Origin of the sequence: Gordonia sp. (in: high G+C Gram-positive bacteria), from assembly GCF_047602025.1 — a bacterium.
Classification (GTDB): Bacteria; Actinomycetota; Actinomycetes; order Mycobacteriales; family Mycobacteriaceae; genus Gordonia.
This window is the reverse complement of record NZ_JASGII010000001.1, coordinates 226,261-338,587: the sequence shown is the minus strand read 5'-3', so window position 1 is coordinate 338,587 and position 112,327 is coordinate 226,261. Positions and strand designations below refer to the sequence as shown.

At 70.4% G+C, this 112,327-nt stretch carries 116 protein-coding genes, 2 tRNA genes, 1 pseudogene and 1 riboswitch (2 of these 120 running past the window's edge); of the genes and pseudogenes, 45 read left to right on the top strand and 74 right to left on the bottom strand.

All coding sequences use genetic code 11. From position 1 onward, the window contains the following. The 3 genes in view from QM728_RS01665 to QM728_RS01655 are tightly spaced (at most 8 nt apart) and all read left to right on the top strand, a layout consistent with a single transcriptional unit that may run on beyond the window. Positions 1–258, top strand: partial view of a ribonuclease domain-containing protein gene (locus tag QM728_RS01665; RefSeq protein WP_415030316.1) — the 3' portion only. The gene continues 234 nt to the left of window position 1, outside the view; 258 of the gene's 492 nt are visible here — the last part of the coding sequence; the start codon falls outside the window, past its left edge; the stop codon is at positions 256–258. Further along, on the top strand, positions 255–734 hold the full coding sequence (locus QM728_RS01660; protein ID WP_415030315.1) for a barstar family protein: 480 nt from the start codon (positions 255–257) through the stop codon (positions 732–734). Before QM728_RS01665 ends, QM728_RS01660 begins: the two co-directional genes overlap by 4 nt. Before the next feature lie 8 nt (positions 735–742). Beyond that, entirely contained in the window at positions 743–1,525 is a 783-nt protein-coding gene (locus QM728_RS01655; RefSeq protein WP_415030314.1) for an exodeoxyribonuclease III, read from the top strand. On the opposite strand, the gene QM728_RS01650 is transcribed toward QM728_RS01655, so the two are convergent. Genes QM728_RS01650 through QM728_RS01635 form a run of 4 tightly spaced genes read right to left on the bottom strand, consistent with a single transcriptional unit; the run spans position 1,522 to position 5,078 of the window. Beyond that, complete coding sequence (locus tag QM728_RS01650) at positions 1,522–2,622, bottom strand: alpha/beta fold hydrolase (protein ID WP_415030313.1); 1,101 nt, start codon at positions 2,620–2,622, stop codon at positions 1,522–1,524. The two genes, QM728_RS01655 and QM728_RS01650, sit on opposite strands and share 4 nt — an antisense overlap. A gap of 9 nt (positions 2,623–2,631) precedes the next feature. Beyond that, entirely contained in the window at positions 2,632–3,894 is a 1,263-nt protein-coding gene (locus tag QM728_RS01645) for a cation:proton antiporter (RefSeq protein ID WP_415030312.1), read from the bottom strand. Between the two features lie 21 nt (positions 3,895–3,915). Next, entirely contained in the window at positions 3,916–4,680 is a 765-nt protein-coding gene (locus QM728_RS01640; protein ID WP_415030311.1) for a siderophore-interacting protein, read from the bottom strand. Positions 4,681–4,736: 56 nt separating this feature from the next. Continuing rightward, entirely contained in the window at positions 4,737–5,078 is a 342-nt protein-coding gene (locus QM728_RS01635; RefSeq protein ID WP_415030310.1) for a GNAT family N-acetyltransferase, read from the bottom strand. Between the two features lie 163 nt (positions 5,079–5,241). Further along, positions 5,242–5,354: riboswitch (TPP riboswitch) on the top strand. On the opposite strand from QM728_RS01635, the gene thiC reads away from it, so the two are divergent. Next, positions 5,345–7,024: a phosphomethylpyrimidine synthase ThiC gene (gene thiC, locus QM728_RS01630; protein WP_415030309.1), complete on the top strand. Its 1,680-nt coding sequence runs from the start codon at positions 5,345–5,347 to the stop codon at positions 7,022–7,024. Its footprint overlaps the riboswitch before it by 10 nt. Then, positions 7,021–7,875, top strand: coding sequence for a bifunctional hydroxymethylpyrimidine kinase/phosphomethylpyrimidine kinase (gene thiD, locus QM728_RS01625; protein WP_415030308.1), 855 nt, complete (start codon positions 7,021–7,023; stop codon positions 7,873–7,875). The genes thiC and thiD overlap by 4 nt, the downstream gene beginning before the upstream one ends. Here thiD and QM728_RS01620 read toward each other — a convergent pair. From QM728_RS01620 to QM728_RS01610, 3 genes are read right to left on the bottom strand one after another with little or no spacing between them, the layout of a single operon-like run. Further along, positions 7,872–8,636, bottom strand: a complete 765-nt coding sequence (locus QM728_RS01620) for a thiazole synthase (RefSeq protein WP_415030307.1) — start codon at positions 8,634–8,636, stop codon at positions 7,872–7,874. The genes thiD and QM728_RS01620 overlap by 4 nt on opposite strands. Next, on the bottom strand, positions 8,629–8,829 hold the full coding sequence (gene thiS / locus QM728_RS01615) for a sulfur carrier protein ThiS (RefSeq protein ID WP_415032814.1): 201 nt from the start codon (positions 8,827–8,829) through the stop codon (positions 8,629–8,631). The genes QM728_RS01620 and thiS overlap by 8 nt, the downstream gene beginning before the upstream one ends. Before the next feature lie 27 nt (positions 8,830–8,856). Next, on the bottom strand, positions 8,857–9,888 hold the full coding sequence (locus QM728_RS01610; RefSeq protein ID WP_415030306.1) for an FAD-dependent oxidoreductase: 1,032 nt from the start codon (positions 9,886–9,888) through the stop codon (positions 8,857–8,859). 42 nt (positions 9,889–9,930) lie between these two features. Here QM728_RS01610 and thiE point away from each other — a divergent pair, with 42 nt between their 5' ends. Beyond that, entirely contained in the window at positions 9,931–10,611 is a 681-nt protein-coding gene (gene thiE / locus QM728_RS01605; RefSeq protein ID WP_415030305.1) for a thiamine phosphate synthase, read from the top strand. After that, positions 10,608–11,308 (top strand): annotated as a pseudogene (locus tag QM728_RS01600) (haloacid dehalogenase type II). The gene thiE and the pseudogene QM728_RS01600 overlap by 4 nt, the downstream one beginning before the upstream one ends. Here the strand turns inward: QM728_RS01600 and QM728_RS01595 are convergent. Next, a complete protein-coding gene (locus QM728_RS01595) occupies positions 11,293–11,997 on the bottom strand; it encodes a hypothetical protein (protein WP_415030304.1) in 705 nt (234 codons plus the stop codon). The pseudogene QM728_RS01600 and the gene QM728_RS01595 sit on opposite strands and share 16 nt — an antisense overlap. Before the next feature lie 185 nt (positions 11,998–12,182). Here QM728_RS01595 and QM728_RS01590 point away from each other — a divergent pair, with 185 nt between their 5' ends. Beyond that, a complete protein-coding gene (locus QM728_RS01590; RefSeq protein ID WP_415030303.1) occupies positions 12,183–12,602 on the top strand; it encodes a hypothetical protein in 420 nt (139 codons plus the stop codon). 10 nt (positions 12,603–12,612) lie between these two features. Here the strand turns inward: QM728_RS01590 and QM728_RS01585 are convergent, their stop codons facing one another. Beyond that, complete coding sequence (locus QM728_RS01585) at positions 12,613–13,086, bottom strand: NUDIX hydrolase (RefSeq protein WP_415030302.1); 474 nt, start codon at positions 13,084–13,086, stop codon at positions 12,613–12,615. A gap of 186 nt (positions 13,087–13,272) precedes the next feature. Between QM728_RS01585 and QM728_RS01580 the strand changes: the two genes are divergently transcribed. From QM728_RS01580 to QM728_RS01570, 3 genes are read left to right on the top strand one after another with little or no spacing between them, the layout of a single operon-like run. Continuing rightward, positions 13,273–14,754 carry a hypothetical protein gene (locus QM728_RS01580; protein WP_415030301.1) on the top strand — a complete coding sequence of 494 codons (1,482 nt, stop codon included), beginning with the start codon at positions 13,273–13,275 and terminating at the stop codon, positions 14,752–14,754. Next, complete coding sequence (locus QM728_RS01575) at positions 14,751–15,743, top strand: glutamate ABC transporter substrate-binding protein (RefSeq protein ID WP_415030300.1); 993 nt, start codon at positions 14,751–14,753, stop codon at positions 15,741–15,743. Before QM728_RS01580 ends, QM728_RS01575 begins: the two co-directional genes overlap by 4 nt. A gap of 2 nt (positions 15,744–15,745) precedes the next feature. Then, complete coding sequence (locus QM728_RS01570) at positions 15,746–18,145, top strand: tetratricopeptide repeat protein (protein WP_415030299.1); 2,400 nt, start codon at positions 15,746–15,748, stop codon at positions 18,143–18,145. Between the two features lie 66 nt (positions 18,146–18,211). On the opposite strand, the gene QM728_RS01565 is transcribed toward QM728_RS01570, so the two are convergent. The 6 genes from QM728_RS01565 to QM728_RS01540 all read right to left on the bottom strand — a co-directional run bounded on the left by QM728_RS01565 (position 18,212) and on the right by QM728_RS01540 (position 25,354). Further along, complete coding sequence (locus QM728_RS01565) at positions 18,212–19,408, bottom strand: acetate kinase (RefSeq protein WP_415030298.1); 1,197 nt, start codon at positions 19,406–19,408, stop codon at positions 18,212–18,214. Further along, the gene (gene pta / locus QM728_RS01560) at positions 19,405–21,522 is read right to left on the bottom strand and encodes a phosphate acetyltransferase (protein WP_415030297.1); all 2,118 of its coding nucleotides are present in this window, start codon (positions 21,520–21,522) and stop codon (positions 19,405–19,407) included. Before pta ends, QM728_RS01565 begins: the two co-directional genes overlap by 4 nt. Before the next feature lie 17 nt (positions 21,523–21,539). Then, entirely contained in the window at positions 21,540–22,091 is a 552-nt protein-coding gene (locus tag QM728_RS01555) for a TetR/AcrR family transcriptional regulator (protein ID WP_415030296.1), read from the bottom strand. An 18-nt stretch (positions 22,092–22,109) separates the two neighbouring features. Further along, positions 22,110–23,132: a glucose-6-phosphate dehydrogenase (coenzyme-F420) gene (gene fgd, locus QM728_RS01550; protein WP_415030295.1), complete on the bottom strand. Its 1,023-nt coding sequence runs from the start codon at positions 23,130–23,132 to the stop codon at positions 22,110–22,112. A gap of 69 nt (positions 23,133–23,201) precedes the next feature. Then, positions 23,202–24,383, bottom strand: a complete 1,182-nt coding sequence (locus tag QM728_RS01545; protein ID WP_415030294.1) for an acyl-CoA dehydrogenase family protein — start codon at positions 24,381–24,383, stop codon at positions 23,202–23,204. Next, positions 24,383–25,354, bottom strand: coding sequence for an alpha/beta hydrolase (locus tag QM728_RS01540; protein ID WP_415030293.1), 972 nt, complete (start codon positions 25,352–25,354; stop codon positions 24,383–24,385). Before QM728_RS01540 ends, QM728_RS01545 begins: the two co-directional genes overlap by 1 nt. A gap of 66 nt (positions 25,355–25,420) precedes the next feature. Here QM728_RS01540 and QM728_RS01535 point away from each other — a divergent pair, with 66 nt between their 5' ends. Then, entirely contained in the window at positions 25,421–26,284 is an 864-nt protein-coding gene (locus tag QM728_RS01535; RefSeq protein ID WP_415030292.1) for a class I SAM-dependent methyltransferase, read from the top strand. On the opposite strand, the gene QM728_RS01530 is transcribed toward QM728_RS01535, so the two are convergent. From QM728_RS01530 to rfbA, 5 genes are all read right to left on the bottom strand, one after another. Next, a complete protein-coding gene (locus QM728_RS01530; protein WP_415030291.1) occupies positions 26,262–26,711 on the bottom strand; it encodes a DoxX family protein in 450 nt (149 codons plus the stop codon). The two genes, QM728_RS01535 and QM728_RS01530, sit on opposite strands and share 23 nt — an antisense overlap. Before the next feature lie 29 nt (positions 26,712–26,740). Beyond that, entirely contained in the window at positions 26,741–27,178 is a 438-nt protein-coding gene (locus QM728_RS01525; RefSeq protein WP_415030290.1) for a DoxX family protein, read from the bottom strand. A gap of 98 nt (positions 27,179–27,276) precedes the next feature. Next, complete coding sequence (locus QM728_RS01520) at positions 27,277–28,155, bottom strand: alpha/beta fold hydrolase (protein ID WP_415030289.1); 879 nt, start codon at positions 28,153–28,155, stop codon at positions 27,277–27,279. Continuing rightward, entirely contained in the window at positions 28,155–28,784 is a 630-nt protein-coding gene (locus QM728_RS01515; protein WP_415030288.1) for a dTDP-4-dehydrorhamnose 3,5-epimerase family protein, read from the bottom strand. The genes QM728_RS01520 and QM728_RS01515 overlap by 1 nt, the downstream gene beginning before the upstream one ends. 3 nt (positions 28,785–28,787) lie before the next feature. Beyond that, on the bottom strand, positions 28,788–29,663 hold the full coding sequence (gene rfbA / locus QM728_RS01510) for a glucose-1-phosphate thymidylyltransferase RfbA (protein ID WP_415030287.1): 876 nt from the start codon (positions 29,661–29,663) through the stop codon (positions 28,788–28,790). An 87-nt stretch (positions 29,664–29,750) separates the two neighbouring features. Here rfbA and rfbB point away from each other — a divergent pair, with 87 nt between their 5' ends. Together rfbB and QM728_RS01500 are read left to right on the top strand one after the other, a co-directional pair. Beyond that, positions 29,751–30,755 carry a dTDP-glucose 4,6-dehydratase gene (gene rfbB, locus QM728_RS01505; protein WP_415030286.1) on the top strand — a complete coding sequence of 335 codons (1,005 nt, stop codon included), beginning with the start codon at positions 29,751–29,753 and terminating at the stop codon, positions 30,753–30,755. Positions 30,756–30,925: 170 nt separating this feature from the next. After that, entirely contained in the window at positions 30,926–31,468 is a 543-nt protein-coding gene (locus QM728_RS01500; RefSeq protein WP_415030285.1) for a GrpB family protein, read from the top strand. 51 nt (positions 31,469–31,519) lie between these two features. Here QM728_RS01500 and galE read toward each other — a convergent pair whose 3' ends face one another. Further along, the gene (gene galE, locus QM728_RS01495; RefSeq protein WP_415030284.1) at positions 31,520–32,545 is read right to left on the bottom strand and encodes a UDP-glucose 4-epimerase GalE; all 1,026 of its coding nucleotides are present in this window, start codon (positions 32,543–32,545) and stop codon (positions 31,520–31,522) included. A gap of 9 nt (positions 32,546–32,554) precedes the next feature. Further along, positions 32,555–33,793 (bottom strand): MFS transporter, encoded by a 1,239-nt coding sequence (locus QM728_RS01490; protein ID WP_415030283.1) that lies wholly within the window; start codon positions 33,791–33,793, stop codon positions 32,555–32,557. A 69-nt stretch (positions 33,794–33,862) separates the two neighbouring features. Between QM728_RS01490 and QM728_RS01485 the strand changes: the two genes are divergently transcribed. The 4 genes from QM728_RS01485 to QM728_RS01470 all read left to right on the top strand — a co-directional run bounded on the left by QM728_RS01485 (position 33,863) and on the right by QM728_RS01470 (position 36,081). After that, positions 33,863–34,339 carry a M15 family metallopeptidase gene (locus QM728_RS01485; RefSeq protein ID WP_415030282.1) on the top strand — a complete coding sequence of 159 codons (477 nt, stop codon included), beginning with the start codon at positions 33,863–33,865 and terminating at the stop codon, positions 34,337–34,339. Positions 34,340–34,360: 21 nt separating this feature from the next. Further along, the gene (locus QM728_RS01480) at positions 34,361–35,185 is read left to right on the top strand and encodes an esterase/lipase family protein (protein ID WP_415030281.1); all 825 of its coding nucleotides are present in this window, start codon (positions 34,361–34,363) and stop codon (positions 35,183–35,185) included. Further along, a complete protein-coding gene (locus QM728_RS01475) occupies positions 35,182–35,940 on the top strand; it encodes an AAA family ATPase (protein ID WP_415030280.1) in 759 nt (252 codons plus the stop codon). Before QM728_RS01480 ends, QM728_RS01475 begins: the two co-directional genes overlap by 4 nt. A 68-nt stretch (positions 35,941–36,008) precedes the next feature. Continuing rightward, a tRNA-Thr gene (locus QM728_RS01470) sits at positions 36,009–36,081 on the top strand. A 53-nt stretch (positions 36,082–36,134) separates the two neighbouring features. Here QM728_RS01470 and QM728_RS01465 read toward each other — a convergent pair. Further along, positions 36,135–36,581, bottom strand: a complete 447-nt coding sequence (locus QM728_RS01465) for a hypothetical protein (RefSeq protein WP_415030279.1) — start codon at positions 36,579–36,581, stop codon at positions 36,135–36,137. Between the two features lie 115 nt (positions 36,582–36,696). Next, on the bottom strand, positions 36,697–37,977 hold the full coding sequence (locus QM728_RS01460; protein WP_415030278.1) for a DNA polymerase III subunit delta': 1,281 nt from the start codon (positions 37,975–37,977) through the stop codon (positions 36,697–36,699). 85 nt (positions 37,978–38,062) lie between these two features. On the opposite strand from QM728_RS01460, the gene QM728_RS01455 reads away from it, so the two are divergent. After that, positions 38,063–39,646 (top strand): adenylate/guanylate cyclase domain-containing protein, encoded by a 1,584-nt coding sequence (locus QM728_RS01455; protein WP_415030277.1) that lies wholly within the window; start codon positions 38,063–38,065, stop codon positions 39,644–39,646. Here QM728_RS01455 and topA read toward each other — a convergent pair. From topA to QM728_RS01440, 3 genes are all read right to left on the bottom strand, one after another. Continuing rightward, a complete protein-coding gene (gene topA / locus QM728_RS01450; RefSeq protein ID WP_415030276.1) occupies positions 39,643–42,573 on the bottom strand; it encodes a type I DNA topoisomerase in 2,931 nt (976 codons plus the stop codon). The genes QM728_RS01455 and topA overlap by 4 nt on opposite strands. Positions 42,574–42,734: 161 nt before the next feature. Then, positions 42,735–43,313 carry a hypothetical protein gene (locus tag QM728_RS01445; RefSeq protein WP_415030275.1) on the bottom strand — a complete coding sequence of 193 codons (579 nt, stop codon included), beginning with the start codon at positions 43,311–43,313 and terminating at the stop codon, positions 42,735–42,737. Between the two features lie 143 nt (positions 43,314–43,456). Continuing rightward, positions 43,457–43,660 carry a cold-shock protein gene (locus QM728_RS01440; RefSeq protein ID WP_007321539.1) on the bottom strand — a complete coding sequence of 68 codons (204 nt, stop codon included), beginning with the start codon at positions 43,658–43,660 and terminating at the stop codon, positions 43,457–43,459. A gap of 308 nt (positions 43,661–43,968) precedes the next feature. Between QM728_RS01440 and QM728_RS01435 the strand changes: the two genes are divergently transcribed. Beyond that, the gene (locus QM728_RS01435; protein ID WP_415030274.1) at positions 43,969–46,278 is read left to right on the top strand and encodes a DEAD/DEAH box helicase; all 2,310 of its coding nucleotides are present in this window, start codon (positions 43,969–43,971) and stop codon (positions 46,276–46,278) included. A 61-nt stretch (positions 46,279–46,339) separates the two neighbouring features. On the opposite strand, the gene QM728_RS01430 is transcribed toward QM728_RS01435, so the two are convergent. From QM728_RS01430 to QM728_RS01370, 13 genes are all read right to left on the bottom strand, one after another. Continuing rightward, positions 46,340–46,708 carry an Rv3654c family TadE-like protein gene (locus QM728_RS01430; RefSeq protein WP_415030273.1) on the bottom strand — a complete coding sequence of 123 codons (369 nt, stop codon included), beginning with the start codon at positions 46,706–46,708 and terminating at the stop codon, positions 46,340–46,342. Next, positions 46,689–47,063, bottom strand: coding sequence for a TadE family type IV pilus minor pilin (locus QM728_RS01425; RefSeq protein WP_415030272.1), 375 nt, complete (start codon positions 47,061–47,063; stop codon positions 46,689–46,691). The genes QM728_RS01430 and QM728_RS01425 overlap by 20 nt, the downstream gene beginning before the upstream one ends. Next, the gene (locus QM728_RS01420; RefSeq protein WP_415030271.1) at positions 47,060–47,254 is read right to left on the bottom strand and encodes a DUF4244 domain-containing protein; all 195 of its coding nucleotides are present in this window, start codon (positions 47,252–47,254) and stop codon (positions 47,060–47,062) included. The genes QM728_RS01425 and QM728_RS01420 overlap by 4 nt, the downstream gene beginning before the upstream one ends. Positions 47,255–47,296: 42 nt before the next feature. Beyond that, positions 47,297–47,860, bottom strand: a complete 564-nt coding sequence (locus tag QM728_RS01415; protein ID WP_415030270.1) for a type II secretion system F family protein — start codon at positions 47,858–47,860, stop codon at positions 47,297–47,299. Continuing rightward, positions 47,857–48,651 carry a type II secretion system F family protein gene (locus QM728_RS01410; protein ID WP_415030269.1) on the bottom strand — a complete coding sequence of 265 codons (795 nt, stop codon included), beginning with the start codon at positions 48,649–48,651 and terminating at the stop codon, positions 47,857–47,859. Before QM728_RS01410 ends, QM728_RS01415 begins: the two co-directional genes overlap by 4 nt. Beyond that, positions 48,648–49,823, bottom strand: a complete 1,176-nt coding sequence (locus QM728_RS01405; RefSeq protein ID WP_415030268.1) for a TadA family conjugal transfer-associated ATPase — start codon at positions 49,821–49,823, stop codon at positions 48,648–48,650. Before QM728_RS01405 ends, QM728_RS01410 begins: the two co-directional genes overlap by 4 nt. Further along, the gene (gene ssd, locus QM728_RS01400; RefSeq protein WP_415030267.1) at positions 49,820–50,851 is read right to left on the bottom strand and encodes a septum site-determining protein Ssd; all 1,032 of its coding nucleotides are present in this window, start codon (positions 50,849–50,851) and stop codon (positions 49,820–49,822) included. The genes QM728_RS01405 and ssd overlap by 4 nt, the downstream gene beginning before the upstream one ends. 92 nt (positions 50,852–50,943) lie before the next feature. Next, positions 50,944–52,068 (bottom strand): NAD(P)/FAD-dependent oxidoreductase, encoded by a 1,125-nt coding sequence (locus tag QM728_RS01395; protein ID WP_415030266.1) that lies wholly within the window; start codon positions 52,066–52,068, stop codon positions 50,944–50,946. Then, complete coding sequence (locus QM728_RS01390) at positions 52,065–52,958, bottom strand: DUF1295 domain-containing protein (protein ID WP_415030265.1); 894 nt, start codon at positions 52,956–52,958, stop codon at positions 52,065–52,067. Before QM728_RS01390 ends, QM728_RS01395 begins: the two co-directional genes overlap by 4 nt. Positions 52,959–53,096: 138 nt before the next feature. Then, positions 53,097–54,074 carry a lipase family protein gene (locus QM728_RS01385; protein ID WP_415030264.1) on the bottom strand — a complete coding sequence of 326 codons (978 nt, stop codon included), beginning with the start codon at positions 54,072–54,074 and terminating at the stop codon, positions 53,097–53,099. Between the two features lie 21 nt (positions 54,075–54,095). Next, positions 54,096–55,718 (bottom strand): AMP-binding protein, encoded by a 1,623-nt coding sequence (locus QM728_RS01380; protein WP_415030263.1) that lies wholly within the window; start codon positions 55,716–55,718, stop codon positions 54,096–54,098. A gap of 17 nt (positions 55,719–55,735) precedes the next feature. Next, positions 55,736–56,653: an SDR family NAD(P)-dependent oxidoreductase gene (locus QM728_RS01375; RefSeq protein ID WP_415030262.1), complete on the bottom strand. Its 918-nt coding sequence runs from the start codon at positions 56,651–56,653 to the stop codon at positions 55,736–55,738. Between the two features lie 16 nt (positions 56,654–56,669). Continuing rightward, positions 56,670–57,635 carry an esterase/lipase family protein gene (locus tag QM728_RS01370; protein WP_415030261.1) on the bottom strand — a complete coding sequence of 322 codons (966 nt, stop codon included), beginning with the start codon at positions 57,633–57,635 and terminating at the stop codon, positions 56,670–56,672. Positions 57,636–58,053: 418 nt separating this feature from the next. Between QM728_RS01370 and QM728_RS01365 the strand changes: the two genes are divergently transcribed. Beyond that, the gene (locus QM728_RS01365; protein WP_415030260.1) at positions 58,054–58,950 is read left to right on the top strand and encodes an HAD family hydrolase; all 897 of its coding nucleotides are present in this window, start codon (positions 58,054–58,056) and stop codon (positions 58,948–58,950) included. Between the two features lie 403 nt (positions 58,951–59,353). Here the strand turns inward: QM728_RS01365 and QM728_RS01360 are convergent, their stop codons facing one another. Next, entirely contained in the window at positions 59,354–60,109 is a 756-nt protein-coding gene (locus QM728_RS01360; protein WP_415030259.1) for an oxidoreductase, read from the bottom strand. A gap of 80 nt (positions 60,110–60,189) precedes the next feature. Between QM728_RS01360 and QM728_RS01355 the strand changes: the two genes are divergently transcribed. The 4 genes from QM728_RS01355 (at position 60,190) to QM728_RS01340 (ending at position 64,520) form a co-directional block, all read left to right on the top strand. Further along, entirely contained in the window at positions 60,190–60,933 is a 744-nt protein-coding gene (locus QM728_RS01355) for a class I SAM-dependent methyltransferase (protein ID WP_415030258.1), read from the top strand. Between the two features lie 137 nt (positions 60,934–61,070). Then, entirely contained in the window at positions 61,071–63,008 is a 1,938-nt protein-coding gene (acs, locus tag QM728_RS01350; protein ID WP_415030257.1) for an acetate--CoA ligase, read from the top strand. Positions 63,009–63,071: 63 nt separating this feature from the next. After that, positions 63,072–63,584, top strand: a complete 513-nt coding sequence (locus QM728_RS01345) for a phage holin family protein (RefSeq protein WP_415032813.1) — start codon at positions 63,072–63,074, stop codon at positions 63,582–63,584. Positions 63,585–63,590: 6 nt separating this feature from the next. Then, entirely contained in the window at positions 63,591–64,520 is a 930-nt protein-coding gene (locus QM728_RS01340) for an alpha/beta fold hydrolase (RefSeq protein WP_415030256.1), read from the top strand. 61 nt (positions 64,521–64,581) lie between these two features. Here QM728_RS01340 and QM728_RS01335 read toward each other — a convergent pair whose 3' ends face one another. The 5 genes from QM728_RS01335 to QM728_RS01315 are packed head-to-tail and all read right to left on the bottom strand — an operon-like array spanning position 64,582 to position 68,456. Continuing rightward, positions 64,582–65,778 (bottom strand): MarP family serine protease, encoded by a 1,197-nt coding sequence (locus QM728_RS01335; RefSeq protein WP_415030255.1) that lies wholly within the window; start codon positions 65,776–65,778, stop codon positions 64,582–64,584. Beyond that, on the bottom strand, positions 65,775–66,644 hold the full coding sequence (locus QM728_RS01330) for an NUDIX hydrolase (protein WP_415030254.1): 870 nt from the start codon (positions 66,642–66,644) through the stop codon (positions 65,775–65,777). The genes QM728_RS01335 and QM728_RS01330 overlap by 4 nt, the downstream gene beginning before the upstream one ends. Then, positions 66,641–67,324, bottom strand: coding sequence for a TlpA family protein disulfide reductase (locus tag QM728_RS01325; protein WP_415030253.1), 684 nt, complete (start codon positions 67,322–67,324; stop codon positions 66,641–66,643). The genes QM728_RS01330 and QM728_RS01325 overlap by 4 nt, the downstream gene beginning before the upstream one ends. Then, positions 67,321–68,067 (bottom strand): endonuclease III, encoded by a 747-nt coding sequence (gene nth / locus QM728_RS01320; RefSeq protein WP_415030252.1) that lies wholly within the window; start codon positions 68,065–68,067, stop codon positions 67,321–67,323. Before nth ends, QM728_RS01325 begins: the two co-directional genes overlap by 4 nt. A gap of 41 nt (positions 68,068–68,108) precedes the next feature. After that, positions 68,109–68,456 (bottom strand): hypothetical protein, encoded by a 348-nt coding sequence (locus QM728_RS01315; protein WP_415030251.1) that lies wholly within the window; start codon positions 68,454–68,456, stop codon positions 68,109–68,111. Between the two features lie 85 nt (positions 68,457–68,541). On the opposite strand from QM728_RS01315, the gene QM728_RS01310 reads away from it, so the two are divergent. From QM728_RS01310 to QM728_RS01300, 3 genes are all read left to right on the top strand, one after another. Then, entirely contained in the window at positions 68,542–69,246 is a 705-nt protein-coding gene (locus QM728_RS01310; RefSeq protein WP_415030250.1) for a DUF1266 domain-containing protein, read from the top strand. Positions 69,247–69,332: 86 nt separating this feature from the next. Further along, positions 69,333–69,563, top strand: a complete 231-nt coding sequence (locus tag QM728_RS01305) for a hypothetical protein (protein ID WP_415030249.1) — start codon at positions 69,333–69,335, stop codon at positions 69,561–69,563. Positions 69,564–69,687: 124 nt separating this feature from the next. Further along, entirely contained in the window at positions 69,688–70,362 is a 675-nt protein-coding gene (locus QM728_RS01300; RefSeq protein ID WP_415030248.1) for a Crp/Fnr family transcriptional regulator, read from the top strand. Positions 70,363–70,376: 14 nt separating this feature from the next. Here the strand turns inward: QM728_RS01300 and QM728_RS01295 are convergent, their stop codons facing one another. The 3 genes from QM728_RS01295 to QM728_RS01285 are packed head-to-tail and all read right to left on the bottom strand — an operon-like array spanning position 70,377 to position 71,876. Next, complete coding sequence (locus tag QM728_RS01295; RefSeq protein ID WP_415030247.1) at positions 70,377–71,228, bottom strand: MBL fold metallo-hydrolase; 852 nt, start codon at positions 71,226–71,228, stop codon at positions 70,377–70,379. Then, positions 71,225–71,698, bottom strand: a complete 474-nt coding sequence (locus QM728_RS01290) for a RidA family protein (RefSeq protein WP_415030246.1) — start codon at positions 71,696–71,698, stop codon at positions 71,225–71,227. Before QM728_RS01290 ends, QM728_RS01295 begins: the two co-directional genes overlap by 4 nt. Before the next feature lie 4 nt (positions 71,699–71,702). After that, on the bottom strand, positions 71,703–71,876 hold the full coding sequence (locus QM728_RS01285; RefSeq protein WP_415030245.1) for a hypothetical protein: 174 nt from the start codon (positions 71,874–71,876) through the stop codon (positions 71,703–71,705). On the opposite strand from QM728_RS01285, the gene QM728_RS01280 reads away from it, so the two are divergent. Both QM728_RS01280 and QM728_RS01275 read left to right on the top strand, forming a co-directional pair. Continuing rightward, complete coding sequence (locus QM728_RS01280) at positions 71,875–72,963, top strand: ArsA family ATPase (protein WP_415030244.1); 1,089 nt, start codon at positions 71,875–71,877, stop codon at positions 72,961–72,963. The two genes, QM728_RS01285 and QM728_RS01280, sit on opposite strands and share 2 nt — an antisense overlap. Continuing rightward, the gene (locus QM728_RS01275) at positions 72,964–74,082 is read left to right on the top strand and encodes an ArsA family ATPase (protein WP_415030243.1); all 1,119 of its coding nucleotides are present in this window, start codon (positions 72,964–72,966) and stop codon (positions 74,080–74,082) included. It begins immediately after the preceding gene. 13 nt (positions 74,083–74,095) lie between these two features. On the opposite strand, the gene QM728_RS01270 is transcribed toward QM728_RS01275, so the two are convergent. Beyond that, a complete protein-coding gene (locus QM728_RS01270; protein WP_415030242.1) occupies positions 74,096–74,413 on the bottom strand; it encodes a WhiB family transcriptional regulator in 318 nt (105 codons plus the stop codon). A 286-nt stretch (positions 74,414–74,699) separates the two neighbouring features. Between QM728_RS01270 and QM728_RS01265 the strand changes: the two genes are divergently transcribed. The 6 genes from QM728_RS01265 (at position 74,700) to QM728_RS01240 (ending at position 81,804) form a co-directional block, all read left to right on the top strand. Next, positions 74,700–77,150, top strand: a complete 2,451-nt coding sequence (locus tag QM728_RS01265; RefSeq protein WP_415032812.1) for a penicillin-binding protein — start codon at positions 74,700–74,702, stop codon at positions 77,148–77,150. 125 nt (positions 77,151–77,275) lie between these two features. Then, a complete protein-coding gene (locus QM728_RS01260; RefSeq protein ID WP_415030241.1) occupies positions 77,276–78,259 on the top strand; it encodes a metallophosphoesterase in 984 nt (327 codons plus the stop codon). 86 nt (positions 78,260–78,345) lie between these two features. After that, a complete protein-coding gene (locus QM728_RS01255; RefSeq protein WP_415030240.1) occupies positions 78,346–79,287 on the top strand; it encodes a metal ABC transporter solute-binding protein, Zn/Mn family in 942 nt (313 codons plus the stop codon). Further along, on the top strand, positions 79,284–80,096 hold the full coding sequence (locus tag QM728_RS01250; protein WP_415030239.1) for a metal ABC transporter ATP-binding protein: 813 nt from the start codon (positions 79,284–79,286) through the stop codon (positions 80,094–80,096). Before QM728_RS01255 ends, QM728_RS01250 begins: the two co-directional genes overlap by 4 nt. Beyond that, complete coding sequence (locus tag QM728_RS01245; RefSeq protein WP_415030238.1) at positions 80,093–81,016, top strand: metal ABC transporter permease; 924 nt, start codon at positions 80,093–80,095, stop codon at positions 81,014–81,016. The genes QM728_RS01250 and QM728_RS01245 overlap by 4 nt, the downstream gene beginning before the upstream one ends. Then, positions 81,016–81,804, top strand: a complete 789-nt coding sequence (locus tag QM728_RS01240; protein ID WP_415030237.1) for a metal ABC transporter permease — start codon at positions 81,016–81,018, stop codon at positions 81,802–81,804. Before QM728_RS01245 ends, QM728_RS01240 begins: the two co-directional genes overlap by 1 nt. Before the next feature lie 109 nt (positions 81,805–81,913). Here the strand turns inward: QM728_RS01240 and QM728_RS01235 are convergent. The 9 genes from QM728_RS01235 to QM728_RS01195 form a co-directional block, all read right to left on the bottom strand. Further along, positions 81,914–81,987 (bottom strand) — tRNA-Pro (locus tag QM728_RS01235). Positions 81,988–82,052: 65 nt separating this feature from the next. Then, positions 82,053–83,591: a hypothetical protein gene (locus QM728_RS01230; RefSeq protein ID WP_415030236.1), complete on the bottom strand. Its 1,539-nt coding sequence runs from the start codon at positions 83,589–83,591 to the stop codon at positions 82,053–82,055. Continuing rightward, entirely contained in the window at positions 83,563–84,042 is a 480-nt protein-coding gene (locus QM728_RS01225; protein ID WP_415030235.1) for a hypothetical protein, read from the bottom strand. Before QM728_RS01225 ends, QM728_RS01230 begins: the two co-directional genes overlap by 29 nt. A gap of 59 nt (positions 84,043–84,101) precedes the next feature. After that, entirely contained in the window at positions 84,102–84,533 is a 432-nt protein-coding gene (locus QM728_RS01220) for an organic hydroperoxide resistance protein (protein ID WP_415030234.1), read from the bottom strand. 43 nt (positions 84,534–84,576) lie between these two features. Beyond that, the gene (locus QM728_RS01215; protein WP_415030233.1) at positions 84,577–85,251 is read right to left on the bottom strand and encodes a hypothetical protein; all 675 of its coding nucleotides are present in this window, start codon (positions 85,249–85,251) and stop codon (positions 84,577–84,579) included. A 41-nt stretch (positions 85,252–85,292) separates the two neighbouring features. Continuing rightward, positions 85,293–86,699: a hypothetical protein gene (locus tag QM728_RS01210; protein WP_415030232.1), complete on the bottom strand. Its 1,407-nt coding sequence runs from the start codon at positions 86,697–86,699 to the stop codon at positions 85,293–85,295. A 4-nt stretch (positions 86,700–86,703) separates the two neighbouring features. Beyond that, a complete protein-coding gene (locus QM728_RS01205) occupies positions 86,704–87,303 on the bottom strand; it encodes a hypothetical protein (RefSeq protein WP_415030231.1) in 600 nt (199 codons plus the stop codon). Between the two features lie 52 nt (positions 87,304–87,355). After that, positions 87,356–88,594, bottom strand: coding sequence for a lipase family protein (locus QM728_RS01200; RefSeq protein ID WP_415030230.1), 1,239 nt, complete (start codon positions 88,592–88,594; stop codon positions 87,356–87,358). Positions 88,595–88,715: 121 nt separating this feature from the next. Further along, positions 88,716–88,883 carry a hypothetical protein gene (locus QM728_RS01195; protein ID WP_415030229.1) on the bottom strand — a complete coding sequence of 56 codons (168 nt, stop codon included), beginning with the start codon at positions 88,881–88,883 and terminating at the stop codon, positions 88,716–88,718. A gap of 83 nt (positions 88,884–88,966) precedes the next feature. Between QM728_RS01195 and QM728_RS01190 the strand changes: the two genes are divergently transcribed. Then, complete coding sequence (locus QM728_RS01190) at positions 88,967–89,404, top strand: SRPBCC family protein (protein WP_415030228.1); 438 nt, start codon at positions 88,967–88,969, stop codon at positions 89,402–89,404. Positions 89,405–89,436: 32 nt separating this feature from the next. Beyond that, on the top strand, positions 89,437–90,108 hold the full coding sequence (locus tag QM728_RS01185) for a glycoside hydrolase family 19 protein (RefSeq protein WP_415030227.1): 672 nt from the start codon (positions 89,437–89,439) through the stop codon (positions 90,106–90,108). Here QM728_RS01185 and QM728_RS01180 read toward each other — a convergent pair. Both QM728_RS01180 and QM728_RS01175 read right to left on the bottom strand, forming a co-directional pair. Beyond that, entirely contained in the window at positions 90,105–91,139 is a 1,035-nt protein-coding gene (locus tag QM728_RS01180) for an aspartate-semialdehyde dehydrogenase (RefSeq protein WP_415030226.1), read from the bottom strand. The two genes, QM728_RS01185 and QM728_RS01180, sit on opposite strands and share 4 nt — an antisense overlap. A gap of 2 nt (positions 91,140–91,141) precedes the next feature. Then, positions 91,142–92,407 (bottom strand): aspartate kinase, encoded by a 1,266-nt coding sequence (locus tag QM728_RS01175; RefSeq protein WP_415030225.1) that lies wholly within the window; start codon positions 92,405–92,407, stop codon positions 91,142–91,144. 96 nt (positions 92,408–92,503) lie between these two features. Here QM728_RS01175 and QM728_RS01170 point away from each other — a divergent pair, with 96 nt between their 5' ends. Further along, positions 92,504–93,757 carry a hypothetical protein gene (locus tag QM728_RS01170; RefSeq protein ID WP_415030224.1) on the top strand — a complete coding sequence of 418 codons (1,254 nt, stop codon included), beginning with the start codon at positions 92,504–92,506 and terminating at the stop codon, positions 93,755–93,757. Between the two features lie 20 nt (positions 93,758–93,777). Then, complete coding sequence (locus QM728_RS01165) at positions 93,778–95,229, top strand: MFS transporter (protein WP_415030223.1); 1,452 nt, start codon at positions 93,778–93,780, stop codon at positions 95,227–95,229. Here QM728_RS01165 and QM728_RS01160 read toward each other — a convergent pair. Beyond that, positions 95,226–95,630: a hypothetical protein gene (locus tag QM728_RS01160; RefSeq protein ID WP_415030222.1), complete on the bottom strand. Its 405-nt coding sequence runs from the start codon at positions 95,628–95,630 to the stop codon at positions 95,226–95,228. The two genes, QM728_RS01165 and QM728_RS01160, sit on opposite strands and share 4 nt — an antisense overlap. A gap of 59 nt (positions 95,631–95,689) precedes the next feature. Continuing rightward, positions 95,690–96,118 carry a hypothetical protein gene (locus QM728_RS01155; protein ID WP_415030221.1) on the bottom strand — a complete coding sequence of 143 codons (429 nt, stop codon included), beginning with the start codon at positions 96,116–96,118 and terminating at the stop codon, positions 95,690–95,692. A gap of 265 nt (positions 96,119–96,383) precedes the next feature. Between QM728_RS01155 and leuA the strand changes: the two genes are divergently transcribed. Next, positions 96,384–98,231 carry a 2-isopropylmalate synthase gene (gene leuA, locus QM728_RS01150; RefSeq protein WP_415030220.1) on the top strand — a complete coding sequence of 616 codons (1,848 nt, stop codon included), beginning with the start codon at positions 96,384–96,386 and terminating at the stop codon, positions 98,229–98,231. 3 nt (positions 98,232–98,234) lie between these two features. Here leuA and QM728_RS01145 read toward each other — a convergent pair whose 3' ends face one another. From QM728_RS01145 to QM728_RS01135, 3 genes are read right to left on the bottom strand one after another with little or no spacing between them, the layout of a single operon-like run. Next, entirely contained in the window at positions 98,235–99,242 is a 1,008-nt protein-coding gene (locus QM728_RS01145) for a hypothetical protein (protein WP_415030219.1), read from the bottom strand. Then, positions 99,239–100,720, bottom strand: a complete 1,482-nt coding sequence (locus QM728_RS01140) for a sugar porter family MFS transporter (RefSeq protein WP_415030218.1) — start codon at positions 100,718–100,720, stop codon at positions 99,239–99,241. Before QM728_RS01140 ends, QM728_RS01145 begins: the two co-directional genes overlap by 4 nt. Beyond that, the gene (locus QM728_RS01135) at positions 100,717–101,775 is read right to left on the bottom strand and encodes an alpha/beta hydrolase (protein WP_415030217.1); all 1,059 of its coding nucleotides are present in this window, start codon (positions 101,773–101,775) and stop codon (positions 100,717–100,719) included. Before QM728_RS01135 ends, QM728_RS01140 begins: the two co-directional genes overlap by 4 nt. A gap of 64 nt (positions 101,776–101,839) precedes the next feature. Between QM728_RS01135 and QM728_RS01130 the strand changes: the two genes are divergently transcribed. Further along, entirely contained in the window at positions 101,840–103,129 is a 1,290-nt protein-coding gene (locus QM728_RS01130) for a MurT ligase domain-containing protein (RefSeq protein WP_415030216.1), read from the top strand. Then, a complete protein-coding gene (locus QM728_RS01125; protein ID WP_415030215.1) occupies positions 103,129–103,842 on the top strand; it encodes a type 1 glutamine amidotransferase in 714 nt (237 codons plus the stop codon). Before QM728_RS01130 ends, QM728_RS01125 begins: the two co-directional genes overlap by 1 nt. 52 nt (positions 103,843–103,894) lie before the next feature. Here QM728_RS01125 and QM728_RS01120 read toward each other — a convergent pair whose 3' ends face one another. Genes QM728_RS01120 through QM728_RS01090 form a run of 7 tightly spaced genes read right to left on the bottom strand, consistent with a single transcriptional unit; the run spans position 103,895 to position 107,745 of the window. Beyond that, the gene (locus QM728_RS01120) at positions 103,895–104,425 is read right to left on the bottom strand and encodes a uridine kinase family protein (protein ID WP_415030214.1); all 531 of its coding nucleotides are present in this window, start codon (positions 104,423–104,425) and stop codon (positions 103,895–103,897) included. Positions 104,426–104,428: 3 nt separating this feature from the next. Continuing rightward, positions 104,429–105,040 carry a recombination mediator RecR gene (gene recR / locus QM728_RS01115; protein WP_415030213.1) on the bottom strand — a complete coding sequence of 204 codons (612 nt, stop codon included), beginning with the start codon at positions 105,038–105,040 and terminating at the stop codon, positions 104,429–104,431. Between the two features lie 2 nt (positions 105,041–105,042). Beyond that, on the bottom strand, positions 105,043–105,399 hold the full coding sequence (locus tag QM728_RS01110) for a YbaB/EbfC family nucleoid-associated protein (protein ID WP_415030212.1): 357 nt from the start codon (positions 105,397–105,399) through the stop codon (positions 105,043–105,045). A gap of 31 nt (positions 105,400–105,430) precedes the next feature. Further along, complete coding sequence (locus tag QM728_RS01105; protein WP_415030211.1) at positions 105,431–105,763, bottom strand: hypothetical protein; 333 nt, start codon at positions 105,761–105,763, stop codon at positions 105,431–105,433. Between the two features lie 4 nt (positions 105,764–105,767). Then, entirely contained in the window at positions 105,768–106,388 is a 621-nt protein-coding gene (locus tag QM728_RS01100) for a vitamin K epoxide reductase family protein (protein ID WP_415030210.1), read from the bottom strand. Between the two features lie 17 nt (positions 106,389–106,405). After that, on the bottom strand, positions 106,406–107,269 hold the full coding sequence (locus QM728_RS01095) for a pseudouridine synthase (protein WP_415030209.1): 864 nt from the start codon (positions 107,267–107,269) through the stop codon (positions 106,406–106,408). 41 nt (positions 107,270–107,310) lie between these two features. Next, a complete protein-coding gene (locus QM728_RS01090) occupies positions 107,311–107,745 on the bottom strand; it encodes an SRPBCC family protein (protein ID WP_415030208.1) in 435 nt (144 codons plus the stop codon). Between the two features lie 82 nt (positions 107,746–107,827). Here QM728_RS01090 and QM728_RS01085 point away from each other — a divergent pair, with 82 nt between their 5' ends. Beyond that, entirely contained in the window at positions 107,828–109,246 is a 1,419-nt protein-coding gene (locus tag QM728_RS01085; protein ID WP_415030207.1) for an FAD-binding oxidoreductase, read from the top strand. After that, on the top strand, positions 109,243–110,550 hold the full coding sequence (locus QM728_RS01080) for a class I SAM-dependent methyltransferase (protein ID WP_415030206.1): 1,308 nt from the start codon (positions 109,243–109,245) through the stop codon (positions 110,548–110,550). The genes QM728_RS01085 and QM728_RS01080 overlap by 4 nt, the downstream gene beginning before the upstream one ends. Before the next feature lie 8 nt (positions 110,551–110,558). Here the strand turns inward: QM728_RS01080 and QM728_RS01075 are convergent, their stop codons facing one another. Further along, positions 110,559–112,327: the 3' portion of a DNA polymerase III subunit gamma and tau gene (locus QM728_RS01075; RefSeq protein ID WP_415030205.1), read on the bottom strand. Its footprint extends 346 nt past the window's final position; 1,769 of the gene's 2,115 nt are visible here — the last part of the coding sequence; the start codon falls outside the window, past its right edge; the stop codon is at positions 110,559–110,561.

Genomic DNA, 112,327 nt, shown 5'->3' with positions numbered 1-112,327 from the left:
GCCGGCCAGTGGCCGAAGGCCGCCAACGCACCGGGCACCCACGGCGGGCGGACCTTCCGCAACAACGAGGGCCAACTGCCCCAGACGGATTCGACCGGCGCCCGCGCGAGGTACCAGGAGTGGGACGTGAACCCGAAGCGGCAGGGCCGCGGCCGGGACGCCGAGCGCATCATCACCGGTGCCGACGGCTCGGCCTGGTACACGCTGGACCACTACCGCACCTTCCACCAGATCCGCGGACCAGGAGCAGGCCGATGAGCACCGCACCCGTCACCCTCGACGACTTCCTGACCGCGGCGGCCGACGGCGGCCCCGCGATCGCGCTGAAGGTCGTCGACGCGCGCACCAGGGTCCCGTCGGCCGACCTCGACGGCGTCCTGGTGCGCCGCCTCGACGCCCGCGAGGCGCGCACCCTGCCATCCTTCTACCGGGCCGTCGCGAAGGCGTGGGACTTCCCGAAGCACTTCGGGGCGAACAAGGACGCCTTCGACGACGCCATGACCGACCTGCCCGACGCCGAGCGCGGCTACCTGACGGAGATCACCCACCCGGCGGCGCTGCTGGAGCGCGACGCCGACGACCTCGAGTGGTTCACCGGCTCGGTCGAGTTCTACGCCGGCGAGTACGGGCCCGGCCGACAGTTCGGCGTCGTCCTGCTCGCCGCCGAGGACGAGGTGGCCGCAACGCGCACGGCGTGGACCGCCGCGGGCGCCGAGCTCGTCGTCGTCGAGTGACCGGCCCGATGCGGATCGCATCGTGGAACGTGAACTCGATCCGCGCGCGATCGGAGGCCATCGTCGGGTGGGCCGTCGAGGAGAACATCGACGTCCTGGCGCTGCAGGAGACCAAGTGCACCGACGACGGTTTCCCGGTGATGAGTTTCCTGGCCGGCGGCTACGACGTCGCCTTCACCGGTAGCGGCGGCTACAACGGGGTCGCCATCGCCTCCCGGGTCGGGCTCGACGAGGTCGAATACGGCTTCGAGGGGCAGCCCTCCTACGACGGGGAGATCGAGGCCCGGGCGATGTCCGCGGTGTGCGGCGGCGTCCGCGTCTGGAGCCTCTACGTCCCCAACGGCCGACTGCCCGGCGACCCGCACTTCACCTACAAGCTGGAGTGGCTGCGGGCGCTGCGGGACCGCGCGGCGCTGTGGCTGGCCCACGACCCCGCCGCGCAGATCGCGCTGGCCGGCGACTGGAACGTCGCCCCGACCGACGACGACGTGTGGGACGCCGCCGAGTTCGTCGACAAGACGCACGTCACCGACGAGGAGCGTGCGGCGTTCACCGATTTCGCGACCGCCGGATACGCCGATGCCGCGCGACCCTTCCTCGATGAGAAGGGCACCTACACGTTCTGGGACTACCAGCAGCTGCGGTTCCCGCGGAACCAGGGCATGCGGATCGACTTCGTGCTGTGCTCGCCGGCCCTGTCCGACCGGGTGTTCGGCGCGCACGTCGACAAGGCCGCGCGCAAGGCGCCGGGCGCGAGCGACCACGCCCCGGTCGTCCTCGAGTTGCGCTAGCCGCGGTCGGCCGTCCCCTGGTCCACGCCGCGCAGGAAGTAGTCGATCGCCGGCCAGGTCTGCGTCTCCGCCTCGGGCCCGGCGAGCAGGCCGAGGTGGCTTGATTCGACGGTGTTGAACTCGACGACCGGCGCTCCGGTCAGGGTGTCGATGCCGCGACGCGCGGCGTCCCAGGTGCACAGGGCGTCGCGGTGGCTACCGAACAGTTGCACCGGCACGTCGATGTTGCCGAGGTCGACGTCCAGATCGCCGAGGGTGAGGCGGCCGGCGCCGAGTTCGCCGCGGTAGATGAAGCTCTCCCACATCTGCTCGGTGAGTTTGCCGGGGTAGCCGGGGAAGTCGCGCTGGAAGCGGTCGATGACCTCCATGCGCTTGAGGGTTTCGGTCTCGGCGAGGTGGGTGGCGACGAACCACGGCTTCTTGATCTCGCGGTCCCACGAGGTCGCCCGGTAGGCGACCTGCACCACCGGCGCCGGGATGCCGCCGAGCAGGCGCAGCGCCACCGTCGGCGCTTTGCCGCCGGTGGGCTTGGTGAGGGTGCGGGCCAGCGGGTACCCGGGCAGCTTGTCGTAGTCCAGCGGGGTGGCGATCGTGACGATGCTGCGCACCCGGTGGTCGTCGGCGGGCAGCGCGGCGGTGGTCAACAGCGACAGGGTGCCGCCCAGGCTCCAACCGAAGAGGTCGACCTGCTCGCCGCCGTAGTCGGCCAGGACGCGGTCGATGGCCTCGGGGATGATGTCGGTGATGAAGTCGCCGAAGTCCATGTCGCGGTCGGCGCGGGTGACCTCGCCGAAGTCCACGACGTAGGGCGCGCGACCGGTGCCCCGCAGGTGCGCGACGACCGAGTGCTCGGGCGAGAGGTCGTAGCAGCTGGCCGGGGCCGCGATCGGCGGCACCAGCAGCACCGGCGGTCGGCCCGCGGCGCGGGCGGCACGGACCTGCTCGTCGTCGGCATAGCGGCGCAGGGTGCGGTGGTCGCCCTCGACGAGGGTGACGTGCTCGGTGCTGTGCGGCGGCGCGATGCCGTCGCCGAGTGTCAGCGACCAGAGGTTGCGGACGCTGCGCCGCCCGGCGTCGAGATCCAGGAAGTCGAACATGCGGCTACCCTACTCGCGGGTCAGATCGGGTGCGCCCGCACCGTCCTGCGTCAGACCCAACCGCCGCGCCAGGCGGCCGACGCCGAGGCCGTAGACGGCGACCGTCACGACGATGACGATGAAGACCAGCGGCACCAGCGTGTTCGCCTCCGCCGCCAGCTCGCCCAAGCGGGCCGAGTGTTGCTGCTGCGCGGCCTGTTCCAGTTCGAGCGCGAACGAGCTGATCACGGCCGCGGCGACGATACCGCGCGGGGCCATCCCGGCCAGCAGTCGTTTCTCCGCTGGGGTGACGGTCGTCCGCCACAGGCCGGCGAAGACGCTGACCGGCCGAACCACCACGATGAGCACCGCGACGAAGACGAGCGCCTCCCGCCACACGGCCACCAGCTGGTCCGGCGTCACCCGCCCGGCCAACAGGATGAACAGGCCGCCGACGAGCAGGACCTGCAGGTGCTCCTTGAAGGTGCGGATGTGGTCGAGTTCCAGGTGCGGCCGGTTCGCCAGCCACACGCCGAGCACCGTGATCGCCGCCAGGCCGCTGTCGGGCTGGAAGTGGTCGGCGGTGACCAGGACGCCCACCCCGGCGGCCAACGCCGCGACGCCCTGCAGATGTTCGGGGATCCACCGGCGCCGCAGGCCGACTTCCAACAGCAGGCCGACCGGGAGGGCGACCGCGACGGCGATCAGCGCGGTCCAGGCCAGCCCGGTGATCAGCGCGGGCACCGAGAAGCGCCCCTCGCCGGCGACGACGGTCCGGAACACGAGGACGGCGAGCACGGCACCGATCGGGTCGACGATGATCGACTCCCACTGCAGCAGCAGGCCGACGCGCTTGGTGGGTCGCAGGCTGCGCATGATCGGGGCGATCACGGTGGGGCCGGTCACCACCAGCAGCGCGCCGATCAGCAGCGCGAGCCCGGGGCCGACCCCCACCAGCAGCGCGGCGGCGGTGATCAGGATCCAGGCGAGGACGACCGTCACGGTGACCAGGCGCAGGATGGGTCGGCCGAGCTCGCGGGCGTCGGCGATCCGGAGCGAGAGGGCGCCTTCGAACAGGATGATCCCGACCGCGATGGTCACCCCGCCGAACAGGACGTCGCGGCCGAAGACGTCGTCGGCGGTGACGAGTCGACCCATGCCGAAGCCGACCAGGAGCAGCAGCAGGATCGACGGCAACCGCAGCCGCCAGGCCAGCACCTGGCAGAGCACGCCGACGACGATGACGGCGGCGATGTAGGTCGCGACGTCGAGGTCGCTCAGGTTGAAGGGCACGCCGACACCCTGCCCCGACGACTACGTCGAGGCAAGCATGACGCGGCGCGTCGACACTCCGGCGCCGTCGCCGACCCAGTACCCCTGGGCGGTCACGGCGGCGCGACCCAGGCCGTAGTCGTGGCGGAACAGGTCCGCGATCCGCCGCGTCGCGCCGGCTTCCGTTCCGACCCAGCCGCGGTATCCCGCCGCGGCGAAGGCATCCGCGCGGATCACCGCGGGCAGCGACGATCCGTCGGCGCCGCGCGCGACCCATTCGACGCGGTGGTCCTCGTGGGCGCGCAACGGCAGGGTGAACTCGTCGTCGGTGCGGTATTCCATCCAGATGGTGACCGGGACGTCCGGTTCGTCGGAGGCGGCGATCGCCCCGAGCAGCGAGTTGACGGCGGGCAGCGACGAGGCGTCCCCGGCGATCAACCAGCCGTCGACCGGGCGGGGCAGGTCGAAGCGCGGTGCCGCCAGCCGCGCGGCGAGCCGGTCGCCGATTATCGCGGTCTGCGCCCACCGCGCCCCGATTCCGCCGCGACAGGCGAACTCGAGGGCGAGGGTGCCGGCGGCCGGATCGGGGTCGACGAGCGTGTAGTACCGACGATGCGTGCCGCCGTCGACAAGGAAGGCCAGTTCGGCGCACGTCGTTGGGCGCACGAACTGGCCGGACAACAGGCCGCCGTCGTCGCAGCGCAGCCGAAGGTAGTTCTCGGTGATCGGTTCGACGGCGGTGACCGTCAGGTCGCGCGCAGCGCCCAACCAGCCGAGCGAGGACGACGTCGAGAAACCGGGGAACATGGAAGCCAGGTTAGCGTAACCTAACCTTTCTGGCTAGGCCCCCGGCCGCGCGCGGACTACACGGCCGCGAGGCGGACCTGTCCGGGGTGCTGCTCGAGGTAGTGGCGGGTGAAGGTGCACACCGGGCGCAACCGCGCGCCGGTCTGCTTCACGTAGTCGATCGCGGTGCGCGTGAGCCGCGTCGCGAGACCGTGGCCGGTGTACTCGTCGTAGAGGACCGTGTGCAGGATCGTGACGACGTCGCCGTCGGGCGCCTTCTCCGCGTGATAGCCGAGGACGCCGACCAGGTCGCCCGCCACCCAGAGCTCGAAGCGCTCCCGGTCCGGGTTGTGCTGGACCTGGCTGATCTGCTGCAGGATCTGTTCGGCCGGCTGCGGCGGGGTCTTCCGTCGATTCATTGCGACCTCCCTTCGTAAACGTCGTTGTCACCAGTGTATGTGAGCTGCTTCACATTGTACGCCGGTGTGACGGGTGGTGCCAGAGTGACAGCTGGGTCGTGGTCTGCCCGAGACCCGCCGGTGACTGTCGTAGGCTGATCGACGCGGGGTTTCCCGCACCACAAATGAACATCGCGGGGGCTCTTGCGAACCAAGGGCTGAGAGGGCGACGGGCGGTCGCCGACCGCCTGAACCTGTCCGGGTAATGCCGGCGTAGGGAGATCCGCATGAGCACAGTCGTGCCCGAAACAGCCGCTGCCGTGACCACCGGTCCGATCGAGGGCAGCACCAAGCACTACCTCGACGTCGACGGGCTGCGCGTGCCGCAGCGCCGCGTCCACCTCGCCAACGGCGAGCACCTCGACCTGTTCGACACCTCCGGCCCGTACACCGATGCCGACGCCCGCATCGACGTCGAGGCCGGCCTCGCGCCGACCCGCGCCGACTGGCGGCGCCCCGATGCCGCGGCCACCGATGCCGGGCACGGCGCGACCACGCAGCTCGCCTGGGCGCGTGCCGGCGTCGTGACCGACGAGATGCGGTTCGTCGCGGCGCGCGAGGGCGTCGACGTCGAACTGGTCCGCGACGAGGTCGCGCGCGGGCGAGCGGTCATCCCGGCCAATCGCCGCCACCCCGAACTCGAGCCGACGATCATCGGCAAGAAGTTCCTGGTGAAGGTCAACGCCAACATCGGGAACTCGGCGGTGACGAGTTCGATCGCCGAGGAGGTCGAGAAGATGGTGTGGGCGACGCGCTGGGGCGCCGACACGATCATGGACCTGTCCACCGGCAAGGACATCCACCAGACGCGGGAGTGGATCATGCGCAACTCCCCGGTGCCGGTCGGCACGGTCCCGATCTACCAGGCGCTGGAGAAGTGCGGCGGCGACCCGGTGAAGCTGACCTGGGAGCTCTACCGCGACACCGTCGTCGAGCAGGCGGAGCAGGGCGTCGACTACATGACGGTGCACGCCGGGGTGCTGCTGCGCTACGTGCCGCTCACCGCCAGGCGGGTCACCGGGATCGTCTCGCGCGGCGGCTCGATCATGGCGGCGTGGTGCCTGGCGCACCACGAGGAGTCGTTCCTCTACACCCACTTCGACGAGCTCTGCGAGATCTTCGCCGACTACGACATCACCTTCTCCCTCGGCGACGGCCTGCGACCCGGCTCGATCGCCGACGCCAACGACGAGGCCCAGTTCGCCGAGCTGCGCACCCTCGGCGAACTGACCGCGATCGCCCAGCGCCACGGCGTCCAGGTGATGATCGAGGGCCCCGGGCACGTGCCGATGGACAAGATCGTCGAGAACGTGCGCCTGGAGGAAGAGCTCTGCAACGAGGCGCCGTTCTACACACTCGGGCCGCTCGCCACCGACATCGCGCCGGCCTACGACCACATCACGTCGGCCATCGGCGCCGCGATGATCGCCCAGGCCGGCACCGCGATGCTCTGCTACGTCACCCCCAAGGAACACCTCGGGCTCCCCAACCGCGACGACGTGAAGACCGGGGTGATCACCTACAAGATCGCCGCACACGCCGCCGACCTGGCCAAGGGTCACCCGCGCGCCCAGGAACGTGACGACGCGCTCAGCAGGGCCCGGTTCGAGTTCCGCTGGACCGACCAGTTCAACCTGGCGCTCGACCCCGACACGGCCCGCGAGTTCCACGACGAGACCATGCCCGCCGAGCCGGCGAAGACCGCGCACTTCTGCTCGATGTGCGGCCCGAAGTTCTGCTCGATGCGGATCTCCGCCGACGTCCGCGCCTACGCCGAGGAGAACGGGTTGGAGACCGCCGCGGACATCGACGCCAAGATCGCCGAGGAGATGGCCGCCAAGTCGGCGGAGTTCGTCGAGCGCGGCAACCAGGTGTACCTGCCGATCAGTGAAAGGGTCGGCCCATGACCGCCACTCCCCCGCTGCTGCCGACCGCGCCCGACGGCCAGACCCCGGTGCGGACGCTGACCATCGCCGGCTCGGACTCCGGCGGCGGAGCCGGCATCCAGGCCGACATGCGCACCTTCGCGCTGCTCGGCGTGCACGCCTGCGTGGCGGTCACCGCGGTCACCGTACAGAACTCTCAGGGCGTCACCGGGTACCAGGAGATCGACCCGCGGATCGTCGCCGACCAGATCCGCGCCGTCGTCACCGACATCGGCGTCGGCGCGGCCAAGACCGGGATGCTGGCCTCCAGCGCGATCATCGACGCCGTCGTTGCGGCCACCGGCGAGGTCGGCATCGGCGGCGACGGTCCGATCCCCTTCGTCGTCGACCCGGTCTGCGCGTCGATGCACGGCGATCCACTGCTGGCCGACGAGGCGCTCGACGACCTGCGCGACGAGCTGATCCCGCGCGCCACAGTCGTCACCCCCAACCTCGACGAGGTGCGGCTGATCACCGGGATCGACGTCGTCGACGCCGACACCCAGCGCGCGGCCGCCCGCGCCCTGCACGACCTGGGCGCGCGGTGGGCGCTGGTGAAGGGCGGGCACCTGCGGTCGAGCGACCACAGCCCCGACCTGCTCTACGACGGCGCGGACTTCCTCGAATTCGATCACGAGCGGATCGACACCCCGCACGACCACGGCGCCGGTGACACACTCGGCGCCGCGATGACCGCGGCGCTGGCGCACGGCTATTCGGTGCCCGACGCCTTGGCGTTCGCCAAGGGCTGGGTCACCCGCTGTCTGCGGGCCGCCTACCCGCTCGGCGGCGGGCACGGTCCGGTGAACCCGCTCTGGCGGGTGGGCGGCTAGTCCCGCTCCGGCGAGGAGGCCTGCGCCCAGAAGCGCTTGGGGATGCGGCCCGCGCCGCGGGCGAGCCGCCCGGCCACGACCGCGTGGCGCATCGCGGCGGCCATGGCCGCCGGGTCGTCGGCGCGGGTGACCGCGGTGGCGAGCAGGACGGCATCGCAGCCGAGCTCCATCGCCAGCGCCGCGTCGGAGGCGGTGCCGATGCCGGCGTCGAGCACGACGGGCACCGTCGCGCGGGAGACGATCAGCTCGATGTTGTGCGGGTTGCGGATGCCCAGCCCGGTCCCGATCGGCGAGCCCAGCGGCATCACCGCGGCCACCCCCGCGTCCTGCAGGCGCAGCGCCAGCACCGGGTCGTCGTTGGTATAGGCCAGGACCGTGAAGCCGGCGGCGACCAGCGCCTGCGCGGCGTCGAGCGTCTCGATCGGATCGGGCAGCAGCGTCTTGTCGTCGGCGACGACTTCCAGCTTCACCAGGTCGGTCTCGACGGCCTCTCGCGCGAGCTGGGCGGTGAGCACGGCTTCGGCGGTCGTGTGGCAGCCGGCGGTGTTCGGCAGCACGGCGATGTCGAGGCGGCGCAGCATCTCGATGACGCCGGTGCCAGTGTCGTGGCTGACCCGGCGCATCGCGACGGTGGTCAGCTCGGTGCCGCTGGCGACGAGCGCGCGTTCGAGCGAGGCGAGGTTGGTGGCGCCGCCGGTGCCCATAATCAGGCGCGAGGAGAACTCGTGCGCACCAACCTTGAAGGGGTCTGCGTCAGCCACCCTGGACCGCCGTGACGATCTCTACGACGTCGTCGTCGCGCAGCGCGGTGCTCTCCCAGCTGCCGCACGGGACTACGAATCCGTCGACGGCCACGGCGATGCCGCGGTCGGGCAGGCCGAGTTCGGCGACGAGTCCGGCGACGGTCGTGCCGGTCGACAGCTCGCGCGCGTCGCCGTTGACGGTGACGGCGATCGAAGTCCCGGTGGTCATGGGACCAGGTTAGCCCGCGAGCAGATCGGCGAATCGGGCCGCGGTGATCGGTGCCAGCACGATGCCGTTGCGGCCGTGCCCGGCGGCGACCAGGGTGCGCTCGTCGCGGCGTTCGATGATCGGCATGCCGTCGGCGCTGCACGGGCGGATGCCGGCGGCCGACTCGACGAGGTCGTAGGTGCGCAGGCCCGGCATGAGTTCGGTGGCGTCGGCGAGCAGGTCGGCGACGCCGCCGGCCTGCGGCAGGTGGTCGTCGGGGCCGGCGGCCTCGTACTGCGTCGCGCCGACGACGAGACGGTCGGCGCGCGGCACGAGGTAGACGTTGCGCCCGTCGACCCGGCCGCGCACCACGTGCGTCGGCGGCGGCACCGAATGGCGGTTCGGGGCCAGCCGCAGGATCTCACCCTTCATCGGGATCAGCGTGATGTCGGGCAGCAGTTGCGCGGTCCCCATCCCGGCGGCGACGAGCACCTGGTCGGCGGGCACCTCGTCGATGGCGTCGATGCGGATGCGGTGCCAGTGCACGCCGGCCGCGGCGAGGGCCGCGCGCAGTCGCGATAGGAGCAGCCCGTTGTCGAGCGCGCCTTCGCCGCGGGCCAGGTAGCCGCTGTGCACTCGGGTGGTCAGTGCCTTCTCCTGCGCGCGGGCCTCGCGGGCGGTGAGCGTCGTGAGCCGGTCGGCGCCGATCTGCTCGGACCACACGAAGTCGGCGAGCTGGCGCAGGTATTCGCCGTCGGCGGCGGTGGTCGCGACGAACAGGGAGTCGTCGGCGGTGCGGATGCCCGGGTCGCCCAGGCGCTCGATCCACCGCGGCCACAGCGCGGTCGACTCCGCGGACAGGGCGAGCAGCGCGCTTTCGCCGGGGTGGCCCTCGCCCAGGGAGCCCAGCATGCCGCCGGCGACCTCGGCGGCGCGGTACTCCGGCCCGGCGTCGTAGATGTCGACGTGCCAGCCGGTGTCGGCCGCGGCGAGGGCGCACATGCTGCCGATCACGCCACCGCCGATGACGGCGAGCGTCGGGGCGTCGTCGGTGGGGGTCACCGTCGAAGCCTATCGCCGATCGGCTCCGGCTACCGTGGACGCGTGAACCGCCGCGACCGTCTGAAGCGCTCGTCGTTGTACCTGTGCACCGACGCGCGCCGTGAGCGCGGCGACCTGCTCGACTTCGTCGCGGCCACCCTCGACGGCGGGGTGGACATCGTGCAACTGCGCGACAAGGGCTCGCCTGGCGAGCGCGAGTTCGGCGCGCTGGAGGCCGGGCCCGAGCTGGACCTGCTGGCCCGGCTCAGGGAGCTGACGACGCGCGCCGGTGCGCTGTTGGCCGTCAACGACCGCGCCGACATCGCGGCGGCTTCCGGCGCCGACGTCCTGCACGTGGGACAGGACGATCTGCCCCCGGCGACCGCGCGCGAACTGGTGGGAGACGACGTGCTGATCGGGCTGTCGTCGCACGATCCGGCCCAGGCGAAGGCCGCGGCCGCCGACCCGTCGATCGACTACTTCTGCGTCGGCCCGTGCTGGGCCACCCCCACCAAGCCGGGACGTGCCGGCACCGGCCTGGACCTGGTGAAACACGCCGCCGGCCTGAACACCGACCGGCCGTGGTTCGCGATCGGCGGCATCGACCTGGAGCGCGCGCCCGAGGTGGCGGCAGCGGGCGCGAGCCGGATCGTCGTCGTGCGGGCGATCACCGCCGCCGACGACCCGAGGGCCGCGGCTGCAGCACTGCGCACGGCGATTGCGCCCACGGTGGGGACCGCATAGTGGTCACGGGCATCACCGCCCTGCTGTTCGACCTGCAGGGCACGGCGACCGACTTCTACACACCCGTCGCCGCGGCCCTGCGTGATGCCTTCCCCGAAGCCGACCACGACGACCTGGTGAATCGATGGCGTGCCGGATACTTCGAACTGACCGGGCCGGCTGCCGTCGTCGACGACGGTCCGTGGGTGTCGGTGCACGCGATGTACCGGACCGCGCTCGACGAGGTGCTCGAGGAATCGGGCCTGAACGCCGACGACGACCTGCGCGAGGAACTCGCCCGCACGTGGCAGCGGCTCGAACCGTGGCCCGACTCCGTCGCGGGTCTGAGCCGCCTGCGCGAGCGCTTCACGACCGCAACCCTCTCCAATGCGGACGTCGCGGCCGCGGTGCGCATCGTCAAGCACGCCCGCCTGCCGTTCGATGCGGTGTTCGCCGCGGAAATGGCCGGTGCGTTCAGCCCGACCCGCGCGCCTACCTCACCGCGGCGCGCTACCTCGACACCCCGCCGGAGCAGATCATGATGGTCGCCTGCCACAAGTACGACCTGCGCGCCGCGGCATCACTCGGACTGTCGACGGCGTTCGTCGCGCGACCACTCGAGTTCGGGCCGGACGGCGCACCCGATGTCGAATTCGACGTGGCGTTCACCATCAACGCAACCGACTTCCTCGATCTGGCCGATCAGCTCGGCCGGTAGCGCTTCGCCAGGCACCAGGCCTTGGTCGCCGGGAGGAGCGCCAAGACGATGGTGACGATCGGGAAGATCATCTGGATGATCGAGCCCGCGGTCGAGCCGATGCCCGAACCCAGGTCGACGTCGGTGCCCGCGCTGATGTCGGACGTGATCGCCTCGGCCACCGCGAAGTCGATGAACAGGCCGATGATGCTGGTCGTCAAGGCGATCGCGCAGCCGACCACGATCGCGATCCGGCCCCAGAGGCGCCGGGTGAGCAGCGCAATGCCGCCGATCAGCAGGATCGTCCCGGTGATGACCTCGACTACTGCCATCACGACCATGCCGGCCGTGTACCAGTCGGGCAATGCGTCGACCACCTTGTTCGACGCGTCGAGATTGGACAGCACGATCAAGGCGATGATCACGACGATGCTGCCCGCGAATTCGGCCACACCGCCCAGGATGCTGAGGATTCCGGCGGTGATCGCCGTGCCGCCGCTCGGCTCGGGCTGCGGAAACCCGCCGTACTGCATCCCGTACGGGTCGGCGCTGTACTGCGGCACGCCGTACGGCTGACCAGGTTGCCCGGCGGGCGGCACGGGCACGCCCGGCGGGGGCGCCATCCCCGGGGGCGCCGGCACGTATCCCGGGTTGCCATACGTCGGGGGTTGCTGGCCGGGGTATTGCCCGGGCTCCTGCTGCCACGTCATGGAGCGAGATTACCCAACGGCCCGGCCCCGCGTCGGCCCGACAACCGCGCTATCCTGGGGTCATGCGCAGCAGCGTCAAGCTCGTAACCCGCCCGTAGCGGGGTCTGCTCGGCCGACCCCCCGCTACGGGGGTTGCCCTATTCACTGATCGGTCATCTCTCCTTCTGACCGAAAGCAGACTGCTGATGCTCACCCGAAACCTCGATGCCTCATTCTTTTCGCGTGCCGACGACCCTCGGCCGCGCGAGGAGGACCCGATGCACATCCCCGACGAGTCCGCACCCATCCGCCTCGACTCCTGGTCGGCGACCCCCACGATCGGCGACCGCCTCGACTGCCGTGCGACGTTGATCGTCGACGACCGGCCACGGGCCGTCGCCGCCCGCGCCACCGGTCAGCTCGGCGCCCTCACCGCGATGCTCTACGACGTCGGCATCGGCGTCGAGATCCGCAGCCTGCGGCAGCGGCGCCTGGAGTGCGCGGTCGGGACCATGCTGTTGTGCGGCAACGACTACCGGGAGCTGTGGGCGTTCGGCTCCGGGACCGATCCCGACGAGGCCAACCGCAACGCGCTCATCGCGGGCGCCAACCTGCTGCTGCGCTGAACCACCCGGCTCAGGCGAGCGCGCCGAGCTGGTCGCGCAGCAACGGCCACGACTGGGCGAAGCCCGGGTGCAGCGGCAGCGCGTCGACGTCGGCGGGCGTCACCCAGCGCAGTTCGGTGGACTCCCCGTTCGCCACGGTCGCCACCGGCTCGGCGACGTCGGCGATGACCGTCGTATAGGTCCAGCCGCTGGGCGAGGACGCGGTGACGATCTCGGCGCGCACCCGCATGTCGTGGTGGCCGATGCCGGCCTCTTCGTCGGCCTCGCGGATCGCGGTGTCGACAGCGCTCTCGTGTGAGTCGCGGGCCCCGCCGGGCAGCGCCCAGGTTCCGCCCTGATGCGACCAGACCGCGCGGTGCTGCAGCAGGACGACGGCCTCGCCGTCGGGCCCGGGTGCGCGCAACAGCAACCCGGCCGCGCCGTGGCGCCCCCAGTAGCGTGACCCGTCGGGATCGAACACCCAACCGTCGCCGTCTCCGCGCACCCGCGCCTCCCGCAGTGAAGTTCCTCGCCTCCACCGTAGGCGACGCGGCGCGCACCGGTCGACAATCGACGCGCACCGCACCGATGTCTTCCCCGCCCGCCCCGTTGCGTGTCGGCGGCGCCGAGCTGCCGCGACGACTACGCTGGGTAGCACACGTTTATCGGCTGGTGACGGGGAGATGATGCGGTGAAATCCGACGCATCGCCCACGCGCCCGCGCTTTGTCGGACTGGGCGGGCTCCCGGGCCGGTCCACCCCCGACTCGATCGCCGAGTCGGCCGGCAAACTGTCCACCAGCCCCCAGTTGCGCCGCGCCCTGGCGGACCGTCGCGAACTGCTCGCCGCCGCCCGCGCCCGCGCACAATCCCCCCTGGCCGCGCTGCGCGGTTTCGGCTCGTCGACGCCGGGCAAACTCATCCTCCTCGCCATCGCGCTGACCATCGGGTGCCTGGCGACCGGCGTCTACGCGTCGACGACCCTCAACGACCGCACCCACAAGCTGCAGCAGCTGATCTCGCGGGCCGAGCCGATCGCGGAGGCCTCCCAGGTCCTGTTCAGCTCGCTGTCCATCGCCGACGCCTCGGCGAACTCGGCGTTCATCTCCGGCGGCCTCGAACCGCTCCAACTGCGCAAGCGGTATTCCGACGCGATCGCCAGCGCGTCGGCCTCGCTCATCACCGCCGCCAACGACCCCGACGAATCCGGTGGCGCGATCAGCGCCGACGACGACCCGGTGCGCTCGGACTTGGTGAAGCTGACGGTGAACCTGCCGGTCTACACCGGTCTGGTCGAGACGGCGCGCGCCAACAACCGCCTCGGCAACCCGGTCGGCTCGGCGTACCTGAACGAGGCCAGCGGCCTGATGCAGGAGACCCTGCTGCCCGCCGCACAGCGCGTCTACGAGTCTCGCACCGCGGCCATCGGCCAACCCCAAAGGGGGCTCACCCGGCCGCCCTACCTGGTGTACCTGATGCTGTTCGCGCTGATCGCCGCGCTCATCGCGACCGCCCGCTTCCTCGAACAGCGCACCCGACGACGGCTGAACCTGGGCATCCTCGTGAGCCTGGTCGCGATGAGCGCCGGCACCCTGTGGTTGCTGATCGCCGGCCTGACGTCGGCGGCCTCGACCAACACCGCCCGCATCGACGGCTCCGATCCGCTGCACGCGCTGACATCGGCCCGCATCAGCCTCCAGCAGGCGCGCTCGGCGCAGACGCTGTCGCTGGTGCGCCGCGACCAGACCGCGCTCAACGACAACTTCACCGAGGCGACCCGCGGCGTCGCGGAGGTGCTGAACAAGCTGGTCGACCAGACCAAGTCCGGTGACCTCAGCTCGCTCCCGCTCGATGACCTGCAGACCGCGCGACTGGCCCTGGTCGAGTGGCAGACCACCGACCGCGAGATCGGCAAACGCCTCGCCGTCGGCGACTACATCGGGGCGCGCGACCTCACCGTCGGCACCGGCAAGTCCAGCGCCGCGACGTACTACGCCCGCGTCGACGATGCGATCGTCCGGTCCATCACGGCGGCGCGCAGCGCCTTCCGCGACAACATCTACACCGCCGGCCAGTTCCTCTCGTTCAGCAGCACCGGTATCGCGCTGCTCGCGCTGATCGCCGCGGTCGCCGTCCCCGTCGGCCTCTACGGCCGGGTCCGGGAGTACCGATGAGGATCGCCGCGAAGGCCCGCGCGCTGGCCGTCCTCGCCCTGGTCGCCGTCACCGCGACCGGGTGCGTCCGGCTCGCCGCCCCCGACAGCCCGTCGCCGCTCACCACCGCCAAGACGCCCGGACCGCCCGGCATGGTCACCCAGGCGCCCGGCGACAAGACCTCGCGCGAGTCCGACGCGGACACCTGCAACCGCCTCGCCAGCCTGCGCCCGATCCCACTGCCCCCGCCCGGGCAGATGCCGCCGCGCACCCCGATGAGTGAGATCGCCGCCAACGGCCGCCTCATCGTCGGCATCGACACCGGGTCCAACCCGTTCAGCTTCCGCGACCCGCTCACCGGCGACCTGCGCGGCTTCGACGTCGACCTGGCGCGCGAGCTCAGCAAGGCCATCTTCGACGACCCGAACCGCATCGAATTCCGCGTGATGCGCTCGGCCGACCGGATCGGCGCCTTGGAGAAGCGCGAGGTCGACGTCGTCGTCAAGACGATGAGCATCACCTGCGAGCGGCTCAAGAAGGTCGCGTTCTCCTCGCCGTACTACGTGGCGGCGCAGCGGATCCTGGCGGTGAACAACTCGAAGATCAACTCCGCCGCCGATCTCGCCGGACGGCGGGCCTGCGTCGCCCGCGGCGCGACGTCGGCGGCCCGGCTGCGGCGCACGGTGCCGACGGTGACACTCGTGGAGACCGCGACCTGGGCCGACTGCCTGGTGCTGCTGCAGCAGGGCAACGTCGACGCGGTGTCGACCGACGACGCGATCCTCGCCGGTCTCGCCGCGCAGGACCCGTGGCTGCGGCTGGTCGGGCCCAGCATGGGCGAGGAGTATTACGGCATCGGCATCACCAAGGGCCGCGACGAGCTGGTGCGCTTCGTCAACGCCGTCCTGGCGAACCTGGTCGCGACCGGGCGGTGGCAGCAGATCTCCGAGGAGTGGCTGTCGGTCCTCGGCTCCCAGTTGAAGCTCCCCCAACCCACCTATCGGGATTGACCATGGTGCCGAACAACCCTCCCGAATCCACTGATGAGCCGACCGGCGACACCACCGGCGCGGCCGAGACGCAGGCCACCCAGGCCGCCGCGTTCGACCCCTTCGACGACACCGTCGCGCAGACGGTCGGCGCCGACCTGCTGCTCGGCGACGACACCGTGGCGTCGGCCACCGGTCCCGCCGTCACCCCGCGCACCACCTTCCCGGTGCCCCGCGGCCGCGTGCTGGTGCCCGACCGCAGCGCGCCGCGCGTCCACGACCGCCGCCTCGGCAGCGAGCTGGTCGACCTGCCGCGCATCGTCGACATCGAGCCGGTCGACGCCGTCCTGCGCAACCCGGAGATCCCCGAGCGCAAGCGCAAGTGCTGGAACTGCGGCACCCCGATCGGCCGCAGCTCCGGGCCGCACGAGGGCCCGGTCACCGGCACCTGCCCCAACTGCGGCGTGCGCTACGCGTTCAAGCCGAGCCTGACCGCCGGCACCCTCGTCGGCGACCAGTACGAGATCCTCGGCGCCATCGCCCATGGCGGCATGGGCTGGATCTATGTCGCCATCGACCGCAACGTGTCCGACCGCCCCGTCGTCCTCAAGGGATTGCTCAACGCCGGCGACTCGGCGGCGCAGGCCGTCGCCATGGCCGAGCGGCAGTTCCTCGCCTCGGTCAGCCACCCCGGCATCGTCAAGATCTACAACTTCGTCGAACACCGGCTCCCCGACGACCGCTACATCGGCTACATCGTCATGGAGTACATCGGCGGCAAGACGCTCAAGCAGCTCACCGCTCCCGACGAGGGGTCCAAGACGCCGTCGCTGCTGTCTCCCGAGCAGGCGATGGCCTACCTCCTCGAGGTGCTGCCGGCCATCGGGTACCTGCACTCGGTGGGTCTGGTCTACAACGACGTCAAGCCCGACAACATCATGATCAGCGCCTCCGACGTGACGCTGATCGACCTGGGCGCAGTCGCCCCGATCGGCGGCAGCGGTCGGCTGTACGGCACACCGGGGTTCCAGGCGCCGGAGATCGTCGAGACCGGGCCGCAGGTCGCCACCGACATCTACAGCATCGGCCGCACCCTGGCGGTCCTCACCGTCGACATGCCGATGGAGGGCGGCCAGTACCTGCCCGGCCTGCCCGACGTCACCGACGTGCCGTTGTTCGCCGAGAACCCGTCCTTCCACCTGCTGCTCGCACGCGCGACCGCCGAGGACCCCGACGAGCGCTTCGCCAGCACCGCCGAGATGACCACCCAGGTCCTCAACGTGCTGCGCGAGACCGTCGCCGTGCACACCGGCGTGCCGCGACCGGCCATGTCGACGGTGTTCACCCCGCCCCGCTCGACCTTCGGCACCGAATTGCTGCTGGCCCCGGTCGACGCCTTCTTCGACCCCGACCAGTCGCCGTTCTACGACCCGGCCGACATCGCCGCGGCCCTGCCGGTGCCGCTGCTGGATCCGACCGACCCGGCCGCACGCGTGCTGAGCACCGCGGCCCTGTCGGAGCCGCGGCAGATCCTCGACTCGATTCGCGCGCACCGCGCGGACGGGTTCGCCGCGGCGCAGGACTCCCCGTCGTCGCATCTGTCGCTGGAGGTCGAACTCGCCGAGGCGCGGGCCTACCTGGAGCTCGACAAGATCGACGACGCGCTGACGGTGCTGCGGGCGGCAGACAAGCACTACGGCCACAACTGGCGCATCGAGTGGTACCTGGGCATCTGCGCGCTGCGCAACGACGAGCCGGAGCTGGCCTACGAGCGGTTCAACGAGACGTTGGAGGCCATGCCCGGCGAGATCGGCCCGAAGCTCGCCGTCGCCGGCACCGCCGAGCTGATCGGGCGCTGGCTCGCCGGCGACTCCGCCGAGCACGAGAAGCTCGATCCGCAGGTGCGCGACTGGTACGAGATCGCCCGCCACCACTACCAGGACCTGTGGTTCACCGATCACACGATCATCACCGCCGCCTTCGGCCTCGCCCGCATCCACCTGGCCTACGGCGACGTCCAGGAGGCGATCGTCGGGCTCGACGAGGTGCCGCCGACGAGCCGCCACTACAACACCGCCCGCGAGACCGCTGTTCTCGCGCTGGTGCGCGGCCGCCCGATCGCCGAGATCACCCACGCCGAGATCGCCGAGGCCGCCAAGCGGCTGGAGCAGATCCCCGACGGTGCGACCCGCAAGCCGCGCCTCAAGCTGATCGTGCTCGGCACCGCGCTGGGCTGGGTCGTCGAGAAGCAGCCGACCGAACAGCTCCCCGACCTGCTCGGCTACGAGTTCACCGAGTACGGGCTGCGGATCGGCACCGAGGCAACGCTGCGCGAGCTGGCGCGCGAGACACGGTCGAACCGGGCGCACCGGTTCCAGCTGGTCGACCTCGCCAACTACGTCCGGCCGGCGACCTGGTTCTGAGGTTCCAACACCGCATAGCAAGTTCCGACACGAACCGGTGTTGGAAAGTGCTGCGCGGTGTTGGATCTACCCGACGACGACCGCTTTGGCCTGCCGGGCGATCTCGAGTTCCTCGTTGGTCGGGACCACGAGGACGGTGATCGCCGAGGCGTCGGTGGAGATGATCCGCGGCTCGCCCGAACGCACGGCGTTGCGCTCGGCGTCGATCTCGATGCCCAGGCCCTCGAGCCCGGCCAACGAATCGGCGCGCACCCCGGCGGCGTTCTCGCCCACCCCGGCGGTGAAGCTGATGATGTCGGTGTGGCCCAGTTCCACCAGGTAGGCACCGAAGTAGCGGCGCAGCCGGTGGATGTAGATGTCATAGGCCGTCTTGGCGTCGGCGTCACCGGCGGCGATCATCTCGGTGACCGTGCGGAAGTCGTTCTCCCCGCACAGCCCCTTGAGGCCGGAGCGCTTGTTGAGCAGTTCGTCGATCTCGTCGACCGACAGCCCGACGACGCGGTGCAGGTGCAGCAGCAGACCGGGGTCGATGTCGCCGCTGCGCGTACCCATGACCAAGCCCTCGAGCGGGGTCAGGCCCATCGTCGTGTCGACCGGCCGACCCTGCTTGATCGCCGACATCGACGCACCGTTGCCCAGGTGGGCGACGATCTGGTTGGTCGTGTCGTAGTCGCGGCCGAGGAACTCGGCGGCACGGTGCGAGACGTAGTCGTGGCTGGTGCCGTGGAAGCCGTAGCGGCGCAGCGCGTACTGCTCGGAGACCTCGCGGTCGATGGCGTACAGCGCGGCGGCGTCGGGCAGGTCGTGGAAGAAGCCGGTGTCGAAGACGGCGACGCCGGGCACGTCCGGAAGTGCGGCCCGCGCGGCCTCGATGCCGACCAGGTTCGGCGGGTTGTGCAGCGGTGCGAGCGGCGAGACGCGCTGCACCTCGTCGATGAGGTGCTGGTCCACCAACGTCGGGCGGTACAGCTCACGGCCGCCGTGCACGACGCGGTGGCCGACGGCGCACAGATTACTCTCGGCGAGGTCGGTGCCCTGGGCGGCGAAGATGGCGAGCATCTTGTCGATCGCCGCGCGGTGGTCCGGCAGGTGCAACTCTTCGACGGTCTCAGCGCCGCCCTGCTCGTGGGTGATCACCGAGACGGGCTCGCCGATCCGCTCGACGAGGCCGCGCGCGGTGACGTCGCCGGAGTCCGGCTCCAACAGTTCGTACTTCAGCGACGACGACCCGGCGTTGATCACCAGCACCAGCGGCTTGCTCACTTCGTGCCCTTCGCGGGAGCCGCCTGCGCCTGGATTGCGGTGATCGCGACGGTGTTGACGATGTCGGCCACGAGCGCCCCGCGGGACAGGTCGTTGATCGGCTTGTTCAAGCCCTGCAGCACCGGGCCGATCGCGATGGCGTTCGCGCTGCGCTGCACGGCTTTGTACGTGTTGTTGCCGGTGTTGAGGTCGGGGAAGATCAGCACCGTCGCCTGACCGGCCACCGGAGAGTCGGGCATCTTCGTCGCCGCCACGCTGGGCTCGACCGCCGCGTCGTACTGGATCGGGCCCTCGACGAGCAGCTTCGGCGCGCGCTTGCGCACCAGCTCGGTCGCGGTGCGCACCTTGTCGACCTCGGCGCCGGTGCCCGATTCGCCGGTCGAGTAGGACAGCAGCGCCACGCGCGGCTCGATGCCGAACGCCGCGGCCGTCTCGGCCGACGAAATGGCGATGTCGGCGAGCTGCTCGGCCGTCGGATCGGGCACGACCGCACAGTCGCCGTAGGTCAGCACCCGATCGGCCAGGCACATGAAGAACACGCTGGACACGGTGTCGACGCCGGGTTTGGTCTTGATGATCTCGAACGCCGGCCGGATGGTGTGCGCGGTGGTGTGGATCGAGCCCGACACCATGCCGTCGGCCATGCCGTTGTGGACCATCATCGTGCCGAAGTACGAGACATCGCGCATCAGGTCGCGGGCCCGGTCCATCGCGACGTTCTTGTGCTTGCGCAGTTCGGCGTACTGCGCGGCGAACTTCTCGGTGAGCTCGGAGTCGAGCGGGTTGATGACGTCGACGCCGGACAGGTCCAGGCTGAGCTCGGCGATCTGCGCGGCCACCTTGTCCGAGTCGCCGAGCAGGGTCAGCTTGGCCACGCCGCGGGCGACCAGCTGGGCGGCGGCGCGCAGGATGCGCGGCTCCTCCCCCTCGGGCAGGACGATGTGCTTCTCGTCGGCCTTGGCGCGCGCGGTGAGCTGGTACTCGAACATCTGCGGCGTGACGACCTCCGGGATCGCCAGGTTGAGGTCGGCCATCAACTTGTTCGGGTTGATGTGGCGCTCCATCAGCGACAGCGACGTCTCGACCTTGCGCACCGACTGGTTGGCCATCTTGCCGCGGGTGTGCGCGGCGATCCGGGCGGTCTCGTAGGTGCCCTGCTCGCAGCAGATGATCGGCAGCGTCGGCTTGAGGCCCTTCACCAGCGAGTCGATCATCGGGTGCGGTTTGAGCCCGCCGTTGAGGATGAGGCCGGCGAGCTTGGGGAAACCGGGCGCCGCGTTGGCCGCGACGAGGGAGAGAAGCACGTCGGAGCGGTCGGCCGGGAAGATCACGGCCATGCCCTCTTCGAGGCGCTCGAGGATGTGCTCGACGGTCATGCCGCCCACCATCATGTGCAGCGCCTCGCGGGCGAGGAGTTCTTCGTCGCCGCTGTAGAGCGTGCCGCCGAGGGCCTCCTGCAGCTCGGCCATCGTCGGGCTGGACAGCACCGAGTCCTCGGGCAGCGTCCAGACGCCCGGCCCGATGCCCTTCAGCGCGTCCTTCGTCGCCTTCTCCTCGCCCGGGTGGACGCGGTTGACGATGATCGCGACGGTCGTCGCGTGCGCAGCGGAGATCTCCGCGAGCGCGTGGGAGGCCATCACGCCGACCTCGTCGGGCGAGCGGTCGTTGGCGCGGAGCGCGAGCACCACCGGCGAGCCCAGGTTCGCGGCGATGCGCGCGTTGTACGACAGCTCCGACGGGTTGCCGACGTCGGTGTAGTCGGAGCCGACGACGAGCACCGTGTCGCACTGGTCCTGCACCTTGTGGAACCGGTCGACGATGGTGGACAGCGCGCCGTCGGGGTCGGCGTGCACCTGGTCGTAGGTGACGCCGATGCAGTCGGCGTAGTCCAGGCCCACCGAGTCGTGGGCGAGGAGTAGTTCGAGGATGTAGTCGTTCTTGCCGTCGCGGGTGCGACTGATCGGGCGGAAGACGCCGATCCGCCCACCGGTCGCCGACAGCAGCGACAGCAACCCCAGTGCGATCGTCGACTTGCCGGTCTCCCCCTCGGCCGACGCGAGGTAGATCGCCGAATGCGACGAGTCCGTGCCCTTGCTCTTGGCTGTGGCCGTCATGGGAGTAACCCTATAACTCACTGCGGCGCGACGATCGCCGCGACGACGAGGTCGGCGGCCTGCTCGTCGGTCAGCGCCGAGTCCGGCACGAGCATCATCGAGTACACGAACCGGACCATGAACTCGGCGGCCGCGGCCGGATTGGGACGCAACCGGTGGGCGACCGACTCGTCGACGTCGGGCAGCGACGCGGCGACGATCTGCGTCACGATCGCCGGTCCGCCGTCGGTGGTGGACACGAGCGCGTCGACGATCTCGCCGGGCTCGTTGCGCAGCACGTACTGCAGCGCCTCGTGCTCCCGGATGTAGCGCAGCGACTCGATGACCTGGACGTGGACCTTGCCCTCGACGGTGGGCTCGGCGGCGGCCCACGCGCTCAGCTGTTCGCGGAGCTGCGCGACCTCGCGCTCGACGATCGCCGCGATCAGCGCGTCGCGCCCGCCGAACATCCGGTACGCGGTGGCACGGGCGACGCCGGCCTGCTTGGCGACGGAGGTCAGGCTCAGTGCGCGTGCGCCGAAGCGGGACACGAGCGCGACCCCGACGTCGACCATCCGCTCGCGATCCATGCGGATGAGACTAGCGGGTCAGGCCTTCGGCTTGAGTTCGCGCAGCTTGGGCGCGAGGTCGCGCTGGAAGTTGTCCAGGAAGCGACGCTGATCGTGGCCGGGGGCGTGGAAGACCAGATGGTTGAGGCCGGCGTCGGTGTACTGGCGCACCTGCTCGACGGCGTCGTCGGGATCGGAGGCGACGATCCAACGCTTGGCGACCTGCTCGATCGGCAGCTCGTCGGCCAGGCGCTCCATCTCGACCGACGAGTTCACCGAGTGCTTCTGCTCCGGGGTCAGCGAGAGCGGCGCCCAGAACCGGGTGTTCTCCAGGGCGAGCTCGGGGTCCGGGTCGTAGGAGATCTTGATCTCGATCATCCGGTCGATGTCGTCGAAGTCCCGCTCGGCCTTGGTGGCGCCCTCCTTGACGGCGGGGATGAGCTTCTCGGTGTAGAGGTCCATGCCCTTGCCCGAGGTGCAGATGAAGCCGTCGCCGGCGCGTCCGGCGTACCGGGCGACGACGGGGCCGCCCGCGGCGATGTAGACCGGGACCGGCTTGTCGGGGACGTCGTACATGAAGGCGTCCTGCGTCTTGTAGTACTCGCCGTCGAAGTTCACCTTCTCGCCCGTCCACAACTCGCGCATCAGGCGGACCGCCTCGCGCAGCCGCGCGAAGCGCTCCTTGAACTCGGGCCACTCGCCGGTGAACCCGGTGGCGTATTCGTTGAGGGCCTCGCCGGTGCCGACGCCGAGCATGATGCGTCCCGGGTAGAGGCAGGCCATCGTCGCGAAGGCCTGGGCGATGACCGCCGGGTTGTAGCGGAAGGTCGGGGTGAGCACCGACGTGCCGATCTGGACGCGCTCGGTGCGCTCGCCGACCGCGGCCATCCAGGCGAGCGAGAACGGGGCGTGCCCGCCGTTGTGGCGCCACGGCTGGAAGTGGTCGCTGACGGCGACCGAGTCGAGGCCGTGCTCTTCGGCGGCGACCGCGATCTCCACCAGTTCGCGCGGATCGAACTGCTCCGCCGATGCCTTGAACCCGAGCTTCAACTGCTGTGCCACGACCTGCCTCCTAGGTGATTGGTGATCACGCTACCCAAGCAATTGCTTGGTTGGGAAGAGGGGTCGGTGTCAGCGGAAGGCGTCGGCGCCGGTGAGGGCCTTGCCGATCATCAGCTGGTGCATCTCCGAGGTGCCCTCGTAGGTGAGCACCGACTCGAGGTTGTTGGCGTGCCGGATGACCGGGTACTCCAGCGTGATGCCGTTGGCGCCCAGGATCGTGCGACATTCGCGCGCGATGGCGATGGCCTGGCGCACGTTGTTGAGCTTGCCGAGGCTGATCTGCTCCGGCTTGATGCCGACGGCGTCTTTGGTGCGGCCGAGGTGCAGGGCGAGCAGCTGCGACGTCCCGAGGTCGACGGCCATGTCGGCGAGCTTGCGCTGGGTCAACTGGTAGCCGGCGAGCGGCTTGTCGAAGACCTCGCGGCTGCCGGCGTACTCGATGGCCGTTTCGAGGCAGTCGCGACCGGCGCCGACCGCGCCGAAGACGATGCCGAAGCGCGCCTCGTTCAAGCACGAGAGCGGGCCTTTCAGACCCTCGACGCCGGGCAGCATCGCCGACGACGGCAGGCGCACGTCCTCGAGGACGATCTCGCCGGTCACCGACGCGCGCAGCGACATCTTGCGGGTGATCTCCGGCGCGCTGAAGCCGGGCGTGTCGGTGGGGATGACGAAGCCGCGGATGCCCCGCGCACCCTCGTCGAGATCGGTGCGGGCCCAGACGACGGCCACGTCGGCGACCGGCGCGTTGGTGATCCACATCTTGGCGCCATTGAGCACCCAGTCGTCTCCGTCGCGCTTGGCGTTGGTGCGCATCCCCGCGGGGTTGGAGCCGAAGTCGGGCTCGGTCAGCCCAAAGCAGCCCAGTGCGCGCCCGGCGGCCATGTCGGGCAGCCACCGGTCCTTCTGCTCGTCGCTGCCGAATTTCCAGATGGCGAACATCGACAGCGAGCCCTGCACGGACAGGAAGCTGCGCAGCCCGGAGTCGACGGCCTCGAGTTCCTGGCAGGCCAGGCCGTACGCGGTCGCGCTCGACCCGGCACAGCCATAACCCTCCAGGTGCATGCCGAACACGCCGAGGGAACCGAGTTCGACGGCGAGCTCGCGGGCCGGGAGGGCCCCCGCCTCGAACCAGTCGGCGATATGCGGGCGCAGTCGCTTGTTGCCGAAGTCGCGCACCAGGTCGATCGTGGCGCGCTCGTCGTCGTGCAGGAGTGAATCAATGGCGAAGAGTTCGTTCACGGTCTGCGGCATCAGCCGGCCACCTCTCGGTTGTCGTTGCCCGCGCGGTGCGCGTCAGCGATCGCCTCGGCGAGAAAGTCCACGACCAGGTTCACCGACTCTTGGCCCTCGCGGTGACGCAGCATGACGGTGAACGCGTGGATCTGCCACGGGTAGGAGTGCAGTTCGACGCGCCGGCCGGCCGCGTCGAGGGCCGTCGCCAGCTCGAGGGCGTCGGGCTCCACCATCTCATCCTCGGCGGTGATGATGATCGTCGGCGGAAGGGCCAGCGGGTCGACGTCGTTGATGCGGCGCGCGCCGACGAAGGGGATGGGCCCCCAGTCGAACATCGGTCCGAGGACGCTCAACTGTCGGATCGGCAGGTAGGCGTCGTGCTTGCTGGTGCGGTCGGCCCGCTCGCCCAGATCGAGGTCGAGCAGCGGCGACAACATCGCCAGGGCGATGGGCGCGGGCAGGTCGTTCGCCGCGGCGAGTTCGGCGACCTTGCCGGTGAGGAATCCGCCCGCCGAGTCGCCGGCCACGATGATGTATCGGAACCCGCGCTGGCCGAGGAGCTCCCGATAGGCCTCGAAGGCGTCGTGCACCGAGGTGCCGACGCCCCCCTCGGGCAGTTGGCGGTAGTCCACCGCGAAGACCGGGACGTGCAGGCCTTTGGCCAGCGACGTCGTGATGGTCCGGTGGGTCCCGGGGCCGCACGCCATGAAGGCGCCGCCGTGCAGGTAGAGCACGGCGGTGTCGGTGGAGGCGCCGGTCGGCCCCTTGGCCATGACGAGTTCGGTGGGCGATCCGCCGAGGGTGATCTTCTCGATGACGACGGAACGGCCCGGCTTGCGGGTCTCGAGGCGGCGTTCCATCGCCGTGTTGAGTTTGAAGACGTACGGCTTGATCGGCGCAAACGCGAGGATCGGTTTGAGGAAGAACCGGGCCGCGAGCCACCACGCGTAGGAGACGCGGCTCGGACTGCGGTGTTGCACGATAGGCATGACGTGAAGCTACACCGTCGTCGCAGTTCACCGGCCGAGACCAGACGCTTCCGTAGGATCTGCGCCATGGCCGGAAGCGACAGTTACGACAAAGACAGCTGGGGCGCCGGGGCGTCCGGCTGGGTCGAGAACGAGACCCTTTTCGACGCCGTCTACGCCCCGGTGACCGGGGCGATCCTGGCCGCCGCCGATCTCGGCCCGGACATGCGCGTGCTCGACGTCGGCTGCGGTTCCGGCACGTTGTTGGCGGCGGGCAGCGCCGCCGGTGCCGACATGGTCGGCGTCGACATCGCCCCCGACATGGTCGATGCCGCGCGCCGACGGGTCCCGGCGGCCACGGTCCTGCTGGGTAATGCGCAGTCGATGGACATCGGCGCCGAGGCGCCCGGCGCCCCCTTCGAGCGGGTGGTCTCGCGGTTCGGCGTGATGTTCTTCGACAACCCGGCACGGGCCTTCGCGAACCTGCTGGGCGCCACCGCGCCGGATGCGCGACTGGTGTTCGCCTGCTGGCGCGGTGTAGCGGAGAACCCGACCTTCGGCGGCGCCGGCACCGAGGTGATCACCGCCCGCCTGCCCCATCCGCCCGCTCCACCGGCACCGGGTTCGCCCGGCCCGGTGGCCTTCGCCGACCGCGGCGCCCTGGTGGCCATGTTGAAGTCGGCCGGCTGGTCCAACATCTCCGTCAAGCCCCTCGACACCCCGCTCGACCACGGCGTCGACGGCAGTGACGGCGTCGAGGAACGACTGCGCCTCATCCTGGCGACGACGACGGGCCGTCTCGCGCGCGAGCAGTTGGCCGACGCGCTCAGCGACGACGAGTGGGCGGCGCTACTGGACGAGGCGCGCGACGGGATCCGCCGCTACCTCGTCGACGGCCGGGTGCAACTGCCCGGCGCGATGTGGCTGGTCACTGCGGCGCATCGGGAGTGATCCGACGCTTGCGCAGGTAGTGGTCCAGCGAGAGGACGCCGGGGACCGCGAACCCGACCGCGAGGACCGCGACGCCGAGGACGAGGTTGAACTCCCAGCCGTTCTGCTGGATCCAGAAGCCGTGGTCGCGGTGGCCGTAGTAGCCGGCCCCGGCCATTGTCGCGGCGAGCAGCACACCGACGAACGGCAGCAGCACCCCCAGGATGAGCGCGAGGCCGCCGAGGAGCTCGACCCACGTCGCGAAGTAGGCCGCCTGCCGCGCGAAGGGGATGCCGAAGCCCTCCAACTGCGGCGGGCGGCCGTCGCCGAACAGGACCGTCGTCTTGTCGATGCCCTTGATGTGCAGTTTCTCCCACCCGTGGGCGATGAAGACCACGCCGAGGGTGAGACGGAGCAGGAGCAGCGACGTCGAGCGCAGGGTTGCCATTAGGCAACCCTAACCCGAGGGGGTGGGCGCTACGAGTTCTGGTCCACGACCACTTCCTTGCCGCGGCCGATCCGCCGGAAGAGGTAGTGGTCGATCGATACGACGCCCGAGTTGGCGAAGCCGACGGCCAGCGCGCCCGCCGCCAGGGCGAGGACGTACTCGTAGCCGGTGTCGGGCATCCAGAAGCCGTGCTTGTGGTGCACGGTGAACAGGGCGCCGATCATGTTGATCGCCAGCAGCGTGCCCGCGAGCGGCAGCAGCACGCCGAGGATCAGGGCCACCCCGCCGAGCAACTCCACCCACGTCGCGAAGAAAGCGGAGAAGTCGGGATTGGGAACACCCATCTTCTCGAAGCCCGCCGCCGTCGCCGCATGGCCGTTCTGGAACTTCTGCCAGCCGTGCATGATGAAGATGAAGCCGAGGGCGATACGGGCGGCAAGAAGTGCCGGTGTGCGCAGGAAGGTCATGTCGGGGGTCCTCTCGTGACGACCGGCGTGGCGCCGGGCTGCCGCTCAGCCTGCCATGAGACTGGGCTGTTCAGCAGCGAAACGGACCGTGGTCAGCCCTAGGCCAGGTAGTCCAGCACCAGCCGGTTCACCTCGGCGGGCTGCTCGAGGTGCATGAAGTGGCCGCCGTGTTCGATGCGCTCGACGCGGCTTCCCGTCGGCAGCTTGTCGGCCAGCCCTTCGAAGAAGCGGGTGCGCAGGCAGCCGTCGGTCGCGCCGTAGAGCTGCAGGATCGGGTGGTGCAGGGGTGCCATCAGCAGGTCGTTCAACTCGCGGTGTCGGTCCGAGCTCGGTTTGGGCCGAACGAGCTGTCGGTAGTAGCCGACGATCGACGAGCGGTGATCGGCCGGCGCGGCGTCGGCCAGGTGGGCGATGTCCTCGGTGGCGTCGTATCCCGGCGACCAGCGCCGCCACAGCAGCGCGGTCATCGACGAGAACACCCGCTCGGGGATCACCGGGAACTGGTTGACGAAGATGTACCAACTGTTGCCGGACTGGGCGAGGACGGTCAGCAGCTGTCGGGCCAGGTCCGCACCGCCGACCTGCACGGCCGCGAGCGGCGGCACGGCCATCGAGACCATCTTGGCGAAGGGCTGATCCGGCATGGCCGCGAGTGCGTTCGCGGTGAAGGCGCCCCAGTCGTGGCCGATGACCACCGACCGCTGCGCGCCGACGTGCGCGGCTATGTCGAGGGCGTCGGCGACGCGGGAGCCCGTGGAGACGTCGGTCGGGGCCGTCGACGGTGCATAGCCGCGGGAGAACGGTGCGACGGCGTAGTAGCCGCGCGCCGCGAGTTCGGGTCCGAGGTGGCGCCAGGTCCACGCCGTGTCGGGGTAGCCGTGCAGGCACAGCGCGAGCGGTGCCCCCTTGTCGCCCCACGTCAGCGCCCGCAGCGAGACGTCGTCGAGGTCGAAGCCGATCCGGCCGGGTTCGGTCATCAGGCTTCGGTCTCCTCGGCTCGGGAGCGCAGATACGACGTCACCGCGGCGAAGTCGGGCAGCAGGCCCGCCTGCTCCGCGTCGGCGAGGCTCGGCGCCGCGGTGTCCTTCGCCGACAACTCGAAGGTCAACGGCGACCCGTCGCGCGCCGTCGTCGGCCAGGTGATGCCCAGCGCCGGGTCGAGCGGGTTGACGCCGTGCTCGGCACCCGGGTTGTAGCCGGTGGAGCACAGATAGGTGACCGTCGAGCCGTCGGCGAGGGCGCAGAAGGCGTGGCCCAGCCCCTCGCCCAGGTAGACGGCGCGCCGGTCGACGTCGTCGAGCAAGACCGTGTCGTGTCGGCCGAAGGTCGGCGACCCGACGCGGATGTCGACGATGACGTCGAGGACCGCGCCGCTCACACAGGTGACGTACTTGGCCTGCCCGGGCGGGACGTCGGCGAAGTGGATGCCGCGCAGCGTGCCGGCCGCGGAGACCGAGACGTTGACCTGGGCGAGGTCGAGGTCGTGGCCGGTGACCTCGGAGAGCAACGGCGCTTTGAACGCCTCCAGGAATACGCCGCGCGCATCGCCGTGCTGCACCGGGGTGAACTCCCAGGCGCCGCTGATCGACAGTTCCCTGATCTCCACGGGTCAGAAGGCCTTGCCGCGCTCGAGCAGGTCCAGCAGGTAGTCGCCGTAGCCGGACTTGGCGAGCTTGCCGGCCCGCTCGCGCAAGTCGTCGTCGGACAGCCAGCCCTGCCGCCACGCGATCTCCTCGGGCACAGCGATCTTGAGGCCCTGGCGCTGCTCGACGGTCCGCACGAAGTTGCCGGCGTCCAGCAGCGAGTCGAAGGTGCCGGTGTCGAGCCAGGCGGTACCGCGCGGCAGCACGGTCACCGACAGCTCGCCGCGGTCGAGGTAGTGCTGGTTGACGTCGGTGATCTCGTACTCGCCGCGCGCACTGGGCCGCAGCGACTTGGCGACGTCGACGACGCTGTTGTCGTAGAAGTACAGACCGGGCACGGCGAAGTTCGATCGCGGCCGGGCCGGCTTCTCCTCCAGGGAGACGGCCGTGCCGGCGTCGTCGAACTCGATGACGCCGTATGCGCCCGGGTCGGCGACCCAGTAGGCGAAGACCGCGCCGCCCTGCACGGCGGCGTTGCCCGCGAGCCGGTTGCCCAGGCCGGGGCCGTAAAAGATGTTGTCGCCGAGGACGAGCGCCACCGATTCGGAGCCGATGTGGTCGGCGCCGAGGACGAACGCCTGCGCGAGTCCCTCCGGTTGCGGCTGGGCGGTGTAGCTCAACGAGATGCCGAACTGCGAGCCGTCACCGAGGAGGTTCTCGAACGCCGACCGCTCGTGCGGGGTGGTGATGATGAGGATGTCGGTGATCCCGGCGAGCATCAGCGTGGCGAGCGGGTAATAGATCATCGGCTTGTCGTAGACGGGCACCAACTGCTTGCTGACACCCTGCGTGATGGGATGCAGCCGCGTGCCGGTGCCGCCGGCCAGGATGATTCCGCGCATCCTCCCAGGCTATCGGGCTCACCGGCAATTGCCCGCAGGACACATAGACTGGCGGGCGGCAACACTGCCGCGACGACGGGACGAAGCATGCGCGTACTGGTGACCGGCGGCGCCGGGTTCATCGGCGTCAACTTCGTGCTGCGCACCCTGGCCACGCGCGACGACGTCGAGCTCACCGTCCTGGACAAGCTCACCTACGCCGCCGACCCCGCCTCGCTCGACGGGGTGAAGGACAAGATCACGCTGGTCGTCGGGGATATCGCCGACGCGGAGCTGGTGGACGGTCTGGTCGCCGCCACCGACCTGGTCGTGCACTTCGCCGCCGAGTCGCACAACGACAACTCGCTGAACGACCCGTCGCCGTTCGTGCAGACGAACCTGGTCGGCACCTTCACCCTCCTCGAGGCCGTCCGACGCCACGGCGTGCGCCTGCACCATGTCTCCACCGATGAGGTCTACGGCGACCTCGACCTCGACGATCCGGCGCGCTTCACCGAGGCCACCGCCTACAACCCGTCGAGCCCGTACAGCTCGACCAAGGCCGGCTCGGACATGCTGGTGCGCGCGTGGGTCCGCTCCTTCGGCCTGAACGCGACGATCTCCAACTGCTCGAACAACTACGGGCCCTACCAGCACGTGGAGAAGTTCATCCCGCGCCAGATCACCAACGTCCTGACCGGTGTGCGCCCGCGCGTCTACGGCGACGGCCGCAACGTGCGCGACTGGATCCACGTCGACGACCACAACGACGCCGTGTGGGCCGTCATCGACCGCGGCCGCAGCGGCGAGACCTACCTGATCGGGGCCGACGGGGAGACCGACAACCGGACCGTCGTCGAGACCATCCTGGAGTTGCTCGGCGAGCCGCGCGACGCCTTCGTGTTCGTCACCGACCGCCCCGGGCACGACCGCCGCTATGCGATCGATGCGACGAAGCTGCGCACCGAACTCGGGTGGCGCCCGCGGTACACCGATTTCCGCAGCGGCCTGGCCGCGACGATCGAGTGGTACCGCGCGAACGAGTCGTGGTGGCGCGAGCGCAAGGCCGGCGTCGAGGCTAACTACGCCAAGACCGAGCAAGTCCTCGACTGAGCCCAGATCCACGCCGAGCGAGCCCGGATTCGCACCGACCGAGCCCAGATCCACGCCGAGTGGACCCCCTCAGCCTGCCGAGTGGACTCCCAAGGCCCACCGACTGGACTCCCCCAGCCCACCGTCGTCGACATCGGCAAGAATAGAGATCGGCTTGGAAGGATGGGGTGGTGACGGTCGAGGTCGTCTCGTATTCGGAAGACTGGCCCGTGCAGTTCGCTCATATCGCGGGCGGGTTGAGCCACGCGCTGGACGGGGTTCCCGTCGTGGCAATCGAGCATGTCGGCTCTACTGCGGTGCCGGGCCTCGCGGCCAAGCCCATCCTCGACATTGACATCATCGTTGAACGCCAGCATGTGCGGGCGGCGATCGCAGCGCTTGCAAACATCGGCTATGTGCACCGTGGCGACTTGGGCATGACAGACCGCGAGGCATTCACCGCACCCGACAGCAATCCTCGGCGACACGTGTACGTCTGCGTCCAGGGGACGGTGCATCTGCGAAACCATCTGGCGGTGCGTGAGGTTCTGCGCGCTCGCCCGGACCTCCGTGAGCTATATGGCGCTGTGAAGCTCGCGCTATCACTCGATCCAGACATCGACATCCCCACGTATATCGCGAGGAAGTCTGATGTCCTTCAGGATGTGCTCGCTGCGTCGGAGCTCTCCGATGATGAGAAGCGCCTCATCCTCGATCTGAATGCCCGGAGTTGAGCCTCGTCGGCCGGCGCTTCGCCAGCCGCGGGCCCCTCAGCCTGCCGACAGTCAGCTATCCGCGCCGCGATACCCCGTCGGATTCTTCTCCTGCCAGCGCCAATAGTCGCGGCAGGCCTCGCCGATGCCGAGCTCCGCGCGCCACCCGAGCTTCTCCTGCGCCTTGTCCGGCAGGCAATAGGTGGCCTGCGCGTCACCGGGCCGCCGCGGGGCGTCGACGGCGGTGATCGTCTTGCCCGACGCCTCCTCGAAGGCGGCGATCAGTTCCAGCACGCTCGACGGCCGGCCGGTGCCCAGGTTGTAGAAGTTCATCCCGGCCTCGGCGCCCTCGATCGCGGCGAGGTGGCCCTTGGCGAGGTCGACGACGTGGATGTAGTCGCGCAACGCGGTGCCGTCGGGGGTGTCGTAGTCGCGGCCGAAGACGCTCATCTGCGGCAGGATCCCCGCGGCCACCCGCGCGACGATCGGCATGAGGTTGTTGGGGATGCCCTGCGGGTCCTCGCCGATCAGGCCGCTCTCGTGGGCACCGATCGGGTTGAAGTACCTCAGCCCGATGAGCTTGCGGTCCGGCGCGGTGAGCGAGAAGTCGCGCATGACCTCCTCGCAGATCCGCTTGGACTTGCTGTACGGGTTGGGCAATTCGATGCCGGTGCGCGAAGTCTCGACGAACGGCAGGTCCTCCTGGTGGGTGTAGACCGTGCCGGTGCCGGAGAACAAGAAGGTGTCGATGTCGTGCTCGCGCATCGCGTCGAGCATGACGAGTGTCGAGCCGACGTTGGTGGCGTAGTACTCCAGCGGCATGGTCACCGATTCGCCGACCGCCTTGCGCGCGGCGAGATGGATGATCGCGTCGAACGGGCCCGTCTCCGCGATGCCCGCGCGCACGGCGTCGGCGTCGGTGACGTCGATCGTGCGGAAGGGAACGGTGGTTCCGGTGATCTCGTTGATCCGGTCGATCGCGACCGGGCTCGAGCAGGAGAAGTCGTCGAAGACGACCGCTTCGTGGCCGGCGGCGATCAGTTCGACCGCGGTGTGCGTGCCGATGTAGCCGGCACCGCCGGTGAGGAGAACGCGCATGGGGGCAGTCTACGGAGTCTTCCGGGCGACGCCGCGGGTCAGCCGCCCGCCGACCAGGACCAGCACCAGGCACACTCCGGTCATCGCCAGCCCGAAGCCGAAGAACTCGGTGTAGGTCCACGACGGGTGGCGCTCGTGGAGTGCGGCCAGCAGCGCGGGTGAGGCGAAGCCGACGTAGGTGAGCGCGTAGAAGACCGCGGTGAGCCCGCCGAGGTCGTCGGGGCCGGCGATGCGCTGCACTTCCAGCAGTCCGCCGATCAGCGACATCCCGTATCCGCAGCCGAGTACCGCCGCGGCGAACAGGGCGATCGGCACGTTGCGCGTGTGGTCGGCGGCGATGGCCATCAGCAACCCGACGGCCAGGACCGCGAGGGCCACGACCATGCCGCGCACGGTTCCCGGACGGTCGATGCGCCGACCCACCGATTGGATCAAGAAGCCGGCGCTCAGACCGATCAGGCAGCACGCGGCGGCGAAGGCGATCGGCACGGACGTGTGCCCCGACAGCAGCTCGGGGATGATCGCGTAGGCGATGGCGCAGGAACCGAACACCCACGGTGCGACCGGGGCGACGACCAGCAGGAAGCGGGCCGTGAACGTCGACGGGATCTTGAGGTCGTCGAGCAGGGTCGTCGCCGCGTCCGGATCGCGCGGCCGGGTCTCCGGCACCCGCCAGAGCCACGCGGAACAGGATGCCGCCAGGACGACCGTGACGACGTAGGGCAGCACCGTCGGCCACGGACCCCACTGCGCCAGCGCTCCGGCGACGGCGGCACCGACGCCGAACCCGGCCGTGAGGCACATCGTCGCGCGGCGGGCTCCGACGCTGGCCGGCGCACCGGCCGCGCGGGACAGCTCGACGACCCAACTGCCGCCGACGGCCATCGCCAGGCCCAGTGCCGCTCCGCTCAGCAGGCGGCCGATGCCGAGCAAGGCCACCGAGTCGGCGCCGAACGCCAGGGCGACCGAGCCCAGTCCGGCGAGGATCGGGGCGGGCAGCATCAGCGGGCGCCGGCCCCATCGGTCGGACGCGGGGCCGCCGATCAGCAGCGCCGGCACGATGCCGAAGACGTAAACGAACAGCAGGGTGTCGACGACGACCTTCGAGAGGCCCTCCTGCTTGTACATGATCAGCAGCGGGGTGAACTGATTGCCGCCCCACGCGCTCACGAACAGCGCAGCCCCGACGGGTGCCCACGCGGATGCGCCGATGGTGGTCGTGCGCGGCGGCGCGGTCGGGGTGGCCATGGCGGCCCATCGTACCCATCGGCAAGTGGGCACCAAACGTCGTCGACTGGGCACCCCTAGGATGGCCGCATGCTCTCGCTTCGCACCCTCACCGCCGCCGCCGCGCTCAGTGCCGCCGTCGCCGGCCCGACCGTCGTCGCCGCAACCGCCCACGCGGCGCCCGGTACGACCGCCGGCCTGGTCCCCGAACTGGCCATCGCCTATCAGCTGGCGAAGGCGCAGGCCGACGTCGAAGGCGTTCCGCTGTGGATCACCTCCGGCAAGCGGTCGTGGGCCGAACAGGACCGCATGTGGCGCGACGGGATCCGCGAGCACGGCAGCCCCGGCGAGGCGCAGAAGTGGGTGCTGCCGCCGAGCCGATCCACGCACGTGAGCGGTCGCGCGATCGACGTCGGCCCGCGCCGCGGCGCGCTGTGGCTCGAGCGCAACGGCAACCGGTACGGCCTGTGCCGCACCTACGCCAACGAGTGGTGGCACTTCGAGGTCGCGACCTTCCCGGGCACGCCGTGCCCGCCGATGCTGCCGAGTGCGTCCCGGCGCCGCTAGGTACTGCGGCACAATCACCTCATGCGCGCTTTCGCCGGTCTCGCCGCCACCGTCGCCCTGTGTGCGGGCGTCGGTGCCGCCCAGGCCGCGCCCTACCCGCTCACCACCGACGTCCCGACCGCCGTCGCGGCCAACTACTTCGCGTCGGCACAGACCCCGCCGCCCGGCGCCAACCGCTGGTCGTGCCGCAGCGGCCACCACCCGGTCGTCCTGTTGCACGCCACGGCGATGAATCAGGCCGCGAACTTCGCCTACCTCGCCCCGATGCTCGCCAACGCCGGCTACTGCGTCTTCAGCCTCACGTACGGCCAGACCAGTTGGAGCGGCAACACCGGCGGGCTCGCCAAGCGCGAGGCGTCGGCCTATCGCCAGGTGGTGCCGTTCGTCGACCGCGTGCTGGCGGCGACCGGCGCAACGAAAGTCGATCTGGTCGGCCATTCGCAGGGCGGCGCGATCGCCCAGCTCGTCTCGCAGCGGCGCACGTCGCGGATCGGCACCATCGTCGGGATCTCCGCGTCCAGCCGGGGCCACAGCGACGTCGACGTCCTGCAGAGCCGACTGCCCGCCCGCGCTCCCGGCCAGAACTACTGGGGCCCGCGCCACCCGGGAATCCGCTATGTGAACCTCGCGACGCGCTTCGACCAGATCTCCACGCCCTACCGCGTCACCCTCATGCCGCCGGGTGCGAACATCACCAACACGCTGATCCAGGACGTCTGCCCGGCGTCGCGCATCGGCCACGTGGGGATGGCGTACTCCCCGACCGTCGGTGCACTGGTCCGTCGCGCCCTCGACCCGGCGCAGCGGGTCCGCGTTCCGTGCCCGGGCACCGACTTCCCCGAATGAACCTCGACGACCGCGCGGGCCAGCCAGGCCGCTTCATCCAGCGCATCAGCGTCGGCGGCTCCTACGACGCGGACGTCTACCCGTTCAACCTGCCCGTCGTGGAGTTCCTCGCCGACGACGGCCTCGAACTGCCGGCGGGCGTCTCCTTCTTCGTCGGCGAGAACGGGAGCGGGAAGTCGACGCTGATCGAGGCGATCGCCGTTGCCGTCGGGCTCAACGCCGAGGGTGGCAGCCAGAACTACCGCTTCGAGACGCGATCCACCGAGTCCGACCTCGCCGACCACCTCTTCCCGACGTGGGGTCCGCTCAAGCCGCGCAGCCGCTTCTTCCTGCGCGCCGAGTCCTACTACAACGTCGCGACGGCCACCGAGGACCTCGGCCCCGAGCAATTGGACGTGTTCGGCGGCGTCTCCCCGCACGAGCGCTCGCACGGCGAGTCCTTCGTCGACCTCATCCGCGCCCGCTTCTTCCCCGGCGGCCTCTACGTCATGGACGAGCCGGAGGCCGCGCTGTCGCCGCAGGGCTGTCTGAACGTGATGGCACTGGTCGCCGACCTCGTCGCCAAGGGCAGCCAGTTCCTCATCGCCACCCACTCCCCGATCCTCCTGGCACTGCCGGGTGCCGCGATCTTCGCCATCGACGACGACGGCCGGATCGACCGCGTCGACTACGACGACGCCCCGCCGGTCCGTCTGACCCGCGATTTCCTCGCTGCTCCGGAGCGCTATCTGCGCCACCTGATGTCGGAGGATTGACGTCTCGAAAGCAGTTTTGGTGCGCTTCGGGTTTGTCGATACACTCGTCTGGCTGCCTCGCGCAGCGCGCCGCCTTAGCTCAGTCGGTAGAGCAATTCACTCGTAATGAATAGGTCAGGAGTTCGATTCTCCTAGGCGGCTCACGACAATCAGGCCCGTCGATCACCTCGACGGGCCTGATCTCATTCCGGCGGTCAACTGGCCATCAACGCGTCCAGGTCCGTCTGCACCGCCAGCGTGCCGCCCCACGAGCTCAGCGCACCCTTGTTGCAGCCGCCGGGGACGCCGAGTGCGGTGACGCGGACCTTGTGGGTGCCCGCCGGGACCATCAAGAAGCGCGCCGCGGTCGGCTGACCCGGCTTGACCAGGGTGCGCACCACCGGCCGGTTGTCGACAGCGATCTTCGCGACGATCGTCGAGCAGTGCTTCGGGCTCGAGATGAACTGGACCCGCAGCGCACCGCCGGTGAAGACGGGGAACTCCGCGCCCTTCGGACAGGCCTGGCCGCCGCCGCAGCCGGACACGTAGACGGGGAAATTCAACGACGCGGCGTGTGCGGGCGCGGGCGCGAGAGTGGCCGCCGCGGTCGCGGCGACGGCAAGACCCGCCGCAACGCCGACGGTTTTCTTCAGTGTGCTCATCGGGGATACCTCCGTGTGTGGCCGATTGGTTGTCGAGCACACCCAGCATCGGCCCGCACCGCGAGGGCGACACGAGTAGCGGACTACTCGACTTCGCCGATCGCCCGCCGGGGTCTCACGCGTCGTCGCGCGCCAGGGCCTGCCCGATCTTGGCCACCATGGCGTCGACGGCGAACTTGGGCTTCACGTTGAAGTCGAGCACCTCGCGGCACTCCAGCACGGCGTCGATGCACGCCAGCAGCTGCGGGCTCGACGCGTAGTTCGCCAGCCCCTGCACCTGCTCGGCCTGATCGGGGTGCATCGCGGTCACCCGCGCCCCCTGCGACGCGACGAGCGCGTCGCGGAACAGGCCGGCCAGGTCCATCAGGGCGAGATCCAGCACGTCGCGGGCGGTCCGCGTGGCGCGCGACTTCTGCCGCTTCTCCAAGTCCTTGATCGCGCCGGCGCTGCCGCGCGTCGCCCGCGCGGTGCCCTTGCCGGAGCCGCCGGCCCCGAAGGCCGTCATCAGTTCCTCGACCTCGGCCTCGTCGCGCTCCTCGCTGATCGCCTTGGCGGCGGCCTCCGCCGACTTCACCAACTCCTCGGCCGCGGCATAGGCGCGCGCCGGAACGGCGGCGGCACGGGCGAGGCCGAGCGCGGCGAGGCGCTGTTCGCGCGCCCCCTGGTCGGTGGCGAGCCGCTTGGCGCGCCCGATGTGGCCGCCGCAGACCGACGCGGCCCACGCGGCGTTCGCCGGGTCGATGCCGTCGCGCTCGATCAACACCCGCTCGATATCGGCGGCGGGCGCGATCGCCAGCGGCACGTGGCGGCAGCGCGACTTCAGCGTGACCGAGATGTCCTCCGGGTCCACCGACGGCGCGCACAGCAGGAACACCGTCCGGGCCGGCGGCTCCTCCACGACTTTCAGCAGCGCGTTCGCCGCGGCCTCGGTCAGGCGATCGGCGTCTTCGACGACGACGATCTGCCACCGTCCGGTCGACGGGCGGCGGGCGGCCGCTTGCACGACGTCGCGGATCTCGGCCACCGACAAGCTCAAACCCTGTGGCACGACGTGCCGGACGTCGGCGTGCGTGCGGGACATCACAGTGCTGCACGCGCGACATTCGCCACACCCCGGATCGCTCTCCGAGTGGCACTGCAGGGCGGCGGCGAAGCAGGTCGCGGCGACGGACCGGCCCGATCCCGGCGGGCCGGTGAACAGCCAGGAATGAGTCATCGCCGCACGCTCAACGGCCGCCGTTTCCACCCCTTGACCTGCATCATCGCCGAACATCGACACGGCGCCGGCAGCGCGCTCGTCGAGTCGTCGGGCGGCCCCAACGGCCCCGATCGCGGCAGCGCGGAGCTCCTCGACGACCCCGTGCTGGCCGACCAGACGCTCGAAAACCCGTGCCACGTCCCTCACCCTATCGGCCACGGCCGACGCCTTGCCGCACTGCAGAGTGTTTAACAATTGCAAGCACTTGGCTAACCTTGGAGTCATGGTCGATCGACGGTCGCTCTGGGCGCAAGCCGTGCACACCGCACGGTGGCTGGCGCGCACCCCGTGGCCGATCCTGGCCCTCGACCTGATCCGCGCGAACATGATCGGCGCCATCTTCACGTTCGCATTCCTGCGCTTCGGCATGACCAGCGACTACGCGGTCACGTTCACCGAGGGGTCGGCGCGCAACCAGATCGTCTTCGTCGTCTATCTGCTCACCGCGACCGCCGTCAGCATGCTGCTCAGCATCCGACTGTCCTTGCCGGTGCTGATCTGGCACCGCCGCCGCACGCGGCTCGACAACGACTTCGCCCGGCGCCGCGCCCTCGCCCTGCCGTGGATGCTGACCCTGGGCAATGCCGTTCTGTGGGTGATCGGCGGCGCGCTGCTCACCTTCATGACCTGGATCGACGACCCCAAGACCGCGATCATGGTGGCGTTGGGCAGCGGCGTCGGCGCCCTGGTCACCGGTGCGCTCAGCTACATGCAGTCCGAGAAGGTGCTGCGCCCGATCACCGTCGCGGCCATGGCCAACGACCCCGACGCCGCACAGGCGCCGAGCGTTTCCGCCCGCATCACCATCTTCTGGGTGATCGCCGTGGCCCTGCCCCTGGTGACCATCATCGGCATGGCGGCCTGCGTGCCGTTCGGCGTCGCCGAGGCCCGCACCGTCATCCGCCCGATCATCTGGATGGGTGCGGCGGCCCTGGTCTTCGGCGTCCTCGCCGTGTACCGACTGGTCAGCGCCATCAACGACCCCATCACCCAGTTGCGCCAGGCGATGGGCAAGGTCCGCGACGGCGACTTCAACACGTCGGTCAAGATCTACGACGGCAGTGACGTCGGCCTGCTGCAGGCCGGCTTCAACGAGATGGTGTCGGACCTGCGCGAGCGGAACCAGCTGCGCAACCTGTTCGGCCGCTATGTCGGCGAGGATGTCGCCCGACGCGCGGTCGAGACGGGCACCGAGCTCGGCGGCGAGGACCGCTACGTCGGCATCCTGTTCGTCGACATCGTCGGGTCGACGCGCCTGGCCGTGCAGAACGCGCCGCGCGAGGTCGTCGACCTGCTCAACGAGTTCTTCCGCGTCGTCGTCGACGTCGTCGGCCGCCACGGCGGGTTCGTCAACAAGTTCCAGGGCGATGCGGCGCTCGCGATCTTCGGCGCCCCGCTGGAGCTGGACAACTTCGCCGGCCGCGCGCTGGCCGCGGCGCGCGAGCTGCGCATCGAGCTGGAGACCACGCTGGGCGACACCGACTTCGGCATCGGCGTCTCCGCCGGCCGCGCCGTCGCCGGCCACATCGGATCCGAGCAGCGCCTCGAATACACCGTCATCGGCGACCCGGTGAACGAGGCCGCCCGCCTCACCGAGCTGGCCAAGGACGAGCCGACCCGGGTCCTCGGCTCGGCGCGCGCGGTGTTCCTCGGCGACGAGGAGGAGGCCTCCCACTGGGAGATCGGCGAGGGCGTCGAGCTGCGCGGCCGCGGCATCGAGACCCTGCTGGCTCGACCCAAGATCGGACCGATCACCGAACTCGAGAGTGGCGGCCGGGCGAGCACCTCGCGCGGCCACGACGCCTAGGACTTCTTCGCGGCAGCCTTCTTGGCGGTCTTCTTCGCCGTCTTCTTGGTGGTCTTCTTCGCACCCCGTTTGACCGGGCCCCGCGCCCGACGGTCGGCCAGCAGCTCCATCGCCCGCTCCGGGGTGATGGTCGCGACCTCGTCGCCCTTGCGCAGGCTGGCGTTGGTCTCGCCGTCGGTGACGTACGGGCCGAAGCGGCCGTCCTTGATGACCATCGGCTTCTCGCTGACCGAGTCCGGGCCTAGCTCACGCAGCGGCGGTGCGGCCGCGGCACGACCGCGGCGCTTGGGCTCGGCGTAGATCTTCAGCGCCTCGTCGAGGGTGATCTCGAAGAGCTGCTCCTCATTGGCCAGCGACCGCGAGTCGGCACCCTTCTTCAGATACGGGCCGTAGCGGCCGTTCTGCGCGGTGATCTCCTCGTTCGTCGCCGGGTCGACGCCGACGACGCGCGGCAGCGACAGCAGTTTGAGCGCCTCGTCGAGGGTCACCGTCGTGGTGTCCATCGACTTGAACAGCGACCCGGTGCGCGGCTTGGGGCCGGCCTTCTTCTTCGCCGTCTTCTTGGCAGCGGTCTTCTTCGCCGCCTTCTTGGCGGTCTTGGTGCCGCCGGTCTCGGCCGGGGCCTCCTCGTCGAGCGGCACGGGTGCTTCGCCGCCGTCGACGGGCGTCGGGCCCGGCGGGACGGTCAGCGCGGCGGCGCCGCCGTCCTCATCCTCCTCCGGCAGGATCTCGGTGACGTAGGGGCCGAAGCGGCCCTCCTTGACGACGATCTCGTGCCCGGTGGCCGGGTCGATGCCCAGGCTGCGACCCTCCTGCGGGGTGGCGAACAGCTTCTCGGCGACCTCGAGGGTCAACTCGTCGGGCGTCATGTCCGACGGCAGGTTGGCGCGCTGCAGATCCGGCTCGGCGGCACCCGAAGCCGCGACGTCGCGCTCCAGGTAGGGGCCGAAGCGGCCGACGCGGACGAAGACCTTCCGACCCTCCGAATCGTCGAACAGGTGCAGCGAGTTCACCTCGCGGGCGTCGATCTCCTCGAGGTTGACGCCGACCAGCTTCTTCAGGCCGCCGGCGTGGGCGACGTCGCGCTTGGCGCTGCCGGTACCGGCGTCGCCGGAGTCGTCGCCGAAGTAGAAGTCCGACAGCCACTGCGTGCGGTTGGCCTCACCGGCCGCGATCTGGTCGAGGTCGTCCTCGAGGGAGGCGGTGAAGTCGTAGTCGACCAGGCTCTCGAAGTAGCCCTCGAGCAGTCCGACGACGGCGAACGCGACCCACTGCGGGACGAGGGCGCTGCCCTTCTTCACCACGTAGCCGCGGTCCTGGATGGTGCCGATGATCGACGCGTAGGTCGACGGGCGGCCGATGCCGAGGTCCTCGAGCACCTTGACCAGCGACGCCTCGGTGTAGCGGGCGGGCGGGTTGGTGGAGTGGCCGTCGGCGGACAGGTCCGCAACGGTGAGCCGCTGGCCCTCGGTCAACTGCGGGAGGCGGCGCTCCTCGTCGTCGGCCTGACCGCCGGCCTGCTCGTCGACGGTCTCGACGTAGGCCGACAGGAAGCCGGGGAAGGTGATGGTGCGGCCGGACGAGGAGAACGTGACCTGCTCGCCGGTCGACGCGGCACCGCTGATGCGCACGCTCATCGTCGTGCCCTTGGCGTCGGCCATCTGGGAGGCGACGGTGCGCTGCCAGATCAGCTCGTAGAGCTTGAACTCGTCGGAGTTGAGCGCGGAGGCGACCTGGCCGGGGGTGCGGAAGCTGTCGCCGGCCGGGCGGATCGCCTCGTGCGCCTCCTGCGCGTTCTTCACCTTGCGGGTGTACTGGCGCGGGCTCGGGTGGACGTAGTTGTCACCGTAGAGTTCGCGGGCCTGCGCGCGCGCCGCGTTGATCGCCGAATCGCTGAGCGTCGTCGAGTCGGTGCGCATGTAGGTGATGTAGCCGTTCTCGTACAGCCGCTGAGCGATCCGCATGGTGCGGTCGGAGGTGAACCGCAGCTTGCGGCCGGCCTCCTGCTGCAGCGTCGAGGTCATGAACGGCGCGTACGGGCGTCGGGTGTAGGGCTTCTCCTCGACCGATTCGACGGTGAGCGTCGCCTTGTCCAGGCCGCCGGCTAGGGCGCGCGCACGGGTCTCGTCGAGGACGACGACGCCGTCGGCCTTGCGCAGCTTGCCGTCGGAGCCGAAGTCGCGGCCGGCTGCCACGCGTTGGCCGTCGACGCTGACCAGGCGCGACGAGAAGGTCGGCGGGGTGGCCTGGCTGCCGGCGTCGAGGGTGGCGGCGAGGTCCCAGTACTCGGCCGACACGAAGGCCATGCGCTCGCGCTCACGGTCGACGATGATGCGGGTGGCCACCGACTGGACGCGGCCCGCCGACAGCTTCGGCATGACCTTCTTCCAGAGCACCGGCGACACCTCGTAGCCGTAGAGGCGGTCGAGGATGCGGCGGGTCTCCTGGGCGTCGACGAGGTCGGTGTCGAGTTCGCGCGGGCTCTCCGCCGCGGCCTGGATGGCCGATTCGGTGATCTCGTGGAACACCATGCGCTTGACCGGGACCTTGGGCTTGAGGATTTCCAGCAGGTGCCAGGCGATGGCCTCGCCCTCGCGGTCACCATCGGTCGCGAGGTAGAGCTCGTCGACGTCTTTGAGCAGTTGTTTGAGTTCGGTGACGGTCGACTTCTTGTCGGCGGAGACGACGTAGAGCGGCTCGAAGTTGTCCTCGACGTTCACGCCCAGGCGCGCCCACGGCTGACCCTTGTACTTGGCGGGGACGTCGGCCGCACCGCGCGGCAGGTCGCGGATGTGGCCGCGCGACGATTCGACGACGTAGTTCGGGCCCAGGTACCCGGCGATCTTGCGCGCCTTGGTGGGCGACTCGACGATCACGAGTCGCCGAATCGGCCCCGCTGAAGTCGATGCGGTGTCGGTCTTGGCCACGGGCGTCCCTCAGTTCACCTCGGAGTGCCGGATGCACCCCGCTGGTGAGCTTTCTACCTTATATACGGGGGTCGCTGCACATGCGGCCGTGCTTTGCGGTCCGATCCGGGGACGTGACTTGCGACGTCGTCGCAGGTCACGCGTGCCGCCGCCGCGACTTTTCAGAGAATCGGCCAGTTCTGCGCCGCGCCGGGCACCTCGGGCGGTGCGCCGACCATCTCGACGAAGCGGGTGACGCGCCGCTTGCCGGCGATCCGCAGCTCCGGCACGCCGCCGCGGGCACCCACCAGGATCGGCGCGACGCCCACGCGCATCAGCGACGTCGCGAGGGCCGGGTGGGTGTCGGGGGCGTGCGGATCCAGGCCGAGCAGGTACTTGTCGCCGTCGCGGCGCCCCGAGGCGATCGCCCACTGCCGCAGCGCTCGCGCGGTCGGCGTCCACCCGGCCGGCACCGCCTTGACCGCGCCCGACGACCACCGCTCACGCAATTCGTCGAGCAGCGGGGTGGGTTCGGTGCGCACGACCGGCGACCCCTCCTCGGAGTGCACAACCTCGACGTCGAGCCCGATCGACGCCAATTCCTCGAGGAGCGCCAGCGCCCGCCACTGGGCGTCGACGACGACCGAAACCCGGGTTCCGCCGGCCATCGGGACGGCCTGGCCGGTTCCGGCGAGCAGCCCGGCGACATCGGCGATCGACGGATCGTCGGTGTCGGCGGAGAAGAAGGCGAGCTGGCTCACGCCCCCAATGCTACGGGCGCCGGGTCAAATCGCCTGTTCCGGCGGGGTGTGAGATGAAACGACCGCGCCCGCCGGCCCGAATTTCTCCGGGCGCGACGGGCGCGGCGTTGGTCTCGTTTGTTCGCGTAGGCGAGACGAGGTGTTTAGACGGCGCGAACGCCAGTGGCCTGCGGGCCCTTGGTGCCCTGGCCGACCTCGAACTCCACGCGCTGGTTCTCTTCCAGGGTGCGGAAACCGGATCCCTGAATCTCCGAGTAGTGAACAAACACGTCACCGTTTCCCTCGTCGGGTGCGATGAAGCCGAAGCCCTTTTCCGCGTTGAACCACTTCACAGTTCCCTGTGCCATTCCTGCATTCCTTACATAATTTCTTGATTCGACCGAGGATGTCTCGCGTCGTGGTCGGTTCCGACCGCCATTCTTCAGTGAAGCCTGCGGGAAATCCGCGAACCGAACCCAAGTACAACGTTCGCAACGGGATTCTGGCTGCGTGGGAGAGGTCCCCCGGAGCGCAGTCGAATCGTGCGACCGACTTCAGTCAATCACGTTAGAGCGCCCCGCGATAGCCCAGTGACCCGATTGGGGCCAGATCGGCGCCGCGCGACTAGATTCGACGGTGCGGCGCACGCGAGCGCCGCGGGCAGGATTGCGGTGCGATGAGCGGTTCCTACGGGGAGGAGTTGCTGCGCGCCACCCTCGCGGGGACCGACCCGGACAGCTCGCCGATCACGCACAGCGAAGTCATCCCGGCGGCCGTCGCCGAGCATGCCGACTGGCCGTCCTGGCTCGATCCGGCGATCGTCGCCGCCTATGGCGAACTGGGCCTGCACCGCCCGTGGCGCCACCAGATCGAGGCCGCCGACCACGCGTTCGCGGGGCGGCACGTAGTGATCTCCACCGGCACCGCGTCGGGCAAATCCCTCGCCTATCAACTCCCGGTGCTGCAGACGCTGCTGCACGACCATGCATCGACGGCGCTCTACCTGGCACCGACGAAGGCCCTGGGCGTCGACCAATTGCGTTCTCTCAGTGCCATTCTCGCGACAAACCCGGAATTCACCCGGCTCGCGCCCTGCACCTACGACGGCGACACCGACGCGCAACTGCGGCAGTGGGCGCGGGCCAATTCGCGGATGCTGTTCACCAACCCGGACATGCTGCACATCGGGATCCTGTCCGGGCACCACCGCTGGCAGCAGTTCCTGCGCCAGCTCAAGTTCATCGTCGTCGACGAGTGTCATCACTACCGCGGCGTGTTCGGCGCGCACACCGCGCTGGTGCTGCGCCGACTGTTGCGCGTGGCGCGGGCGGCCGGTGCCGATCCGGTCGTCGTCGCGGCCAGCGCCACCACCGCCGAGCCCGCCCGCACGCTCGGTCGGCTGATCGGCGAGGACGCCGTGGAAGTGACCCACGACTCCTCACCCACCGGGGAGAGAACCGTCGCACTGTGGGAGCCCGACTTCCTGCCGGAGGTCACCGGCGAGAACGGCGCGCCCGTGCGACGGTCCGCGGGCGCGGAGGCCGGCCGCATCTTGGCCGACTTCGTGATCGAGGGCGCCCGCACCCTGTGCTTCGTGCGCAGCCGGCGCGGTGCGGAGATCACCGCGCGGACCGCGGCGGGGCTGCTGGAGTCGTCGGCGCCGGATCTGGCCGGGCGGGTGGCGGCGTATCGGGCGGGGTATCTCGCCGACGACCGGCGCAAACTCGAGCGGGCCATCGCCGACGGGGAGCTGCTGGGCGTGGCGACGACCAATGCGCTCGAGTTGGGCGTGGACATCAGCGGATTGGACGCGGTGGTGATCGCCGGGTACCCGGGGACGGTCGCGTCGTTCTGGCAGCAGGCCGGGCGGGCGGGGCGTCGGGGCGCGGCGTCGGCGGTCGTCCTGGTGGCGCGCGACGACCCGCTCGACACCTATCTCGTGCACCACCCCGACGCGCTGCTGCGCAAACCGGTGGAGACGACGGTGTTCGACCCGATGAACCCGTACGTCCTCAAACCGCACCTGCTGTGCGCGGCGGCCGAGCTGCCGCTCAAGCCCGAGGAGGTCGAGCGGCTCGGCGTCGCCGAGGCGGTCGACGAGCTGACCGCGGAAGGTTTGCTGCGGCGGCGCAAGGCGGGCTGGTACATCGCGGCCGGGGTCGAGCCGCACGCCGACATCGACATCCGCGGCGGTATCGGCGGGCAGATCCTCATCGTCGACACCACGACGTCGCAGCTGTTGGGGACCGTGGACACCGTGCGGGCGCTGTCGACGGTCCACCCCGGCGCGGTGCACATCCACCAGGGGCGCTCGTTCGTCGTCGACGACCTCGACCTGGCGGATGGTCTGGCACTGGTGCATCCGGAGGAGCCGGACTGGACGACGTCGCCGCGCGAGACCACCGAGGTCGAGGTCCTCGCAACCGAGCAGGCCATCGACCGGGGCGCGCTGCGGGTGGCGCTGGTCGAGGTCGAGGTAACCTCGCAGGTCGTCGGGTACTTGCGCAAGCTGCACAGCGGCGAGATCCTCGATTCGGTGGAGCTCGACCTGCCGCCGCAGACGCTGCCGACGCGCGCGGTGCAGTACACGCTGACCCCCGAGGCCCTGGCCGGCGTCGGGATCACCGACGTGAACCTGCCCGGCGCGCTGCATGCCGCCGAACACGCGATGATCGGCATGCTGCCGCTGGTGGCGACCTGTGACCGGTGGGACATCGGCGGGCTGTCGACCAACATCCACGCCGACACCGGCCTGCCGACGGTATACGTCTACGACGGCTACCCGGGCGGTGCGGGTTTCGCCGACCGCGGCTACGAGGCCTTCGCCGAGTGGGTGGCCGCGACCCACGAGGCCGTCGCGTCGTGCGGGTGCGAAAAGGGCTGCCCGTCGTGCGTGCAATCGCCCAAGTGCGGCAACGGCAACGAGCCGCTCGACAAGGCCGGCGCGATCGCCGTCCTCGACCTGATCTCGCGGCTGTTGCGCTGAAACCCGCCTCGTTCCGTCGATCCAGCACCGATCGATGCGGGGTCGGCGAAACCGTGCGGGACTAGCCGCCAACCGGGCCGGCCCGCGCCCGCGCCGTCGCCGTTCGCACGCCGAACGGGCCGAGGCGCACCGGCAGCGCGACGGACAGCTCGACGAACTCGCCGTCGACGGTGCATGCCGACACCCGCAGCGACGGATCGCCCTGTGCCCGCACGACGCGCGCGGCCGTCGGGCACGGGTCGTCCTCGCCGCCGACCAGTGCTGATGCGGCGGCCAGGGCGGCCAGGTCTGCGGCCGACGCGGCACGATGACGCGCGAGCACCGCGGATCCCAGGTGGAGCAGCACCGCGGTCAGTGCGATGAGCGCGGCGACCACCGCGACGCCGAGAACCGTCGCCGCCCCCTCCTCGTCACGGAGCAGTCGGCGCATCGTCGTCCTCGCCGTCGGGTTCCATCAGGGCCACCGCCCGACCGCTCACGGTGAGCATCGGCAACAACGGTGCACCCGCCTCGACGACCACGACGACCTCGGCGTCGCTGCGCGTCACCGTGATGCGCGCACCGCCCGGCGCCGCCGACCGCCCGACCGCCTGGGCCCGATCATCGCCGGCCGCGGTGAGCCGCGCGACCTCCCGCGCGGCATCGGTACAGCGGACGGCCGAGACCATCGCGGTGAGCGCGCCGAGGCAGATGAGCAGCACGGCGGTGATCGCCGCGATCGCATAGGCAGCCTCGACCGTCGCCATGCCGTCCTCGTCGCGCAGCAGCGCGGGCGGCCGCCTCACCCGACGGTGGTCGACAGCGCCTTGGCGATGATGCCGGTCAGCGCGCTGACGATGTTGTCACCGGTGACCACCGTGTAGAGCAGCGCGCCGAAGCCCGCGGCCGCGATCGTCCCGATGGCGTACTCGGCCGTCGACATCCCGGCATCGTCGGCCCACAGGCTCCGCGCGTAGCGGATCATCCGAGTCGTCATTTCATTCCCCCTCCCGCGGCCCGACCGTCGGGCCGCCAAGCTTCACACCTGGCCCAGCACCGTCGACGCCAGCCCGATCACGACCGGCACGATCCCCAGGCAGACGAACGCCGGCAGGAAGCACAGGCCCAGCGGTCCGCTGATCCGCACCCCCGCGCGCTCGGCCCGCTCCAGCGCGGCGTCTTTGGCCTCGTCACGGCGACGCGCCGCCAGCTCGTCGAGTCCGGACGCGAAGGCCGACCCCGACGACGCCGTCCGACGCACCAGGGCGGCGAGGTCGGCCAAACCGCTGTCGTCGCCGATGCCCCGCTGCCAGGCCTCGGCGGCATCGGTGCCCAGCGCCAACAGGTCGGCGACCCGGCGCAGCGGCGTGGCCACCGGCTCGGGGATCGATGCGGCGACCGCCGACACCGCCGCGGGCGCGGGCAGTCCCGCACGCAGGCTCACCGCGAGCAGGTCGAAGGCAGCCGCCTCGGCGAACGGGCCGCCCACAACGGGCAGCGACACCTGCTCGACGACCGACGCCCGATCCAATCGCCGCAGCACCCACGCCGGCGGCGGCAGGGCGACGAGCGCGGCCGCGATCAGCACCAGACCCGCGCTCATGCCAGCACCTTGTCGACGATGCGCTCGGACCACACGACGCCCACGGCGGCGAGCGTCACGCCGAGCACCAACAGGATTGCGCCCGGACCCGGCGCGAGGAGCACGCGGATCGGATCTGCGCCGATGGCCTGTCCGAGGACCAGTCCGAAGACCGGCAGCACCGCCAGGACCCCGGCCGTCGCACGGGGGCCGGCGAGCGCGGCCCGGGTGTGCGCGGCGAAGCGCTGCCGGGCGACGAGGTCGGCGCGCCGGGCGGCCAGGAGCTCGGCCAGCGGGAGACCGAAGCGGGCCGCGGTCGCCCACAGGTCGGCAACGGGACCGGCGGCACCGGCCGACGCCGGATCGACCGCACCGCCGAGGCGCACCTGTGCGGCGAGCGTCGCGAGATCGCGGCCGACCGTCGATTCCGGGTCGTCGAGGAGCACCTCGGACCCGGCCGTGGCACAGGCAGCCGCGGTCGGCGCGCCCACGGAGAGTTCGGCCACGACCACCGCAATCGCCCGCAGCGTCTCCTCCTCCCGCACCGCCCGCTGGCGATCCCGGGTCGACCGCCGCAGCAACCACCACCCGGTGCCCGCGGCGATCCCCACGGCCACCAGCACGGCGGGCGACCCGGCCACAGCGGCCAGCGCGAAGGCGACCGCGCCGCCGGGCACGGCCCACCGCCGCCAGTCGCGCGACGGCTCTAGTGCCTTGTCGCCGCCGAATACGCGGTGGAAGCGGAATCGTCCGGGCGGCGCGGGCCCGACCACCGCCACCGCCGCGAGGCACAGCAGCGCGACGGCGCTCATGACCGGTCCGCCACGAGCTCCGCCAACCGCTCCCGCCCGGGCCCGAACCCGCTCTCGGCCCACACCGGCTCGATCTCGACCAGCCCCGACGCACCTCGTTGCACCAGGCCGATCTGAACCAGTCGTCGCGCACCCCCGCCGCGCCGGGCCACGACGAACAGCACCTGGACGGCTGCGGCGAGCTGACTGTGCAGCGCGGGGCGACTGAGCCCGCCCAACGCGGCGAGCGCCTCCAACCGGGCCGGCACCTCGCGCACCGAGTTGGCGTGGACCGTCCCGGCGCCGCCGTCGTGACCGGTGTTGAGCGCGGCCAGCAGGTCGACGACCTCCGCGCCGCGCACCTCCCCGACCACGATCCGATCCGGGCGCATCCGCAGCGCTTGCCGGACGAGCGTGCGCAACGGCACCTCGCCGGCTCCCTCGGCGTTGGCCGCACGGGCGACCAGGCGGACGATGTGCGGGTGCTGCGGCCGCAGTTCGGGCGCGTCTTCGACGCAGATGATCCGCTCGGCCGCGTCGACGAGTCCCAGCAGGCTGTTGAGGAGGGTCGTCTTCCCCGCGCCGGTACCGCCGGCGATCAGGAAGGCCAGTCGCGTGGCGACGATGGCGCGCACGAGATCTGCCACCGGTTCGGGCACGGTGCCGCAGGCGACCAATGACGCGAAGTCCTGCTGTGCGGGTCGCAACACGCGCAGCGACAGGCACGTGCCGTCGGCGGCGACCGGCGGGATCACCGCGTGCAGGCGGACGGTGGCGCCATGCCGTCCGACGTCGTGCAACTGCCCGTCGACCCACGGTTGCGCATCGTCGAGCCGGCGCCCCGCCCCCAGGGCGAGTCGGGCGGCCAATCGGCGCACCGCCGCGTCGTCGTCGAAGGACACCGCGACGCGACGCAGTCCGCCCCCGCGGTCGACCCACACGTCGTCGGGCCCGACGACGAGGATGTCGGTGGTCGCCGGGTCGGCCAACAGGGTCTCGAGCGGTCCGGCGCCGACGAACTCGGTCTGCAGGTAGCGCAGCGTCGCCAACAGGTCGGTGTCGCCGAGGACCCCGGACGACTCGGCACGGATCGCCGCGGCCAGCGATTCGACGGTCGGCTGCGCGGACGCGTCGACGGCCAGCCGTCGGCGGACGCGGTCGACGAGCTCGGGGTCGACTGCCGCCGCGGTCATGCGGCCACCTCGTCGAGGCGGTCGCACAGCCGTCGGCCGATCTCCCCGAGCGGGCTGCGCTCGGGCGGCCGCAGCGGCCGCGACTCCAGCCGGGCGGGCAGGGACGGATCGGAGCGATAGAACCCCAGCAGCGGCAGACCCACGGCCCACGCCATCTCCTCGACCGGGATCCCGCCCGGCGCCGGACCGCGCAGCACCAACTCGACCGGTGCCCGGCCCGCCGGGAGGCTGTCCCGCGTCGCCCGCGCCGCGGCGAGCGCGGGCAGGGTCCCGCGACCCACGATGACGACCAGGTCGGCACGGACGAGGAGGTCGTCCCGCAACGCCGGATCGGTCCGCGGCACGTCGACGACGACCGTGTCACCGCCCGAGCGTCCGGCGTCGACGGCGGCGATGACCGCCTCGCCGCGGACGGGTCGCGCCCCGCCGCTCGCGGCCAGCACCGCCATGCCCCGGCTGCGCGGGAGCGCCTGGTGCAGGGCCTCGTGGCTGATCCGACCACCGGCTGCGTTCAGATCCCCGGCGCGCGGGCCGTCGACGTCCTCGATGCCGAGGATCAGGTCCACGCCCGCGCCCACCCGGTCGGGGCTGACCAGCAGCACGCCGCGGCGCGTATCGGTGGTGGTCATCGCGGTGGCGGCGGCGAGGGTCGTCGCCCCCGATCCCCCGTGGCCGCCCAGAATGGCCAGCACCCGGCCATCGGCGCGCGCCGGCGTCCGCAGCCCGGTGAGTGCGGCGACGAGGCCTTCCTCGTCGGCGGGCAACGCGAATCCGCCGCCCGCACCGAGGGCGACCGCCGCCTGCCACGCCCGGGGCGGGGCCGGTGCCGCACTGACCAGGAAGACGCCGCGGCGCGGCACCATCGACGCGAGCCGGTCCACCGCGCCCGGATCGACGACGACCGCATCGGCGCGCAGCCAGTCGCCGGAGACCTGATCGGCCGGCAACACCGAGTAGCCTGCCGCGGCAGCGCAGCGATGGACGTCGTCGGCCAGGTCGGCGTCGACGAGCGCCAGCAATTCGTTCATGGGGCGATCCTCGCCCGGCCGTCCGTCGGCGCGGCCGCGAATCGGCTCGGCGACGCGACGGCTGTGGACGACGCAGACCTGTGGACGAATCGCTATTCGCCGCGAATGCCCCCGTAGATGCCCCGGCGCACGATCCAGGGCTGCAGCACCGTGTCGACGGTCCGCCGCGGGAAGCGGAACACCCGGCCCGATGGCCCGAACACCCGCAGGCCGTCCGGTTCGACGCCCAAGACCGAGCCCCACCGGCGTCGCGGCGCACGGAACTCGCGCAACTGGCCGCCGCCCAGCCGGGCGAGGATGTTGGCGGCGAGCAGCTTGTCGGCGCGGTTGCGCGCCGACGACCGCAGCGGATCGGTGGCCGCGACGTCGCCGACGGCGAACACGTCCGGGTGCCCGGGCACCTGCAGCGTCGCGTCGACCCGGACGAACCCGTCGGCGTCGAGCAGCTCCGGCGGCAACCACGCCGTGTTGGGGCGCACGCGTCCCACGGCCCACAGCACCGCATCCGCCTCGGTGTCCGGCTGGCCGGTGCTCCATGACACCGGCCCGCCGGTGAGCTGCTCGGGCGGGCGACCGTCGGGCAGCAGCGCCCGATGGCCCGGTCGCAGATCGACCCCGGCGTCGGTCAAGCGACGACGAACATGTGCCCACGTCCGCCGATGATGGGCCGGCAGGGCGCGCTCACCCGGGAAGCACAGGGCCACGCGGGTCGCCGGCCACCGGAGCGCGATCTGCAACGCACTGCTAACCGCGGCCGCTCCCCCGCCGACGATCACCACGTTCGACGCCTCGGCCAGGCGCCGGTGCGCTGCTGCCAGCTCGGTTTCGACGTCGGCGTCGGTCTGCAGCTCGGCCCGCCGCCAGAACCCGTTCGTCACCCCCGTCGAGATGACCAGCAGGTCATAGGGTTCCTGGCCAACCCGGCCGTCGACGTCGCGCAGGGTCACCCGCCGATCTTCCAGGTCGAGTCCGGTCAGCTCGGCGTGCACGGTGCGGATGCCCGTGAGGCGGCGAAACCGGTCGAAGCCGACCCGGTAGTCGCGGGACCAGTCGTCGGGCCGGGCCAGACGCATGCCGAGTTCCTGTCCGCTGACCAGGCCGGGCTTGGTCGAGATGCCGACGACCTCGACCCCGCGGTGGCCCGCGAGGTGGGTCGCGGTCAGCAGGCCGCTGTCGCCGAGACCGGCGACGAGGACGCGCGCCGACGACCCGGTCACCCGACGGTCCGGCGCGGCGGCCGGGGCAGGAGCTTGGGGACCCGGTCGATGACGGCGCCGTACTCCGGACGTCGCTCCAGGCTGCGCTTCTCCATCATCGGGATGCTCGCGCCCAGGAACATGGCGATCATGACGACGGTGCCGGCCGACATCCACCACCAGTCGCGCGGCGAGGCCGCGATGCCGAACAGCGCCAGCGACAACCAGAAGCCGATCTCACCGAGATAGTTGGGGTGGCGCGACCAGCCCCACAGTCCCTGATCCATGACCTGGCCCGGTTGGTGGCTGCGCAGGAAGCGGCGCATCTGCGTATCGGCGGCCAGTTCGAGGGCCACCGCACCCAGGCCGACGACGAGCGCCACCCAGTCGAGCCAGCCCACGCCCCGGGTCGGGCGCACCAGCGCGACGTACACGGGCAGCAGCCCGAGGAAGACTTGGAGCGTCGGGATCAGGTGGATGGCGACCAGGTCGGCGACCGTCCCGTACCGCCCGGCCTGCTCGCGGATCATCGGGTAGCGCCAGTCCTCGTGGTGCAGGCCCGGGAAGGACGACACCCAATTGGCGGTCAACCGCACCGCCCACACGACGATGACGGCCACGACCAGCCAGGCGCGGACGTCCCCGATGCCGAGCCCGCCGGCGATCCACCAGTACACCGCGAGATAGGGCGGCAACACGCTCCAGTAGGCGTCGTAGAAGCTCGAGTTCGCGTGCATCCGGCTGGCGCCGAAAATGATCAGCGTCGCGATCAGATCGGCGATCAGACCGTCGAGCCATAGCCACGGCGTATCGGGCCCGACCACCAGCCACACGGTGGCGGCACCGAACGCGACGACGTACGCGGCGGCCACTCGGCCGAGGGAGGCACCCTTGCCCGGGTGACGCATCATGCCTACCGCAACTCGGGATCGACGACCGGGGGCAGCTGCGCGTCGCGGAGCCGCTCGGCCAGATACTTGTTGGCCCGGACGTGGTACGCGGCGCCGCCGAGGAGGTGCTCGACGCCGCGCATCCGCCAGAAGTCGACGTCACCGCCGGCAGCGGTCCAATCGGACGCCAGCGTCTTCGAGCTGCCGGTACTGGATCGCCTGATCCCAGGCCGCCGCGGCCACCAACACCGGCACGCCCGGTGCGGTGTCGCCGAGCCGGTTCTCCTTTATCCGCGCGCGGACCGCCGGATCGTCGAAGGGCAACGGATCGGCCGCCTTGCGGACGTTGCGCCACGAGGTGAGGAAGAAGCCCGCCCCGATGGCGACGATCAGATGGGTGCGGCGGAAGAAGCGCGCCAGCCGTCGGCCGCGGCGGGTGAAGAATCGATCGATGTCGAGCTCGGGGTAGGCGTTGCCCAAGCCGATCAGTGTGTACAGCAGCAGGAAGGAGAAGGCACTGCGCCGGTGGAACTCGTACAGCTCCATGAGGTCCGCCGGCACGCCACCGGTGGCCCCGACGACGAGCGGCAGCTCGGGCGCGTACGTCGGCTGCAGCTGCAACGCCCAACTCGAGGCACAGCCACCCTCGGAGAAGCCGGTGATGGCGACCGGCAGCCCATCGGCACGGGCCTCCGGCAACTGCCGCGCAGCGCGGATGCAGTCCAAGACGCTCGGGCCGAGCGCGCGCCCGACCACGTACGGATGGCCGCGCTCAGCGTCGTCGCCGAGACCCGGGTAGTTCGGCAGCGCCAGCACCCAACCGCGGCGCGCGGCGGCGGCGATGAACGACGCCTCGTACTCCAGGCCGAGGCGCAGCTGGGCGGACAGCGCGGCGGCCCGCGGCGCGAGGCCCTGGCTTCCGACGGCGTAACCCACCAGCGCGGTCACCGCGCGGCCGCGCGGCCGGAGCACGGTGCCGGTCACCTCGATCAGCTCGCCGGTCGCCGACGTCGTCGTGTAGCGGATCTCCCAGGCGTCGGCCTTCATCCGCACGCCCGGGACGATGCGCGCGGTCATCGGCCGATAGTCGAGAAGTCGCCCGGCGCCGTCGACCGGCGTCGTGATCGGTTCGGTCATGCAGCTGAGAGTATGTGCTACCTACGGTATGGGGAACTCTTTCAGCAGCTCCGCCTTGAGCACTTTGCCCGCCGCATTGCGCGGCACGGCCGGGACGACGACGAATGTCTTCGGCACCTTGTATCGCTCGAGCCGCTCGCGCAGGTACCCCTTGAGGGAGTCTCCGCCCAACTCGGCATCGCCATCCCCGACGACGTAGGCGGCCAACACCTGCCCGTACTCCGCGTCGTCGACGCCGAGCACGACAGCATCGGTGACGGCCGGGTGCTCGGTGAGTGCAACCTCGACCTCGCGCGGGAAGACGTTCTCCCCGCCGGACACGACCATGTCGTCGCCGCGCCCGTCGATGAACAACAGGCCGCGCTGGTCCAGGTGCCCGAGGTCGCCGGTGTCGACGTGGCCGTCGAGGATGGCCTTGGCGACCGGCTTCGCCGCCGGATCCGGCGTGTAGCCGGTGTAGTCCAGCGGTCCGCGCACAGCGATGCGCCCGGTCGTCCCGACGGGTACGACCTTTCCCGCATCGTCGACGATCCGGATCGAGACACCCAACCCGGGGCGACCCGCCGCACCGGGCTCGACTGCCAGGTCGTCGGCGGCGGCGATCGATACGACGCCCGCCTCGGTGGAGCCGTAACCGTTGACGAGGATGTCGCCGAACGCGCGTTGGAAGGCGCGCACCGTGGCGGTGGTGATCGGCGCGGCGCCGGTGAGCGCGACGCGGAGCGGGATGTCGCGGGCCGTGGCCGCCAGCCCGGGGACCGCGACGAGCCGCTGCAGCATGACCGGTACGGCGATGAGGACCGTCGCGCGGTGGCGGACCATGTCGTCGAGGGCCGCCGTCGCGTCGAACCGGCGACGACACACGACCGTCCCGCCGACGGCGGCGATCCCGAGGACGCCGAGCAGGCCGAAGCCGTGAAAGAACGGTGGCCCGACATAGGCGACGTCCCCCGGCCGCAGGTCGACGTGCGCGACGCCCGTCGCGGCGAGCTGGACGATGCCCCACGGGCTGATGCTGCGCGGCACCCCCTTGGCCAGCCCGGTCGTACCGGAGGTGAGCAGCACCACCTTCCCGGCTTTGCGCGACGGCGGCGCCGGCGGCGGCGGGTCGGCCACGATCGACCAGAGCGACGGCCCGGTCGCGTCCGGATCGGCCCGTAGCCGGCGCCCGCGCCACCCGGCAGCGGCAATGGCCCCGCTGAACTCGTCGTCGTGGATGAGGACGTCGAGGTCGTGCCGGTCCAACAGCGCGGCAAGCTGGGCCGGCGGTACTTCGGTGTTGACCGAGACGATGTCGGCGCCGGATTGCGCGGCGGCGACCAGCCCGACCACGAAACCGCGGTGGTTGCGGCACAGGATGCCGACCGCGCGGCCCCGGTCGCAGCCATGGCGGCGGAGGTCGGCGGCGACGGCCGAGGCGGCGTCGACCAACTCCCGGTAGGTGATGGAGCCGTACTCGTCGATCACGGCCGTGCGGTCGGGAAAGCGCGCCGCCGAGATGGCCAGGATGGCGGCCGGCGTCGAACCGTACCGGTAGACCGCCCGCAGCAGTCGGCCCGCTGTCGCCGGTCCGGGCGGCTTCAGGACGCCCGATCTCACAATCGCCGACGCAGCACCGAGCCACTGCCGCGCGTCGCCGCGCACACCTGACGAGCGTCGACTCACACGTCGGCCTTGCCCGCGACGCCCATCGCCGCGGTGAAGGCGGCGTCGGACGCCTTGGTCTCGCCCGAACGCCGGTCGACGAGCGACAGCGTGAGCTCCAGCGGGCCCTCGAAGACCGTGCTGACGACACCGAGTTCGCGCAGCCCGCGGGGTGCCATGGTCCGCGGCCGGCGCGTGATCGCGTAGGCCACGGTGCGCGCGGCCTGCTCCGGTGTGTGGCCGGGCATGCGGGCGACCCAGCCGGTCGCCACCATGCGGCTCTTGATGTGCCCGGCGTACAGGCTCGTCACGGTGACGCCGTAGTTCCGCGACTCCATCGCCACCGAGCGGATCCACTTGTCGAATCCGTCCTTGGTGGCGATGTAGAAGCCCCACCGCGGCGCATTCGGCATCAGGAGACCGGCGGTCGCGATATTGACGATGTGGGCGCCGCCCTGCTTGCGCATGTGCGGCAGCAACGCCAGGGTCAGCCGCATCGGGCCGAGGAAGTTGACGCCGACCATCGACTCCATGTCCTGCGGCCGCAGCGCGCTGCGAAACGCCGACCGGCGCAGCGACTTGCCCGCGTTGTGGACGAGGACGTCGACCCGCCCCAGGTCCTTGACGACGGCGGCGGCGAACTTGTCGACCGCCTTCAGGTCGCCCATGTCGACGGCGTAGGTGTGTGCCCGACCGCCGGCGAGAATGATCTCGCTCGCGACCTCGTCCAGTTTGGGCCGGGTGCGCGCCGCCAGCACGACGATCGCGCCGTGCTTGGCGAGCAACTTGGCCGTCGCCTCCCCCTGCCCGTAGGACGCGCCGGTGATGAGCACGACCTTGCCGTCGACGGCTTTCCGGATCCGCTTGGCGTCGTACTCCATCGGCGGTCCCACAGCGGCCAGCGCCAGCCGCTCGTCCATTCGCATCTCAGCCATGACTTGCAGTATCCACCTATCCGGTGAACGGCGGCACGACCATGCAGGGCACCTTGACCGGGTGCTCGGGATCGAGCGCGTTGAGGGCCATGAAAGCGGCGCGCTTGGAGCCCGCGATCGCCATGTGGTCGCTGTAGTCGGTCGGGCAGGAGTCCTGCACGACGATGTTGCGCACCTTCGCCCCGGAGCGGCCGGCGGGCTGGATGCCACTGGTGTACGGAAGCACCAGCTCGTCGTAGCGGGTAGTGATATTCGTATAAGTGATGCCCTTCACGTACGGCGAGCCGCCGCGCCAGATCTTGTCCACCATCGCCGAACCCGGAAGCATCTGACTCAGGGCCTGGCCGATCGGCATCCAGCGATCACCGGCCCCCAGCCCGCCGAGGAACTTCGACACCGGGACCATCAGGTCACCGGCGGTACCGTGCCACAGCGGTGCGAGCGAGACGTAGTTGGTGACCTTCCCCGCCCCGCCCAGGTACTTCAGGTAGTAGGTCGGCATGAAGGTGCCCTGCGAGTGCCCGATGAGGTCGACGGTCTCGGCCCCGGTGCGCCGCAGGACGCCGTTGATGAACACCTTGAGCTGGCGCGCGGAGTCCTCGATCGGGAGCATCCCGCCGACCGCGGTGAACGGCCACGGCAGCGGCAGCGCGCCGTAGGTGAGGGCGTAGACGCAGTAGCCGCGATTGGCCAGCATCGCGCCGTAGGCGCCCCAGTTGGTCTGCTGGCCGCCACCGGTGCCGTGGACCAGGACGACGGGGCGCGGGTGCGCCGCCGACGGCGTGCAGTGCTTCTTGTTGGTGCCGGGCAGCGAGCCGCCGTGGTTGATCAACTCGTCGGGGATGCCACCGAAGAAGTTGTAGTTCTCCGGATACTTCGGCGCCGCCTCGGCCGGCGCCGCGGCGAACGCCACCGACGCTCCGGTGAGCGCGGCGAGAACCGCTCCGAGTATCCGTCCCCGTGTCTTACCCCTGGCTGCCATGACTCTCCCATTGTCGGTGCCGATTTGCGGGAAATCTATCGGTTGCGCAGCCATTTCGAGGGCGGTTCGGCCAACCATTCCCGACCGATTAGGAACAGTGTTGCCGAAATTGAAAGGAACAGTGTTGCCGCAATTCCGCCGGTCGTCGACGGGGCGCCACGGCGACGACGGGGGTGCGGTAATGGCCCGCGGCACGCCGAATCCGCGGCGACAGGGCGCTGAGCAGGGGATTCGCGGGGAACCGGACCAGAGTCCAAGACAACCCCCGAACAGAGGACGACCCCGGCCAATGGGGGGAGAAGGCCGGGGTCATCACATTTTCAGCCCCGGGGGGTCGGGCTGAAAAGATCCGGTTATGCGCCGGATACAGGCCAGCATACGCTTAGCGATTCTGCGTTTGCAATAACAAATATCGACGATGCGGCCGCGTGTCGGAACTTGCCCGACTCGGACGCCCGCGCGCGGGCCGAGCCGTAGGCTGGGCACCGTGACCCCTGCCGTCCGACCCGCCGGCGCGCCCGGAAGCATCGCCGCGTTCTTCGACCTGGACAAGACGGTGATCGCCCGCTCCAGCGCGCTCGCCTTCACCCGGCCGTTCTACTCCGGCGGGCTCATCAACCGCCGGTCGGTGATCAAGTCCGCGTACGCCCAGCTGCTCTTCACGTTGACCGGCGCCGACGAGGATCAGGTCGAGAAGTTGCGCGCCCACGTCACCGACATGGTCCGGGGGTGGCCGGTCGACCAGATCAACAGCATCGTCGACGAGACACTGCACGACATCGTCGAGCCGCTCGTCTTCGCCGAGGCCACCGAACTCATCGCCAATCACCAGGCCCGCGGCCACGACGTCGTGCTCATCTCCGCGTCGGGCATGGAGATGGTGCAGCCGATCGGCGACATGCTCGGCGTCGACGCGGTGCGCGCCAGCAAGATGTCCGTCGTCGACGGGAAGTACTCCGGCGAGCTCGAGTTCTACTGCTACGGCGAGGCCAAGGCGGAGGCCATCCGCGACCTCGCCGCCGAGAAGGGCTACGACCTCGCCGAGTGCTTTGCCTACTCGGACTCGGTCACCGACCTGCCGATGCTGGCGGAAGTCGGGCATCCGGCGGTGGTCAACCCCGATCGGGCGCTGCGCAAGGAGGCGGCCGCCCGCGGGTGGCCGATCCTCGCCTGGGAGCGGCCCGTCGGACTGTCGGACGGATTCGCGCCGTCGACGCGGACGTTGGCGATTTCGGCGGCCGCAGGGGTGGGCGTCGCGGCCCTCGGCGCCGTCTTATACTACGGCTTGCTGCGCCGCCGGCTCACCGCCGCCTGACCCGAGGCCAACCCCACCAGTCAAGCCCTCGCCGTGCCGATTTCCCACTGTCGACCGACACACATTCACTGCGCGAAATCTGTAGGGCCCAGAGTCTTGATGTGATCTGGGTCACGGTGTAGAACTAGGGGTACGGAACCGACGGAAGGCCAGATCCGACCCGGAAGAGAAGGATCGAATCCCCGACCGGAAGTTCCCAGCACGGGCGGCAAGCACCCACGCGGAGCACGCCGCCAGAGGCAGAAGCGTTGTGCACCTGCGAATGTCGGCCCCAGCCGAGAGGTACGGGCCCGGCAACCGATTCGCCGAGGTGAGTCCCACAACCCACCAAGCACGCTTGGTAACTTGGGCCCGTGCTTTGCGGGCGGTGACCATTGGTCGCCGCCCGCAACGTATGTCCGGACTATTTCTGCGCCCGCGGGCGGGCCGCGTCGGCAATCGCGGCGGCCTCCGCCGCCCCGGCCTCCAGCGCCGAGCAGCACAGCAGGATCCACTCGCCGACGCCCTCGGGCGTCCCCTCGCCGAAGGCCGACGCGGCGCGGTGGTACTCGGCCGGGCGCTTGAGCCAGGCCACCTCGGGGACGCCGAGGTTGTGCGGGTCCAGCCCCGTCGCCACGCAGGACAGCCGCGACGCGCCGCGCGCGACGATCCCATTCGCATGCGGGAACGGGGCCAACGCCGCCAACTCGCCGTGCACGACGGCGGCGACCACCGGCGCCGGAACGGTCGGCGGCGCCGTGATCACCTGCGTCAGCAGGTCCAGCCGCGCGCTCGCCCCCGGCCGCGGGCGGCCGAGCTCCTCGGGGTCGTCGACGAGGTCGGCGGCGGCCAACACGTGCAGTCGGGCCAGCGCCTGCGCCGGCGCACGGCGGTAGACGCCGACGAGTTGCTCGAGCGAATCACCGTCGAGGGCCTGCGCCACCCGCATCGCCCCGGCGAGGAGCGGATCGTCGTAGTCGCCGTCACGGCGCAGTTCGACGCTGCCGCCGTCGATCGCCGCCGACGACCGCCCGCCGCGCCACGACGCCTCCAGCGCCGTCGACGGCCAACCGCGCAGGTTCGCCGGATGCCGGTGGACGGCGGCGAGCGCGTCGCGCGCCCGGTCGGCGGCCGCCGCGACACCGGGCAGCTCGACGAGTGCCGCGAGAGGGTGGGACATACCTCTCAGATTACGGCCTGTCCCGCACCGCCCCCACGGGTTAGGCTGTCCTTAGTCAGTGTGGATCCCGGGAGGACGGCATGGCCGCGACGGTGGACGGCAATTCCCTGCAGGGCGTCTCGGCGACGACGCTGTGGACGCTGCGCAACCGGGCGGTCGAAGCCGCCCGTCCCGACGGCGTGCTGCACGACCCGCTCGCCGTCGAGCTGTACGAGACCATCGACTACGACTACGACAAGTTCGGCAAGCCGAGCCAATCGCACGCGCTGCGCGCCATCGCCGTCGACCGCGCCACCCGCGACCACCTGGACCGATATCCGGGCGCGGCGGTCGTCAACCTCGGCGAAGGCCTGCAGACGAGCTTCTGGCGCATCGCCGACCCCCGGGTGCGGTGGGTGAGCGTCGACCTCGAACCGGTCATGGCGGTGCGCCGCGAACTCCTCCCCCGGGAGAAGCAGATCATCGAGTGCCCCATCTCGGCGCTCGACCGCTCGTGGTTCGACACGGTCCCCGACGACCAGCCGCCGCTGATCATCGCCGAGGGGCTGTTCATGTACTTCACGCCCGACGAGGTGTGGCCGCTGATGACCGCGATGTCGACGCGCTTCCCCGGCGGCAGTCTGTGGTTCGACTCCATCCCATCGTGGTTCTCGAAGAAGACGCTCGAGGGCATGAACCTCACCGAGCGGTACCGGACTCCCCCGATGCCGTTCTCCCTCACGTCGCGGGCGCGCAGCAGATCCCCGCGCGGATCCCGACGATCACCCGCGTCGACGACGTCGAGATGCCGAAGGGCCGCGGACCGTGGGGGAGCTCGCTCCTGATGTCGCTCACCGATGCCCCACTGCTCCGGAACGTGCGCCCGTGCATGAGCCGTGCGCAGTTCGCGGCCTGAATTCGTGCTGCCGAACTTGACCCGCATCGCTGCGCGCCCGCCGCGCCCGTGACTACCCTCACAACTATGTCTGCCACCGCCGTCTATCCCCCGTCACCCGAGTTCGTCGCCCAGGCCAACGTCGGCCCGGAGATCTACGAGCGCGCCGACGCCGACCGCCTGGCGTGGTGGGCCGAGCAGGCGCGCCGACTGGACTGGGACACCGACTTCACCGACGTCCTGGACTGGTCGAACGCCCCCTTCGCCAAGTGGTTCCCCGGCGGCAAGCTGAACGTGTCGGTGAACTGCGTGGACCGCCACGTCGCCGCCGGCAAGGGCGACCGCGTCGCCATCCACTGGGTGGGTGAACCCGGCGACAGCCGCGACATCACCTACGCCCAGCTCAAGGACGAGGTCTGCCGGGCGGCGAACGCGTTCACCAACCTCGGCATCCGCGCCGGCGACCGCGTCGCCATCTACATGCCGATGGTCCCCGAGGCGATCGTCACGATGCTCGCCTGCGCCCGCCTGGGCGCCACCCACTCCGTGGTGTTCGCCGGCTTCACGGCAAAGGCACTGCGCTCGCGGATCGACGACGCCGAGGCCAAGCTCGTGGTGACCACCGACGGCCAGTACCGCCGCGGCCAACCGGCGCCGCTGAAGACGTCGGTCGACGAGGCGCTCGGCACCGGTGACGACGCGGCGAAGTCGGTCGAGCACGTCGTCGTCGTGAAGCGCACGAACCACGACCCGACGATGAACTGGGTCGAGGGCCGCGACGTCTGGTGGGACGACACCGTCGCGGAGGCGTCGACCGAGCACGAGCCGGAGGCCTTCGACTCGAACCACCCGCTGTTCCTGCTGTACACGTCGGGCACCACCGGCAAGCCCAAGGGCATCGTGCACGGCTCGGGCGGCTACCTGACGCAGACCAGCTCGACCTTCCACAACGTCTTCGACCACAAGGAGGGCCGCGACGTCTTCTGGTGCGGCGCCGACATCGGGTGGGTCACCGGCCACACCTACATCGTCTACGGCCCGCTCTCCAACGGCGCGACCGAGATCATCTACGAGGGCACCCCGAACACGCCCAACGAGCACCGCCACTTCGAGGTGATCGAGAAGTACGGGGTGACCATCTACTACATGGCGCCCACGCTGATCCGCACCTTCATGAAGTGGGGCCGGGACATCCCCGACGCGCACGACCTGTCGTCGCTGCGCCTGCTCGGCAGCGTCGGCGAGCCGATCAACCCGGAGGCTTGGCGCTGGTACCGCGAGGTCATCGGCGGCGACCGCTGTCCCATCGTCGACACCTGGTGGCAGACCGAGACCGGCTCCTGCATGATCTCGCCGCTGCCCGGCGTGACCGCCACCAAGCCGGGTGCCGCGATGCGCCCGATGCCCGGCATCAGCGCCCGCATCGTCGACGACGAGGGCAACGACACCCCGCGCGGCGAGCAGGGCTACCTGGTGCTCGACCAGCCGTGGCCGTCGATGCTGCTGGGCATCTGGGGCGACGACGAGCGGTACCGGGAGACCTACTGGTCGCGGTTCGCCGAGCAGGGCTGGTACTTCGCCGGCGACGGCGCGCGGTATGACGAGGATGGCGCGCTGTGGGTGCTCGGCCGCGTCGACGACGTGATGAACGTGTCCGGCCACCGCATCTCGACCTCCGAGGTCGAGTCGGCCCTGGTCAGCTACCCCGATGTCGCCGAGGCCGCGGTCATCGGCGCCGCCGACGAGACCACCGGCCAGGGCATCGTGGCGTTCGTGATCCTGCGCGAGGGCGTCGGCGCGCCGTCGGACTCCTTCGAGACCGACCTGCGCAACCACGTGGCGACCGAGATCTCGCCGATCGCCAAACCGCGCGAGGTGAACGTCGTGCCCGAGCTGCCCAAGACGCGGTCGGGCAAGATCATGCGCCGGCTGCTCAAGGACGTCGCCGAGGGCCGGGATCTGGGCGACACCTCGACGCTCGTCGACCCGTCGGTCTTCGAGAACATCCGCAGCCGCAAGCGGTAGCCGCATCCGCCCCGATCGCGGCATGGCACCATAACCGGGTAACCACCCACGGAGGACGATGTGATCGGTAAGAAGCGCTCGCAGGCGCCGACGGCTGGGCGAGAAGAGCCGATCCCGGCGATTCCGCTGACCGACGCCAACGCCGGGGCCAGCGGCGACCCCACCATCGGCAACCTGGTGAAGGACGCCACCGCGCAGGTGTCGACGCTGTTCCGCGGCGAGATCGCCCTCGCGAAGGCCGAGCTCACCCAGGAGGCCAAGAAGGCCGGCGCCGGAAGCGGCCTGTTGGCCGCGGCCGGGGTCATGCTGCTCTACACGAGCCTGTTCTTCTTCATCTTCCTCGGCGCGCTGCTGATGATCTGGCTGCCCGCGTGGGCCGCCTTCGGCATCGTGTTCCTGCTGTTGCTGCTCATCACTGCTGTCGCCGGGTTCTTCGGCTACAAACTGTTCACCAAGCTCAAGAAGCCCGAGAAGACCATGGACTCGGTCTCGTCGTTGAAGGAAGTCCTGCCGGGCCAGCCGCAGCTCGACGGGCCCGGGGCCCATTCCGCGCTGCCGCCCGCGCGGCAGCGCTGACTCCTCGTGCCCGCCCCCGATCCCTCGGTCGTCCGGTTCGACGGGCCGTGGCACCACCTCGACGTCCGGGCGAACGGGCTGCGCTTCCATGCGGTCGAGGCCGCCGACCGCGCACCCGCCGACGCGCCGCTGGTCCTCATGCTGCACGGCTTCGGCGAGTTCTGGTGGAGTTGGCGCCACCAACTGAGCGCCTTGACCAAGGCCGGGTATCGCGCCGTCGCCGTCGACCTGCGCGGCTACGGCGACTCCGACAAGCCGCCGCGCGGCTACGACGGCTGGACGCTCGCCGGTGACACCTACGGCCTGATCCGATCGCTCGGCCACAGTTCGGCGACGCTCGTCGGCCACGCCGACGGCGGCCTGGTCTGCTGGGGCACCGCCACCCTGCACCCCCGCGTCGTGTCGCGGATCGCCGTGCTCGCCTCACCGCACCCGCGGGCCCTGCGCCGCGAGGTGCTCCGCGACCGGGCGCAGCGCGAGGCCTTCCTCGGCGGCTTCCTCTACAAGCAGCTGCCGCGCTTCGGCGAGCGGCAGATCACCCGGCACGACGCCGCCTACCTGGTCGACTACTTCCGCGACCGCGCCGGCCAGCGCTGGCAGTCGTCGCGGGACTTCGACGAGGTGCTGGCCCGCAACCGCGAGGCCGTGCAGATCCCCGGCGTCGCACACTGCTCGCTGGAATACCAGCGCTGGGCCTACCGCTCCCAGTTCCGCAGCGACGGCGCCAAGTTCATGGACCTGATGAACCAGCCGGTCGGCGTTCCGGTGCTCGCGCTGCGCGGCCGCGACGACAACTACATCACCGAGAAGACCATGACGGCGAGCTCGCCGTGGGCACCGTCCCTCGACTACTGGGCCGTACCCGGTGCCGGGCACTTCGTGCACGAGGAGCAGCCCGAGCGCACGAACCGGCTCCTCCTCGACTGGCTCCCCTAGCACCGCCGAGCGTGCCCAGAATCTCGCCGAACGTGCCCAGATTTTCGCCGACCGTGCCCGGCTAACCGACCGTGCACGGCCCGGTCGAGACCGGCGCGGCACCGGACCGACCGCGCTCGACGTATCCGCGCAGCTCGTCGCCGGTGATCGCGAACCCGGTCTCGTCGCCGGCGTTGTCGCTGGCGCCGAAGATCATGCCGGCGACCGTCCCGTCGGTGGTGATCATCGGTCCGCCGGAGTTGCCCTGTCGGATGTGCCCGCGCAGCGTGTATGTCTCGCGCCGGCTCGGCGCGTTCCCGTAGATGTCGGGCGCGGTGAGCTGTACCCGGCCGCGCACCCGCAACGGCGAGGCGTGGAACGGCCCGTCCTCGGGGTAGCCGAGTGCGATCGCGTCGGCCTTGTTCTTGAGCGCCTTGTCGACGAACCCCAACGGTGCCGCCTTCAGCCCGGGGACGTCGAGGACGGCGACGTCGACGCGCGGGTCGAACAGCACGACGCGGGCCGGCAGCGACGCGTCGCCGACGCGGACGGTCAGCGTCGCCGTCCCGGCGACGACGTGCGCGTTGGTCATCACCCGCCGCGGGGCGAACACGAACCCGCTGCCCTCGAGGCCGCGCTGGCACGACGGCGCGTCGCCGCGGACCTTGACCACCGAGTCGCGCGCCTTGCCGACCCCGGGCGCGGCGGCCAACGCACCGTCGGGGGGATCGACGGGGTTGATCGTCGTGCGGCCGTAGGGGCCGATGGCGTCGGGCAGCCCCGAGTCGTTGAGAAGGGTGCGGAATCCGTCGGGCACGCCGCGCAGCCACGACGGTGCCGCGTCGCCGACTTCGGTCAGCAGCCGCGACTGCTCGACGGCGTCGGCGGCCGGGGCGAGTGACGAATCGCGGATCGGGCTGACCAGCAGCCACGCGGCGACGAGCACGGTCAGCGCTTGCAGCACCAGTCCGACGACGCTGTCCGCGAAGCGGACGGGGGTCGTGCGCAACCGTTGGCGCAACCATCGGCCGATGACGATGCCCGCGATCTCCCCGGCCACGACGAGCACGACCAGCACCGCGATTCCCGCGATCAGTCGGGTGCGCGGCTCCTCGATTCCGCCGATCACCCGGGGGGCGACGAGGATGCCGGCGACCGCGCCGACGACCAGGCCCAGCAGCGACATCGCCGACGCCAGCGCGCCCTGGCGGAACCCGGAGGCGGCGGCCACCAGGATGATGATGACGAGGACGACGTCGATCGCGGTGCCCACGGTCACGCCTCGGAATCGTTCGTGTGGAAGTCATCCGGTCGCGCTTGCGCGGGGAAATCGTCACTATCCGGCGGGAACGGCAGGTCGAGCGGGAGCCCGTGCTCCTGCGACGACTTCGCGGCGGCGATCGCGTCGTCGAGGGGCCGGACGTCGTCGTGGTCCCACGGCACGTCCCACCCGGAGGCGGCGCTGATCGCGGCGAGCAGCCCGCCGGTGAAGCCCCACACGAGCAGGCCGTCGACCATGAACGCCGGGCCCTGGTAGACCTTGCCGCCGAGGAAGTCGCGGCGCACCTGGAATCGGTTGGCCGGGTCCAGCAGGTCCGCCATCCGGATCCGCGCGACCCGTGCCGTCTCACCGGCGTCGACGGCCCGCACCGGGCTCGGCGTCTCCCAGTAGCCGAGCACGGGCACGACTTCGAACGGGCTGGGCAGCGTGGAGAAGGACGGGAGGTTCGCCAGCACCCGCACGCCCGCGGGGTCGAGGCCGGTCTCCTCCTGCGCCTCGCGCAGCGCGGTGTGCACCGGGTACGGCTCGCCGTCGTCGTGCCCGCCGCCGGGGAAGGCCACCTGCCCGCTGTGCTGGCGCAGGGTGGTGGCCCGTTCGAGCAGGAGCACGTCGACGTCGTCGGGCAGTCCGCCCGGCGCGGCGGGGTCCGCGTCGAAGCCGCCCGCGAAGAGGATGAGGACGGCGGCGGCCCGCCGGTTGCGCGCGGCCTTGACCATGCGTGCCAGTTTCGCGCGGTCCCCGCCGCGCCGATTCACGATGTCGGTGAGGGCGTCGACGTCGTCGGTGAGGGCGTGCAGCCACCCCGGGATGAGGTCGCGCTCGACGAGCGGCCCGGTCACGTGACCGTCGGGCAGGTGGCTCACAGTGTGACCCCCAGGTACTTGCCGGCGTCGGCGGCGAGGTCGTCGGGGTTCTCGTAGAGCCGGACCGGGGAACCGGCGATGGTGCCGTCGGCGCGCACGAACACCGTCGCCGGCAGGACCTGGCGGATCCGCAACGCGCGGGCCATGGCTCCGTCGGAGTCGAGGACGGTCGGCAGGTGGACGTCGATCTCGGTCAGCAGGGCGAGCGCCAGGTAGGCGTCGGCGCCCTGCCTGTCGTGCGCGGTCACGACGGTCACGCGGTCGCCGGCACGCTGCGCGAACCGTGCGACGACCGGCAGCTCGCGGCGGCACGGCCCGCACCAGGTGGCCCAGAAGTTGACGATGAGCGGTCGGCCGGCGGTGGCCGCGCCGATGTCGATCGTCGTGCCGTCGACCAGGCAGGTGGCGGTGACCCCGGCGAGCGCGGCTCGCGGCCCGGTCGGGCCGGCGCCGGTCGGGCACGGGGCCAGCGCGGCGCGACCGCGGGCCGCGGCCATCTCGTCGGGGGAGAAATTCGACGACGGCAGCGGGCGCGGCGGCGTGCTCGACGGTCCGGCGTCGTCGACCGGGGTGCTCGCGCGCGGCCAGATCGCGACGACGAGGGCGGCCAGCACCACGCCGAACACGACGGTCCAGCGGAACACCGGGGAGCGCAATCCCGCGCGCGTCGACGCCTTCACGAGTCGCCCATTCCGGCCAACGCCAGCAGGTGGTCGGTCTCCGGGCCCTTCACCAGCTTGGCGGCGGCCTCCTTGTCGACCGGTCCCTCGCCGTAGGAGGGGCAGTCGCGGGCGACGGTGCACACGCCGCACGCCGGTTTGCGGGCGTGGCAGACGCGGCGGCCGTGGAAGATGACGCGGTGCGAGTAGTCGGTCCACTCCTTGCGGGGGATCAGCTCGGCGATCGCCTTCTCGACCTTGACCGGGTCGGTCTCCTCGGTGAGCCCCCAGCGGCGGACCAGTCGCCCGAAGTGGGTGTCGACGGTCAGCCCGGGGACGTCGAACGCGTTGCCCAGGATCACGTTGGCGGTCTTGCGGCCGAAGCCGGGCAGCGTCACCAGCTCGCGCAGGGTGCGCGGCACCTCCCCGTCGAAGCGTTCGACGAGCGCCTGGCCGAGCCCGATGATCGAGTTGGCCTTGTTGCGGTAGAAGCCCGTGGGCCGGATGAGCTCCTCGAGCTCGGCGCGGTTGGCGCCGGCGTAGTCCGCGGCCGTGCGGTAGCGGGCGAACAGCGCCGGGGTCGTCTGGTTGACGCGGACGTCGGTGCACTGCGCCGACAGGATCGTGGCGACGGACAGTTCGAGCGGGTTGGTGAAATCCAGTTCGCAGTAGACGTGCGGGAAGGCGACTTGCAGCGTGCGATTGATCCGCCGCGCCCGGCGCACCAGCGCCAGGTGCGACTCGGGTTCTCCTCGCGCGGCCACCAATCCAGGTTAGCGAGGCCGCACGTCAGGCCGGTGACCGGTCAGTCGCCCGACTCCCAGCTCCCGACCGTCCCCTTGTCGACCGGCCACAGATCGAGCTCGATGGCGTAGTCGGGCAGTTCGGCGTGCAGCCGCGCCAACAACTCGCGCCCGGTCCGCTCGTACGCCGCCGCGTCGCCGGGTTCGGTCCAGCCGTCGTCCCAGTGGAATCGGGACTCGAAGAACTCCTGCCAACCGCGCAGGGCGGCCGCCGTGTCGGCGGACAGTCCCAGGTGGGCGCCGTCGTCGTTGCGCCCGTGCATGCGCATGCCCTCGCCCCACAGCGGCCAGCCGCACGAATAGTCGGACATCAACCGCAGTGATCGCGCGGGCGGCACGGCATCGGGCATGTCCCCGACGATAGCGCGGCCGCGTCGATCACCCGGTCGACACGGCCCTGGCCGGACGGCGCCACGACCACTACATTCGGGGCTCGTGACCTCCTTCAACTGGCTCGACCAACCCAAGTACTCCGCCGACCAGGTGCGCGCCCTGGCGCCGGCCGCCATCTTTCTGGCGATCCGCGCCAACGGGAAAGACGTGAAGGCGTGCTGCGACGACTTCGATCTCGACGGCGCCAAGTGGATCACCAAGCGCATGATGAAGGGCAGCTGGGGCGTGACCGACCGCGCCTCGGCACTGGCCATGGGCAGCGCCCTGCTCGAGGGGATGCACGGACCCGAGTTCGACGGGCTGCTCGAGCTGATCCTCCCCCACGTCGGCGACACCCCCGAGCAGCAGCGCGCGTTCATCGACTCCCTGCTGCCGGACTACGGCATGGAGGTCGCGAGCGACGCCGGCTACTTCCTCGCCGCGCTGCGCCTGCCGCAGATGCCCCACGAGTTCCGGTCGACCTACGCCTGGGACCTGGTCCGCATGGCCTTCGTCGTCCGCACCAGCGTCGGACTGGGCTACCTCACCGCCGACGAGGCGTGGCCACTGCTGACCGCCGGGGTGAACCGCGCCCGACAGTTCTACCCGTCGTGGCAGGACTTCGGCACCGCGTACGCCGTGGGGCGCGCCCTGTGGGCCTCCGACGGCGAGCACTTCTCCGCCGAGCAGTCGCTCGCCGAGTCGCAGCCGGCGCTGCAGAGCCTGCTGAGCGACCCGTCGAGCCCCTGGGTCCGCCTGCCCTGGTGAGCCCGAAACTCACACCTCGGTAACGATGGTGTGACGACTCCCGGTTTGAGTGGCCGGGCCGTATGCGCTGATGTTTACTGATCGGCATGCAAGGACTGGCGGCCATTCTGTTCCCCCTGGTTCTCATGCTCGTCGTCGTCGGCATGGAGAAGCTGGAGGTCTTGGTGATGCGGCATTCCGATGCCGTCAGCCCCGATCAGGTCGATTCGCTGCTGACCGCGCCGGGAGCCGCCGATTCCACCCCGGCGGAGGTGGCGAGCGTGGCGACTCTGCCACCTGTGCCGATCGCCGGCAGCTCGGCCCGTCGGGCCAGCTGAGCCACACGTTATCGCCAAACGTGACCCATCCAACATTTTGGGTCGCATTTCCAGTAGCCTGTGATTTTGATGCAGAAGGCGCTGGTTTCGCCTTCGTTTTGTGAGTGATGAGAGAGGTTCAACAGTGGACGACGTACTTGCCCGGGCCGGCATTTTTCAGGGTGTCGAGCCCAGTGCAGTTGCGGCGCTGTCCCAGCAGCTTCAACCGGTGGAGTTCCCCCGCGGACACGTGATCTTCCACGAGGGCGAGCCCGGCGACCGGCTCTACATCATCCAGTCCGGCAAGGTGAAGCTCGGCCGACGCTCCCCGGACGGCCGCGAGAACCTGCTCACCATCATGGGTCCGTCGGACATGTTCGGCGAACTCTCCATCTTCGACCCGGGCCCGCGCACGTCGTCGGCGACGACCGTCACCGAGGTCAAGGCCGTCTCGATGGACCGCGAGGCCCTCAAGGCGTGGATCAAGGACCGCCCGGAGATCGCCGAGCAGCTGCTGCGCGTGTTGGCCCGTCGCCTGCGCCGAACCAACAACAACCTCGCCGACCTGATCTTCACCGACGTCCCCGGTCGTGTCGCCAAGCAGCTGCTGCAACTGGCCCAGCGGTTCGGCACGCAGGAGAACGGCGCGCTGCGCGTGACGCACGACCTCACCCAGGAAGAGATCGCCCAGCTCGTCGGCGCTTCGCGCGAGACCGTCAACAAGGCGCTCGCCGACTTCGCCCAGCGCGGGTGGCTGCGACTCGAGGGCAAGAGCGTCCTCATCGCCGACTCCGAGCGCCTCGCGCGCCGCGCCCGCTGACCCGATAACGCGGGTCACTCCTCGCGCAGGTACTCCAACTGCGCCTTGACCGACATGCGCGCGGCCGGCCACAGCTTCTTGTCGACGTCGGCGTAGACCTTCCGCACGACCTTCATCGGCTTGGCCTCCTGCGCGGTGACGCCCATCGCGTCCAGCGCCGCCCGAATCTGGTCGATCCGCTCCTCGCGGTGCTTCTTGTAGTACCGCGCGACGGGCACGAGGTCGGGGTGGTCGGGGCCGTGGCCGGGGAGCAGCGCGGTCGCACTCTCCATCGGGCCGCTGCCCTCGACGATGAGCCGGTTCACCGAGTTGAGGTAGTCGCGCAGGCCGCCGTCGCGCGGGTCGAGCACCGTGGTGCCCTCGCCCAGAATCGTGTCGCCGGTGAGGATGGCGCGCTGACCGTCGTGCTCGACGAGGAAGCTCATCGAGTCGCCGGTGTGCCCGGGGGTGGCCAGCGCGGTGATCTTCAGCCCGGCGGCCTTGATCACCTCGCGGTCGACGAGCGGGCGCGCGTCGCGGCACAGACTCGGGCGCTTGGCGCGCACCGGGGCGCCGGTCCGCTTGTAGAGGGCGTTGATGGCGCCGACGTGGTCGTGGTGGCGGTGGGTGATCAGCGTCAGCACGACGTTGCCCGCCTTGACGATCTCCTTGACGTGCGGCTTGTGCTTGCGCGGCCCCGGGTCGACGACGACGCAGTCCGGGTGGCCCGGCGCCCGCAGAATCCAGGTGTTGGTGCCCTCGAGCTCCATCATTCCGGGGTTCTCGCACAGCAGGACCGACGCGAACGGGGTGACCTCGCGCAGCTTCCCGTAGGCCGGGTGCTTCAGTTCCTCGACCTCGGGCTCGGGGGCGGCTTCGGTGCTCACGGCTTCACCTCGACGATCAGCTCGACTTCCACGGGCGCGCCGATCGGCAGTTCGTTGACCCCGACGGCCGAGCGGGCGTGTTTGCCGGCGTCGCCGAAGATCTCCCCGATCAGCTCCGACGCCCCGTTGACGACGCCGGGCTGGCCGGCGAAGCCGTCGGCCGAGGCGACGAAGCCCACCACCTTGACGATCTGGACGATCGCGTCGAGGCCGACGAGGGCGTCGACGGCGGCCAGTGCGTTGAGCGCGGCCTGTCGCGCGGCGGCCTTGGCGTCGTCGGGCGAGACGATGCCCTCGGCGCCCTCGGCGACCTTGCCGCGGAACATGAGCTCGCCGTCGACCATCGGCAGCTGGCCGGCGGTGTAGACCAGGTTCCCGGTCCGCACGGCCGGTTGGTAGGCCGCGAGCGGCGGCACCACCGGGGGCAGCGTCAGACCCAGTTCGGACAACCGCGACGACCAGCTGCTCATCGTTCTAGTCCTTGGCCCGTTTGAGGTAGGCGACGTGCTGCTCGCCGGTCGGCCCGGGCAGGACGCTGACGAGTTCCCACCCGTCGGCACCCCACTGGTCGAGGATCTGTTTGGTCGCGTGGGTCAGCAACGGGACGGTCACGTACTCCCACGCCGGTCGTGAAGATGACTCGCTCATGTGGTCCAGCGTATCGGGCGGTGTCAACGCGACTAGTGTTTACGTCGTGGTCACCACAAAAGGTAACGACGCCGGGCCTGCTGCGAGTGATTCCTGGCCCCCCGCCGCGAAGCGGGCGCGTCTGCATTTCATCTCCGGAAAAGGCGGCACCGGCAAGACCACCATCGCCGGCGCCCTCGCCCTCGCCCTGGCCCAACAGGGCAAGAAGGTGCTCCTCGTCGAGGTGGAGGGCCGCCAGGGCATCGCCCAGCTCTTCGATCGCCCGCCACTCCCCCCGACCGACGAGTTGATCGCGACCGTCGAGGGCGGCGAGGTGTACGGCCTGGCCATCGACATCGAGTACGCGCTCCTGGAATACCTCGACATGTTCTACAACCTCGGCTTCGCCGGTCGGGCGATGAAGCGCATCGGCGCCATCGACTTCGTGACGACGGTGGCCCCCGGCCTGCGCGACGTCATCCTCACCGGCAAGATCAAGGAGCGCATCATCGCCACCGACAAGGGCGGCAAGCTGCTGTACGACGCGGTCGTCGTCGACGCCCCGCCCACGGGTCGGATCGGCAACTTCCTCGACGTCACCCAGGCGATGGCCGACCTCACCAAGACCGGCCCGATCCGCAACCAGAGCGACGGCGTCACCAAGCTGCTGCACTCCCCCGACACCGCGGTCCACCTCGTGACGCTCCTGGAGGCGATGCCCATCCAGGAGACCGTCGAGGCCGTCGACGAGTTGCTCGCCAAGGATCTGCGGGTCGGCACGATCTTCGTCAACCGCGTCGTCCCGGCGCTGCTGCCCGACGACGAGATCGACGACATCGCCGAGGGCACGATCGACGCGGCGCGGATCAAGTCCAACCTGGCGGCCGCCGGCATCGACCTGGACCAGGACGAGTTGGCCGGACTGCTCACCGAGGCCATCGAGCACGCCATCCGCTACCAGGCGCAGCAGGTGGCCTCCGGGCAGCTCGACACCGTCGAGAACAAGGGCGGGGCGACCATCGCGACGCTGGAGCTGCCGAACCTGGACGGGCACGACACCGCGTCGGTGTACGAGTTGGCCCGCGTGCTGCGAGAGGCGGGCGTCTAGATGACCGAGGCGCTGAAGATGGGCGGGATCCTGCTCTCGCCGAAGACGAAGGTCGTGATCTGCTGCGGCGCCGGCGGCGTCGGCAAGACGACGACGGCCGCCGCGATGGCGCTGTACGCGGCCGAGCACGGGCGCAAGGTCGCAGTGCTCACCATTGACCCGGCCAAGCGGCTGGCGCAGTCGCTGGGCGTCGACTCGCTCACCAACGAGCCGCAGCCCGTGCCGCTCACCGGCGCCGACGGCAAGAAGGTCACCGGCGGCGGTTCGCTCGACGCGATGATGCTCGACATGCGCCGGACCTTCGACGAGATGGTCCTGGAGCACTCGACGCCCGAGCGCGCCGAGGCGATCATGGCGAACTCCTTCTACCAAACGGTGGCGTCGTCGTTCTCCGGCACGCAGGAGTACATGGCGATGGAGAAGCTCGGCAAACTCCTCGAGGAGGACCGCTGGGACCTGATCGTCGTCGACACCCCGCCGTCGCGGAACGCGCTCGACTTCCTCGATGCGCCGCAGCGGCTGGGCTCGTTCCTGTCCGGGCGGCTGAGCAAGATGCTGATCGGCGGCGGCCGCGGCGTCGGCCGGGTCGTCACCGGCGCGATGGGGTTGGCGATGCGCGGCGTCTCGACCGTCGTCGGCGGCGACACCCTGCGCGACGTCGCGACCTTCGTGCAGTCGTTGGATTCGATGTTCGGCGGCTTCCAGGAGCGGGCCGCCCGCACCTACGAGCTGCTCAACCAGCCGGGCACCCAGTTCGCGGTCGTGGCGGCGCCGGAGCCCGACGCGCTGCGCGAGGCGGCGTTCTTCGTCGACCGACTCTCCACCGAGCGGATGCCACTGGCCGGGCTGATCGTGAACCGCACGCACCCGAACCTGACCTCGATCTCGGCGGCCACCGCGGCGGCCGCGGCCGAGAAGATGGACGACCCGCTCACCAAGGGGGTCCTGGACGTGCACGAATTGCGCACGGCGACGGGGCGTCGCGAGTTGGATCTGTTGAACCGGTTCACCACGGTGCACCCGAAGGTGCCGATCGTCGGTGTGCCGGCGTTGCCGTTCGAGGTCGCCGATGCCACCGCGCTGCGCGCCGTGGCCGAGCAGATCACCTCACGGGGATGAGCCGGGTGAGTTCCTAGCCGACGTCGGCGCGCTGCCGGCGCCGCTGCGCCTCGAAGAAGTCCGCCCACGAGGTGACCTCGGGGTGCTGGCGCAGCAGGGCGCGGCGCTGGCGTTCGGTCATCCCTCCCCAGACACCGAACTCGACGCGGTTGTCCAACGCGTCGGCACCACACTCGAGCTGTACCGGGCAGTGGCGGCAGATCGTGGCGGCCTTGCGCTGGGCGGCGCCGCGGACGAACAGCTGGTCCGGATCCTCACCTCGACACTTCGCCTGCGACACCCATGCCTGTCGCGCTTCCGATTCCCCGGTCGTCAGTGTCGTCGGCGTCATGCCAGCCCCTCTGCCTCGTTCGCTCGTCTACACAGTTACCCAGGTCATCTTCGACCCGGCGGTGTTGTGTAGGTCACATCCGTCGTCAAATCTATGTAGAGCGCCGCCCAGAAAGCAAGACCTGTACCAAAAAACTGGGACATTCGTGCTAACCGCGAGCAAACGCCCCTGTTCACGGCATTTTCGGCCGATCCGCCGATATCACGAGACAGTCACGGCGCGCGCCTACCGACTTCTTAGGAATCCCCCGTATCCTGTGGGCGTGCCGTCTAAACCCACCTCCCGCATGACGTCGGAGACGAAGAGCAAGCTCGGCCGGCTGGCCGGGGCGATCCTCGTCTCCGGCATCCTGGTCGCCGGTTTGCTGTTCCCGCTCGCCAGCGGGGTCGGCATCGCGTCCAACAAGGCCGCCGCCGCGATGGAGAACGTCTCGTCCGAGCTGCTGAACGGCACCGTCCCGGAGGTCACCACGATGACCGACGTGACGGGCAAGCCGATCGCGCTCCTCTACGACCAGTACCGCTTCCAGGTCGGATTCAACGACATCAACCCGAACATGATGCGCGCGATCGTCGCCATCGAGGACCGCCGCTTCTTCGACCACGACGGCGTCGACTGGAAGGGCACGATCCGCGCCGCCCTGAAGAACTCGTCGAGCGGCGAGGTCCAGCAGGGGGCGTCGACGCTGGACCAGCAGTTGATCAAGAACTACCAGCTGTTCGTGCTGTCGAGGACCGAGGCCGAGAAGCAGGCCGCCACCGCGACCACCCCGGCCCGCAAGCTCCGCGAGGTCCGCATGGCCCTCACCATGGAGCAGTCCATGACCGAGCAGGCCCGCCGCGAGCGCGGCCTGGACGCCAAGGGCGCCAAGGAGGAGGCCAAGAAGCAGATCCTCACGCGCTACCTGAACACGGTTCCGTTCGGCAACAACGCCTTCGGCATCGAGGCCGCGGCGCAGACCTACTTCGGCATCCCCGCCCGCGAGTTGAACATCCAGCAGGCCGCGATGCTCGCCGGCCTCGTGCAGTCCAGCTCGGCGCTGAACCCGTACACGAACCCCAAGGGTGCGACCGAGCGCCGGAACCTGGTGCTCGACACCATGGTCGACGTCTTCCCGGAGCACAAGGACGAGATCGAGAAGGCCAAGAAGGAGCCGCTGGGCATCCTGCCGCAGCCGAAGGTCGCCCAGCAGGGCTGCATCTCGGCCAAGAACAGCGGCTTCCTGTGCGACTACGCGCTGAAGTTCCTCGCCGAGAACGGGATGTCGCGCAACACCGTGATGCGCGGCGGCTACACGATCCGCACCACGCTCGACCCCGTCGTCCAGCGCAACACCGTCCGCGCGCTGCAGCAGTACGCCAGCCCGTACGCCGACGGCGTCGCCCAGGTCGCCAGCGTCATCAAGCCCGGCGAGCGGTCGCACGACCTGCTCGCGATGGGCTCCTCGCGCAACTACGGCCTGCGCCTGAAGGCCGGCGAGACCGTCCAACCGCAGCCGTTCTCCCTCGTCGGCGACGGCGCCGGTTCGGTGTTCAAGATCTTCACCGTCGCCGCGGCCCTGGAGAAGGGCATCGGCGGCGGCTCCAACATCCCGGTGCCGACGCGGCTGGCCCTCAAGGGCATGGGCAACAGCGGTGCCACCAACGGTTGCCCGCCCGGCATGTTCTGCGTCAAGAACGACGGCAAGTACCCCGCGTCGATGTCGATCACCAACGCGCTCGCGCAGTCGCCGAACACGGCGTTCGTCGAGCTGCTGCGCCGCGTCGGCGTCCCGCCGACCGTGGACATGTCGGTGCGCCTGGGCCTGCGCAGCTACACGACCCCCGGCTCGTCGGGCATCGGCGACAAGTCGATCGCGACCTACGTCAAGCAGGGCAACCTCGGTTCGTTCACGCTCGGCCCGTTCGCGATCAACGCGCTCGAGCTATCGAACGTCGCCGCGACGCTGTCGTCGGGCGGCGTGTGGTGCCCGCCGAACCCGATCGCCGGCATCACCAAGGTCAAGCGCGACCGCTACGGCAACCTCGTCATGGGGCCCGACGGCAAGCCGGCGATGGCCAACGTCCCGTTCGCCCCGCCGCGCTGCGAGCAGGTCGTCGACAAGGGGCTGGCCCGCACCATGGCGAACCTGATGAGCAAGGACGACGTCGGCGCCGGTACGGCCGCCGCCGCGGCCCGCGGATCGGGCTGGAGCATGCCGATGTCGGGCAAGACCGGCACCACCGAGGCGCACCGCTCGTCGGCCTTCGTCGGCTACACCAACAACCTGGCCGCGGCGGTCTACGCCTACAACGACGGCCCCCGCCCCGCCGAGCTGTGCTCGGGCCCGCTGCGCCAGTGCGGCTACGGCAACCTCTACGGCGGCAGCGAGCCCGCCCGCACGTGGTTCAGCGCGATGGGACCGGTCGCCGACAAGTTCGGCCCGACCTTCCTGCCGCCGGTCTCGTGGGAGTACATGCAGGGCACACCGCGCGGACGCATCCCGAACGTCGTCGGCCTGCCGGCCAGCGAGGCGACGGCACGGCTGCAGAAGGCCGGGTTCAAGGTGACCCAGCTGGAGGCGCCGAGCTCGCGCCCGAAGGGATCGGTCGTGTTCACCGCACCGGCGTACACCGCGATGCCGGGCTCCCAGGTGACCATCTACGTCAGCGACGGCAAGAAGACCGGCGGCGGCCCGACCGAGACCACGGTCGAGGTTCCCGGCGTCGGCCCGGTCGAGATCCAGATCCCCGGCTGACCGCCACCCCCTCTTTCGCCGAGCGGGCGGTCCAACCCCGCCGAGTGGGCGGTCCGATGTCGCCGAGTGGGCGGTCCGATGTCGCCGAGTGGGCGGTCGGTGCGCCCGCGCGTATCCTGATACGCATGTCTGATCGCGCTGTTTCCCGTCTGACGTCCGTGCTGTCCTCGCCCGCCGCGCGGGCCGCGGCGGCGACGGCGGGCGCCGGGGCGGCGGGGCTGTTCTACGCGACGGTGATCGAGCGCAACGCGTTCGCCCTGCGCCACGCGACGCTCCCCGTCCTCGAGCCGGGGTCGACACCGTTGCGCGTGCTCCACATCAGCGACCTGCACATGATGCCCGGCCAGTACCTGAAGCAGGCATGGGTCGCCGAGCTCGCGGCCCTCGAGCCGGACCTGGTCATCAACACCGGCGACAACCTCGCGCACCCAAAGGCGCTGCCCGCGGTGATGCAGGCGCTCGACGGCCTGCTCGCCCACCCGGGGCTGTTCGTCTTCGGCTCCAACGACTACTTCGGTCCGACGCCGAAGAACCCGTTGAAGTACTTCGACACCGACCACGAGCGCAAGCACGGCGAGCCGCTCCCCTGGCGCGACATGCGCGCCGCGTTCATCGAGCGCGGCTGGCTCGACGCAACGCACCGCACGCACGAGATCGAGGTGGCCGGCACGCGCATCGCCGCCGCCGGCGTCGACGACCCGCACCTGGACCGCGACCGGTACGACACCATCGCCGGCCGACCGAACCCGCTCGCGCAATTGCGATTGGGGCTGACCCACTCGCCCGAGCCGCGCGTGCTCGACCGCTTCGCCGACGACGGCTACGACCTGGTCATGGCCGGCCACACGCACGGCGGACAGCTCTGCCTGCCGTTCTACGGCGCCATCGTCACCAACTGCGAGCTGGACCGCTCGCGGGTCAAGGGACCGTCGCAGTGGGGCAACCACATGCGCCTGCACGTCAGCGCCGGCCTCGGCACGTCGCCGTACGCGCCCGCGCGCTTCTTCTGCCGCCCCGAGGCGTCGCTGCTGACGCTGACCCCGGTCGCGTCGGGAGGCGACGAATCGGCCGCCGAGCAGCGACCCCAGCTCGCCGCCGACCGCGCCTGAGGAGAGATTCCCCGCGCACAATCGGGCAGTGGTATGTACCCTGTTGTCGATAATGAGAACCATTATCGTTTAACTAGGGGTTTGACATGCTGAAGTCCACTCGTCCGATCCGCGCTTTGCTCGCGTCCACCACCGTCGGCATCGCCGCCCTCACGATGATCGGCTGCTCGGGTGCCGAACCGGCGGACTCCACCGACGGGAAGATCGTTGCCGTCGCTGCGGAGAACACCTACGGCGACGTCCTCGCCCAGATCGGCGGAAGCCACGTCGAGGTGCACTCGATCATGACCAACCCGAACACCGACCCGCATTCGTTCGAGGCCAATACCTCGGTGGCCAAGCAGGTCAGTCAGGCACGCCTGCTCATTCAGAACGGCCTGGGTTACGACGACTTCATGACGAAGATCGAAAAGGCCAACCCGTCGCCCAACCGGAAGATCATCAACGCCCAGCAGGTCCGCGGCCTGCCGGACAACACCCCCAACCCCCACCTCTGGTACGACCCGGAGACGATGCCGGCCGTGGCCGACGCGATCGCGCAGGCGTTGGGCGAGCTGGTCCCCGCCGCCAAAGCCGAGTTCGAGCAGAAGGCCGTGACCTTCAAAGCGTCGCTGCAGCCGTGGCGCGACGCACTGGCCGCCTTCGCCCAGGCCCACCCGGGCACGCCGGTGGCCGTCACCGAACCCGTCGCCGACTACCTGCTGAAGGCCGGCGGGGTCAATATCCGCACCCCCTGGTCGCTGGAGGCCGCGGTGATGAACGACACCGATCCGGCCGCCACCGATCTGGAGTTCCAGAACTCGCTCATCACCGGCAAGCAGGTGAAGGCACTCATCTACAACCAGCAGGTGAACGACAACAGCACGAAGGCGCTGCTGGACAAGGCCACGGCGGCCGCGGTCCCCGTCGTCGCCGTCTACGAGACGATGCCCGAGGGCTTCTCCTACCAGGATTGGATGCTGGCCGAGGTCAAGGCGCTGTCCGCCGCCGTCACCGGCGGCACGTCGACCGAGAGTCTGAGTCGATGAGCAGCGACGAACAGCCGGTCCTGCAGGTCCACGACCTCAGCGTCGCCTTCGGACCCAAGCAGGTCCTCGACAACATCTCGTTCACACTCGGCCCCGGTATGTTCACCGGACTGATCGGGCCGAACGGGGCGGGCAAGACGACCCTGTTCCGCGCGATCCTCGGCATCGGCGAGCCGTTCACCGGCGAAGTCCTGATCGACGGGCGTCCGGCGACCGCCGGCCATGGCTCGCTCGGCTACGTGCCCCAGCGCATCGACCTCGATGTCGACCTGCCGTTGACCGCACTCGACGTCGTGGCCCTCGGACTCGACGATGTGCGCTTCGGCACCGGGCTGCGCAAGGCCGCCAATCGTGAACAGGCGATGGAGACGCTGCGGCTGGTCGGCGCCGACAGCTTCGCCGACCAGCGCGTCGGAACCTTGTCGGGTGGGCAGCAGCAACGCCTGATGATCGGCCATGCGCTCGCCCGACAGCCGCGGTTGCTCCTGCTCGACGAGCCGTTCGCGAACCTGGACATGGCCAACACCGCCGAGATCGCGCACCTGCTGCGCACCCTGGCCGACACCCGGGGGATCACCATCCTGCTGTCGGTGCACGAGGTGAACTCCTTGCTCGGGGTGCTCGACCACGTCGTCTACCTGGCCAACGGCAACGTCGCCGAGGGCCCCGTCGACAAGGTCATCACCACCGAGGTGCTCTCCCGCCTCTACCAGCGGAAGGTGGAGGTGGTCGACGTCGATGACCGACTGTTCGTGCTGATTCCCGACGAATTGGACCTGTCGGCCGCGACCTCCGGCGGCCGCAAGTGACCGTCCTCCTCGCCGACGTCGACGGACCGGCCGGACCGACGTGGTCTTCGCTGGTGCGCAGCGAGGTCGTGCACACCGCCCTCGCCGTCGGCATCATGGCCGCCGTCACGGCGGCGGTCGTCGGCATTTTCATCCTGCTCCGCGGGCAGACGTTCGCCGGCCACGGAATCGGCGACCTGTCGTCCACCGGCGCCTCCGCCGCCTACGTCATCGGGATGCCGCCCCTGGCCGGCTTCCTCGGCATGTCGCTGATTTCCGCCGCGGTGATGAATGCCGTCGGCCTGCGCAACCCGCGCGACCGCGACGTGTCCACCGGCATCGTGGTCGGCGCCGGGATGGGTCTGTCCGCGCTGTTCCTCTACTGGGCGACACAGAAGCCGACCACCAGCGGCGCCGCCGAGGCCGTGCTGTTCGGGTCTCTGTTCGCCCTGCAGTCGTCCCTCGTCCCCATCCTGGTCGGGCTCACCACCGCAACCCTCGTGATCATCGCTCTCACCTACCGACCGCTGCTGCAGTCCAGCCTCGGCCGCGACCTCGCCAAGGCCCACGGGCGCCGAGTCGGCCTGGTCGACGCCGGCTTCATCGCCGCCACCGCGATGGCGGTCGCAATGGCCTCGATGAGCGTGGGGGCGCTATTGGTGACCGCTCTGCTCATCGGTCCCGCCGCAGCCGGGCTGCGGTATGCGCGCACCCCCGGTGGCGCCATCGCCACGGCGAGCGCCATCGGCGCAGGGTCGGTCCTTGTCGGTGTCGTCGTCGCCTACTTCAGCCCGCTGTGGACTCCCGACCACCGCGGCGCACCGGTCAGCTTCTTCATCGTGGCCGCCATCTTTGCGTGCTACCTGCTCTCCGGTTGGGTCACCCCGGCCTGGGCCCGTGCCGAGCGCCGGGCCGCCCGGCACGAGGAGGCGACCGTCTGATGTTTCAACCCTTCATGATCAACACGTGGATCGGCGGCACGATCATCGCGATCGCCGGCGGTGCGGTGGGATTCCTCGTCGTCGCCCGCCGGTCGGCCTTCCTCGCCCACTCCTTGCCCAACAGCGCCTTCTCCGGTGCCGCCGGCGCGGCCCTGGTCGGGGTGAACCCGCTGGCCGGGATGGCCGTATTCTCGGTCGGCGGCGCGGGCCTGGTCACCTGGTTGCAGCGACGCTCGTCCCGGGATGTGGCCACGGCGTTCACCTTCGTGGTGCTACTGGCGCTGGGCATGCTGTTCACCAGCTTGAGCAACGAGTACGCCGCGACCTTCAACTCGCTGCTGTTCGGCCAGCTCCTGGGCATCAGCCGCGCCGAGCTGATCACCATGGCCGTGTTGGCCGTGATCTCGCTGGGCGCCACGGCCGCGCTCTACCGCCCGGTCCTGCTCGACGCCGTTTCGAGCGAGCTCGCCCGCTCTCGGCGTGCGCACGGCGCCGGGATGGACCTGGCGTTCGCACTCCTCGTCGGTTTGGTCACCACGATCGCCGTGCCGATCGTCGGCGCGCTCCTCATCTTCAACCTGCTGGTGGCGCCCGGAGCCGCGGCGCGCTACCTGACGTCGCGGCCGCTGGTCAGCGTCGCGCTATCGGTGGCGATCGCCCTTGTCATCACGTGGTCCGCCATCGCGCTGGGGTACCTCACCGACTGGCCGATCGGCTTCTTCGTCGGAGTGCTCGGCGCACTCTGCTACGCCCTCGGGCGGGTATTCGCCCGGCTGCGGGGACGCTGACACGTCCCGAACCCCGTCGAAAAACGAGGAGGCGCCGACCTTGCGGTCAGCGCCTCTTCTGCTATCTCAACACTGTCACATGCGGATCCGGCAAGCCTTCTCCTGTGCGTCGGGGTAGCGGGATTCGAACCCACGACCTCTTCGTCCCGAACGAAGCGCGCTACCAAGCTGCGCCATACCCCGTGTTAAAACCTGGATCAGCTTACCGCGTCGCCCCGCCGGGATGAAATCGGGTTAACGGCCCGCGATCACTGGTAGGAGACGAACCACGGGGCCGGCTTCACGGCCATCGTGCGCTCCGGCGAGAACGTCGGGTGGTCCTCGGTGTAGAAGTTCTTCCACCCCATGTAGATGTTCGGCGGCAGGCCCGTGATCAGGCGGTTCCAGGTGCCCATCTTGACCGGCGGGGTGCCGTGGCCGTCGGCGTGGATCATCACCGCGAGCTCTGGATGGCCGGTGTTGATCCGGGTGCGGTTGCCGAGCATGTCGCCGTCGAACTGGTGCAGCACGAATAGCTTCTGCGGCAGTTTCTCCTTGCGCACCAGGTTCGCCAGCCAGTCCGAGACGCGGTTGACCTCGTCGGGCGACACCTGGCCGATCTGCGTCAGGTGCACCTGGTTGGGCTTGAGGCGCCATTCCGGGTCGAGGGCGAGTCCGACGTGCGGGTGCTTGAGCAGGTCCTCGTAGATCTTCGCCTGCGTCAGGAAGTCGACGCGCCCGGGCTGCAGGTCCAGCGTGACGTAGACGCCCTGCTTGCCGGCCTCCTCGACCCACGGCTTGATCACCTTCGGGTCGATGACATTCGTGTACTTGTTGCCCGGGCCCGGCTCGGCCGACGCGACGGTCACGATGATCTCGAAAGCCGGGATCACCTTCTCCTTGCTGAACGGCACATACGTCGACGCGAGCTTCTTCACGCGGTCGATCGACTTCGGCAGGTCCTGCCGGCCCAGCGGTCCGAGCGCGGGAGCGCCGGGCGAGCCGTACAGCGCCACCATCCGTCGACCGGGGAACAGCGTGTACCCGCCGCCGGGGAGTTCAGGCGCCGACCGCGCGGCGTCGACGTTCTCCTCGAGGAGCTTCGTCGTGCCGAAGACGCCGCCGATGCCGATGACGCGGGCGTCGCGGTTGCGCTTGATGAAGTCGATCGCCTGGCCGCTGCCGCGCGGGTCCGGCATCTCGACGAGCTCTCCCGTCGCACCGGCGGCCGTGGCGGTCGCGGATGCGGCGGCGTTGTCGACGCTGCCCTCGCCCTGCTCCGGGATGAGCACGAGGGTCTTGTCGGTGATCGGCGCGCTCGACGACGGGACGTCGGATGTGCTGCCGACGGTCACGCCCAGACCCGATGGCAGGCTCGACGCGTCCTCGGCGCCCACCGTCGACGCCCCCAACCGCTCGAGCTCACGGCGCACCGGGGTCTTCGAGCCGTCACCGACGCTCAGCAGCGGGACGTGCTTCTTCTCCGCGGCTTCGACGCTGCGCTTGACGACGTCCTCGTCGGCGTCATCCTTGACGAGGATCGCGCCCGCCGAGCTGGGGAACAGGGTGCGGCTGGTCACCACCGAGTCGGGCTCGTTGGGGTTGCCGAACGCGACGGTGTACCGGTCGGCCGACGTATCGGAACCGGTCAGCGGACTGTCGCCGGCCAGCGCCCAGGCGCCCAGCAACACCGCGACCACGGCGAGGACGCCGGCGCCCAACAGGAGGCGTCGGCGGCTGATGGGCTTCGACCGCTCGGGACGGTCGGCCGATTCCTCGCTAATCGTCGTCCTCGTCCTCGTTCGCATCGTCGGCGTAGGACTCGACGAACGACACGCGCGGCGTGCTCACGACGTGGTACAGCGCCCACGCCCCGAAGGCGATGGCCGCGATACCGAACCCGAGGGCCAGGGCCAGGGCGACGGCCTTGCCGGTCGACGCGGTGAAGCCCGACAGCGGCGAGAGCAGCACGGCCACGCCCAGCGACAGCGCCAGGCCCAGCAGCGAGAACGCCGCGCTGCGCAGCTTGGGCCCGACGACCCCCGCATAGAACAGGCGCTGGTAGATGCCGGTCTCGAACTCGTCGACCGCGGCCAGCCGCACGGCATCGCCGTCGGCGGCGTCCCGCAGGTCGCGGGCCAGTGCGACGTCGCGGGCCAGCGCCGCGGTCTCGCGGCGGCGGTAGACGACGAAGGCGACAACGGCCAGGGTGACCGCGATCAACAACAGCGGCAATGAGCTCAACGATGCGTCTTTCACGCCGCTCACGCTACCGCAGACGGAATCCCCGCCGACGGTTGATCACGCCCATTTCCGCGTCAGACGGTCGCGGTGACGGTGTGCTCGATGTTCCCCGCGGTCGCCTTGGAGTACGGGCAGAAGCCGTGTGCGGCTTGGGCGAGCTCGTCGGCCTGCGCCTGATCGAGGCCCGGCAGTGCGACGGCGATGTCGGCGACGAGGCCGAATCCGTTGTCGGCGAGGTCCTTGCCGATGCCCGCGGTGACGGTGACCGCGGTGTCGTCGGGCAGCGTCACGCCGGCGTTCTTGGCCACCAGGCGCAGGGCGCCGAGGAAGCACGCGGCATAGCCCGCGGAGAACAGCTCCTCCGGATTGGCGCCGTCGCCGCTGCCGCCGAGCTCGACGGGCGGCTGCAGGTCCAGCTTGATGCGCCCGGGTTCGGATTCGACGTGCCCGTCGCGCCCTCCGCCGGTGGCCGTCGACGACACCTTGTAGGCAACCTCAACACTCATTCTTGTCTCCTTCTTCTTGGTGGCTTCGTGGCGTGGGTCAGGCTCAGCCGCCGGGGCGCATCAGCTTGCCCATGCCGACGCGCGGGTTCACCGGCAGCCACTGCCCGACGGATGGGCGCAGGATGCACAGCGCCGAGAGCAGCAGCGCGCCGAATTGGACCCAGCCGACCGCGAACATCGCCGGGGCGTTGTCGGCGAAGCGCAGCAGGTCCATGCCGGTCGGGATGCAGACGAGGTTCAGCAGAACCATCGCCAGGAAGATGTTGCGGGCGTTGCGGCTGTGGTGGGCCGTCACGGCGCGCAGGAGCAGGAACTGCACGGCGAGCAGGACCAGGATCGTCACGACCATCGCGGGCGGCAGGAAGTGCGCGAGCCCGTGGTACTCGTCGGCGGGCATGGTCAGCGGCTTCTGGTTGGTGCGCGCGGCCTCGTCGATGGCCTTCTTGATGTCGTCCATCAAGCGCCGTTGCAGGCTGTCGGAGACCGAGACGACGTTGACCAGCAGATAGACCGCCGACGCGATGCCGGCGGCGGCGGATATCCACCAGAACGCCCAGGTGTCGCGGGCGAGAGCGGGCGGCGGCGGGCCGATCGGCTGATCCCGGATCGGGTAGGCCAGATCGCTCTCGGCCGAGGTGCTGGCCAGTTCTTCGAGGTCCAGCTCGTCGAGTTCGGCCTGGCTGGGGATGGCGTCGGGATCGTCGTCGGGCGCACTCATACCCTCGATAGTGCCACTGCCGGGCGAGGCGTGTGTTCGGCTCAGCCCCGAGAGATGCGCAGCATCCGTCCGACGGTGGCCTGCCACAGGGTGCCGTCGGGACCGATGGTGCCGGTCAGCTCCATCGGTTCGTCGACGGGCGCCTGGCCGATCGGCAGGGTGACGACGCGGCGCCCGGTCCAGAAGTCGGAGCCGATCAGGGATACCGGTCCGAACTGCTGCGGCACACCCGGCACCACCGGCCCGTAGCCGAGGGCGTACACCAGCCCGTCGCCGCGGGCCAGGCGCGGCAGCGTGGCGATGCGGTCGTCGTTCTCCCATACGCGGCGACAACCGGTCTCGGCGACGTCGACGCGGGTCGATCCGCCGGTGAACACCGCCGCCGGCGGGTTGGCCCGGCCGCTCTCGGCCATCGGCGGGTACTGATAGCCGTAGGTGCTCGGGATGACCAGGGTGTTGCCCATCGCCGGAATCGAGTTCTCGGTGCCCTGCCCGCTGCGCCGGAAGGCCTTCATCCGGCACACGACGCTGCCGTCGTCGCTGCGGTAGACGATGAGGTTGGGCGCACGGTCGGCGTTGTCGACGATGGCGACCCAGCGGTCGCCACCGGGGCCGAAGTACGTCGGGGTCGTCCCCGAACCCCAGGTGAGCTGGCCCGGCTTGCGCGCCGATCCGCGGTCGTACGACCGACGCCACCGGGTGCGCGGCGTGCCATCGGCACCGGCCCGCATCTCGTACAGGGCGTGGGTCGTGATCACCGAGACACCCGACGGCCGCACGGACAGGCCGTTGCCCATCTGCTCGCCGCGGCGCAACCGCACCGACCGGATTCGCGGCTTGCGGCCGGCCGGTGTCACCGTCCCGACGACGCCGCCCGTCGTGACGAACCAGACCCGGCCCTGGTAGTCCGGCGCCAGGCCGGTGACCGCGTCCGCGCGGGGGAGGTGTCCGGCCAGCGAGACCCGCTCGTCGACGACGAGGCGCGGCGAGCGCAGTCCGCCGCGGTGGGCGACGCGCACGATCGCGCCGGAGCCGTCGGCGACGACGACCCGGTCCTGCGCGTCGAGGAAGCCGTACACGCCGCCGAGCAGCCCACCTTTGGTGAGCGGCAATCGGGCGAGCACCGCGGCGGTGCGCGGATGGAAGAGCGTGACCGTCGGGACGGCGAATCCGCCGGCGCCGAGGAACTGCGTGCACAGCGCGACGGGGATGCCGTCGCGGCCGAGGAAGGTCGCGGCGCAGGCGCCGCCGGGGATCGACGACGCCGCCAGTCGGGCGCGACGCCCCGGTCCGCGGAAGGGCGTGGAATCGGTCGAGGCGAGGTCGCCGTGCACGAGCGAGGTGCCCGCCGGCCCGACGTCGACGCCGGGCAAGCCCGGATCGGCGGCGGCGGGCGCCGCGCCGAGGACGGTCAATACGACGGCGAGGGCCGAGGCGGCGGCGCGCATCGGCCTACGCCTCGGGTCCCGGCGTCGGGACCGGTGTGTCGGCGCCGGGCCAGGAACCAGCCGCGGGCGGTCCGGTGGGCGGAGTCGCCTTGCGACCGCCGACGACCCGCAACACGATCCCCAGGGCGACCATCACGACGCCGAGCATGCCGCCGAACAGGGCGAGCAAACCGCCGCCGATGCCGCCCATGATGCCCAGCGGGTTGACCGCCGAGGCGATCGTGACGCCCGGCCGATCGCAGACGATGCGGTAGGTGCCCGCCTGGTTGACCCGGTAGGTGGCGAAGGAGATGCGCGACTGCGCGCCGATGGTGATCGAGCTGTAGCTGCCCTCGATGCGCCGCAGCGGCGCGGGACCGGTCACCGGACACTTGGGCGGATCCTCGATATACACGCCGTTGGCGCCACGCGTGTACAGCGTGAACTCCCGGCCCTTGTCGAAGTGCTGCTCGACGCTGTTGCCCGGACCGTCGACGGCGACGGCGTCCTGTTCCATCCTGGCGACGGGACGCAGCCCGACGACGGCCAACACCACACCGGCGACGATGCTGATGATCGCGCCCGCCGCACCGAGGATGATCAGCCATTTCCCGGCGTTCTTCATGCCCCGAATCGTCCCACATCGGCGGGCTGCGGCACAGGGGTCTGCGCCGGGATCAGTTCTTCAGCGCGTCGATCAGGTAGCTGGTCGCCGGGATGACGTTCGGCGACTTGGCGGCCGCGTGCGTGAGCCCGGTGCCCGGGATCAGCGGGATCATCGCGGTATCGGAGAGGTCGACGTGCACGCCCTTGCCGCGCCACTCGTCGACGAGCCGGCGCACCGCCGGATACGGCACGATGTCGTCGGCCGGAGATGCCTCGATCAGCACGGGGGCCGCGGGCTTGCCCGTGCCGACGCGCTGGTCGTCGAGGGCTTTCTGCAACTCCGGGGTGCGGGCGATGACGCGGCCGAGCGACTCGCCGCTGGTCGTCCAGTTCGCCGTGCGGCGGAAGGCGTAGCCGACGCCGGTGTCGGCGATGCACTGATTCGCGACTCCGGCGAGCATGGCCTTGCCCGAGGGGTTGAGCTCGCGGTCGAGGATGGCCTTGAGCTTCGGGTAGCGGACCTGCAGCCCGTTCAGCACGTATCCGACGGTGCCGGCGTCGTGCGTGCCGTCAACCTTGTTGATCAGGCTGATCACATCGGCCATCGGCGCACCGGCGTGCGCGGCGCGGACGTCGAGTTCGGGCGCGTACTTCTCCGCGATCTCGACGGCGCCGGCAGCAGCCGCACCGCCCTGGCCATAGCCGGAGAAGGCGACCGGGGCGTTGCCCGGGGCGTCCTTCAGCTTCAGCGCGGCGCGGGCGGCGTCAATCATGGCGTGGCCCTGCTCGGCGCGGTTGAGGTAGGTCGGGACGCCCGGGGTGCCCATGCCGATGTAGTCGACGACGGCGACGCGAACCCCGTTGTTGAGCAGCATGAGCATTTCGGCGACGGCGAAGTTGACGGCCAGGCTCGGCTTGGTGACGTCGAGGTGCAGCGGGACGCCCATCAACTTCGACGGTGCGCACTGGTCGCCCTGCCCGACGGTGCCCGGACCGATCACGACCGTCGGACGCGGGCCGCGGCCCGCCCAGCGCGGGATCGGCTCGATGACGGTTCCGGTGGCGGCGACGGGCTTGTCGTCCTGGTAGGCGGTCATGTACATGATCCGCGTGGCGCGCCCGGGCAACAGGCCCAGCAGCGGGATCGGCTGGGTGCGCACCAAGACGCCGGGTTCCGACGCGGCGGGGCTCACCTGGGCCGGCGGCGTGTAGAAGTCGCCGGCGTGGGCCGACGGCGCGCCGACGACGAGGCCGGCGGCGAGTGCGGCGGTCGACACCGCGGTGCCGACGCGAAGGCTGTTTGTCTCCATAACCGCGAAGGTAGGAGCGGTTATCAGCGGTGGCGAGGACCGACTGGCCGTGGCGGCCGCCTGTAGTCAGATCGAGACGCGGGGGTGTCCGACGCGAGACCGAACGGTTGAAATCGGCCGGTCAGTCTTCGTCGTCGGCGTCGGCGGACTCGTTGCGCTCTTTGGCGATCTCAAGCGCCCGGCGGGCCGTCGCCTCGTCCGGGTAGGGGCCCATCCGGTCCAGGACGCTGCCCTCTTTGCCCTTGGTGACCTTGCCGGTGGAGATTTCGTAGTACCACTCGTCGCTCATAGTGCTCAGCCTAGCCGCCTTCCGCCGTCCGGTGCGCCGAGCGGCTAGGGTCTAGCGGAACCGTGCCGAGTGAAGGAGCCGCCGTGGGCCACGTGAACCACGAAAACACCGTGAACGCGCCGATCGCCAAGGTGTGGGACTACATGTCGAACGTCGAGAACCTGACGGAGTGGATGTTCGGGCTCAGCGAGATGAAGCCGCTGACCGAGCAGACCCGCGGCGAGGGCGCCCGGTTCGATTCGGTGATGAAGCTCGGCGCCAAGTTGCAGTCGGTCATCGAGATCGTGCGGTGGGTCGACGGCGAGGAGATCGACACCGACTCGGTCTCCGGATTCGACAACCAGACGCGGTGGAAGCTCACCGAGATCGATCCGAATACCACCAAGATCAGCGTCCAGATCGACTACAAGTTCCCCGGCGGCCTCGCCGGCAAGGCGATGTCGAAGCTCGTCGAGCCGGCCGTGCACGCCGCGGTCTCCGCGTCGGACCACAAGCTGAACAGCATTCTCGAGAAGCTGTAGCCACCCTCCACCGAAACGAACACGGAGACACCATGCCGTCGACCACCCCACCCATCGCGCACAGCCCCGAGGCGCTGAGCCAGGCCATGGGTGAGAGCCTGTCTCTCGATCGCTATCGCGAACTGTTCCCCGCGGTGGTCGAGTCGATGACCACTTGCGGTTGCACCACCGTCGACCGGGCGGCGATGTGGCTGGCGCAGATCGGGCACGAGTCGGCCGGCCTGCGCTACATGGAAGAGATCGCCTCGGGCGAGGACTACGAGGGCCGGAAGGACCTCGGCAACACCAAGAAGGGCGACGGGAAGCGCTTCAAGGGCCGCGGGCCCATCCAGGTCACCGGCCGCACCAACTACACCGAGTTGAGCAAGTGGGCGCACGAGAACGGCTACGTCCCGACCGCGAAGTTCTTCGTCGAGCACCCCGACGAACTGTCCTCCAACCACTACGGGTTCCTGGGCGTGACCTGGTACTGGACGGTCGCCCGCCCCCAGATCAACTCGCTCGCCGACGCCGGCGACCTGGAAGGCGTGACCAGGGCCATCAACGGCGGACTCAACGGCCTCGCCGACCGCAAGTCCCGCTACGAGGCCTGTCTGCGCGACGCGGCCGGTGTGCCCCGCTCCACCGCCACGCCCCACCACGGCGGATCCGAGCAGCGGCTGCGCGGACTGCTGCGCCGCATCCGCCGCAAGCTGTTCGGCTAGACCAGCAACTCGGCGATCTGAATGGTGTTGAGGGCGGCACCCTTGCGCAGGTTGTCGCCGGCCACGAACAGGGCCAGGCCCTTGCCGTCGGGGGCTCCCGGGTCCTGGCGGATGCGCCCGACGAGCGACACGTCCTTGCCCGCGGCGTCCAGCGGCGTCGGCACGTCGACGAGCTCGACTCCGGCCGCGTCGGCGAGGATCTTGCGCGCCTGATCAGGGCTGAGCGACTCGTCGAACTCGGCGTTGATCGACAGCGAGTGCCCGGTGAACACCGGCACGCGGACGCAGGTGCCGCTGACGAGCAGCTCGGGCAGACCCAGGATCTTGCGCGACTCGTTGCGCAGCTTCTGGTCCTCGTCGGTCTCCTCCGAGCCGTCGTCGACGAGCGACCCGGCCAGCGGGACGACGTTGAAGGCGATCGGCTTGACGTAGACGTTCGGCTCGCCGAGGTCGACCGAGCTCCCGTCGTAGACCAGTTCGCCGAGGCCGCGCTGCGTCCCCCGGTTGGCCTGGTCGGACAGCTCGCGCACACCGGCCAGGCCGGAGCCGGAGACGGCCTGGTACGAGGAGATGATCAGGCGGCGCAGGCCGGCCGCGTCGTGCAGCGGCTTGAGCACCGGCATCGCGGCCATCGTCGTGCAGTTCGGGTTGGCGATGATGCCCTTGGGTGGGTTCTTGGCGAGCTCGCCGTTGACCTCGGAGACGACGAGCGGGACGTCGGGGTCCTTGCGCCAGGCCGACGAGTTGTCGATGACGGTGACTCCGGCCGCGGCGAAGCGCGGCGCCTGCTCGCGCGACATCGTCGCACCGGCGGAGAACAGGGCGATGTCCAGGCCGCTCGGGTCGGCGGTAGCGGTGTCCTCGACGGTGATCGTGGCTCCGTCGCTGCCCCACGGCAGTTCTCGGCCCGCCGAGCGCGACGACGCGAAGTAGCGCACCTCGTCGGCGGGGAAGCCCCGCTCGGCCAACAGGTTGCGCATGACGCCGCCCACCTGGCCGGTGGCGCCGACGACGCCGATCTTCACACCCATGGCTAGCGGCCCGTGCCGGCGTAGACGACGGCCTCTTCGTCGCTGCCGAGGTCGAAGGCGTCGTGCAGCACGCGCACGGCCTCGTCGAGGTCGGTGTCGCGGCACAGGACCGAGATGCGGATCTCCGAGGTGGAGATCAGCTCGATGTTGATGCCAGCCTTGGCGAGCGCCTCGCAGAACGTCGCCGTGACACCCGGGTGCGAGCGCATGCCGGCGCCGACGAGCGACACTTTGCCGATGTGGTCGTCGTAGAGGACCTCGGCGAAGCCGATCTCGCCCTTGAGCCCGTTGAGCTTCTCGACGGCCTGCGGGCCGCGCTCGCGCGGGAGGGTGAAGGTGATGTCGGTCTTGCCGGTGTCCACCTTCGAGATGTTCTGCAGCACCATGTCGATGTCGATGTCGGCGTCGGCGACGGCGCGGAACACCTTGGCGGCCGAACCGGGCTTGTCGTCGAGGCCGACAACGGTGACCTTGGCCTCGCTGCGGTCGTGTGCAACGCCGGTGAGAATCGCTTCTTCCACGGGAATGTCCTCCATCGATCCGGCCACCATCGTGCCGGGCTTGTTCGAGTACGACGAGCGCACGTGAACGGGAACGTTGTAGCGCCGCGCGTATTCCACACAGCGCAGCATGAGCACCTTGGCCCCGGCGGCCGCCATCTCCAGCATCTCCTCGAAGGAGACGGTCTCCAAGTGGCGGGCGTTGGGCACGATGCGCGGGTCGGCGGTGTAGATGCCGTCGACGTCGGTGTAGATCTCGCAGACGTCGGCGTTCAGTGCCGCGGCGAGCGCAACGGCAGTCGTGTCCGAGCCGCCGCGGCCGAGCGTCGTGACGTCCTTGGTGTCCTGGGCGACGCCCTGGAAACCGGCGACGAGGACGATCTTGCCCTCGTCGAGGGCATCGCGGACGCGGCCCGGCGTGACGTCGATGATCTTGGCCTGGCCGTGGCTGCTGGTCGTGATCACGCCCGCCTGCGAGCCGGTGAACGACTGCGCCTCGGCGCCCAGCGACGCGATCGCCATGGCGACCAGGGCGTTGGAGATGCGCTCGCCCGACGTCAGCAGCATGTCCATCTCGCGCGGCGGCGGCGCCGGGTTGACCTGCTCGGCGAGGTCGAGGAGTTCGTCGGTGGTGTCGCCCATCGCCGAGACGACGACCACCACGTCGTCGCCATTGCGGCGGGTGTCCACGATGCGCTCGGCGACACGGCGGATCCGCTCGGCCGTCGCGACCGACGACCCACCGTATTTCTGGACTACGAGCGCCACCGAATTACCTCTCTGGACCTGCTGGATGATCAGCCGCCCAGTCTACCGGTGCGGTGGTGTCCCGCCCGAATGAGCATCGGCACTACGATCTCCGTCGTGGCCACCAGCACGAGCTCCGTCGACACCGCCGTCGACGACGCGGCTGCCGACGACCGCCCCGTCATGCAGCGCGACGTCGTCGACGACTGGATTCTGCCGCTCATCACGTTCTTCGCCGTGCGGCTGGTCGGCATCGCGGTGCTGGCCCGGTTCGCCGACCTGCGCGGCACGTCGCTGCCGACGACGCTGCAGCTGTGGGACGGCAAGTGGATGCTCGCGATCGCGCGCTACGGCTATGCCGACGTCCCGGCCACGCACACCGACGCCAACGGCATCCACACCCCGGACACGGCGCTCGCGTTCTTCCCCGGCTACCCGTACCTCGTGAGCTGGGTCGCGAAGCTGCCCGGCCTGAACGTCTACGGCGCGGCGATCATCGTGACGATCTTCGCCGGCGGGTTCGCGGCGGTCGCGGTGGCCCGGATCGGGCGGTGGTGCGCCACGGCGATGACCGGCGCCGACGAGAGCCGGGCCAACACGACCGGGCTGGTGTTGCTGGTCCTCTTCGCGGCCGCGCCGATGGGCGTCGTGCTATCGATGGCCTACACCGAGGCGCTGTTCTGCGCGGTGGTCGCGTGGTCGTTGGTCGGGGTGCTCGAGAAGCGCTGGCTGCTGGCCGGGTTCACCGCGATGGCCGCCGGCCTGATCCGCCCGACCGGGATCGTGCTGATCGGCGTCGTGATGCTGGCGGCGCTCATCGCCGCCCTCGGCCTGCCGCGCGGCAAGACCGGCACCGCCGGGGTCAAGCGCGGCGGCTGGCGGGCGTGGACGGCAATCGTCGTCGCACCGCTGGGCTTCCTCGGCTACCTCGCCTATGTGTGGTCGAAGACCGACGAGCCGATGGGCTGGTTCGACATCCAGACCGGCGGGTGGGGCACCAAATTCGACTGGGGCAAGGCGACCTTCCGCTTCGTCAACCACACGCTGATCAACTCCGGCGAGGTCGCACCCGTGGCCACCGCACTCATCATCGTCGCGACACTCGTGCTCGTCGGCATCAACATCGCGGCGCGCACGCCGTGGCCGCTGCTGGTCTACGGCACGCTGGTGACCGCGTCGATCGTGTTGTCGAGCGGCCTGATGATGAGCCGGGCCCGACTGCTGCTGCCCGCCTTCGTCCTGCTGATCCCGATCGCGATCTGGCTCGCCAACCAGGCGCCGCGGGTGCGCATGACGATCCTGGTGGCGGTCATCGCGCTCAGCTCCTGGTTCGGCGCGCACATGCTGACCGTCTACCCGCACGCGATGTGACGACGCGTAGCCTCCGCGATGTGGCGACGAAGCGACGATGGTGGGGCCTGGCGGTCCTGACCCTGCCGGTCCTGCTCGTCTCGATGGACGTGTCGGTGCTGTTCCTGGCGATGCCGAAACTCACCGAAGACCTCGGCCCGTCACCCACCCAGGCGCTGTGGATCCTCGACTCCTACAGCTTCGTGATCGCGGGCCTGCTGATCACCATGGGCGCCCTCGGCGACCGGCTGGGCCGTCGACGACTCCTCATCGGCGGTGCGACGGTCTTCGGCCTCGGCTCCCTGGTCGCGGCGTTCGCGTCGACGCCGCTGATGCTCATCGCGGCCCGCGCGCTGATGGGGTTCGGCGGGGCGACGCTGCTGCCGTCGAGCCTGGCGATCATCTCCACCATGTTCGCCAGCACGGCCGAGCGCGGGCGCGCGATCGGCGTGTGGACGGCCGCCTTCTCCGGCGGCGCCGCGGTCGGTCCGATCGTCGGCGGGCTGCTGCTGCACCAATTCTGGTGGGGCTCGGTGTTCCTGATCAACGTGCCGGTGGTCGTCGCGCTGTGGTTCGCCGCTCCGCTGCTGCCCCGCGACGAACAGTCCGCCGTCGACACCCCCTTCGACCTGTTGGGCGTCGGACTGTCGGTCGGCGGCATCCTCGGCGTCGTGTACGCGGTCAAACACGTCGCACTCGAGGGCGTCGACCCGACCAGCGTCGTCGTCGGCATCCTCGGCCTCGCGCTGCTGGGAGCGTTCGCCCGCCACTGCGCGCGATCGGACCACCCGCTCGTCGACCTGCGCCTGCTGCGCAACCCGCGATTCGCCGTCGCCATCACCACGACGCTCGCCGCCATGATGTCCCTGGCCGCCACCACCTACCTGGTGAACCAATACCTGCAGTCGGTCACCGACCGCGATCCCCTGTCGGCGGCGCTGCTCGGCGTGCCCATGGCCGCGACCGTCTGCGCCTTCTCCCTCGGGTCGGCGGGCATCGTCGCACGCATCGGCGTGCGCCGTGCGTTCATCGGCGCGCTGCTGGTGTGCGCGGCCGGCATGGCCCTGCTGCAGTGGACCGGCGTCCACGACGGGCTGTGGGCGTTCCTCGTCGGCTCCGCCGTCGCCGGCGTCGGCTACGGGACGGCGTTCAGCCTCGTGTCGGTGGTCGCGGTCGGGTCGGTGCCGCCGGAACGCGCCGGCGAGGCCACCGGGATCTCGGAGACCAGCTTCGAACTCGGCCAGGCCTTGGGACTCGCACTGCTCGGCTCGCTCGCCGGGGTCGTGTTCACGCGCCGCTTCGCCGACGTCTCCCCCGGCTTCCGCGGCACGTTGCAGGAGGCCGTCGACGCGGCCGGGTCCAATGGCGGTCTCGTCGAAACCGCCAAGCACGCCTACATGGGCGGCATCCACGTCGCCCTGGGCGCCGCGGCGGTCGTCCTCGTCGCAATGGCCGTGCTCACGGCCGTCGTGTTGCCGCGGGAGAGCGGCTAGATCTCACCGGCCTGCAGGATCATCACGACGCCCAGAACGGCGAACGCGACCTGCGTCGCGATACCGACGAGCGCAACCAGCCAGGTCGGCCGGTCGGCGAGGCTGCGCCGGATCAGCACACCGCCGAAGACGAGCACCCCCAGCGCCGCCGTCACCCACAGCGTGATGACACCGACCCACACCCAGTTCTCCGAGCCACACGTCACATAGCCGCAGTTGTCGGTGACCATCGCGACCAGCGGCAGCGTCGTCGCGGCGAAGAAGGCGATTGCGCACTGCACCAGCCACAGCAGCACCGAGATCACGGTGTCGGCGGTGCGCGCACCGTGCGACCGCACGCGCCGGGGCACCGGCGGTGGCACGGAGGGGCCGAAGGAGTCGAAGGCGTAGCGGTCAGTCATGCACGCCAGCCTGCTGCAGATCCGCGACGAGCGGATCCGCAGAACTACCTAGAAGTCGCTCAGAACTTGCCGCAGGTGCGCTTCACGCGCGCCTTGACGTACGCGCGGCGCTGCGGGTTGTCCGAGGTGCCGGCCAGGGGGTCGATCTCCAGCAGCAGGCCGTTGGCCTTGAAGAAGTTGACGACGCCGGCCTCGTTCGGGTGCTGCCGCGCCCACTTCGCCTCGCGCGCCTTGCGCCCCTGCGGGGTGAGGACGACGGTCTGGCGCCAGTGCTCCATGCGCTGCGGGTGGGACTTCAGCGAGTTCCACGATTCGGGGTCCGCCTTGGCGAGCGCCTTCCCCACCTGACCGACGGTGCAGCTGGTTCCAGGCACCTTCGCGGAATTGGGGACGGGCTTCTCGGCGGTGGCGGCGCCGGCGCCCAGCACCGAGAGCGCGCCGACACCGGCGATGACGGAGGCCAACTTGAATCGCGTGGACGAGCTCATCAGTCGAGGTTCCTTTCGACGTTGGCGCCGGCCTTCGGGGACGGTCGGCACCGCACGGTAAGCATCCTATTCGGCAACCGGGACGACTGCGGGCCGACCCGCGATACCTCTGCTTTGTGCGGTCGCGCTCCGACCGGGTAATCTGGAGCCATGCAGCGCGCACTCCTCCTCGGTTGCCGCGGCGGGGTCTGAATCGACCGGCCCTCCGTCGCGGGCCATTTCGCGCGCCGGTCATCTTCCACCCCATTCCTTACGGAGATTGACCATGACTTCCCCAGACGCTTTCACCCCTCGCAGCGGTTCGCGCATCGTCGAGCCGTCCGGCCCCATTCCCCCGGGCCAGCCCAGCTGGAACCCGCAGCGCGGGTCCGCCATGCCGGTCCACCGCTACCGCTCCTTCGCCGACGAGGTCGAGAAGGTCTCGCTGCCCGACCGCACGTGGCCGGACAAGGTCGCGCAGCGGGCTCCGCTGTGGTGTGCGGTCGACCTGCGCGACGGCAACCAGGCCCTGATCGATCCGATGAGCCCGGCCCGCAAGCGCCGCATGTTCGACCTGCTGGTCCGCATGGGCTACAAGGAGATCGAGGTCGGCTTCCCGTCGGCGAGCCAGGCCGACTACGACTTCGTCCGCGAGATCATCGAGGACGACGTCATCCCCGACGACGTCACCATCCAGGTGCTGACGCAGTGCCGCGACGAGCTGATCGAGCGCACCTTCGAGGCATGCCAGGGCGCGCCCCGCGTCATCGTGCACTTCTACAACTCGACGTCGGTGCTGCAGCGCCGCGTCGTGTTCCGCGCCGACAAGGACGAGATCACCGCGATCGCGACGCACGCGGCCCACAAGGTGCTCGACGAGGAGAAGAAGTACCCGGACACCAAGTGGCGTTACGAGTACTCCCCCGAGTCGTACACCGGCACCGAGCTGACCTACGCCAAGCACGTGTGTGACGCGGTCAGCGAGATCATCGCGCCGACGCCGGAGCGCCCGCTGATCATCAACCTGCCGGCGACCGTCGAGATGGCGACGCCCAACGTCTACGCCGACTCGATCGAATGGATGAGCCGCAACCTGGAGCGTCGCGACTCGATCCTGCTGAGCCTGCACCCGCACAACGACCGCGGCGAGGCCGTCGCCGCCGCCGAACTGGGCTACCTGGCCGGCGCCGACCGCATCGAGGGCTGCCTGTTCGGCAACGGCGAGCGCACCGGCAACGTCTGCCTGGTGACGCTGGGCATGAACCTGTTCTCCCGCGGCATCGACCCGCAGATCTCGTTCTCCGACATCGACGAGATCCGCCGGACCGTCGAGTACTGCAACCAGCTGAACGTCCCCGAGCGCCACCCCTACGGCGGCGACCTGGTCTACACCGCCTTCTCCGGCAGCCACCAGGACGCCATCAACAAGGGCCTGGACCAGATGAAGATCGACGCCGACAAGGCCGACTCCGACGTCGAGGACATCGTGTGGCAGGTCCCGTACCTGCCGATCGACCCGAAGGACGTCGGGCGCACCTACGAGGCGGTCATCCGCGTCAACAGCCAGTCCGGCAAGGGCGGCGTCGCCTACATCATGAAGGCCGACCACGGCCTGAACCTGCCGCGCCGGCTGCAGATCGAGTTCAGCCGCGAGATCCAGAAGCTGACCGACGGCGAGGGCGGCGAGGTGTCGCCCAAGGAGATGTGGGACGTCTTCGCCGAGCAGTACCTGAACCCCATCCGGCCGCTGGAGCGGATGCGCCAGCGCGTCGACGCCGCCGAGACCGACGGCGGCGAGGACGCCATCACTGCGGTCGTGAAGGTCGACGGCACGGAGAAGGAGATCGAGGGCAGCGGCAACGGTCCGCTGGCAGCTTTCGTCGACGCCCTCTCGACGGTCGGTTTCGACGTCCGCGTCCTGGACTACTCCGAGCACGCGCTGACCGCGGGCGACGACGCCAACGCCGTCGCCTACGTGGAGGCCGAGGTCAACGGCGAGAACGTGTGGGGCGTCGGCATCGCGTCGTCGATCACGACGGCGAGCCTGCGGGCCGTCGTCTCGGCGGTCAACCGCGCACACCGCGGCCCCGCTGCCGAGGCCGGCGAGCAGGCCGAGGGCACCTGGGCGCCGTAGCCGCTACCAGGTCGCCGGAGCCTGATTCGCCGCTCGGCGGGCGAGCCGGCGGTGGATCGGCTCGGCGAGGAAGTGCAGCAGCACCGCGACGAGCGCCGCGGCGACGATGCCGGTGATGTGCTGCTTGGCCGACACGAGTGCCGCTTCGCCGCTCAGCGACGCCTTCAGCACGATCGTGGCGATCAGGAACGCGACGAACCAGAACTGGCGCCCCAGCAGCATGAGCGCGATCGCCACGATCGCGGACACGGCCATCAGGGCGACGATCACCGGGTTGGGCAGGAACATCGAGGCCAGCACCGCGAACGTCACGCCAGTGATGCCGCCGCCGACGCGCAACGCCGAATTGCGCAGCACCTGGCCGGAGTCGAACGCGAAGATGATGCAGAAGGCGAGCAGCGGGTAGACCAGGTGCGGCCAGTCGGCGAAGTACCAGACCGCCGCCAGGATCAGCGACCCGAGCGCCAGCCCGCCGCCGTAGAGCAGGCGCTCGTACATCGGCGGGATGTCGACCTTCTTGCGCTGCGCGCCGAAGGCGACGATGCCGAGGATGATCACACCGAGGGCGCCGATCAGCACGCCCACCAACGGCTGCCAGACGTCGGCGAGCGTGCCGTTCTCCCGGGAGAAGTTCGCGAAGCCGAGGAAGCTCGCCGGGGTGCGGTTCAGTCCGGCGACACCGCCGCCGACGAAGAAACCCTGGCTCAGCGACGACACCAGCACGCCGGCCAGGATGAACCACTTGGTGGCGGGCACCAGGATCGCCGCGACGCACACGACGGCCACCCAGCCGGTGGCCCACAGCACGCCGCGCAGGTTCAGCACGGTGACGGTCGGCGCGAGCGTCAAAATGCTGATGATGCCGGCGGACAGCACCTGTGGGCCCCACCAGCGCGACAGCCCGTAGAGGACGGCGACCGTCAGGACCAACACCACCGCCGTCAGCACCAGCATCCGCTTGAGGGAGGGCTGCGTTTGCCCGGTCGGCGCCCCGGCGCGGCTCGTCGTCATCGCGCCGCCTCCTCGTCGGCGATCCCGGCGAGGGCGTCCATCTCCTCCAGGGTCTTGCCCTTGGTCTCCGGCACGAGCCGGTAGACGAAGAGGAAGGAGGCGATGGCGAAGGCGCCGTACAGCGCGTACCCGAAGCCGAGCCCGGGGCCGTCCTTGATGATCGGGAAGGTCTGGGTGACGACCCAGTTGGTGGCCCACTGCCCGGCCGCCGCGAGGGACAGCGCCGCGGCCCGGAAACGGTTGGGGAACATCTCGCCGAGCAGCACCCAGACGACCGGGCCCCAGCTCATCCCGAAGAACACGACGAAGGCGTTGAACGCGATCAGCGCGACGACGGCCCACGATCCGGGCAGGACCTGCACCGTCTGGCTGCCCGAGTCGAGGACCTTGTTGCCGAAGGCGTCGAGTTTGTCGGTGAGGTGGCTGAACGCGACGGCGAGCGTGATCAGCGACGCTGCCATGCCGATGGAGCCGGTGAGCAACAGCGGCTTGCGGCCAACCCGGTCGATGAGCGAGATGGCGACGACGGTCGTGGCGATGTTGACGATCGAGGTGACCAGCGAGGTGAGGAAGGCCGCGTTCTGGTCGAAGCCGGCCGAGGTCCACACGACGTTCGAGTAGTAGAAGACGGCGTTGATGCCGACGGCCTGCTGGAAGACCGACAGCAGCAGGCCGATCCACACGATCGGGTAGACCTTGCCGCCCGGCCGGCGCAGGTCGCGCCACGACGGTTTGGCCTCGCCGTGGACGCTGCCGCGGATCTGCTCGACCGTCGTGTCGACGTCGTCGTCGCCGAGCGATGTCAGGACGGCGCGGGCCTCGGGAATGCGCTGCTTGGCGACCAGGTAGCGCGGCGACTCGGGGATGGTGAACGAGAGCACCCCGTAGACGACCGCCGGGACGGCCATCGCCACGAACATCCACCGCCACGCCTCGAGGCCCAGCCACAGCGTCTGGTCGGCGCCGCCGGCCGCCCGCTGCAGCGCGTAGTTGATGAGGAACGACAGGAAGATGCCCAGCACGATCGCCAACTGCTGCAGCGACCCGAGGCGGCCGCGCAGCCGGGCCGGCGCGGTTTCGGCGATGTAGGCCGGGGCGATGACCGACGCCGTACCGACGGCGAACCCGCCGATGACGCGGAAGGCGATGAAGACCGCCAGCCCGCCGTCGCCCCAGTGCTCGGGGGCCAGGGCGCAGCCGATCGCGCTGATGAAGAACAGCACCGCGGCAATCTTCATCACCGCCAGGCGACCGATGCGGTCGGCGATGCGCCCGGCGGTCAGCGCACCGATCGCGGCGCCGATGAGCGCGGACGCGACGGCGAACCCCAGGGGTGCCGCCTTGATGTGGAAGGCCTCTTGGAGCGCCTCGGTGGCGCCGTTGATGACGGCCGTTTCGTAGCCGAACAGCAGCCCGCCGAGCGCGGCGACGCCGGCGACGCGAATGGCGACGCGGGTCGAACCGCCGTCGGCGGTCATGCCAGCGCCCGGGCGACCGCGTCGGCCGCGCGACGGGTCGATGCCCGCGCCGCCGGCGAGACCGCCGTCATGTTGAAGAAGCCGTGGATCATCGAGCCGGCCCGGTCGACGGTGACCGGCACGCCGGCCGCGCGCAGCTTGTCGGCGTAGGCGAGGCCCTCGTCGCGCAACGGGTCGAATCCGGCGACGACGACGTGGGCCGGCGGCAGTCCGGCGAAGTCGTCGGCGCGGATCGGCGACGCCTTCGGATCGGCGCGCCCGGCGACATCGGGCAGGTAGTTGTCGATGAACCAGTCCATGTGCTTCTTGGTGAGGAAGCGGCCCTCGGCGAACTCGGTGCGCGACGGTGACTCGCCGGCGAGGTCCACCGCGGGGTAGATGAGCAGTTGGAACGCGGGAACGACCTTCTCGCCCTTGGTCTGCTGGGCCACGACTGCCGCCAGGTTGCCACCCGCGCTGTCGCCGGCGACGACGATCTTCGTCGGATCAACGCCCCACTGTGCCGCGTGGTCGACCGCGTACCGCCACGCGGCCAGCGCGTCGTCGACGGCCGCCGGGAACGGGTTCTCCGGGGCGAGGCGGTAGTCGACGCTGAGGACGTCGACGCCCGCGTCGATGGCGAGGTTGCGGGCCACCGCGTCGTGGCTCGCCGGGCTGCCGATGGTCCAGCCGCCGCCGTGGAAGAACACGACCAGGCCGCGCGACGTCGAGCCGGCTCGATAGCGGGTGGCCGGGAGCGGTCCGCCCGGGCCGTCGATGACGACGTCCTCGTCGATGGCGAAGGCGGGGAGTTTCGGTGCCAGCATCGCCGACGACGCGTCGATCTTGCGGCGGGCGCGCGCCGGATCGGGGTCGTACATGTCGAAGGCGGGGACGGTGGCCGCCGCGAGCGCGATGGCGCCGAGCATCGGATCGAGGTGGTCGCCGGCGGCGTTCTTCGGCCCGACCTTGCCCACGGCGGCCAGAAGCGGGGCGGGCAGCTTGCCCGCGCCGAGGAGGAACGCGCGCTGCACGCGAAGCGGCACGGGCAGGGACACCGTGGTGGATTTGCTCACGTCAAGAGACCCTACCCAGGGAGCAGGAAGTCCGAGCGGTGCTCGGTGTGGGAAACTCTTTCCCATGTCGAACGCCCCGGGCCTGCCCGCCCGCACCCGATTGGCGCTCGCCGCCGCCGCCTCGGCCCGCTGGGCCTCGCGCGCGGCCGGGCGCGGCAAAGGCTCGATGATCGGCGGACTGGTCGCCATGAAGGTCGACCCGTCGATCATGGCCCGACTGGGGGCCGGTCGTCGGACCGCGCTGGTCACCGGGACCAACGGCAAGTCGACGACCACCCGCATGCTCGCCGCGGCCCTGGCCGGCGTCGGGCCGGTCGCCACTCAGGCCGACGGCGCCAACATGGACGCCGGCATCATCGCCACCCTGTCGTTGACCCGGGGCAAGCCGGTTGCCGCGCTGGAGGTCGACGAGCTGCACGTGCCGCACGTGTCCGACGCCCTGCACCCCGACGTGCTGGTGCTGCTGAACCTCTCGCGCGACCAGCTCGACCGCGTCGGCGAGATCAACATCATCGAGCGTCGGCTGCGCGAGGGCATCGAGAAGCATCCCGCGATGACGGTCGTCGCCAACTGCGACGACGTGCTGGTCACCTCCGCCGCCTTCGACGCGCCGAATGTCGTGTGGGTCGCCGCGGGGGCGAGCTGGGTCGGCGACTCGGTCAGCTGCCCGCGCACCGGCGAGCCGATCATCCGCTCCGGCGACGGTCAGTGGCGCTCGACCGGCGACGACTCCTTCCGCCGCCCGCAGCCGGACTGGTGGTTCGACGACGACAACGTCTACGGTCCGAACGGCTTCTCCGCCCCGCTCAAGCCCGCGGTGCCGGGCCGGGCCAACCGCGGCAACGCCACCCAGGCGATCGCCGCGGCCGTGGCGATGGGCGCTGATCCGGCCGCTGCGGCCGCCGCCGTCGGCACGGTCGGCGAAGTCGCCGGGCGATACGGCTCCTACCGACTGGGCGAGCACACCATCCGCACGCTGCTGGCCAAGAACCCGGCCGGCTGGCAGGAGGCGTTGTCGATGATCGATCAGGATGCCGACAGCCTCGTCATCGCGGTCAACGGCCAGGTGCCCGACGGCGAGGACCTGTCCTGGTTGTGGGACGTGCGCTTCGAGGCCTTCGAGACGATGAAGGTGATCGCCGCCGGTGAGCGCGCCGCCGACCTCGGCGTCCGACTGCTGTACGCCGGCGCCGAGCACACCACCGTCCCCGATCCGATGGCGGCCATCGCGCAGTGCCCGCCGGGCCGCGTCGAGGTGTTGGCCAACTACACGGCCTTCCGCGATCTGGGCACCGCGCTGGAGCGGGCCGGCGCCGAGCCGCTGACCGGGGCCGACGCGAAGGGAGATGCGTGATGAGTGAGTCGACGCTGCGGATCGGGCTCGTGCTGCCCGACGTGATGGGCACCTACGGCGACGGCGGGAACGCCCTGGTGCTGCGCCAGCGGGCGCGGATGCGCGGGCTCGACGCCGAGATCGTGCCGATCACCCTCGACGACGACGTTCCCGACTCGCTCGACGTCTACACGCTCGGCGGCGCCGAGGACTTCGCCCAACGACTGGCCACCCGCCACCTGACCGAACACCCGGGCATGCAGCGGGCCGCCGAGAAGGGCCGCCCGGTGCTCGCGATCTGTGCTGCGATTCAGGTGCTCGGCAACTGGTACGAGACCGCGGCCGGCGAGAAGGTCGACGGCATCGCGATGTTCGACCTGACCACCTCGCCCGGCCCGGCGCGCTCGATCGGCGAACTCGTCACCGAGCCGCTGGTCGACGGACTGACTCAGCCGCTGTCGGGCTTTGAGAACCACCGCGGGATCACCACGCTGGGCTCCGGCGCGACGCCGCTGGCCAAGGTCCGCCACGGCGTCGGCAACGGCACCGCCGACAAGGTCGAGGGCGTCGTCCAGGGCAGCGTCATCGGCACGTACATGCACGGTCCGTTGCTGGCGCGTAACCCGGAACTGGCCGACTACCTGTTGGAACAGGCCACCGGCACCAAGCTCGCCCCCCTCGACCTCCCCGAGATCGATCAGCTCCGCAAGGAGCGCTTGGCCGCCGCGCGCTGACCACTATCGTCCGGAATGGCCACCGCGGACGGCAATATGCCCTCGGCGACGGCTATTTCAGGCGAAGTTGGACACACCGCTCGCGCGTGCCGTCCACGGCGAACCAGCCGTCCTCGAAGCGCTGCCACGCTTGTAGGTGCTCGCGCGCGTGCTCGCCCTCCCGCGCGACGGCAGCCGCCAGCCGCTGCTCCGGTGAACCGCCGCCGAGCCAGAGCGCGCGCGTCAGGTGCGGCGCCATCGCGCGTCGCGCCGATGACACCCCTTCGACGATGAGGATCGGCCGCCACTCGCGCACGACCTCCGGCCCGGGCCGTGCGGCGTCGCCGGTCCAGACGCGAGGGCGGTAACGCAGGTCGTCCCCGGCGAGGAAGGGCGCGAGCACCCCGTCGACGAACTCCGGCCACCACGCCACCGGGTCGTCCCACGTGGCGAATTCATCGGTGCCGACGAGGAGTGCCTCGCGGTCGAGCCGCGCGAACTCGGCCGCCAACCGGCGCGCGACGGTGGTCTTCCCGGAGCCGGACGGCCCGTCAATGGCGATGATGCCCGCGGTGTGGCCGGCCGCGATCTCGGCCAGGTCCATGGCTCAGGTGAGGACGCGTCGGCCCGACAGGGCGCGGCCCAGCGTCAGCTCGTCGGCGAACTCGAGGTCGCCGCCCATCGGCAGGCCCGAGGCCAACCGCGTGACCGAGAGGCCGGGGAAGTCCTTGAGCATCCGCAGCAGGTAGGTGGCGGTCGCCTCGCCCTCGGTGTTGGGGTCGGTCGCGACGATCACCTCGGTGACGTCGACGCCGTCGTCTTGGTTGCCCAGCCGCTTGAGCAGCTCGCGGATGCGCAACTGGTCGGGCCCGATGCCCGACAACGGATCGAGCGCGCCGCCGAGCACGTGGTACCGCCCGGTGAACTCCTTGGTCCGCTCGATCGCGTGGACGTCCTTCGGTTCTTCCACCACACAGATCTTCGTCGCGTCGCGGCGGGCGTCGGAACAGATCCGGCACAGCGAGTTGGCCGAGACGTTGCCGCACTCGGAGCAGAACGTGACGTCGTCACGCACCCGGCCGAGCGCTGCGATGAGCCGGTCGATATCCGACTTCTCCCCCGCCAGCAGGCTGAACGCGATGCGCTGGGCACCCTTCGGGCCGAGCCCGGGCTGCTTGGCCAGTTCGTCGATCAGATCCTGGATCGGCCCTTCGTACATGGTCAGCCCAAACCCGGCAGCCCGCCGCCCAGACCGGCCGACAGCGGGCCCATCTTCTCGGCGGTCAGCGCCTGGCGCTTGGCATCGAGGTCGGCCAGCGCGCCGACGACGAGGTCCTGCAGCGTCTCGACGTCGGACGGGTCGACGACCTTCGGGTCGATGGTAATGGCGGTGACGCCGCCGCCGGTCCCGGTGACGGTGACCAGGCCGCCCCCGGCGGTGCCGGTCAGCTCGGTCGCCGCGATCTCCTGTTGCGCCTTGAGCAGCTGCTCCTGCATCTGCTGGGCCTGGGCGAGCAGGCCGGACAGCCCGTCGTCGCCACCGCCCAGGAGGTCGCCCAAATCTGGTGTGTCAGTCACGCGGTCCAGGGTAGTCGCCGACGGCGACAACTCAGCGCAAGATGCGGTCGAGGTGGGCGGCGAGTTCCTCGAGGGTGGCGTCGTTGGGCGACACCTCGAAGGAGAGCACGTCGTCGCCGAAGAGCCGACCGGCCCGCGGCGTGAGTTCGAATTCGAAGCGGTTGTCGTCGACGCGGCGCCACTGCTTGACCGCGCCGCCGTAGATCGGGGCGCTGGCCCCGGTGGTCACGCAGTACTCGTCGGCGCGCGGACCGCCCATGAGGTCGCGCTGGATCTGGAAGCAGGCGCCGGTCTCGTCGTCGAGGAAGACGATGGCCTCGCACCCCAGGTCGGGGTGGCGCTCGTAGGAACCGATGATCGTCACGGGGTCACCGGAAGAAGTAGTTCCAGAACTGATCCAGGATGGCCCCGCCGATGAGCAGGTAGATCACGAAGACGATCAGCGGGAGGTAGGTGCCGAACAGCTGCAGCGCCCGGGACGGGTGGGCGCGCGTCGCCATCAGGTTGCGCACCGTGACGACGAGGAAGATCGGAATGGTCACCGACCACACGACCATGCAGTACAGGCACAGGGCGCGGATGTCGTAGAGGCTGGAGTAGATCAGCCAACCCACGAAGCCGACGGCGAGGGTGACGCCGAGTTGCAGGCCGGCCCAGAACCAGTTGGCGTAGCGGGCCCCGGCCAACAGCCCCATCCCGATGGTGATGACGACGGCGAAACCGGCGATGCCCAGCAGCGGGTTGGGGAAGATCTTGAACAGCGAGGCCTGCCACGACGCCATCACGGGGCTGCAGCTGAAGACCGCGTTGATGCTGCAGCTCGGCCGGTAGTCCGGGTTCTTGAGCAGGTTCAGCTTCTCGACGGTGAGGGTGAACGACGCCAGGAACCCGATCAGCCCGCCGATCACCAGCACCCAGGAGGTGATGCGGGTCCAGAACTCCCCGCGGTTCGCGACATCGGTTTCGGCGGTCGTCTCGTGCTCAGTCACGACGGTAAGCCTACTGCTCACGCCCGGCGAGACCGGAACGACCGCGCCTGACCGGTGATCGGGTCGTCGAACTCCAGCGACGTCGCGACCAGTCGCAACGGCCGGGAGAAGTCGCCGTGGTCGGGCAGCTCGGCGAGCTCGGGGCGCACCTCGGGGTACAGCGGGTCGTCGACGATGGGGACGCCCAGTCCGGCGAGGTGCACGCGCAGCTGGTGGGTCCGCCCCGTCTCCGGGACGAGGAGGAACCCGTCGCCGGTGCGGGTGATGCGGCTGATGGCGTTGACCTCCCCGTCGACGACGCGGGCACGCAGATCACCGGCGGTCTTCTCGATGCGGTTGGCCACGCGCACCTCGGCGTCGCCGTGGTGCCACGGCCGATCGCTGGTCGCCCGGTAGGTCTTGCGGACGCGGCGGTCGGCGAAGAGTTCCTGATAGGCCCGACGGACCGCCGGTCGTCGGGTGAACATCAGCACGCCGGCGGTCAGGCGGTCGAGGCGGTGGACGGGCGCGATGTCGTCGTTGCCGTAGTCGCGCCGCAGCCGGACCAGCGCGGTCTGCACGACGTGCCGCCCGCGCGGCATCGTCGCCAGGAAGTGCGGCTTGTCGACGACGATGAGGTCGGCGTCCTCGTGGATGAGTTCGAGGTCGAACGGGATGGGCGGCTCGTCGGCGGGCAGGTCGCGGTAGAAGAACACCGCGGATCCGGCCCGCGACGGGGCGTCGAGCGCGACGCGGCGTCCGTCGAGGTCGACGAGTTCACCCGCATCCGACCGCGCGATCAGGCCGTCCAGGCCGACCTCGGCGCCCGCCTTCGACGCGAGCAGTGCCGCACCGACGCTGTGATCGGCGTCGGCGCGCAGGACCACCCGCGTCGCGTCCACTCCCGCGCGCGGCGGGAGCGGACCGGGTCGGCGTCGGCGGGTCAGCTCTCCAACCGCGACTTGAGGTTGCCCAGCAGCTCGGCCTGGATGCGGCCGAGACCCTTGGGGGCGAAGGTCTTCTCGAAGAAGCCGCCCACGCCGCCGGCGCCCTGCCAGGTGGTCGTCGTGGTGACGGTCGAACCGTCGCCGCTCGGGGCGACGGTGTAGGTGGTGACCATCGTCGAGTTCTCGTCGGTCTCGGTGATGGTGGACCCGGCGACGCTGACGGCGGCTTTGACGTCGCGCTGGCGCTTCTCGGTGGCCTGCAGGATCCAGTGGACGACGGTGCCGTCGCCCGTGCCGCCGGACAGGACCGCGTAGTCGCGGTAGTTCGCCGGGAGGATCTCCGGGCGGGCCTGGTAGTCGGCGAGTGCGGCCAGCACCTTGTCGGGCGCGGCGGCGATCTGGACGGTCTGGGTGGCGGTCACTTGCGCCATGGGGACTCCTCGCGGGGGTATCTGTGCTGCGTATCGCGGTAGCGGTCGCAACCGGTGGATTCTGTACCTACGCTAGTAGGTAATGGCGGTGAGCTTGGAGACAGGTCCGAAGGTTCACGAGCAGGGCGTACACAGACTGCTCGCCAGTTACCGCCTGATCCCAGCCGACGGCACCGTGCGCCTCGCCAAGAAGACGTCGAACCTGTTCCGCCGCCGCGAGCGCAACCCCCACCCCGGCCTCGACGTCTCCGGACTGACCAAGGTGATCTCCGTCGACCCCGACGCACGGGTGGCCGACGTCGCGGGCATGTGCACCTACGAGGACCTCGTCGACGCGACCCTGCCGTACGGCTTGGCGCCGCTGGTCGTCCCGCAGCTCAAGACCATCACCCTCGGCGGCGCGGCCACCGGGCTGGGCATCGAGTCGACGTCCTTCCGCAACGGCCTGCCGCACGAGTCGGTCACCGAGATCGACGTCCTCACCGGCGCCGGCGAGGTCATCACCGCCACCCCCGACGGCGAGCACGCCGACCTCTTCCACGGCTTCCCCAACTCGTACGGCACCCTCGGCTACTCGGTGCGGCTGCGCATCGAACTCGAACCGGTCGCGCCATTCGTCGCGCTCCGGCACGTGCGGTTCACCGACGTCGCGAGCCTCGTCGACGCGATGACGCGGATCGTCGAGGAGAAGTCGTACGACGGGGAGCGGGTCGACTATCTCGACGGGGTGGTGTTCTCCGCCGACGAGTCGTACCTGGTGCTGGGCCGCCAGACCGATGAGCAGACTCAGCGGCCCAGCGACTACACCGGTCAGCAGATCTACTACCGGTCCATCCAGCACGAGCCGTCGGCGACGCCCAAGCGCGACCTGCTGACCATCCGCGACTACCTGTGGCGGTGGGACACCGACTGGTTCTGGTGCTCGCGCGCCTTCGGGACGCAGAACCCGCGGATCCGGCGGCTGTGGCCCAAGCGGTGGTTGCGCAGCAGCTTCTACTGGAAGCTGATCGCCCTCGACCACCGCTACAACGTCGGCGATCGACTGGCCGCCCGCAAGGGCGAGCCCCCGAGCGAGCGCGTCGTGCAGGACATCGAGGTGCCGCTCGACCGCACCGCCGGATTCGTCGACTGGTTCCTGCGCGAGATCCCGATCGAACCGATCTGGTTGTGCCCGCTGCGGCTGCGCGAGCCCGTGCCGCCCGGCGCCGATCCGGCGCGCCCGTGGCCGTTGTACCCGCTGCAGCCGCGGTGCACCTACGTCAACGTCGGGTTCTGGTCGGCGGTGCCACAGACGCCCGGCCGCCCCGGTCACACCAACCGACTGATCGAGCGGAAGGTCGCCGATCTCGACGGCCACAAGTCGCTGTACTCGGAGTCGTTCTACTCCCCCGCGGAGTTCGCGGCGCTCTACGGCGGCGACGACTACCGACGGCTCAAACAGAAATACGACCCGCAGTCCCGACTGCTCGATCTCTACGCCAAGGCGGTGAACCGGCAATGACCACACTCAAAGACGCACTCACGCACACCGAACACATGCCGCTCGCGGACATCTTCGGAACCTTTTTGGGCGAGGACTCCCGCATTCGGGTCAGCGCCTACGACGGCAGCACCGCCGGGCCGGCCGACGCTCCCTTCGAGCTGGCGCTGCGCACCCCGCGCGGCACCAACTACCTGGTCACCGCGCCGGGCGAGCTCGGCCTGGCGCGCGCCTACATCGGCGGTGACGTCGACCTCGTCGGCGTGCACCCGGGCGACCCCTACCGGGCGCTGCAGGCACTGTCGCAGGACCTGACGTTCAGCAAGCCGTCGCCGCGGGAGATGGCGCACATCGCGCGCGGCATCGGGTTGGAACACTTCAAACCGGTCGCGCCGCCGCCGCAGGAGGCCGTCCCCCGCTGGCGCCGCGTCGCCGAGGGCCTGCGCCACTCCAAGCATCGCGACGCCGAGGTGATCCACCACCACTACGACGTGTCCAACACGTTCTACGAGTGGGTCCTCGGACCGTCGATGACCTACACGTGTGCGGTGTATCCCGACGCCGACGCGTCGTTGGAGGCGGCCCAGGAGAACAAGTACCGGTTGATCTTCGAGAAGCTGCGCCTGAAGCCCGGCGACCGGCTCCTCGACATCGGCTGCGGGTGGGGCGGCATGGTCCGCTACGCCGCTCGCCACGGGGTCCACGCCATCGGGGCGACGCTGTCGGCCGAGCAGGCGAAGTGGGCGCAGGAGGCCATCGCCCGCGAGGGACTGGGCGAGTTCGCCGAGGTCCGCTTCTCCGATTACCGCGACGTCGCCGAATCCGAGTTCGACGCCGTGTCCTCGATCGGGTTGACCGAGCACATCGGCGTCGCCAACTACCCCGACTACTTCCGGTTCATGCGCGACAAGCTGCGCCCCGGCGGCCTGCTGCTCAACCACTGCATCACCCGGCCGGACAACACCGGGCCGCACAAGGCCGGCGCGTTCATCGACCGCTACGTCTTCCCCGACGGCGAGCTGGCCGGCGTCGGCACGATCATCTCCCGGCTCCAGGACATCGGCGGCGTCGAGGTGTTGCACGAGGAGAACCTGCGCGAGCACTACGCCATGACGCTGCGCGACTGGAACGCCAACCTCGCCGCGCACTGGGACGAGGCCGTCGCCGAGGTCGGCGAGGGCACCGCCCGCCTGTGGGGGCTCTACATGGCGGGCAGTCGCATCGGCTTCGAGCGCGACACCGTGCAGTTGCACCACGTCCTGGCCGTCAAGCTCGATGACGACCGGGCACCGAATGTCCCGCTGCGACCGTGGTGGCGGCCCTGACCCGCTAGCTACTTCTCGTCGATGACGGTGCCGCCGAGCTCGCCCTGGATGAGTTCGAGGGCGATCTCGTCGGGATCGCGAGGCGCATCCGTCGACGACTGGTCGTGCGCCTGCTCGATCATCTCCTCGCGCTCGCGCTCGGGGATCTCCTCGTCGGGCCTAGGCGGTTCCGGAGAAGGCTCCTCGGGCTCGGGCGGCAGGTCCTCGGAGGCGGCCTCGCCACGGCTGGGCCGGCGGTAGGACTGCTTGGGCGCCTGCTGCGCGGCGGGCGTCGCCGCGGTTGCCGGACCGGACTCGGGCTGGACGTGGATCGTGCGGACGTCGAAGTCGGAGCCGAAGACCGTCGAGAACGCCGAGCGCAGGGCCTGGGCGCGCTGCTCCTCGGAGAGTCGGGCCGCGAGGGCCTCGTTGGCGTGGCCGAGGGTGACCGCGCCGCCGTCGACCTGGTGCACGAAGGCGCCGCTGAGCATCGCCTCGAACACCGGCGACTGGGCGCGCATCGCCGCGCGCACGTCGCCGAAGCGCCGCTGCGCCTCGTCGAGGGTCAGGCTGCCGGTCGGTGCGGCGGCGGCGGGATCGGGTTCCGGTTCGACGACGGGCTCTGGTGCCGGTTCTGGTTCCGGCGCTGCCGCCGGTTCCGGCTCGGGCTCGGGGACCGCTCGGACGGGCTCGGGACGGGTGGGCGGGGCCTCGGTCGGCGTCGCCGGCTCCGGGGCGGCGTCCTCGGATTCCGGAGCGACGTCGGCCTGCGGAGGTGCCGAGTCGCTTCGCTCCTCGGGCACTCGACCAGCGCTGGGGGCCTCCGGCTCGGGTGCGGACTCGGGTTCCGGGGCAGTCGCCGCGACCTCCGGCTCGGTGGGGTCGGCGGCCTTGCGCTGCGAGGGCCGGGTGAACTTCGACGGCGGCTCGTCGGCGGGCGGCGGAGCAGTCGGCGCGGCGGCGGCCGGAGCGGCCCCGGTGCGCGGTGCGGCCGGCACCCCCGACTCAAGCTTCTCGATGCGGGTCAGTAGCGCGGCGTCGTCGGCTTCGGTCTGCGGGAGGAGCAGCCGTGCGCACATGACCTCGAGCAGCAACCGCGGCGACGTCGTGCCGCGCATCTCGCCGAGGGCGGCGTGCACGGTCTCGGCCGAGCGGGCGAGCAGTGCCGGGCCCAGGCCCTCGATCTGCGACTGCATCTTGGCGACCTGGTCGGCGGGTGCTTCCACCAGCCCGCGCTCGGCGGCGTCGGGCACCGCCCGCAGCAGGATCAGGTCGCGCAGGCGCTCGAGCAGGTCGACGGCGAACCGGCGGGGGTCGTGGCCGGCGTTGACCACCGACTCGACCGAGGTGAACAGCGCGGCCCCGTCACCGGCGGCCAACGCGTCGACCGCCTCGTCGATCAGGGCGACGTCCGTGACGCCGAGCAGGGAGAGCGCGCGGTCATAGGTGACGCCGTCGTCGCCGGCACCGGCGAGCAACTGGTCGAGGATCGACAGCGAGTCGCGCGGCGAGCCGCCACCGGCGCGGATGACCAGCGGGTAGACCTCGGGCGCGACGGTCACGCCCTCCTGCTCGACGATGCGCTCGAGCAGGCCGCGCATCACCGGCGGGGCGAGCAACCGGAACGGGTAGTGGTGGGTGCGCGAACGGATCGTCGGCAGCACCTTCTCCGGCTCGGTCGTGGCGAACACGAAGATCAGGTGCTCGGGCGGCTCCTCGACGATCTTGAGCAGCGCGTTGAAGCCCGCGTTGGTCACCATGTGCGCCTCGTCGACGATGAACACGCGGTAGCGCGACT

Bases quoted from the DNA above. Each gene is read 5' to 3' on its own strand.
- QM728_RS01660 (WP_415030315.1), top strand. From the start codon at position 255: ATGAGCACCGCACCCGTCACCCTCGACGACTTCCTGACCGCGGCGGCC.
- QM728_RS01655 (WP_415030314.1), top strand. From the start codon at position 743: ATGCGGATCGCATCGTGGAACGTGAACTCGATCCGCGCGCGATCGGAG.
- QM728_RS01650 (WP_415030313.1), bottom strand. From the start codon at position 2,622: ATGTTCGACTTCCTGGATCTCGACGCCGGGCGGCGCAGCGTCCGCAAC.
- QM728_RS01640 (WP_415030311.1), bottom strand. From the start codon at position 4,680: ATGTTCCCCGGTTTCTCGACGTCGTCCTCGCTCGGCTGGTTGGGCGCT.
- QM728_RS01635 (WP_415030310.1), bottom strand. From the start codon at position 5,078: ATGAATCGACGGAAGACCCCGCCGCAGCCGGCCGAACAGATCCTGCAG.
- thiC (WP_415030309.1), top strand. From the start codon at position 5,345: ATGAGCACAGTCGTGCCCGAAACAGCCGCTGCCGTGACCACCGGTCCG.
- thiD (WP_415030308.1), top strand. From the start codon at position 7,021: ATGACCGCCACTCCCCCGCTGCTGCCGACCGCGCCCGACGGCCAGACC.
- QM728_RS01595 (WP_415030304.1), bottom strand. From the start codon at position 11,997: ATGACGTGGCAGCAGGAGCCCGGGCAATACCCCGGCCAGCAACCCCCG.
- QM728_RS01590 (WP_415030303.1), top strand. From the start codon at position 12,183: ATGCTCACCCGAAACCTCGATGCCTCATTCTTTTCGCGTGCCGACGAC.
- QM728_RS01575 (WP_415030300.1), top strand. From the start codon at position 14,751: ATGAGGATCGCCGCGAAGGCCCGCGCGCTGGCCGTCCTCGCCCTGGTC.
- QM728_RS01570 (WP_415030299.1), top strand. From the start codon at position 15,746: ATGGTGCCGAACAACCCTCCCGAATCCACTGATGAGCCGACCGGCGAC.
- pta (WP_415030297.1), bottom strand. From the start codon at position 21,522: ATGACGGCCACAGCCAAGAGCAAGGGCACGGACTCGTCGCATTCGGCG.
- QM728_RS01555 (WP_415030296.1), bottom strand. From the start codon at position 22,091: ATGGATCGCGAGCGGATGGTCGACGTCGGGGTCGCGCTCGTGTCCCGC.
- QM728_RS01545 (WP_415030294.1), bottom strand. From the start codon at position 24,383: ATGCCGCAGACCGTGAACGAACTCTTCGCCATTGATTCACTCCTGCAC.
- QM728_RS01540 (WP_415030293.1), bottom strand. From the start codon at position 25,354: ATGCCTATCGTGCAACACCGCAGTCCGAGCCGCGTCTCCTACGCGTGG.
- QM728_RS01535 (WP_415030292.1), top strand. From the start codon at position 25,421: ATGGCCGGAAGCGACAGTTACGACAAAGACAGCTGGGGCGCCGGGGCG.
- QM728_RS01530 (WP_415030291.1), bottom strand. From the start codon at position 26,711: ATGGCAACCCTGCGCTCGACGTCGCTGCTCCTGCTCCGTCTCACCCTC.
- QM728_RS01525 (WP_415030290.1), bottom strand. From the start codon at position 27,178: ATGACCTTCCTGCGCACACCGGCACTTCTTGCCGCCCGTATCGCCCTC.
- QM728_RS01520 (WP_415030289.1), bottom strand. From the start codon at position 28,155: ATGACCGAACCCGGCCGGATCGGCTTCGACCTCGACGACGTCTCGCTG.
- rfbA (WP_415030287.1), bottom strand. From the start codon at position 29,663: ATGCGCGGAATCATCCTGGCCGGCGGCACCGGCACGCGGCTGCATCCC.
- rfbB (WP_415030286.1), top strand. From the start codon at position 29,751: ATGCGCGTACTGGTGACCGGCGGCGCCGGGTTCATCGGCGTCAACTTC.
- galE (WP_415030284.1), bottom strand. From the start codon at position 32,545: ATGCGCGTTCTCCTCACCGGCGGTGCCGGCTACATCGGCACGCACACC.
- QM728_RS01490 (WP_415030283.1), bottom strand. From the start codon at position 33,793: ATGGCCACCCCGACCGCGCCGCCGCGCACGACCACCATCGGCGCATCC.
- QM728_RS01485 (WP_415030282.1), top strand. From the start codon at position 33,863: ATGCTCTCGCTTCGCACCCTCACCGCCGCCGCCGCGCTCAGTGCCGCC.
- QM728_RS01480 (WP_415030281.1), top strand. From the start codon at position 34,361: ATGCGCGCTTTCGCCGGTCTCGCCGCCACCGTCGCCCTGTGTGCGGGC.
- QM728_RS01475 (WP_415030280.1), top strand. From the start codon at position 35,182: ATGAACCTCGACGACCGCGCGGGCCAGCCAGGCCGCTTCATCCAGCGC.
- QM728_RS01465 (WP_415030279.1), bottom strand. From the start codon at position 36,581: ATGAGCACACTGAAGAAAACCGTCGGCGTTGCGGCGGGTCTTGCCGTC.
- QM728_RS01455 (WP_415030277.1), top strand. From the start codon at position 38,063: ATGGTCGATCGACGGTCGCTCTGGGCGCAAGCCGTGCACACCGCACGG.
- QM728_RS01440 (WP_007321539.1), bottom strand. From the start codon at position 43,660: ATGGCACAGGGAACTGTGAAGTGGTTCAACGCGGAAAAGGGCTTCGGC.
- QM728_RS01435 (WP_415030274.1), top strand. From the start codon at position 43,969: ATGAGCGGTTCCTACGGGGAGGAGTTGCTGCGCGCCACCCTCGCGGGG.
- QM728_RS01430 (WP_415030273.1), bottom strand. From the start codon at position 46,708: ATGCGCCGACTGCTCCGTGACGAGGAGGGGGCGGCGACGGTTCTCGGC.
- QM728_RS01420 (WP_415030271.1), bottom strand. From the start codon at position 47,254: ATGACGACTCGGATGATCCGCTACGCGCGGAGCCTGTGGGCCGACGAT.
- QM728_RS01415 (WP_415030270.1), bottom strand. From the start codon at position 47,860: ATGAGCGCGGGTCTGGTGCTGATCGCGGCCGCGCTCGTCGCCCTGCCG.
- QM728_RS01410 (WP_415030269.1), bottom strand. From the start codon at position 48,651: ATGAGCGCCGTCGCGCTGCTGTGCCTCGCGGCGGTGGCGGTGGTCGGG.
- QM728_RS01405 (WP_415030268.1), bottom strand. From the start codon at position 49,823: ATGACCGCGGCGGCAGTCGACCCCGAGCTCGTCGACCGCGTCCGCCGA.
- ssd (WP_415030267.1), bottom strand. From the start codon at position 50,851: ATGAACGAATTGCTGGCGCTCGTCGACGCCGACCTGGCCGACGACGTC.
- QM728_RS01390 (WP_415030265.1), bottom strand. From the start codon at position 52,958: ATGATGCGTCACCCGGGCAAGGGTGCCTCCCTCGGCCGAGTGGCCGCC.
- QM728_RS01385 (WP_415030264.1), bottom strand. From the start codon at position 54,074: ATGACCGAACCGATCACGACGCCGGTCGACGGCGCCGGGCGACTTCTC.
- QM728_RS01375 (WP_415030262.1), bottom strand. From the start codon at position 56,653: ATGGCTGAGATGCGAATGGACGAGCGGCTGGCGCTGGCCGCTGTGGGA.
- QM728_RS01370 (WP_415030261.1), bottom strand. From the start codon at position 57,635: ATGGCAGCCAGGGGTAAGACACGGGGACGGATACTCGGAGCGGTTCTC.
- QM728_RS01365 (WP_415030260.1), top strand. From the start codon at position 58,054: ATGCGGCCGCGTGTCGGAACTTGCCCGACTCGGACGCCCGCGCGCGGG.
- QM728_RS01360 (WP_415030259.1), bottom strand. From the start codon at position 60,109: ATGTCCCACCCTCTCGCGGCACTCGTCGAGCTGCCCGGTGTCGCGGCG.
- QM728_RS01355 (WP_415030258.1), top strand. From the start codon at position 60,190: ATGGCCGCGACGGTGGACGGCAATTCCCTGCAGGGCGTCTCGGCGACG.
- acs (WP_415030257.1), top strand. From the start codon at position 61,071: ATGTCTGCCACCGCCGTCTATCCCCCGTCACCCGAGTTCGTCGCCCAG.
- QM728_RS01315 (WP_415030251.1), bottom strand. From the start codon at position 68,456: ATGCCCGATGCCGTGCCGCCCGCGCGATCACTGCGGTTGATGTCCGAC.
- QM728_RS01305 (WP_415030249.1), top strand. From the start codon at position 69,333: ATGCAAGGACTGGCGGCCATTCTGTTCCCCCTGGTTCTCATGCTCGTC.
- QM728_RS01290 (WP_415030246.1), bottom strand. From the start codon at position 71,698: ATGAGCAGCTGGTCGTCGCGGTTGTCCGAACTGGGTCTGACGCTGCCC.
- QM728_RS01280 (WP_415030244.1), top strand. From the start codon at position 71,875: ATGTGGTCCAGCGTATCGGGCGGTGTCAACGCGACTAGTGTTTACGTC.
- QM728_RS01285 (WP_415030245.1), bottom strand. From the start codon at position 71,876: ATGAGCGAGTCATCTTCACGACCGGCGTGGGAGTACGTGACCGTCCCG.
- QM728_RS01275 (WP_415030243.1), top strand. From the start codon at position 72,964: ATGACCGAGGCGCTGAAGATGGGCGGGATCCTGCTCTCGCCGAAGACG.
- QM728_RS01270 (WP_415030242.1), bottom strand. From the start codon at position 74,413: ATGACGCCGACGACACTGACGACCGGGGAATCGGAAGCGCGACAGGCA.
- QM728_RS01265 (WP_415032812.1), top strand. From the start codon at position 74,700: ATGACGTCGGAGACGAAGAGCAAGCTCGGCCGGCTGGCCGGGGCGATC.
- QM728_RS01260 (WP_415030241.1), top strand. From the start codon at position 77,276: ATGTCTGATCGCGCTGTTTCCCGTCTGACGTCCGTGCTGTCCTCGCCC.
- QM728_RS01255 (WP_415030240.1), top strand. From the start codon at position 78,346: ATGCTGAAGTCCACTCGTCCGATCCGCGCTTTGCTCGCGTCCACCACC.
- QM728_RS01250 (WP_415030239.1), top strand. From the start codon at position 79,284: ATGAGCAGCGACGAACAGCCGGTCCTGCAGGTCCACGACCTCAGCGTC.
- QM728_RS01240 (WP_415030237.1), top strand. From the start codon at position 81,016: ATGTTTCAACCCTTCATGATCAACACGTGGATCGGCGGCACGATCATC.
- QM728_RS01230 (WP_415030236.1), bottom strand. From the start codon at position 83,591: ATGCGAACGAGGACGAGGACGACGATTAGCGAGGAATCGGCCGACCGT.
- QM728_RS01220 (WP_415030234.1), bottom strand. From the start codon at position 84,533: ATGAGTGTTGAGGTTGCCTACAAGGTGTCGTCGACGGCCACCGGCGGA.
- QM728_RS01215 (WP_415030233.1), bottom strand. From the start codon at position 85,251: ATGAGTGCGCCCGACGACGATCCCGACGCCATCCCCAGCCAGGCCGAA.
- QM728_RS01210 (WP_415030232.1), bottom strand. From the start codon at position 86,699: ATGCGCGCCGCCGCCTCGGCCCTCGCCGTCGTATTGACCGTCCTCGGC.
- QM728_RS01205 (WP_415030231.1), bottom strand. From the start codon at position 87,303: ATGAAGAACGCCGGGAAATGGCTGATCATCCTCGGTGCGGCGGGCGCG.
- QM728_RS01200 (WP_415030230.1), bottom strand. From the start codon at position 88,594: ATGGAGACAAACAGCCTTCGCGTCGGCACCGCGGTGTCGACCGCCGCA.
- QM728_RS01195 (WP_415030229.1), bottom strand. From the start codon at position 88,883: ATGAGCGACGAGTGGTACTACGAAATCTCCACCGGCAAGGTCACCAAG.
- QM728_RS01185 (WP_415030227.1), top strand. From the start codon at position 89,437: ATGCCGTCGACCACCCCACCCATCGCGCACAGCCCCGAGGCGCTGAGC.
- QM728_RS01180 (WP_415030226.1), bottom strand. From the start codon at position 91,139: ATGGGTGTGAAGATCGGCGTCGTCGGCGCCACCGGCCAGGTGGGCGGC.
- QM728_RS01160 (WP_415030222.1), bottom strand. From the start codon at position 95,630: ATGACTGACCGCTACGCCTTCGACTCCTTCGGCCCCTCCGTGCCACCG.
- QM728_RS01155 (WP_415030221.1), bottom strand. From the start codon at position 96,118: ATGAGCTCGTCCACGCGATTCAAGTTGGCCTCCGTCATCGCCGGTGTC.
- leuA (WP_415030220.1), top strand. From the start codon at position 96,384: ATGACTTCCCCAGACGCTTTCACCCCTCGCAGCGGTTCGCGCATCGTC.
- QM728_RS01145 (WP_415030219.1), bottom strand. From the start codon at position 99,242: ATGACGACGAGCCGCGCCGGGGCGCCGACCGGGCAAACGCAGCCCTCC.
- QM728_RS01140 (WP_415030218.1), bottom strand. From the start codon at position 100,720: ATGACCGCCGACGGCGGTTCGACCCGCGTCGCCATTCGCGTCGCCGGC.
- QM728_RS01130 (WP_415030216.1), top strand. From the start codon at position 101,840: ATGTCGAACGCCCCGGGCCTGCCCGCCCGCACCCGATTGGCGCTCGCC.
- QM728_RS01125 (WP_415030215.1), top strand. From the start codon at position 103,129: ATGAGTGAGTCGACGCTGCGGATCGGGCTCGTGCTGCCCGACGTGATG.
- QM728_RS01120 (WP_415030214.1), bottom strand. From the start codon at position 104,425: ATGGACCTGGCCGAGATCGCGGCCGGCCACACCGCGGGCATCATCGCC.
- recR (WP_415030213.1), bottom strand. From the start codon at position 105,040: ATGTACGAAGGGCCGATCCAGGATCTGATCGACGAACTGGCCAAGCAG.
- QM728_RS01090 (WP_415030208.1), bottom strand. From the start codon at position 107,745: ATGGCGCAAGTGACCGCCACCCAGACCGTCCAGATCGCCGCCGCGCCC.
- QM728_RS01085 (WP_415030207.1), top strand. From the start codon at position 107,828: ATGGCGGTGAGCTTGGAGACAGGTCCGAAGGTTCACGAGCAGGGCGTA.
- QM728_RS01080 (WP_415030206.1), top strand. From the start codon at position 109,243: ATGACCACACTCAAAGACGCACTCACGCACACCGAACACATGCCGCTC.